The 86,259-nt window shown below is 67.8% G+C and carries 71 protein-coding genes, 1 tRNA gene and 11 pseudogenes (1 of these 83 cut by a window edge); 49 read left to right on the top strand and 34 right to left on the bottom strand.

The genetic code is table 11. The features are described from left to right. Both menD and BN4332_RS08970 read left to right on the top strand, forming a co-directional pair. Positions 1-1,064: the 3' portion of a 2-succinyl-5-enolpyruvyl-6-hydroxy-3-cyclohexene-1-carboxylic-acid synthase gene (gene menD / locus BN4332_RS08965; protein WP_066898120.1), read on the top strand. It extends 607 nt beyond the left edge of the window; the window shows 1,064 of its 1,671 coding nt (coding positions 608-1,671); the start codon falls outside the window, past its left edge; it ends in the stop codon at positions 1,062-1,064. 32 nt (positions 1,065-1,096) lie between these two features. Next, on the top strand, positions 1,097-1,576 hold the full coding sequence (locus tag BN4332_RS08970; RefSeq protein ID WP_066898189.1) for a DUF3592 domain-containing protein: 480 nt from the start codon (positions 1,097-1,099) through the stop codon (positions 1,574-1,576). Here BN4332_RS08970 and BN4332_RS08975 read toward each other — a convergent pair. Beyond that, on the bottom strand, positions 1,566-2,258 hold the full coding sequence (locus tag BN4332_RS08975; protein ID WP_235654054.1) for a DsbA family protein: 693 nt from the start codon (positions 2,256-2,258) through the stop codon (positions 1,566-1,568). The two genes, BN4332_RS08970 and BN4332_RS08975, sit on opposite strands and share 11 nt — an antisense overlap. 91 nt (positions 2,259-2,349) lie before the next feature. Between BN4332_RS08975 and BN4332_RS08980 the strand changes: the two genes are divergently transcribed. Continuing rightward, on the top strand, positions 2,350-3,477 hold the full coding sequence (locus BN4332_RS08980) for a glycosyltransferase family 4 protein (protein WP_066898122.1): 1,128 nt from the start codon (positions 2,350-2,352) through the stop codon (positions 3,475-3,477). A gap of 20 nt (positions 3,478-3,497) precedes the next feature. Here the strand turns inward: BN4332_RS08980 and BN4332_RS08985 are convergent, their stop codons facing one another. From BN4332_RS08985 to BN4332_RS08995, 3 genes are read right to left on the bottom strand one after another with little or no spacing between them, the layout of a single operon-like run. Further along, complete coding sequence (locus tag BN4332_RS08985) at positions 3,498-4,322, bottom strand: alpha/beta fold hydrolase (RefSeq protein WP_066898123.1); 825 nt, start codon at positions 4,320-4,322, stop codon at positions 3,498-3,500. 47 nt (positions 4,323-4,369) lie between these two features. Then, the gene (locus BN4332_RS08990; protein ID WP_066898190.1) at positions 4,370-6,328 is read right to left on the bottom strand and encodes an aconitate hydratase; all 1,959 of its coding nucleotides are present in this window, start codon (positions 6,326-6,328) and stop codon (positions 4,370-4,372) included. 56 nt (positions 6,329-6,384) lie between these two features. Next, on the bottom strand, positions 6,385-7,209 hold the full coding sequence (locus BN4332_RS08995; RefSeq protein WP_066898124.1) for an SDR family oxidoreductase: 825 nt from the start codon (positions 7,207-7,209) through the stop codon (positions 6,385-6,387). A gap of 83 nt (positions 7,210-7,292) precedes the next feature. On the opposite strand from BN4332_RS08995, the gene BN4332_RS09000 reads away from it, so the two are divergent. Next, positions 7,293-7,985 carry a demethylmenaquinone methyltransferase gene (locus BN4332_RS09000; protein WP_066898125.1) on the top strand — a complete coding sequence of 231 codons (693 nt, stop codon included), beginning with the start codon at positions 7,293-7,295 and terminating at the stop codon, positions 7,983-7,985. A gap of 126 nt (positions 7,986-8,111) precedes the next feature. On the opposite strand, the gene BN4332_RS09005 is transcribed toward BN4332_RS09000, so the two are convergent. Together BN4332_RS09005 and BN4332_RS09010 are read right to left on the bottom strand one after the other, a co-directional pair. Beyond that, positions 8,112-9,545, bottom strand: coding sequence for a hypothetical protein (locus tag BN4332_RS09005; RefSeq protein WP_160110826.1), 1,434 nt, complete (start codon positions 9,543-9,545; stop codon positions 8,112-8,114). A 199-nt stretch (positions 9,546-9,744) separates the two neighbouring features. After that, positions 9,745-10,602 (bottom strand): helix-turn-helix transcriptional regulator, encoded by an 858-nt coding sequence (locus tag BN4332_RS09010; protein WP_066898127.1) that lies wholly within the window; start codon positions 10,600-10,602, stop codon positions 9,745-9,747. Positions 10,603-10,760: 158 nt separating this feature from the next. On the opposite strand from BN4332_RS09010, the gene BN4332_RS09015 reads away from it, so the two are divergent. Then, positions 10,761-11,270: a hypothetical protein gene (locus tag BN4332_RS09015; protein WP_066898128.1), complete on the top strand. Its 510-nt coding sequence runs from the start codon at positions 10,761-10,763 to the stop codon at positions 11,268-11,270. 9 nt (positions 11,271-11,279) lie between these two features. Here BN4332_RS09015 and BN4332_RS09020 read toward each other — a convergent pair whose 3' ends face one another. Beyond that, complete coding sequence (locus tag BN4332_RS09020; RefSeq protein ID WP_066898129.1) at positions 11,280-12,005, bottom strand: sensor domain-containing protein; 726 nt, start codon at positions 12,003-12,005, stop codon at positions 11,280-11,282. 66 nt (positions 12,006-12,071) lie between these two features. Between BN4332_RS09020 and BN4332_RS09025 the strand changes: the two genes are divergently transcribed. Together BN4332_RS09025 and ppnP are read left to right on the top strand one after the other, a co-directional pair. Next, positions 12,072-13,004: a CobW family GTP-binding protein gene (locus tag BN4332_RS09025; RefSeq protein WP_066898130.1), complete on the top strand. Its 933-nt coding sequence runs from the start codon at positions 12,072-12,074 to the stop codon at positions 13,002-13,004. A gap of 61 nt (positions 13,005-13,065) precedes the next feature. Continuing rightward, a complete protein-coding gene (ppnP, locus tag BN4332_RS09030; RefSeq protein WP_066898131.1) occupies positions 13,066-13,347 on the top strand; it encodes a pyrimidine/purine nucleoside phosphorylase in 282 nt (93 codons plus the stop codon). Positions 13,348-13,507: 160 nt separating this feature from the next. Here ppnP and BN4332_RS09035 read toward each other — a convergent pair whose 3' ends face one another. Next, complete coding sequence (locus tag BN4332_RS09035; protein ID WP_066898132.1) at positions 13,508-14,161, bottom strand: GntR family transcriptional regulator; 654 nt, start codon at positions 14,159-14,161, stop codon at positions 13,508-13,510. Positions 14,162-14,267: 106 nt separating this feature from the next. On the opposite strand from BN4332_RS09035, the gene BN4332_RS09040 reads away from it, so the two are divergent. The 4 genes from BN4332_RS09040 to BN4332_RS09055 all read left to right on the top strand — a co-directional run bounded on the left by BN4332_RS09040 (position 14,268) and on the right by BN4332_RS09055 (position 18,929). Next, positions 14,268-15,434, top strand: coding sequence for a glycerate kinase (locus tag BN4332_RS09040; protein WP_066898133.1), 1,167 nt, complete (start codon positions 14,268-14,270; stop codon positions 15,432-15,434). After that, positions 15,435-16,853 carry a C69 family dipeptidase gene (locus BN4332_RS09045; protein ID WP_066898134.1) on the top strand — a complete coding sequence of 473 codons (1,419 nt, stop codon included), beginning with the start codon at positions 15,435-15,437 and terminating at the stop codon, positions 16,851-16,853. Positions 16,854-16,887: 34 nt separating this feature from the next. Then, positions 16,888-18,318: a purine-cytosine permease family protein gene (locus BN4332_RS09050; RefSeq protein ID WP_066898135.1), complete on the top strand. Its 1,431-nt coding sequence runs from the start codon at positions 16,888-16,890 to the stop codon at positions 18,316-18,318. Positions 18,319-18,443: 125 nt separating this feature from the next. Further along, a complete protein-coding gene (locus tag BN4332_RS09055; protein WP_066898136.1) occupies positions 18,444-18,929 on the top strand; it encodes a TspO/MBR family protein in 486 nt (161 codons plus the stop codon). On the opposite strand, the gene menJ is transcribed toward BN4332_RS09055, so the two are convergent. Then, positions 18,922-20,142 (bottom strand): menaquinone reductase MenJ, encoded by a 1,221-nt coding sequence (menJ, locus tag BN4332_RS09060; protein WP_066898137.1) that lies wholly within the window; start codon positions 20,140-20,142, stop codon positions 18,922-18,924. The two genes, BN4332_RS09055 and menJ, sit on opposite strands and share 8 nt — an antisense overlap. Before the next feature lie 21 nt (positions 20,143-20,163). Here menJ and grcC1 point away from each other — a divergent pair, with 21 nt between their 5' ends. Beyond that, complete coding sequence (grcC1, locus tag BN4332_RS09065) at positions 20,164-21,171, top strand: nonaprenyl/(2E,6E)-farnesyl/geranylgeranyl diphosphat synthase (RefSeq protein WP_200820284.1); 1,008 nt, start codon at positions 20,164-20,166, stop codon at positions 21,169-21,171. Positions 21,172-21,248: 77 nt separating this feature from the next. After that, positions 21,249-22,100 (top strand): annotated as a pseudogene (htpX, locus tag BN4332_RS09070) (zinc metalloprotease HtpX); the annotation flags it as partial. Between the two features lie 126 nt (positions 22,101-22,226). Here the strand turns inward: htpX and BN4332_RS09075 are convergent. Together BN4332_RS09075 and BN4332_RS09080 are read right to left on the bottom strand one after the other, a co-directional pair. Beyond that, a pseudogene (locus BN4332_RS09075) lies at positions 22,227-23,217 on the bottom strand (IS110 family RNA-guided transposase); the annotation flags it as partial. 706 nt (positions 23,218-23,923) lie between these two features. Further along, positions 23,924-25,522 (bottom strand): annotated as a pseudogene (locus BN4332_RS09080) (carbonic anhydrase); the annotation flags it as partial. Positions 25,523-25,614: 92 nt separating this feature from the next. On the opposite strand from BN4332_RS09080, the gene BN4332_RS09085 reads away from it, so the two are divergent. Further along, on the top strand, positions 25,615-26,385 hold the full coding sequence (locus tag BN4332_RS09085; protein ID WP_066898140.1) for a DUF899 domain-containing protein: 771 nt from the start codon (positions 25,615-25,617) through the stop codon (positions 26,383-26,385). Between the two features lie 61 nt (positions 26,386-26,446). Beyond that, a tRNA-Cys gene (locus BN4332_RS09090) sits at positions 26,447-26,517 on the top strand. Positions 26,518-26,571: 54 nt separating this feature from the next. On the opposite strand, the gene BN4332_RS09095 is transcribed toward BN4332_RS09090, so the two are convergent. The 4 genes from BN4332_RS09095 to hydA are packed head-to-tail and all read right to left on the bottom strand — an operon-like array spanning position 26,572 to position 31,560. Further along, the gene (locus BN4332_RS09095; protein WP_066898141.1) at positions 26,572-28,182 is read right to left on the bottom strand and encodes an NCS1 family nucleobase:cation symporter-1; all 1,611 of its coding nucleotides are present in this window, start codon (positions 28,180-28,182) and stop codon (positions 26,572-26,574) included. 26 nt (positions 28,183-28,208) lie between these two features. Continuing rightward, positions 28,209-29,057, bottom strand: a complete 849-nt coding sequence (locus BN4332_RS09100; RefSeq protein WP_066898142.1) for a nitrilase-related carbon-nitrogen hydrolase — start codon at positions 29,055-29,057, stop codon at positions 28,209-28,211. Between the two features lie 43 nt (positions 29,058-29,100). Further along, positions 29,101-30,120 (bottom strand): TIGR03842 family LLM class F420-dependent oxidoreductase, encoded by a 1,020-nt coding sequence (locus BN4332_RS09105; RefSeq protein WP_066898143.1) that lies wholly within the window; start codon positions 30,118-30,120, stop codon positions 29,101-29,103. A gap of 30 nt (positions 30,121-30,150) precedes the next feature. After that, on the bottom strand, positions 30,151-31,560 hold the full coding sequence (hydA, locus tag BN4332_RS09110) for a dihydropyrimidinase (RefSeq protein WP_066898144.1): 1,410 nt from the start codon (positions 31,558-31,560) through the stop codon (positions 30,151-30,153). Positions 31,561-31,832: 272 nt separating this feature from the next. Between hydA and BN4332_RS09115 the strand changes: the two genes are divergently transcribed. Continuing rightward, on the top strand, positions 31,833-33,053 hold the full coding sequence (locus tag BN4332_RS09115; RefSeq protein ID WP_235654056.1) for a PucR family transcriptional regulator: 1,221 nt from the start codon (positions 31,833-31,835) through the stop codon (positions 33,051-33,053). A gap of 13 nt (positions 33,054-33,066) precedes the next feature. Continuing rightward, complete coding sequence (locus BN4332_RS09120) at positions 33,067-33,915, top strand: acyl-CoA thioesterase (RefSeq protein ID WP_096866867.1); 849 nt, start codon at positions 33,067-33,069, stop codon at positions 33,913-33,915. Position 33,916: 1 nt separating this feature from the next. Here the strand turns inward: BN4332_RS09120 and BN4332_RS34210 are convergent, their stop codons facing one another. Further along, positions 33,917-34,909 carry a hypothetical protein gene (locus BN4332_RS34210; RefSeq protein ID WP_235654057.1) on the bottom strand — a complete coding sequence of 331 codons (993 nt, stop codon included), beginning with the start codon at positions 34,907-34,909 and terminating at the stop codon, positions 33,917-33,919. After that, a complete protein-coding gene (locus tag BN4332_RS34215) occupies positions 34,903-35,454 on the bottom strand; it encodes a glycosyltransferase family protein (protein WP_235654058.1) in 552 nt (183 codons plus the stop codon). Before BN4332_RS34215 ends, BN4332_RS34210 begins: the two co-directional genes overlap by 7 nt. Before the next feature lie 352 nt (positions 35,455-35,806). On the opposite strand from BN4332_RS34215, the gene BN4332_RS09130 reads away from it, so the two are divergent. Beyond that, positions 35,807-36,250: a universal stress protein gene (locus BN4332_RS09130; protein WP_066898146.1), complete on the top strand. Its 444-nt coding sequence runs from the start codon at positions 35,807-35,809 to the stop codon at positions 36,248-36,250. Between the two features lie 7 nt (positions 36,251-36,257). On the opposite strand, the gene BN4332_RS09135 is transcribed toward BN4332_RS09130, so the two are convergent. Further along, positions 36,258-36,944, bottom strand: coding sequence for an MBL fold metallo-hydrolase (locus BN4332_RS09135; protein WP_066898147.1), 687 nt, complete (start codon positions 36,942-36,944; stop codon positions 36,258-36,260). A gap of 73 nt (positions 36,945-37,017) precedes the next feature. On the opposite strand from BN4332_RS09135, the gene uvrA reads away from it, so the two are divergent. Then, positions 37,018-39,912 carry an excinuclease ABC subunit UvrA gene (gene uvrA, locus BN4332_RS09140; RefSeq protein WP_066898148.1) on the top strand — a complete coding sequence of 965 codons (2,895 nt, stop codon included), beginning with the start codon at positions 37,018-37,020 and terminating at the stop codon, positions 39,910-39,912. Positions 39,913-39,924: 12 nt separating this feature from the next. Here the strand turns inward: uvrA and BN4332_RS09145 are convergent. Both BN4332_RS09145 and BN4332_RS09150 read right to left on the bottom strand, forming a co-directional pair. Further along, positions 39,925-41,084: pseudogene (locus BN4332_RS09145) on the bottom strand (winged helix DNA-binding domain-containing protein). A 3-nt stretch (positions 41,085-41,087) separates the two neighbouring features. Then, positions 41,088-41,354 (bottom strand): hypothetical protein, encoded by a 267-nt coding sequence (locus tag BN4332_RS09150; protein ID WP_200820392.1) that lies wholly within the window; start codon positions 41,352-41,354, stop codon positions 41,088-41,090. 169 nt (positions 41,355-41,523) lie between these two features. Here BN4332_RS09150 and BN4332_RS09155 point away from each other — a divergent pair, with 169 nt between their 5' ends. The 4 genes and pseudogenes from BN4332_RS09155 to BN4332_RS34220 all read left to right on the top strand — a co-directional run. Then, positions 41,524-42,033, top strand: coding sequence for a lipoprotein LpqH (locus BN4332_RS09155; RefSeq protein WP_066898149.1), 510 nt, complete (start codon positions 41,524-41,526; stop codon positions 42,031-42,033). A 73-nt stretch (positions 42,034-42,106) separates the two neighbouring features. Beyond that, a pseudogene (locus tag BN4332_RS09160) lies at positions 42,107-43,721 on the top strand (hypothetical protein). Next, a pseudogene (locus BN4332_RS09165) lies at positions 43,718-44,488 on the top strand (CHAT domain-containing protein); the annotation flags it as partial. The pseudogenes BN4332_RS09160 and BN4332_RS09165, both read left to right, overlap by 4 nt. A 6-nt stretch (positions 44,489-44,494) precedes the next feature. Further along, positions 44,495-45,064, top strand: a pseudogene (locus tag BN4332_RS34220) (hypothetical protein); the annotation flags it as partial. On the opposite strand, the pseudogene BN4332_RS34225 reads toward BN4332_RS34220, so the two are convergent. Next, positions 45,059-45,451: pseudogene (locus BN4332_RS34225) on the bottom strand (hypothetical protein); the annotation flags it as partial. The pseudogenes BN4332_RS34220 and BN4332_RS34225 overlap by 6 nt on opposite strands. A 75-nt stretch (positions 45,452-45,526) precedes the next feature. Between BN4332_RS34225 and BN4332_RS09180 the strand changes: the two are divergent. After that, positions 45,527-46,864 carry a hypothetical protein gene (locus BN4332_RS09180; RefSeq protein WP_066898193.1) on the top strand — a complete coding sequence of 446 codons (1,338 nt, stop codon included), beginning with the start codon at positions 45,527-45,529 and terminating at the stop codon, positions 46,862-46,864. After that, positions 46,861-47,943, top strand: coding sequence for a hypothetical protein (locus tag BN4332_RS09185; RefSeq protein ID WP_066898150.1), 1,083 nt, complete (start codon positions 46,861-46,863; stop codon positions 47,941-47,943). The genes BN4332_RS09180 and BN4332_RS09185 overlap by 4 nt, the downstream gene beginning before the upstream one ends. A gap of 3 nt (positions 47,944-47,946) precedes the next feature. Here BN4332_RS09185 and BN4332_RS09190 read toward each other — a convergent pair whose 3' ends face one another. The 3 genes from BN4332_RS09190 to BN4332_RS09200 form a co-directional block, all read right to left on the bottom strand. Next, complete coding sequence (locus BN4332_RS09190) at positions 47,947-49,308, bottom strand: alpha/beta hydrolase (protein WP_084459221.1); 1,362 nt, start codon at positions 49,306-49,308, stop codon at positions 47,947-47,949. A 47-nt stretch (positions 49,309-49,355) separates the two neighbouring features. Then, the gene (gene lysX / locus BN4332_RS09195) at positions 49,356-52,685 is read right to left on the bottom strand and encodes a bifunctional lysylphosphatidylglycerol synthetase/lysine--tRNA ligase LysX (protein ID WP_066898151.1); all 3,330 of its coding nucleotides are present in this window, start codon (positions 52,683-52,685) and stop codon (positions 49,356-49,358) included. Positions 52,686-52,753: 68 nt separating this feature from the next. After that, entirely contained in the window at positions 52,754-53,140 is a 387-nt protein-coding gene (locus tag BN4332_RS09200) for a DUF1844 domain-containing protein (protein ID WP_066898152.1), read from the bottom strand. Positions 53,141-53,391: 251 nt separating this feature from the next. Between BN4332_RS09200 and infC the strand changes: the two genes are divergently transcribed. The 4 genes from infC to BN4332_RS09220 are packed head-to-tail and all read left to right on the top strand — an operon-like array spanning position 53,392 to position 55,432. Next, positions 53,392-54,000, top strand: a complete 609-nt coding sequence (gene infC, locus BN4332_RS09205; protein ID WP_074133019.1) for a translation initiation factor IF-3 — start codon at positions 53,392-53,394, stop codon at positions 53,998-54,000. A gap of 24 nt (positions 54,001-54,024) precedes the next feature. After that, entirely contained in the window at positions 54,025-54,219 is a 195-nt protein-coding gene (gene rpmI / locus BN4332_RS09210) for a 50S ribosomal protein L35 (RefSeq protein ID WP_066898154.1), read from the top strand. A gap of 41 nt (positions 54,220-54,260) precedes the next feature. Then, entirely contained in the window at positions 54,261-54,650 is a 390-nt protein-coding gene (rplT, locus tag BN4332_RS09215; RefSeq protein WP_003885175.1) for a 50S ribosomal protein L20, read from the top strand. 23 nt (positions 54,651-54,673) lie between these two features. Continuing rightward, entirely contained in the window at positions 54,674-55,432 is a 759-nt protein-coding gene (locus BN4332_RS09220) for a TrmH family RNA methyltransferase (protein WP_066898155.1), read from the top strand. Between the two features lie 85 nt (positions 55,433-55,517). Here the strand turns inward: BN4332_RS09220 and BN4332_RS09225 are convergent, their stop codons facing one another. Genes BN4332_RS09225 through BN4332_RS09240 form a run of 4 tightly spaced genes read right to left on the bottom strand, consistent with a single transcriptional unit; the run spans position 55,518 to position 60,258 of the window. After that, complete coding sequence (locus tag BN4332_RS09225; protein ID WP_066898156.1) at positions 55,518-56,909, bottom strand: GntP family permease; 1,392 nt, start codon at positions 56,907-56,909, stop codon at positions 55,518-55,520. A 47-nt stretch (positions 56,910-56,956) separates the two neighbouring features. Continuing rightward, positions 56,957-57,586, bottom strand: a complete 630-nt coding sequence (locus BN4332_RS09230; RefSeq protein ID WP_066898157.1) for a bifunctional 4-hydroxy-2-oxoglutarate aldolase/2-dehydro-3-deoxy-phosphogluconate aldolase — start codon at positions 57,584-57,586, stop codon at positions 56,957-56,959. After that, positions 57,583-59,190, bottom strand: coding sequence for an N-acyl-D-amino-acid deacylase family protein (locus tag BN4332_RS09235; RefSeq protein WP_066898158.1), 1,608 nt, complete (start codon positions 59,188-59,190; stop codon positions 57,583-57,585). The genes BN4332_RS09230 and BN4332_RS09235 overlap by 4 nt, the downstream gene beginning before the upstream one ends. Before the next feature lie 12 nt (positions 59,191-59,202). Continuing rightward, complete coding sequence (locus BN4332_RS09240) at positions 59,203-60,258, bottom strand: type III PLP-dependent enzyme domain-containing protein (RefSeq protein ID WP_066898159.1); 1,056 nt, start codon at positions 60,256-60,258, stop codon at positions 59,203-59,205. Between the two features lie 151 nt (positions 60,259-60,409). On the opposite strand from BN4332_RS09240, the gene BN4332_RS09245 reads away from it, so the two are divergent. From BN4332_RS09245 to BN4332_RS09255, 3 genes are read left to right on the top strand one after another with little or no spacing between them, the layout of a single operon-like run. Next, positions 60,410-61,471, top strand: coding sequence for a sugar kinase (locus BN4332_RS09245; RefSeq protein WP_235654059.1), 1,062 nt, complete (start codon positions 60,410-60,412; stop codon positions 61,469-61,471). Beyond that, positions 61,468-62,217 (top strand): IclR family transcriptional regulator, encoded by a 750-nt coding sequence (locus BN4332_RS09250; RefSeq protein ID WP_066898160.1) that lies wholly within the window; start codon positions 61,468-61,470, stop codon positions 62,215-62,217. Before BN4332_RS09245 ends, BN4332_RS09250 begins: the two co-directional genes overlap by 4 nt. 45 nt (positions 62,218-62,262) lie before the next feature. Next, entirely contained in the window at positions 62,263-62,667 is a 405-nt protein-coding gene (locus tag BN4332_RS09255; protein ID WP_066898161.1) for a RidA family protein, read from the top strand. Here the strand turns inward: BN4332_RS09255 and BN4332_RS09260 are convergent. Together BN4332_RS09260 and BN4332_RS09265 are read right to left on the bottom strand one after the other, a co-directional pair. Further along, complete coding sequence (locus BN4332_RS09260) at positions 62,664-63,908, bottom strand: acyl-CoA dehydrogenase family protein (protein WP_066898162.1); 1,245 nt, start codon at positions 63,906-63,908, stop codon at positions 62,664-62,666. The genes BN4332_RS09255 and BN4332_RS09260 overlap by 4 nt on opposite strands. Positions 63,909-63,934: 26 nt before the next feature. Further along, the gene (locus BN4332_RS09265; RefSeq protein WP_066898163.1) at positions 63,935-64,954 is read right to left on the bottom strand and encodes an oxygenase MpaB family protein; all 1,020 of its coding nucleotides are present in this window, start codon (positions 64,952-64,954) and stop codon (positions 63,935-63,937) included. Positions 64,955-65,182: 228 nt separating this feature from the next. Here BN4332_RS09265 and BN4332_RS09270 point away from each other — a divergent pair, with 228 nt between their 5' ends. The 14 genes and pseudogenes from BN4332_RS09270 (at position 65,183) to BN4332_RS09325 (ending at position 78,062) form a co-directional block, all read left to right on the top strand. Next, on the top strand, positions 65,183-66,067 hold the full coding sequence (locus BN4332_RS09270; protein ID WP_066898164.1) for an adenylate/guanylate cyclase domain-containing protein: 885 nt from the start codon (positions 65,183-65,185) through the stop codon (positions 66,065-66,067). 52 nt (positions 66,068-66,119) lie between these two features. Further along, complete coding sequence (gene pheS, locus BN4332_RS09275) at positions 66,120-67,190, top strand: phenylalanine--tRNA ligase subunit alpha (RefSeq protein WP_066898165.1); 1,071 nt, start codon at positions 66,120-66,122, stop codon at positions 67,188-67,190. Beyond that, a pseudogene (locus tag BN4332_RS35400) lies at positions 67,190-67,967 on the top strand (phenylalanine--tRNA ligase subunit beta); the annotation flags it as partial. The gene pheS and the pseudogene BN4332_RS35400, both read left to right, overlap by 1 nt. Before the next feature lie 134 nt (positions 67,968-68,101). Continuing rightward, positions 68,102-68,329 (top strand): annotated as a pseudogene (locus BN4332_RS35405) (phenylalanine--tRNA ligase subunit beta-related protein); the annotation flags it as partial. 33 nt (positions 68,330-68,362) lie between these two features. Continuing rightward, positions 68,363-68,680 (top strand): annotated as a pseudogene (locus BN4332_RS35410) (phenylalanine--tRNA ligase subunit beta); the annotation flags it as partial. Between the two features lie 25 nt (positions 68,681-68,705). Next, on the top strand, positions 68,706-69,740 hold the full coding sequence (gene argC, locus BN4332_RS09285) for an N-acetyl-gamma-glutamyl-phosphate reductase (protein WP_066898166.1): 1,035 nt from the start codon (positions 68,706-68,708) through the stop codon (positions 69,738-69,740). After that, positions 69,737-70,969 carry a bifunctional glutamate N-acetyltransferase/amino-acid acetyltransferase ArgJ gene (gene argJ / locus BN4332_RS09290; RefSeq protein WP_066898167.1) on the top strand — a complete coding sequence of 411 codons (1,233 nt, stop codon included), beginning with the start codon at positions 69,737-69,739 and terminating at the stop codon, positions 70,967-70,969. Before argC ends, argJ begins: the two co-directional genes overlap by 4 nt. Further along, positions 70,966-71,844: an acetylglutamate kinase gene (gene argB, locus BN4332_RS09295; protein WP_066898168.1), complete on the top strand. Its 879-nt coding sequence runs from the start codon at positions 70,966-70,968 to the stop codon at positions 71,842-71,844. Before argJ ends, argB begins: the two co-directional genes overlap by 4 nt. After that, positions 71,841-73,016: an acetylornithine transaminase gene (locus BN4332_RS09300; RefSeq protein ID WP_066898169.1), complete on the top strand. Its 1,176-nt coding sequence runs from the start codon at positions 71,841-71,843 to the stop codon at positions 73,014-73,016. Before argB ends, BN4332_RS09300 begins: the two co-directional genes overlap by 4 nt. Continuing rightward, the gene (gene argF, locus BN4332_RS09305; protein ID WP_066898170.1) at positions 73,013-73,936 is read left to right on the top strand and encodes an ornithine carbamoyltransferase; all 924 of its coding nucleotides are present in this window, start codon (positions 73,013-73,015) and stop codon (positions 73,934-73,936) included. The genes BN4332_RS09300 and argF overlap by 4 nt, the downstream gene beginning before the upstream one ends. Before the next feature lies 1 nt (position 73,937). Then, entirely contained in the window at positions 73,938-74,414 is a 477-nt protein-coding gene (locus BN4332_RS09310; protein WP_066898171.1) for an arginine repressor, read from the top strand. Positions 74,415-74,440: 26 nt separating this feature from the next. Continuing rightward, on the top strand, positions 74,441-75,640 hold the full coding sequence (locus BN4332_RS09315) for an argininosuccinate synthase (RefSeq protein ID WP_066898172.1): 1,200 nt from the start codon (positions 74,441-74,443) through the stop codon (positions 75,638-75,640). 89 nt (positions 75,641-75,729) lie between these two features. Further along, positions 75,730-77,157 (top strand): argininosuccinate lyase, encoded by a 1,428-nt coding sequence (gene argH, locus BN4332_RS09320; RefSeq protein WP_066898173.1) that lies wholly within the window; start codon positions 75,730-75,732, stop codon positions 77,155-77,157. A 32-nt stretch (positions 77,158-77,189) separates the two neighbouring features. Then, on the top strand, positions 77,190-78,062 hold the full coding sequence (locus BN4332_RS09325) for an alpha/beta hydrolase (RefSeq protein ID WP_066898174.1): 873 nt from the start codon (positions 77,190-77,192) through the stop codon (positions 78,060-78,062). Here BN4332_RS09325 and BN4332_RS09330 read toward each other — a convergent pair whose 3' ends face one another. Then, complete coding sequence (locus tag BN4332_RS09330; RefSeq protein WP_066898175.1) at positions 78,063-79,856, bottom strand: ABC-F family ATP-binding cassette domain-containing protein; 1,794 nt, start codon at positions 79,854-79,856, stop codon at positions 78,063-78,065. It lies immediately after the preceding gene. A gap of 151 nt (positions 79,857-80,007) precedes the next feature. On the opposite strand from BN4332_RS09330, the gene BN4332_RS09335 reads away from it, so the two are divergent. Continuing rightward, positions 80,008-83,004, top strand: a complete 2,997-nt coding sequence (locus tag BN4332_RS09335; protein ID WP_200820393.1) for an acyl-CoA synthetase — start codon at positions 80,008-80,010, stop codon at positions 83,002-83,004. Positions 83,005-83,461: 457 nt separating this feature from the next. Beyond that, complete coding sequence (locus BN4332_RS09345; RefSeq protein ID WP_066898196.1) at positions 83,462-83,680, top strand: Trm112 family protein; 219 nt, start codon at positions 83,462-83,464, stop codon at positions 83,678-83,680. Here BN4332_RS09345 and BN4332_RS09350 read toward each other — a convergent pair. Genes BN4332_RS09350 through BN4332_RS09360 form a run of 3 tightly spaced genes read right to left on the bottom strand, consistent with a single transcriptional unit; the run spans position 83,663 to position 85,838 of the window. Next, positions 83,663-84,292, bottom strand: a complete 630-nt coding sequence (locus tag BN4332_RS09350) for a TetR/AcrR family transcriptional regulator (protein ID WP_066898178.1) — start codon at positions 84,290-84,292, stop codon at positions 83,663-83,665. The two genes, BN4332_RS09345 and BN4332_RS09350, sit on opposite strands and share 18 nt — an antisense overlap. Before the next feature lie 8 nt (positions 84,293-84,300). Further along, positions 84,301-85,128, bottom strand: a complete 828-nt coding sequence (locus BN4332_RS09355; RefSeq protein ID WP_074133020.1) for an ABC transporter permease — start codon at positions 85,126-85,128, stop codon at positions 84,301-84,303. Then, positions 85,053-85,838: an ABC transporter ATP-binding protein gene (locus BN4332_RS09360; protein WP_066898180.1), complete on the bottom strand. Its 786-nt coding sequence runs from the start codon at positions 85,836-85,838 to the stop codon at positions 85,053-85,055. The genes BN4332_RS09355 and BN4332_RS09360 overlap by 76 nt, the downstream gene beginning before the upstream one ends. Before the next feature lie 80 nt (positions 85,839-85,918). On the opposite strand from BN4332_RS09360, the gene BN4332_RS34230 reads away from it, so the two are divergent. After that, a partial coding sequence (locus BN4332_RS34230) for a DNA-3-methyladenine glycosylase (RefSeq protein ID WP_235654254.1) occupies positions 85,919-86,259 on the top strand: 341 nt, incomplete at its 3' end.

Genomic DNA, 86,259 nt, shown 5'->3' on the forward strand with positions numbered 1-86,259 from the left:
TTGTCGGCTCCTCGCGCGAGCGCTCGTCGGAAGGCCGCCCGGACGGCAAGCCCTGGACCTACACGCCGCCGGTGAGCTTCGACCAGCCGCTGGAGATCGACCTCACCCCGGACACCGTGGTGATCGCCGGGCACGGCGCCGGTGTGCACCCCAACCTGGCCGGATTGCCGACAGTCGCCGAACCCACGGCGCCGCGGCCGGAGAACCCGCTGCATCCCCTGGCATTGCGCCTGGTGCACCCGAAGCAGGTCATCATGCTCGGCCGGCCCACGCTGCACCGGCCGGTGTCGGCGTTGCTGGCCGATCCGGCGGTGCCGGTGTACGCCCTGACCACGGGCCCGCGCTGGCCCGACGTCTCGGGCAACTCGATGGCCACCGGCACCCGGGCGGTGACCTCGGGAACTCCGGATCCGGCCTGGCTGACCAGGTGCAACGAGATCAACCGGCACGCCGTGGCGGCGGTGCGCCAGCAACTGGCCGCGCATCCCTTGACCACCGGTCTGCATGTGGCCGCCGCGGTGGCCGATGCGCTGCGGCCGGGGGACCAGCTGGTGCTCGGCGCCTCCAACCCGGTGCGCGACGCCGCCCTGGTCGGGCTGAGCACCGAGGGCATCAAGGTGCGGTCCAACCGCGGCGTCGCCGGCATCGACGGCACGGTGTCGACGGCGATCGGCGCCGCGCTGGCCCACGAAGGCCGGACCATCGCACTGATCGGGGACCTGACCTTCGTGCACGACAGCTCGGGTCTGTTGATCGGACCCACCGAGCCGAACCCGCGCAACCTGACCATCGTGGTGTCCAACGACAACGGCGGTGGCATCTTCGAGCTGCTGGAACAGGGCGATCCGCGGTTCTCCGATGTGTCGTCGCGGGTCTTCGGCACCCCGCACGACGTGGATGTCGCGGCGTTGTGCCGGGCCTATCACGTCGAATGCGATCAGGTGGAGGCCGCCTCGCTCGGCGCGGCCCTGGCCGAGCCCTACGAGGGCATGCGGGTGCTGGAGGTGAAGGCCGACCGGTCGTCGCTGCGTGCACTGCACGCGTCGATCAAGGCGGCCCTGTGAGACCGGCCGAGATCGCGGCGCGGTTTCGCGCGATGGTGCAGGCGCTCATCCCGCATCTGTACGGCGAACCGGGCGAGACCCGATCCCAGCGGATCATCCGGCGGGTGCGCATCGGGGTGGTGATCGCCGCCTGTCTGGTGACGTTGCAGTCGGTGCTGCTGGTGCTGGGGGCCTGGCGTAACGACCAGCAGATCGAGCGGAACATGGGGGTGGCGGCCGCCGAGGTGCTCAGCGCGGGGCCCCGCCGGTCGACGATCGAGTTCGTCACGCCGGACCGCGTCACCTACCGCCCCGAGTTGGGGGTGCTGTATCCGTCGGAGCTCGACACCGGCATGCGGATCTACGTCGAGTACGACAAGAACGATCCCGATCTGGTGCGGGTGCGTGACCGCAACGCGTCGCTGGCGATCATCCCGGCCGGGTCGATCGCCGTGGTCGGCTGGCTGGTCGCGGGAGCGGCGCTGGTGGTGCTGGCGTTCGTGCAGCGACGACAGAGCCGGGTCAGCTCGTAGGCGCGTTCAACAGATTGGCCAGCCACTCGGGATCGGAGATGTCTACGACCTCCTCGCCGACCAGGTCGTAGACGGTGGGGGTGGCCACCTCGTAGGTCGTCTCGCTGAGCAGGTCGGCGTTGGCCTCGTTGAGCTGCTCGGAGTCGATGACCGCTTCGCCTGCCGCGATCTTGTCGGACTGCTCGGTGCCGACCCCGTTGTCGGAGGCCATGGCGGCGATCTCATCGTCGGTCGGGCCCGGTGAGCCTTCGGGTTCCTGATGGCCCCACACGTCCTCGACGAACGCCTGGAACGCCATCCCGGTGGTACCCGGACCGGCGGCCAGGAACATGGCGTTGGCCACCCGGGCCGAGTATTCGGTGGTGCCCCGGTCCAGGAAGGTCAGCGGCCGGTAGATCACCGCCAGCCGGCCGGAGTCCACGGCGTAGGCGATCTCCGGGCCGAAGTCGTGTTGCACACGCGCGCACGCCGGGCACTGCGGTTCGGTGAAGAACTCGATCTGCGCGGCGGCATCCGGGTAGCCGATCCGGACGCCCCAGCCGTCCTCGGTGATCTCGCTGCCGGGCCGCTCCCCGCTGGCCTGCGCGCTGCCGTCGACCACCCGGGTACAACCGGTGGTGGTCCCCGCGACGGAGAGGGCCAGCACGGCCAGCATCGCTGCGGCAACGCGCGACATTCGCATGCCCGCAACCCTAGCGCCCGGGCATCAGGTTTTCGCGTGTCGTATCCCCGGTCGCTACCTTTGCGACAGCTGTCGCTGCGAACATTCGGATGTGCGCGTTGCAATCGTTGCAGAGTCATTCCTCCCGAATGTCAACGGCGTCACCAACTCGGTGCTTCGGGTGATCGAGCATCTCCGCCGCACCGGTCACGAGGTACTCGTCATCGCCCCGGACACCCCGCGTGGTGAGGCTCCGGCCGAGCGGGTGCACGACGGGGTGCGGGTGCACCGGGTGCCCTCACGGATGTTCCCCAAGGTCACCTCGCTGCCGCTGGGGGTGCCCCGGCCGCGAATGGTGAATGTGTTGCGGGGCTTCGACCCCGACGTCGTGCATCTGGCGTCGCCGGCGCTGCTGGGCTGGGGCGGCGTCCACGCCGCCCGGCATCTGGGGGTCCCGACGGTGGCGGTGTTCCAGACCGACGTCGCGGGATTCGCCGAAAGCTATGGGGTGGGCATGCTGTCGCGTGCGTCGTGGGCCTGGACCCGGCGTCTGCACAGCAAGGCCGACCGCACCCTGGCCCCATCCACCTCGGCGATGGAAAACCTTGAGGCCCATCGGATTCCCCGCGTGTTCAAATGGGCCCGCGGTGTCGACATCACCGGCTTCGCGCCGTCGGCCCGCGATGAGCAACTGCGGACGTCATGGTCGCCCGACGGCAAGCCGATCGTCGGGTTCGTCGGACGGTTGGCACCGGAGAAGCATGTGGAGCGGTTGGCCGTGCTGGCCGGGCGCGACGACCTGCAACTGGTGGTCGTTGGCGACGGAGTGGACCGCGCCAAGCTCGAAACCGTGCTTCCCTCCGCCATTTTCACCGGCGAGCTGCGTGGCGAGGCTCTGGCCGCGGCCTACGCCAGCATGGACGTCTTCGTCCACCCCGGCGAGCACGAGACGTTCTGCCAGGCCGTGCAGGAGGCGATGGCGTCGGGCCTGCCGGTGATCGCCCCCGATGCCGGTGGCCCGCGTGATCTGGTGGCGCCGTACCGCACCGGCCTGCTGCTCGCGGTCGATGAATTCGAAGCGGCGCTGCCCGCATCGGTCGAGCACCTGATCGCCGAGCGGTCGCGCTACGCGGTGGCCGCCCGCCGCAGTGTGTTGGGCCGCACCTGGCCGGCCATCTGCGATGAGCTGATCGGGCACTACGAGGCCGTGCAGGGCCTGCGTCAGCTGCGCGCCGCCTGACCGGCCGCAGGCGCTTGGTCTCAGGAGCGCAGGAATTCCAGCAGATCGGCCATGATGGTCTCGGCGTGCGTGGTCGGCATCCCATGCGGGAAGCCCGGGTAGGTCTTGAGCGACGCGTTCGGCAGGAGCTCTGCCGACAACGGTCCCGAGTTCGCGTACGGCACGATCTGATCGTCGTCGCCATGCATGACCAGCGACGGCAGGGTGATCTTCTTGAGGTCCTCGGTGAAGTCCGCCTGGGAGAACGCCACGATGCCGTCGTAATGCGCCTTGGCGTCGCCCATCATGCCCTGGCGCCACCAGTTGGCGATGATGGCTTCCGAGGGCTCCACCCCGTCTCGGTTGAATCCGTAGAACGGCCCTGACGGCAGGGCTCGATAAAACTCGGACCGATTGGCCGCCAGTTGGGCCTGTAGATCGTCGAAAACCGATTTGGGTAGGCCGCCCGGATTGGCTTCGGTCTGCACCATCAGCGGCGGCACCGAGCTGATCAGGACCGCGTGGGCGGCCCGGTCCAGCCCGTGGCGCGCCAGATAGTGCACCAACTCGCCGCCGCCGGTCGAGTGCCCGACATGGATGGCATCATGCAGGTCGAGGTGGCGGACCACGGCGGCGAGGTCGTCGGCGTAGTGGTCCATGTCGTGGCCGTCGGCCACATGTGAGGAGCGACCGTGGCCGCGCCGATCATGCGCGACGACACGGTAGCCGTGCTGCAGGAAGAACAACATGAAGGTGTCCCAGTCGTCGGCGGTCAGCGGCCAGCCGTGACTGAACACGATGGGTTGGCCCGAACCCCAGTCCCGATAGAAAATCTCGACGTTGTCGGAAGTCGTGATCTTAGGCATGCTCTCGACGCTACGCCCGTTTCAGCAGCTCGACGCTGGTTTTGCGGCTAGTTTTTCCGCTGCGTGGCCAGCCACGGGATCAATCCGCCGGCCAGGACGTGCTGGATCTGACGCGGTGAAAGCCGGTGGCGCACTGCGAAGTTCGTGTTTTGCGTGGTGTTGGTGACGGTGATGGGCGTGTTGTCGGCCAGCGCTGCGCGGAGACCCGTGAGCTTGAGCACGTCGTCCTGTGCCACACCGTCGTAGTCGGCGGGATCGGCGAATTCCAGGGCCAGCACACCGAAATTCGCCAGGTTCTGCCAATGGATTCGGGCGAAGGACTTGGCGATCACCGCTCGCAGGCCGAGGTAGCGGGGCGCTATCGCGGCGTGTTCGCGTGACGAGCCCTGGCCGTAGTTCTCGCCGCCGACGATGATGTGCCCGGTGTCGGGCGCGGATTGTGCCCGTTCCGGGTAGGTCTCGTCGATCTGCGTGAAGCTGAACATGGCCAGCTTCGGGATGTTCGAGCGGAACGGCAATGCGCGGGCACCGGCGGGGGAGATCTCGTCGGTCGAGATGTTGTCGCCGACTTTCAGCAGCACCGGCGCGGCGATGTCGTCGGGCAGCGGGGTCAGCTCGGGCAGGCTGGAGATGTTGGGTCCCTTGACCACATCGACCGTGCGGGCCCGCTCGGGCGCCGGCGGCTCGACCAGCATGGCGGTGTTGACGCTGTGATGTGCGGGCAGGTCCAGCTGCGGGTACTCGATACCGTTGTCGGCGGCCCATTGGCGGGGATCGGTGATGACACCGGTGATCGCCGATGCCGCAGCGGTTTCCGGCGAGCACAGCCACACCGAGTCCTCTTTCGTGCCCGACCGGCCGGGGAAGTTGCGCGGCATGGTCCGCAGCGAGTTGCGGCCGGTGGCCGGGGCCTGGCCCATGCCGATGCAACCCATGCAGCCGGCCTGGTGGATGCGCGCACCGTTGATCACCAGCTCGGTCGTCGCACCCATTTCGGTGAGGTCGGTGAGGATTTCGCGCGATGTCGGGTTCACATCGAAGCTGACCTCCGGCGCGGTCTGGCGGCCGTGCACCATGGCCGCCGCGATCGCGAAGTCCCGCAACCCCGGATTGGCGCTGGATCCGATCACCACCTGAGCGACGGGCTCACCGGCGACGTCGGCGACCGGTACCACGTTGCCGGGGGACGACGGCTTGGCGATCAGGGGTTCGAGCGCCGACAGGTCGATCTCCTCGTCGATGTCATACCGAGCACCGTCGTCGGCGAGTAGCTCCACCCAGTCGTTGCCGCGGTCCTCGGCGATCAGGAACTCACGCACCGCGTCGTCGCTCGGGAACACGGTGGTGGTGGCGCCGAGCTCGGCCCCCATATTGGCGATGACGTGGCGGTCCATGGCCGACAGGCCGGCCAGGCCGGGGCCGTAATACTCCATGATGCGGTTGACGCCGCCTTTGACATCGTGGCGGCGCAGCATCTCCAGGATCACATCCTTGGCCGAACACCATTGCGGCAGTTCGCCTTCCAGCCTGATACCCCACACTTCCGGTGCGCGCAGGTGCAGCGGTTCGCCGGCGATGGCGAGCGCCACCTCCAAGCCGCCGACGCCGATCGCGAGCATGCCCAGCGATCCGGCGGCCGGCGTGTGCGAGTCCGAACCGACCATCGTCTTGCCCGGTATCCCGAACCGCTGCATGTGCGTCGGGTGCGAAACCCCGTTGCCCGGCTTGGAGAACCACAGCCCGAAGCGCTCTGCCGCGGTGCGGAGGTATTCGTGGTCCTCGGCGTTCTTCTCGTCGGTTTGCAGCAGATTGTGGTCGACGTACTGGACACTCACCTCGGTGCGCGCCCGGTCGAGGCCCAGCGCCTCGAGTTCCTGCATCACCAGGGTGCCGGTGGCGTCCTGTGTCAGCGTCTGGTCGATCCGGATCGCGATCTCGTCCCCGGGGGTCATCGACCCGGAGACGAGATGCGAACCGATCAACTTCTGCGTGACGTTCTCCGGCATCTCCACAGCGTTCCCGCGCTGTTGTGGGCCGAAACGCGTCGCATGAAAGCTGAATGTCAGCCCTGCGCCTCGACCGAGACCGGCTGCCACTCCTCCCAGGTCTTGAGCCGGCTCTCGTAATCGGCCTTGGCCAGCTGCAGCGGCAGCTCGCCGAAGAACACCCGCAGCGGCGGATTCTCCGTATCGACGATCTTGAGCACCGCGGCGGCGGATGCCTTAGGGTCACCGGACTTGGTGGTGCGCCGGGCCCGTGCTTCCTGGGCGGCCTTGCGGGCCTCGTCGTAGGCCGGCAGCGGGGTGGCATGCCGGGCCGAGGATCCGGCCCAGTCGGTGGAGAACCCGCCCGGTTCGATCAGCGTCACGTGTACGCCGAACGGTGCCACCTCCTGCGCCAGCGATTGCGAGAAGCCTTCCAGCGCCCACTTCGACGCGTGGTACATGCCGACCAACGGGAAGGCAGTGATGCCGCCGATCGAGGACACCTGGATGATGTGCCCGCTGCCCTGTGCTCGCAGGTAGGGCAGCGCGGCCTGGGTGATCCACAGCGCGCCGAACACGTTCGTCTCGATCTGATCGCGCGCGTCGGCTTCCGACAACTCCTCGATGAACCCGAACTGGCCGTAGCCGGCGTTGTTGACGACGACGTCGAGCCGGCCGAACCGGTCGTGGGCCTGTCCGACGGCGGCGAAGTCTGCGTCGCGGTCGGTGACGTCCAGCCGGATCGGAAACAGTGCGTCGCCGTACTTGTCTGCCAGGTCGGTCAGTGTCGCGGTGTCGCGCGCCGTGGCGGCGACCTTGTCCCCGCGTTCCAGGGCGGCGATCGCCCATTCTCGGCCGAAGCCTCGCGATGCACCGGTGATGAACCACACTTTTCCACTCATAACCGGGTTCAAGCCGACCCGGTGGAGCGCCAATTCCCGGTCGCAGGAAGTTCCCAGGGATGACTACGGGTACCGTCGGCGGCGTGAGTCGAGCGAGCCTGGAGAAGGACCCCCATGAAGTGGCATCGATGTTCGATGCCGTGGCGCGCCGTTACGACCTGACCAACACGGTGCTCTCGCTCGGGCAGGACCGGTTCTGGCGCCGCCAGACGCGGGCGGCGCTGGGCATCGGACCCGGCGACAAGGTGCTCGACCTGGCCGCGGGGACCGCGGTGTCCACGGTCGAGCTGGCGAGTTCGGGCGCGTGGTGTGTGGCCGCGGATTTCTCCGTTGGCATGCTCGCGGCCGGTGCGTCCCGTCCGGTGCCCAAGGTGGGGGCCGACGCCACGCGCCTGCCGTTCGCCGACGGCGTGTTCGATGCGGTCACCATCAGCTTCGGATTGCGCAACGTGGTTGACCATGTGGCGGGCCTGCGCGAGATGGCGCGGGTGACGCGGCCCGGCGGCCGGCTGGTGGTGTGCGAGTTCTCCACGCCGACCAACCGGGCGTTCGCCACGCTCTACAAGGAGTATCTGATGCAGGCGCTGCCGCGGATGGCCACCGCGGTGTCGAGCAACCCGGACGCCTACGTGTACCTGGCCGAGTCGATCCGGGCTTGGCCCGATCAAGCCGAGTTGGCCCGCCGCATCGGCGAGGCCGGCTGGTCAGAGGTCAAGTGGCGCAACCTGACCGGCGGCATCGTGGCGCTGCACGCCGCCACCAAACCGTCCGTCTGAGCAGCGCGAGCGTGCGCGTCTGCCGCCCGCCACGCCGCAATTTGTCGGCATTTTGCGCACGCTCGCACAGGCAAGGAACGGCCCCTCTCGAATTACGAGAGGGGCCGATCGCCGTGCGATGCAGCGCTATTCCTTGCTGCCGGCGTCCTTATCGGCTGCTGCCGCCTTCTTGGCCGGCTTGTCGAACGCCTTTTTGACCTTCTGACCGATCTTGTCCAGGGTCGCTGACACCTTCTCGGCGGCTTCCTTTACAGGTTTCACCGTCTTTCCGCCGGCAGCGGTGTCAGCGGCGGTCTTGCCAGGGACCGCGACAATGCTGTGGCGCACCAGGGATTTGAACGGCTTGGCGTTCGGGGCTTCGGAGGTGACTGCCGGCGTCTCGGATTCGTCGGCGACCGGTGCCGCTTCAGTCTCCGAGGACACCGGGGTCGTGGTTTCCGACGGCGTCGCCTCCGGGTCGGTCACCGCCGCGCCGGTATCGGCGGGCGATACTTGCGACTCGGACTTCTCGGTCAGCGGGCTTGCCGAGTCACCGGTTGCCTCGTCGGCTTCCGTAATAGCCGGGAGTGCGTTGTCGGCGCCGGCCACCTCGGATCCTGTTGTTTCCGAGGTGGTTCCGGCCACCAGGCGTGCGGTGGACGGCGCGGCGGGCGGGGTGATCGCCGCGGCGATCGCCTTGGGGACGTCGATCAGGATCGCCCGCAGCGGAGCGTACATCCGGTCAGGGCTGAAGAGCCCGGCGGTCCAGCTGCCGGGCGCTCCGGGGCGCCGAGGAGGCACATAGGACCCGTTGAGGATCGAGCTGACGGTATCGGCCGGTGCGTTGATGATCGTGCTCGCGAACTTCACCATGTCGCCAGTCTTGACGGCGTCGTAAAGGTCCTGCCCGATGCGAGCGGCGCCCGCTGACACGTAGCCCTGGATGAGGCTGACGTAGCCCATGCCGACCTGGCCTACCAGCCCTACATCGATGAATGATTTGTAGGACAGAAGATTCAGCACGTTGGACAGATTGCCGACCATCTGTTTGGGGATGGAGAGGAGATTGAGCAGCGGGAACAGGGTCGACGCGATAGTGAGGGTGGCGCGCGACATGACGTTGCCGACGCCCATGATGTCACCGGCCTCGAACTTGAGGCGCGCCTCTTCCAGATATTCCGGAATGTAGATGGTCGCCGCGTTGATCAAGTTCTGGACCGTCGTCGACATTGACTCGCCGACAAGTTCGGCGTAGCCCGTCTGATTGGCGATGATCTGGCGCAGTACCGGTGCCGGTTCGGCCAGCGCGGCCTGGAAGAGCTTGGTCAGGTTGGTAGTTGACAGCTCGAACACCTCGCCCCATCGCGCGATGGGGTCGACGAATGACGACTCAGCCAGCGTCGACGCGAAGGGGCTGGCATCGGCCGGGCTCGGCAGATCCAGAGTTTGCACCGCGGCCGACAGCGTCACCGCGCGGTTCTGGATCTCGGGCGCCGCCGCGGTGATGGGGGTGGCCGCGATGATGCCGGCGCCGACAATCGCCACGCCGGCAGTCACATAACGCCGTAGTGCGAGTTGCAACTCGGACTCCTTCTGATCGAGAAAATGTGTCAGCGATCACTGACCGAGCGAAGGTAGCCGAGATCGATCGGAGAAACATTCGTATTCTGAAACACGTTTCAATTCTTGTAGATGCGAATGTTCGCATCGGTAAACATCTGCGCGACGCAAGCAGTTCAAGCGCGGCCAAAAAGGGCTTTTGCTATGTAGGGCAGGTGTTTTAGCCGCGCAACCGGAAACTGCGGGGCGAGACGCCGACTCGCCGCTTGAATGCGGCGGCAAAGTGAGTGGGGTTCGAGAATCCGACCATCGCGGCGATCTCGCCGATGGACAGCGACGTCGTCAGCAACAATGTCTGAGCCCTTGTGATCCGGCGGTCCAAGACGAACTGGTACGGGCTGATGTGAAAGGTATTGCGGAACGCTTGCGTGAAGGTGCCCACCGGCAGGCCGGCCAACTGGGCCAGTTTCTCCAGCGTGATGTCCTCGTCGAGACTGTCGCTCAGGTACGCCGCGATTGTCGATTTGGTTGCGGAGTTCAGCGTGGTCCGGCGTTGCTGCTGACGTGGGCGCGGCGCGGTGCAGGTGTCGAGGATCAACAGGCGCAGGGTTTCGGCGAGCGAGTCCGTCAGGAGTCGCGCGACGACGTCCCTTCGGCCGGCGACGCCGTTGATCTGCTCGACCAGGTGACGAACCAGCATGTCCTGGTACTTGACCCGCGGGATCAGGGCCGCATCGTCGATCGCCTGGCCGGGTATGGCGATCTCGCAGTAGGCGGCCACGTTGCCCTGAACCAGTGCCGCGCACGGAATCCCCGCCGGCTTCCACCAGATGTCGCCGGCGCTGGGTGGGGTCTGGCCCGAGGGTCCCCAATCGAGCAGCGTCTTCATCGATCGCATGGCTCCGTGGCGGTACACGTACATCAAGTGGTTGTGTCTGTCGAAGCTGCACCAATCCGTCGGTGCGGATATGTGCTCGGTCGCGAAGGTGAAGGACAGGCCGCGGGCGGATACGGCCGTGCGTTCGAGCACGATGCGCGGCGTTTGAGGTCGGTCGCCATCCCACGGCTTCGTCGGCATCTCGCCGAGTGTATCGGTCGGGAAATGTCACTCCGTACTTCAATGTCGAGGCGCCCCACGCGGTGCGAATGGGGTACCGGATTACCCCAGCGACTCCGCAGACCGCGCTTTAGCGTTCGAGCACGCAAAGCGCGTCTGACAAAGGGGAGGGAATCGAGATGGCTGGAATCATCACGCCGGCATCGCTGGAGACGGAAGAGTTGCTGAACATTCCGGTGCCGAGCGCCGGAACCCAATGCCGGGTCATCTCCGGCTACGCGAACTTCATGGACAAGGACATCAACAACGTCTACGGCGCGCCGATCGGGCTCGAACCCCTGCCGGGAAGTGATGTGCTGCAAGATCTCCCGCTCAGCGGCGACTTCTATCCGAACGACGACGACAAGACCTGGCGGGCGCATGAGGTGCACATGGAGGTCGGCCCTCCGTGGCGCAGCGTGCGGGATGTCTCGCCGATCGTCACCGTGGCCGGATTCTCGTTCCAGGACAACGATTCGGCCGATGCGTCGGGGACCGAGATCCGCAGCTGCACCTGGGATACGGTCGGGCTCACCGGCGACCAGAGCAACTTCGAACGGATCAGGCTCAAGGTCGACGTCCGGATGTGCGGCGGCAAGGACTACTCGATCATCAAGCTCGCCTATCACTTGGTGGCCGTGGGGCGGTAGCGCTCGGTTTCACCGGGCGTTGGCCGCGAGCTTGTCGACGATGGCGACTGCCTGGTCCTGCACCTGGTAGCCACACACCTTGGCCTCGACGGACATCTTGGCCACTACCGACAGGGCATGCTGGCAGGCCCATCCGTCGGTGCCGGCCCGGGTGGTGGTCTGTGTGACGAGGTCGCCGTCGACGGCGAGATCGCCTATGTCCCAGGTGCGGTCGCTGGTCTCGTCGCCCGACTTCTCACGGATCGGGATCGCGGATCCCGCGCATATACCCCACCATTTTTTGGCGCTGTTGAGCTTGGCTTGCGCTTCGGCCTCGGACGCGTAGAGCACTGCGGTCTGCTGGACCCAGTGGCGGTGGTCTGAGTCGGGATCCTGGGCCACCTGGTTGCGGACCGCCGTCCAGTAGGTGAACAGGTAGTCCGTGTCATCTGCGGGAAACAGCGCGGGCATGCACTTCGGATCGCGAACCCGCCAGAAGTTCTTGTCCATGTCCGCGGACTTGCTGGTGAACGATATGTTGTCGGCTCCGACGATCTGCCTGAGTTCCTCGATCGGCAGCATGATCTGGTCGAGCTTGATCTCCTCGGGCGACGGCGCCTTGGTCAGGGCGGTGCCGGACACGGTGGAGGTGCAGCCGGTGAGGCTGAGGATGGTGATCGCGATGACCATCGACCAGGTTGGAGTTCTGCGCACCGGGTCATTCTTGCGGCCCAGGCTGCCCCATGCGCTGGACATCGTCGACACCCGCTGGCCAACCTGACCCTCTTACTGAAAACAATTTCCAATAACTACGATGGCCCGGTGACATCGGTACCTGTGCTCGCGGTCGCCGGTCATCTCGGCGCCGGAAAAACCACGCTGCTCAACCATCTGCTGCGCAACAGTCGCGGCGTCCGCATCGGCGCGCTGGTCAACGACTTCGGCGCGGTGAACATCGACGCCATGTTGGTGGCCGGCCAGGTCGATGCCATGGCATCGCTGTCCAACGGGTGTATCTGCTGCGCGGTGGACGCCGAGGAGGCCGGCGAGATGCTCGGCAAGCTCGCCGCCGTCAAACCCCGGCTCGATCTGATCGTGGTGGAGGCCAGCGGCGTGGCCGAGCCGGCGGCACTGGCCCGCACCATCATCACCACCGATGATTCCCGCTACCACTACGCCGGGTTGGTCCTGGTCCTCGACGGCCTGCAGCCCGACCCGAGCCACGGGCTTCCCGTCGCCGATCTCGTCGTGCTCAACAAGGCGTCCTCGTGCCCCGATGTCGACGGCCTGCTCGCCCGGATTCGCGAGCTCAATCCACGGGTTCCGGTGCTGCCCACCGACTTTGCCCGGATCGACCCCGAACTGCTGATCGACCCGCCGGAGCGGGCGCCTCAGGCTCAGCTGTCCTTCGACGAGCTGCTGCACGACGAGCACGACCACCACCATCCCGAGTATCAGAGCGTCGAGTTCCGCACCGAGGCCGTGGTGAACCCGCGCCGATTCATGGAGTTTCTGCAGAACCGCCCCGAAGGCCTCTACCGGGCAAAAGGATTCGTCGACTTCGGCGCGCAACGCTTCCTGCTGCAGCTTGTCGGCAGCTCGCTGCGCTTCGAGAAGCGGCGTGCCGGCGGTACCGAGCTGGTGATGATCGGCACCGGCATGGACCCGGAGGCCGTGCTGGCTGAGCTGGATCGGTGCACCGCCGAGCCCGCTGACGAGAACGCGATGCTCGGCGTACTCAAGTACGTGGTGTAGCCGACTGCGTGGGCCTCCCGCCCGCGTATCCTGACCGCTCACCCGAATTCGAGGAGCCGCAGTGTTCAAGGTCAACGAGTACTTCGACGGCGACGTCGCATCGATCGCGTTCGCGACGCCGGAGGGGCCCGCGACCGTCGGCGTCATGGCGGTCGGTGAGTACGAGTTCGGCACCTCGCAGCTCGAGATCATGCGCGTGGTGTCCGGTGCGCTGACCGTCAAGCTGCCCGGCCAAGAGCAGTGGGAGACCTTTGCCGCCGGTGAGCATTTCACCGTGCCCGCCGACAGCAAGTTCCAGGTGCGCGTCGAGACCGAGACGGCCTACCTGTGCGAGTACCGCTGACGTAGGCGCGTCGGCGCTTCACCCGCGCCGATTCCTCGCCGCACGCCTCGGCGCCGGTTTTCACCTCAGGGCTGCTGGTCGCGTGCGGCGACGATCTCGATGTGGAAATCGGTGAGTGGGCCCGCGGCGCTGACGGCGGCCGGCGTTCCCGAACCAGCCGCTAGCGGTTCCTCAGGTAATCGAGCAATCTCTGCTCGGCATGCTGGAGATGCTCGTCTCCCAGTCGTGCCGCGCGTTCGTGGTCTCCCTCGGTGATCGCCGTCAAGATCCCGCTGTGCTCCTCATGGATCACCGCCGGGTCGAGAAGGTGATGGCTCTGCACCTGGGCGAGGCACAGACGCATCTCGTTCACTACCAGGCGATGGGCCCGGTCCAGGTGCGGGCTGCCGAGGCTGTGCACCAACTCGGTGTGCAGGCAGATGTCGGCCTCGACCACGTTGACGAGGTCATTTCCCGCGATGGCGGAACGAAATGCCTCGTGGGCCTTGCGGGCCGCATCCGAATACTTTCGTTCGCGGGCGAGCAGACCGTAAGCCTGGCTCTCGATGAATCGGCGGGCGAAGTACAGATCCTGCACCTGTGCGATATCGAGAACTGGCACTCGAGCACTGCGGTGGGCAGAGCGTTTGAGTAGCCCTTCGGCCACGAGGTGCTCGATCGCCGCTTTCGCCGTCTGGCGGGCGACGCCGTAGTCACTCGCCACCGACGCCTCCGTCACCGGACGTCCGGCCGGGATGTCCTCGGTGAGGATGCGCTCACGAAGCGAAACCACGAGTGCCTCCCCCACGGACCGCGTATCGAGCTCGAACGTCATTCCGACAGTCCTTCCCCCCCAGCGTGAGGGCATCAGTGTATCCGGGGTCGTCTGATCGACCGACAACCAATCTGCCCGTTGTGCTAACTTGACGAACAATATCCAAGTGACGGAGGACACGTTGAACCCGGAATGCACGCGGATCGTGCTCGCGCCCGACAAATTCAAGGGCAGCCTGACCGCCGCCGAAGTGGTCGAGTCGATGGCACTCGGGTGCGCTGATCTCGGAATGCGGGAACGGTGTGTACCGCTCGCGATCGCGGATGGCGGTGACGGCAGCGTCGAAGCAGCGCTGCGGTCGGGATGGAGCCCGCGCCGGTTGCCGGTGGTCGATGCGTGGCGACAGGCGGGCAGCACGACGGTCGCCGTCAAGGGAAAGCGTGCCGTCATCGAAGTCGCCTCGATCTGCGGCATGGCCGGGCTGCGGCTGAGCCCGCACCGCGCGCTGACGGCGTCCAGCTTTGGTGTCGGTTTGGTCATCGCCGCATTGCTCGACGACGGATTCGACGACATCACAGTCGGTCTCGGCGGCTCGGCAACCACGGACGGTGGCGCCGGGATGCTCGCGGCGCTCGGCATGAGACTTGTCGACGCCGGTGGCGACGCGATCGAACCGGCGGGCATCCGGCTGCTGTCACTGGCTGCCGTGGACACCGCCGGCCTGCACCCGCGGCTGGCCTCGGCACGCCTGACGATGGCCTGCGATGTGGACAACCCGATGGTCGGCATCGACGGCTCGGCCGAGGTCTTCGCCCGGCAGAAGGGTGCCGACGACGACGCCATCCGGATGCTGTCGGCTGCGCTCGCCCACCTGGCGGCGATGGTCGAACCGGCCGTCGATCGCGTCGGTCTGCACTGTTCACCCGGTTCCGGCGCGGCCGGTGGCCTCGCCTGGGCGGGTATGGTCCTCGGCGCCGAATTACGTTCCGGCGCCGACCTGTTCCTGGAAATGCTCGGCGCCCGCGACCTGATTGCCGGGTCCAGGCTCCTGCTCACCGGGGAAGGGTGCCTCGATGAGCAGAGTCTGCGGGGCAAGGGGCCGGTCGCGGTGGCCGCCCTGGCCGCGGAGTTGGGCGTGCGAAGTGTGGCGGTGGTCGGGACGAATCACCTGACGGCCGGTGCCGGCTCGTCGTTCACGGAGGTGCGCGCACTGGATCGGATCGATCCCCGCTGCGCCGATGACCCCGAGCTCACCCGAGCCCTGCTGCGCCGAGCGGCGGCGGACCTGGTGGCTCGACATGCCCTGTCACCCGAGTTCGAAGGAGCGCGCTAGATGATCCAGCGACCGTGGAGCTGCGACACGTTCGTCGCATTGCCGGATGCCACGCGCGGCGGCGCGACCATCTTCGGCAAGAACAGCGACCGGCCCGCCGGCGAAGCGCAACCGTTGCGGCACAACCCGGCTCGAACCGCGGGCGCGCCACTGAGGCTCGCGTACCTCACCATCGACGATGCCGACGCCTATGCCCACATCGGGTCGGCACCGTTCTGGTGCTGGGGCTACGAGATCGGCGTCAACGAACATCGCGTCGCGATCGGCAACGAGGCCGTGTTCACCCGCACCTGGGCCTCTGCCGTAGCCGACGAGAGCGCCGGCCACGGACCGAAACCCGGCCTGCTGGGCATGGAACTCGTGCGCCTGGGCCTCGAACGCGGCGCGACCGCGCACCAGGCGCTGACCGTGATGACCCGGCTGCTCGAAGAGCACGGGCAGTGGGGCTCGGCGATCGTCGGAAAAGACCATGCCGCAGGCGCTTACGACAACGCATATCTGATCGCCGATCCGGCCGAGGCCTGGATTCTGGAGACGGCCGGGCGGGACTGGGCGGCCAGGCGCGTTCGCAGCGGCTCATATGCGATCAGCAACGAGCTCTCGATCCGCACCGACCCCGATCTGATGAGCGACGGGCTCCCTCGCCGTGCCGTCGACGCCGGTTGGTACCCCGCCGACCGGACCTTCGACATGGCCGACGCGTATACCGATCCCGGTACGCCGCTGCAGGTTTCACACATCCGCCGGCGACGGGCCGAAGAGCTGCTCGCGGCCGCCCGTGCCGGTGGCGGTCTCGATGTACCTGCGGCATTCGGGGTGCTGCGGGATCACCTCGAGGGCACGTTCCTGGGCGGGCCGACATTCGATGCGTCACGCCCTGATTTCCTCACCCTGTGCATGCATGAACACCCCTCCGGATTCACCTGGGGCAATACCGCGGCCTCACTGGTCGTCAAGCTACATGCCGATCCGGATCGTCCGGTGGCGCTGTGGTGGTGCCCGGTCACACCGTGCACAGGCGTGTACGTTCCGTACTTCGTCGAATCCGGGCGGCTGCCCGACAACGTGCAGCGGCCGCTGCCCGCCGGGACATCGTGGGATCCCCGCGATCACAGCACCGCGGGCCACGATCCGGTGTCCACATGGTGGCGCTGGCAGCAGCTCCTCGATGCCGCCAAGGATCCGGCGGCGCGCGACTTCGCCGGCCGTGCCGCCGCCATCCGGCGAGAATTCGATGCTCTCGAACGGGAATGGCTCGTAGCGAGTGCAGACGTGAAACCGGATCCGACCGAACTCGCCGCCTTCACGGACTACTGTCTCGGCGCGGCCACGCGTACCGCGACCGAGTTCATCGAGCGATTCGGCGCCGATCCCCAACGTCCTGTCGACCCACGCTGGTCAACCGCCGTCACGGTCTGAACCGTCCGGAAAACCCCTTCAACAACGGAGTGTGATGTCTCTACGCAGCCTGTTCCGCGGTCCGGAGGCCTCGATCGATGACCAGATCGAGAGCTACGCCATCGACCGGGTGCCGGACAACAAACGGTGGCCGATCCCCGCGATCAGCCTTGTCCTTCTCGGCAACGCCACGGCAATGTTCTTCTTCTCGTTCGGCGCCCAACAGACCTTCCTCGTCGGTTGGCCGATGATGCTCATCCCGATCGGGTACTTCTTCTTCGGTGCGATCCTCATCGGCGCGCTGACGATGCGCATGGCCAGCCGGGAAGGCCTGTCGCAGAGCCTGATATCCCGTGGGCTCGGATTCGGCAGCCGCGGGGCCGCGGTGACCTCGTTCATCTACGCCATCAACTTCGTGTACTACTTCCTGTTCGAGGGCACCATCGTGTCCCACGCGCTGGCGTTCTACTTCGACATTCCGATCGGCTCGCTGGCCGGAGTCGCGATCTTCGCGTTGATCGGTTTGGTCACAATCGGTTTCGTCTGGCGGGGGATGTATGCGATGTCGGCCCTGCAGACCTGGGGCTTTCCGATCTTCGTAGGTCTGATGGTGTGGGCGCTGATCTCGCTGGGATCCAAGCACACCGTGGTCGGCCCCAGCGGGTGGGAGGCAACCGGCGTATCGGGTGGTGCCGCATTGTGGACCGCGATGAGCTTCGCCAACGGTCAGATGATCTTCCAGGGTTTGATGGCAACCGATTACGGCCGGTTCGCCAAGCGCGCCATCCGCTACCGCGGTACCGCGTCGATCATGCTGCTCGAGCTGGTCCCGATGTTCGCGGTGATCTTCCTCGGCGCGATGCTCGGCGCCTCGCTGGTGGGCGAATTCGGCACGGAGAAGGCGCAGGATCCCGGTTTCGTCTTCGTCCACCTGATGGGGTTGGCCGGTGTCGTGTTCGTGTTGGTCACCCAGATCCGCATCAACGTGATGAACCTCTACGGCGGATCGATCACCCTGTCGAGTGGTTTCGACGTCATCGCACACTTCCGGCCGGGCCGGCCGTGGTGGATGTTCGCGGTGTGGTTGTTCGGCGTGATCTTCTACGCCACCAACGTGATCAACCACCTCGGCACATTCCTCGCGATCACGGGCGTCCTGACCAATACGTGGGTGCTGATCATCCTCGCCGACTACTTCATCTGCCGGCGCTGGCTGAAACTCGGCCGCGCGGAGAACATCGAGTATCGCGAAGGCGAAGTCCGTGAATGGAATCCGTGCGGCCTGACGTCGTTGGCCATCGCGGTGTTCGTCGGTGCCCTCGGCATTCTCGAGGTCTATCCCGTGGCGTATGCGTCGTTCCTCGCGATGTTCGTCGGGCCCGTCATCCACATCGCGATGACGGTGGCGACCAAGGGCCGGTACTACACCCCCGCGGCTCAGGTGGCCGCACCGGTGCCCGGTGAGCCGGCTTCCCGAGACCGCTGACACGAGCTCAGGTACGCCGGTTTCTACCCCAGGGCTGCTGGTCGCGTGCAGCGACGACCCCTAGGTAGAAATCGGCGAGCGCGTTCCAACGTGTGCGGCCAGGGGGATTGGGGTATGTAACCGGCATGCGACCGATCACCCTGGCCAAGACGGCCACCGCGGCATTGACCACTGCGCTCGTCGGCGGGCTGGCCAGCCGTCCCGCCCAGTCTACGTGGTACGAGCAGCTGCGTAAGCCGTCCTTTCAGCCTCCGCGACAAGCGTTTCCGATCGTCTGGCCGATCCTCTACGCCGGTATCGCGGTGGTGTCGGCCCGCACGATCGACCGGCTGCGCGCCGACGGCCAGGCCGATCAGGCCCGCGGATACACCGTGGCGCTGGCCGGCAACCTCGCCGTCAACGCCGCGTGGTCGTGGGTGTTCTTCTCGCAGCGTCAGCTCGGTGCCGCGGCCGTCACCGCCGCCGCGCTGACCGCCAGCAGCGCCGACCTCACCCGTCGCGCGGTGCAGGCCCAGGGTGCCCCCGGCGCGATCCTCACGCCCTATCCGCTGTGGTGTGCCTTCGCGACGGCACTGTCCACGCGGATCTGGTTGCTCAACCGGGTCAGCTGAACGGCTTGCGCTGATCCAGGCGACGTGACGCCAGCCCGGCTCCGCGCCACACCCGGGCGATCCAGTCGTCGTCCTCTTCGGTGACCAGGTTGCCCATCACGCGCACCGCGATGCGCATCAGCGCGGTGGACCGCAGCGCCACCGGCCCGGTCATCGGCAGGAACCGGGGCAGGGTCAGCAGCAGCGCCAACCGCCGGGCCACCGAGAAGCCGTGCGCGTAATGCTCCTGTAGAACCGCCGGCCAGGCGTGGGCGTAGTCGCCGGTGCCGAGCAGCTCGGCGGCCAGCCGTCCGGTCTCCAGCCCGTAGTCGATGCCCTCTCCGTTGAGCGGATTGACACATGCTGCCGCGTCGCCGACCAGCATCCAGTTGGGTCCGGCCACCCCGGACACCGCGCCGCCCATCGGCAGCAGCGCCGACAACGCGGCGCGCGGTTCACCGGACAACCCCCACTCCTCGCGGCGCAGCTGGGTGTAATACGTCAGCAGCGGTCGCAGCGCGGCGTGCGCGGGCCGTTTGTCCGTCGCCAGCGCGCCCACCCCGATGTTCACCTCGCCGTTGCCCAGCGGGAAGATCCATCCGTAGCCGGGCAGAACCTGCCCTTCGGGGGAGCGCAGCTCGAGATGTGAGGTGATCCACGGCTCGTCGGCGCGCGGCGTGGCGATGTAGGCGCGGATCGCGGTGCCGTAGACGGTTTCCTTGTGCCAGGTACGACCCAGCACGCGACCCAGGGTCGAGCGGGCCCCGTCGGCGACGATCAGGTCGGTGCAGCCGACGGTGGCGCCGTCGTCGAGCTGTACCGATTCGACGCGTCCACGTGAGTCATGCGCCACCCCAACGGCTTTGGCGCCCAGCCGCATCTTGGCGCCGTCGTCGGCGGCGACCGAGCGGATCCGGTCGTCGAGTTCGGTGCGCGGGGCGGCACTGCCGGTGGACGGGAACGAGGGGCCCGGCCAGGGCACCTCGACGTCGGCGCCGAATCCCGACATCCGCAAACCGTGGTGCCGGATCCGGGTGTCCAGCCACGGCCCCATGCCGAGCCGCTCCAGCTCGGCGACCGCTCGCGGCGTCAGCCCGTCGCCGCAGGCCTTGTCGCGCGGGAACTGCGCCGAGTCGATCACCAACACGTCGCGACCGGCTCGAGCCGCCCACGCGGCAGCCGCCGACCCGGCCGGCCCGGCGCCCACGACGACCACGTCTGCCTTGATATCCATTGCTCCCAGTATGTTGGACGAATGAGGACACCAGCGACTGTGGTGGCGGGAGTTGATTTCGGGGATGCGGCCTTCGCCGCCGACGTCCGGGACAACGTCGCCAGGATCGAACAACTGATGTCTGACGAGCTGGGCAAAGCCGACGAGCTCATGGCCGAGGCCGTCCAGCATCTGTTCCAGGCGGGCGGCAAACGGTTCCGCCCACTGTTCACCGTGCTCTCGGCGTCGCTGGGACCCCGGCCCGACGATCCCGAGGTGCACATCGCCGGTGCGGTCATCGAGCTGGTACACCTGGCCACGCTGTATCACGACGACGTGATGGACGAGGCCCAGATGCGGCGTGGGGCGCCGAGCGCCAACGCCCGTTGGGGCAACAACATCGCGATCCTGGCCGGCGACTACCTGTTCGCTACCGCCTCGCGGCTGGTTTCGCGGCTCGGGCCCGACGCGGTGCGTGTGATTGCTGACACATTCGCCCAACTCGTGACCGGCCAGATGCGCGAGACCCGCGGTGCTGCCGAGCATGTCGACTCCGTCGACCACTACCTCAAGGTGGTCTACGAGAAGACGGCCTGCCTGATCGCGGCCTCGGGCCGGTTCGGCGCCACGTTCTCGGGCGCCAACGACGAGCAGGTCGAGCGGCTGTCCCGGCTGGGCGGCATCGTCGGCACCGCCTTCCAGATCTCCGACGACATCATCGACATCGACAGCGATCCCGATGAATCCGGCAAGGTGCCGGGCACTGACCTGCGGGAGGGCGTACACACGTTGCCGGTGCTGTACGCGCTGCGCGAGACCGGGCCGGACGCCGACCGGCTGCGTGAGCTGCTGGCCAACCCGGTCGAGCGGGACGAGGACGTGGCCGAGGCGCTGGCGCTGCTGCGGGTGTCGGCCGGAATGGCCCGCGCCAAGGAGACGGTGGCCGAGTATGCGGCGCAGGCACGGGCCGAGCTGGCCGGGCTGCCTGCCGGGCCGGGCCGCGACGCGCTGGCCACGCTGGTCGACTACACGGTGAACCGTCACGGCTGATTCCGGAACCGCGGGCGGTAACTGAGCGTTAGATCAGCGATGGTTGTCGAGTAGTTGCCTAGTAGGAGGAAACTGCGATGACGTGGAATCCGCACGCGAACCGGATCAAGACATTCCTGTTGCTGGTGGGGATGTCGGCGTTGATCGTGTTCGTCGGTTCGTTGTTCGGCCGCAACGTGATGTACCTGGCGGTGCTGTTCGCCGTCGGCATGAACGCCTACGTGTACTTCAACAGCGACAAGATGGCGCTGCGCGCGATGCACGCCCAGCCGATCACCGAGGTGCAGGCGCCCGAGATCTACCGCATCGTGCGGGAGCTGGCCACCACGGCGCATCAGCCGATGCCGCGCCTGTACATCTCCGACACCGCCAACCCGAATGCGTTCGCCACCGGTCGCAACCCACGCAATGCCGCGGTGTGCTGTACCACCGGCATCCTGCAGATCCTCAATGAGCGTGAGCTGCGTGCGGTTCTCGGGCACGAACTCTCTCACGTCTACAACCGCGACATCCTGATCTCCTGTGTGGCGGGCGCGATGGCGTCGGTGATCACCGCCCTGGCCAACATGGCCATGTTCGCGGGAATGTTCGGTGGCAACCGTGAAGGTGGCAATCCGCTTGCCATGCTCCTGGTTTCGCTGCTGGGGCCCATCGCGGCCACCGTGGTGCGCATGGCCGTGTCGCGTTCCCGTGAGTACCAGGCCGACCAGTCCGGTGCCGAATTGACCGGCGACCCACTGGCATTGGCCTCGGCTCTGCGCAAGATCTCCGGTGGCGTCGAGGCGGCCCCGCTGCCGCCGCAGCCCCAGCTGGCCGATCAGGCACACCTGATGATCGCCAGCCCGTTCCGGGCCGGCGAGCGCATCGGCAAGCTGTTCTCGACCCACCCGCCGATCGACGACCGGATCCGTCGCCTCGAGGACATGGCCGGTTACGGCGGGGGGGATGCCGGCCGCCGCTTGATCCCCCTCCCCCCCCAGCCTTTGTCCCTTCTTTACAGGCGGGGGGGGGGGGGGGGGTGGGGGGGGGGGGGGTGTGGGGGGGGGGGGNCGGGCTTGTTCGTCGGTGTGGAGTCGGTGGTAGACGGTGCGCGCGAGGCGGCGTTTGAGGCAGCGTAGGGCTTCGGTGGATGAGTCGCCGTGGGCGAGGCGTTTGCGGTAGTAAAGCTGTCCGGGGCTGTCGGCGATGCGGATCTGGGTGATGGCGATGCGGTAGAGGGCGGCGTTGAGTTGGCGGTTGCCTGAGCGGGTGAGGCGGACGCGTCCGGCGGTGTTGCCCGACCACACGGGGATGGGGGCGGTGCCGCTGTGGCGGGCGAACGCCGCCTCGTTTTTGAACCGCTTTACTCCGGCGGTTTCGCCGACGAGTTTGGCTGCGGTCAATTCACCGCAGCCTTGAAGGGCCAGCAGCTGGGGGGCGACGTCGTGGACGTGCTGGCCGATTCGAGCGGCCAGGGCGTTGATGGTGTCGGTCAGTCGGGTGATGTCGTCGAGTTCGTCGCGGGCCAGCTCGGCGAGCAGTCCGTGCAGAGTGTCGAGCCAGTTGCCCAGCTCGGCACGGGTCTTGGCCCGGTCCAGAGCACCGCGTTTGGGGGTGCGGGCCGGGTCGAGTTCATGGATTCGTCCCAGCAGTCGGTTGATTGTTGAGGTCCGTTGAGCCACAAGGTCTTCACGGCGATCCACTAACAACTTCAACTCCCGTGACACCTCGTCGTGGGCAGCGACGGGCAGATCGGGATACCGCAGCACCGCATGCGCGACGGCCAGTGCGTCGATCGGATCGGACTTGCCGCGGGTGCGGGCGCAGGCTCGGGTCTGGGCCATGGCCCGCCGAGAGTAAGTCCCGCTCAAGGCGGGCCGAGAGATTGCGGCAATCTTCGACGCCCCAGAGCAGGTCTGCGCCGAACTGACTGCGTGCCCACTGCAACGCCGTGTGATGTCCGGCGGTGGTCGCGGGGACGACTTTTTCACCCAGCTTGGCGCCGGCCTCGTTGACCGCGACGAAGGTGTGGGTGCGCTTGTGTACATCGGTGCCAACAATCACCATGGACAGTGCCTTCTTTCATCAAGAGGTGGATGAGTGAAGGTTGGGCCGGCCGGCGGACACATCTCAGTGGGGGCGGTGCCACGCTCCTATCAAGTCACGCCGGTCGGTCCTTCCCACCTGATGTCGGCAGAATGCTCGAACGCCAACCCAGACGGGTGGCAGTGCGTGTCTGAGCCAGACACCAGGTGGAAAGAACCCAACCACCGCAACAGCGGCAATCACCACATTGACACTGAGTGCGTGTCTGCTGCCGGACATGCCGCTCGCGGTCCGCATTCTGCGCACCCTCGCGCGGCGGTGCCGCCTGAGTAGATACCCCGGCAGGGTACTTGCGTGCGCTGAACCGCCGCTGTAACGTCACCCCGTCACATACCCCTTAGGGGTATTTCTGGGGAAGGTGAACGATGGCGACCAGGGATTGGCATCGGGGCCATTGGTTCGATGTGTGCGGCTGCGAGCCGCCCCGCCCGTGCGGCCTCGCGCGGAAGCCGGCCCCTCGCGACTGCCTGTCCAGCGTGGCCTGGAAGATCGGTGAAGGGCATTACCGCGAAACGGATTTCGGCTTCACCCACGAGTACAAGGGATCAGCCGAGCAAGCCCTTCCCGTTCGACTGGCGGCCGTAGGGCTGACCACATGAACGAGCGACCGTGCTCGTACGCATTTCCGGCGCACGAGCACGGTCGCTCGCGGGGGTGGAGAGGGCCGTCAGGCGGCGTCGGCCAGGGTCTCCACGTGAGTGGGCGTCACCCGCAACACCCCGGCGCTGGCGATGTCGTAGAACAGCCCGATCACGTTGACCCGGCGCGCCAGCGGGTGCGCCTGCAGGGTCTGCACCTGGACCGCGATGTTGACCATGGACAGCTGATCGACGGTGCCGAAGCCCGCCTCGGCAGCCGACCGCGCCACCGGGTGGTTGCCGTTGTCGAATGCCTTCAGAGAGGGATTGCCATGGGCCAGCCACGATTCCAGGTGCCGGTCACCCGGGTCGGTCTTACCCAGCAGCGCGGTCATCGCCCCGCAGCTGGAGTGGCCGCACACCACGATGGAGCTGACGTTGAGCTTGTCCACCGCGAACGCGATGGCCGCTTCGATCGAGGCGTCCTTCTGGCCGGCCGGGATCATGTTGCCGACGTTGCGGACGGTGAACAGATCGCCGGGGCCGCTGCTGGTGATGACGTTGGGCACCACCCGCGAATCGGCGCAGGTGAGGAACAGCGTCTCGGGCCGCTGGGCGTGCACGAGATCCTGCAGGTGCGGACGCAGCACGGGGGCGGTACGACGGTGGTAGGCGGCCAGGCCGTGCAGCACGGACGCCGACTCCTCCCGCTGCCACGAGCTCCACGGCACCACGCCGGAGCGCTTGTCGAACGGCGTGAAGCCGCGGATCGGCGGTCCGGCCACCGCACTGGCCATTTCGACCGCGCCCACGTCGTGGATGTCGACGGTGCCACCACTTGCCTCGTGCTGGCGCTGCCACTCCTCGATCGTCTCGTGGGCGGCGTGGTCGAGGAAGTCGACGGACAGTTCGATGGTGACGTCGGTGCCGGCCGGGACGCTGGCCAGGGCGCGGCTGAGGACCGGCAGCGACAGGAAGGTGCAGGAGCCCTCGATGACGACGCGCCAGGTGTTCTCGCCCGTCGGCTCGGCGGCGATGTTCGCCCGCACCACCCGCCACACGGTCAGCGCGACCGCCAGGGCCAGGCCGATCAGCACGCCTTCGAGCAGGTTGAGGAACACCACGCCGGCCACGGTCACCGCATAGACCGCGAGATCGCCTGTGCGCTTGGCGGTTTCGATGTGGGCCCGCTTGACCAGCTGGCAGCCGATGACGATCAGCAGACCGGCCAGGGCCGCGGTCGGGATCAGCTGGGCCAGCCCGGCGAACGGCACGGCGAACACCAGGATCCACACGCCGTGCAGGATCGCCGAGGCCCGGGTGCGGGCGCCGGCCGCCACGTTGGTGGAGCTGCGAACGATGACACCGGTCACCGGAAGGCCGCCGATCGCGCCGGAGACCATGTTGGCCGTGCCCTGACCGATCATCTCGCGGTCGAAGTTGGTGCGCGGGCCGGTGTGCATGCGGTCGACCGAGACCGCCGACAGCAAGCTCTCGACGCTGGCGATCAGCGCCACGGTCAGCACGCCCGTCGCAAACGCGCCCCAGTTGCCGTCGGGCAGGCTGGGCAGGGCCAGCGCGTCGAGCAGCGATCCGTCGAGCTTGATACGGGTGACGTCGCCGAACGGCGCCAGCATCGACAGCGCGGTGACGCCGACGATGGCCACCAGCGGGNCGCCCAACACGCCGCGCAACGTCGACACTTTGCGCACGGTCGTGTGCGATGAGTTTCCGCCACGGCGCGAGTCTCTCCTCTAGGACCAACACGAGGAGTGATTCGATGCCGCTGACACTCAACGCCTACCCAGACGTCGTCACCCGAGACGAGTGGCTCGAGGTGCGCAAGAAACTACTGGCCGCCGAGCGTGAGGTCACGCACCTGCGCGACGCGGTAAACGCCCAACGGCGCCGGCTGCCGATGGTCAAGGTGGAGAAGGACTATGTATTCGAGGGCCCCGACGGTGAAGTACGGCTGCTCGACATGTTCGAGGGCCGCAGCCAGCTCTACATCCACCACTTCATGTGGATCGACTCGATCGATCAGGGTTGCCCGAGTTGCACTGCCGCCGCAGACCTGACCTTCACCGAAGGCGACCGAGAGTTGTTGCACTGCAAGGACGTCACGTTCGCCTGCGTGTCCCGGGCGCCGTACGCCAGCATCGCGGCCTACCGGGACCAGCACGGCTGGACGTTCCCGTGGTATTCGTCGCGTGACGGCGATTTCACCTACGACTACCACGTGACGCTCGACCCGGCCCGGGCGCCGATCGAGTACAACTACAAGTCCGCCGACGAGCTGCGGGCCGACGGGTTCACCGACGAGGACCTCCGCGGCGACTGGCCCGGCGCCAGCGTGTTCCTGCGCCGTGGAAACGAGGTGTTCCACACCTACTCGGCCTTCGCCCGCGGCCTTGACCACAGCGCGGTGGGCTACCCCTTCCTCGACCTCACGCCCTACGGGCGGCAGGAACCGTGGGAGGACTCGCCGGCCGGATGGCCCCAGGGCGGGGCGGTGGTCGGCCGACCGGTGGGGGACGACGCCGACGAGTAACGATCATTGCGATCGAAACCATCGGCCCGCGCCCGTGCGGCTGGCACAGTAGCCAATCGATGCGGGTGTGGCTGAGTGGCTAGGCACCGGCCTGCAAAGCCGTTTACACGGGTTCGAATCCCGTCACTCGCTCGATGTGGTCTGTTCGGGCCGGGAAGCGCTGCGGCGCTCCCCGGCCCGGACGGTCTATGCGCTCGGCGTCAGCGAAGGTGCAGGCGTGCTGTCGAACGGCACCGTGTGGTGGCTGTTCCGGCGATGCGCCGCCAACACCCAGTAGACCGCCATGGCGACCAGGAAGGCCACGACCCAGTTGTAGTCGTACAGCGGCTTGAGCAGCGGGACCACCCCGTCGACGGGGAACGGGCCGGATTTCTCTCCGTTGGGTTCGAGTGTCGAGTAGGCCCCACCCACCGCGACGAAAGCTCCCACGGCCGTGGCGACCACCGCACGAACATTCCATCCGCTGGTGAAGTGGTAGTGGCCATCAAGGATGTACAGCTCGGGTACCCGCAGTTCGGTCTTACGTGCGAGCCAATAGTCCGACGCCAGGACGCCGCCCACAGCACCCATGACTCCGCCATAGAACCCCAGCCAGACGAACACATAGGTCTCGGGGCTGGCCAGCAGCTTCCAGGGCAGGATCAGGGTGCCGAGGGCGACCGAGACCAGCACGCCCCGCCGGAACGTGATGAGCTTGGGCAGTGCATTGGCGAAGTCCAGCGCCGGGCTGACGAGGTTGGCCGCCATGTTGGTCTGCACACTCGAGACGACGATGGCCAACGCGCCCACGAAAATCGCTATGCGACTGCCGAAATGAGATACCAACTCGTCGGGGTTCCATAGCTCGGCAGCCGTCACCCCGTAGTGCTGTGAGGCAAGGGAGGTGGCGAGGATCGCCATCAGTGAGACGACCAGCATGGTCGCCGGCAGGCCCCAGGCTTGACCTCGACGCTGTGCCTGCTGGTTTTCGGCGAACCTGGTGAAATCCGGCATGTTGAGCGACAACGTCGACCAGAACGCGATATTGGCCATCAGGCTGATCGGGAAGACCGCGAGCCAAAAGTGCGATCCCCAGCCCAATTCCGACGGCTGCGACACCACCGGTCCGAGATCGCCGCCGGTCTTGAACAGCAGTACGACGATCAGGAGCAGAACCGCGCCCACGACGACTGGCGCGGCGATCTGCTGAAAGCGGCGCAGGGATTCAAACCCCTTGTAAATCACCGCCACCTGAAGGGCGAGAACTATCAGGTAGCACGCCAGGGTGGTGACCGGCAGCGTTCCGATGAAGCCGAGATCGACGGGCTGAGCCTGCGACCAGGACGGTCCGATCGCGGCGCCCAGCGCAAGGTTGAGGCCCAGACCGCCGAACCAGGTTTGAATGCCGAACCATCCACATGCCACCAGTCCGCGCATGACCGCGGGCAGGTTCGCCCCGCGCACACCGTAGGCGGCTCGGGCGAACACCGGGAAACTTATCCCGTGCTTGGCGCCTGCGTGGCTGTTGAGCAGCATGGGGATCAACACGATCAGGTTGGCCAGCACGATGGTGAAGAGGGCTTGAACCCAGTTCATCCCCAACGCGATGAGCGACGCTGCCAGCGTCCAGGTGGCCGGGTTCATGCACATCGCCACCCACAACGTCAGGTATACACGGCTCGTCCAGGTGCGCATGGCCGGATGGATCGGTCGCAGGTCCGCGTTGTAAAGCGAGGCCTCCACGGCATGCCCGTGCTCATCCAACGGGATGGGTGCGGGGTCGCCGGGCGGCGCGGTCTTGGGTGCCTTGGCGCGCATTGGGGACTCCATCTGTGAGCGGGAATCTAGTGGGCGGGAATGGCTTCGTAGGATTCGGGGCGACGGTCGCGGTAGAACTGCCAGTCGTTGCGTACGGTGCGCACGAGGGACAGGTCGAGGTCGCGTATCACGATCTCCTCGGCGTCCGGCGAGGCCACGTCGCCCACGTAGTTACCACGGGGATCCACGAAATACGAGCTTCCGTAGAAGGTCACGGCGTCATCGCCGAATTCGCCGGCCTCGGTGCCGATCCGATTATTGGCCCCTACGAAATACTGGTTGTTGGCGGCGGCTGCAGGCTGCTCCAGTTCCCAGAGCCGATTGGACAGGCCGGGTTTGGTGGCCGAAGGGTTGAAGACCACCTCGGCACCGGCGAGTCCGAACTCGCGCCAGCCTTCCGGGAAGTGGCGGTCGTAACAGATGTACACGCCGACCCTGCCCACAGCGGTGTCGAACACCGGGTATCCGAGATTGCCGGGTTTGAAGTAGAACTTCTCCCAGAATCGGTCGACGTGGGGGATGTGGTTCTTCCGGTACTTGCCGAGATAGCTTCCGTCAGCGTCGATCACCGCTGCCGTGTTGTAGTAGACGCCCGGCATCTCCTCCTCGTACAGCGGGAGCACCAGCACGACCCCGAGTTCTTTGGCCAGCGCCGAGAAGCGCTCGGTGAGCGGTCCCGGGACCGCCTGGGCGTACTCGTAGTACTTCGGATCCTGCACGATGCCGAAGTAGGGGCCGTGGAAGAGTTCCTGGAAGCAGATGATCTGCGCGCCGGCCGCGGCGGCCTGCCGGGTCAGATCCTCGTGTTTGGCCACCATCGACTCTTCGTCTCCGGTCCAGGCCACCTGGGTGAGGGCTGCCTTGATCGTGGTCATGGGATCGTTTCCTCTCTCGCTCAATGGTTTTGGGTGGCGTCGCTCAGCTGAGGATGACGTCGCCCGGGCGGTTGATCGCTGGGATGACCGATTTGCCGTACTCGGCCAGGGTGTGGTCCTGGCCGTCGTGTTGCAGGTAGACCGCGAACTGGTCGACGCCGAGCTTCTGCAATTCCTGCAGTTTGGCGATGTGCGCATCGGCGGATCCCAGGATGCAGAAGCGGTCGATGACGTCGTCGGGCACGAAGTCCGAGTGTGAGCTGCCTGCGCGTCCGTGTGCGTTGTAGTCGTAACCGTGGCGACCCTTGATGTAGTCGGTGAGTGCCTGGGGCACTGCGCCACTGGTGCCGTATTTGGTGACGATGTCGGCGACGTGGTTGCCGACCATTCCGCCGAACCAACGGCATTGGTCGCGTTGGTGGTCCAGGTCGTCGCCGATGTAGGCCGGTGCGCCGACGCAGACCTTGACGTCGTCGGGGTTGCGTCCGGCGTCGGCCGCGGCATTCTTGACTCGTTCGATCATCCACTTGGTGATGTCGGGATCGGCCAGCTGCAACAGGAATCCGTCGGCGACCTGTCCGCACAGCTCGAGTGCCTTCGGTCCATAGGCGCCGACGTACACATCCAGGGTGGACTTGCCGGCCCACGGCAGGCACACCGTGGAGCCGTTGATCTCGGTGGGGCGCCCGTTGGCCAGGTCGGAGATCACCGTGACCGCCGACCTCAGGGCGGCCAGTGTGGAGGGCTTCCCGGACAACGTCCGCACGGCGCTGTCGCCGCGGCCGATCGAGCACACGGTGCGATTGCCGAACATCGAGTTCAGCGTCGCGTAGGTGGAGGCGGTGACCGTGACATCGCGGCTGATCGGGTTGGTGACCATGGGGCCGACGATCACCTTGCGGGTGGCCGCCAGGATCTGACCGTGGATGACATAGGGCTCCTGCCACAGCAGGTGTGAGTCGAACGTCCAGACGTAGTCGAATCCCCGGTTCTCCGCGGCGACCGCCAACTCCACCACACGCGAGGCAGGTGGGTCGGGTTGCAGCACGATGCCGAAATCCATTGGTAGACCTTTCTTTGCTCGACGGCGGGGCTAGATGAGGTATTGGCTGAGGTCGCGCTTGATGTACTGGCCGTGGCCGGTCCGCCCATGGAAGGTGTTCCGGTCCACGACCACCTGGCCTCGGGACAGCACGGTGTCGACATGGCCGTCGACCTCGAAGCCCTCCCATGCGGAGTGATCGATGTTCATGTGATGGGTCTCGGCGCTGATGTGTGTTCTGCCGTTGGGGTCGTAGATCACGATGTCGGCGTCGGCCCCGGGCTGGATCACACCTTTCTTCCCGTACATCCCGAACATGCGTGCCGGTGTCGTCGAGCAGATCTCGACCCACCGGGGCAGGGAGATCTCACCGAGCACGACGCCTTGGTACAGCAGGTCCATCCGATGTTCGACCGAGCCGATGCCATTGGGGATCTTGGAGAAGTCGTTGCGGCCCAGGTCTTTTTGACCGTTCATGCAGAACGGGCAATGGTCGGTGGAGACGACCTGCAGGTCATTGGTCCGCAGCCCTTGCCACATGTGGTGCTGGTGGCCCTCGGCGCGCGAGCGTAGTGGCGTCGAACAGACCCATTTCGCGCCTTCGAAGCCGGGGGCGCCAAGATGCTCCTCGAGGGACAGGTAGAGGTACTGCGGACAGGTTTCGGCAAAGACATTGCGTCCGTTGTCGCGTGCGGCGGCAATCTGTTCGACGGCCTGCTTCGCGCTGACATGGACGATGTAGAGCGGGGCGCCGGTGATGTCGGCGAGCATGATTGCGCGGTGGGTCGCCTCAGCTTCGGCCTGCCAGGGCCGGGTCAGCCCGTGGTGGTAGGGCGAGGTATCGCCCCGGGCGATGGATTGCTGGACGAGAACATCGATGACACTGCCGTTTTCGGCGTGCATCATGATCAATGCACCGTTGTCGCTCGCCCGTTGCATTCCCCGCAGGATCTGGCCGTCGTCGGACAGGAAAACGCCCTTGTAGGCCATGAAGAACTTGAAGCTCGTGACGCCCTCGTGAACCAGTTCGTCCATGGCGGCCAGTGAGGCGTCATCGACGTCGCTCAGGATCTGGTGGAAGCCGTAGTCGATGGCACAGTTGCCGCCCGCTTTCTCGTGCCACAGTTCGTACTGGCGCAGCGGATTCTCCCCGGCCTTCTGGACGACGAAGTCGACGATCGTCGTGGTGCCGCCCCACGCCGCGGCCCGCGTTCCGGTTTCGAACGTGTCGGAGGCGTTGGTACCGCCGAAAGGCATCTCCATATGGGTGTGGGCATCCACGCCGCCGGGGATCACGTACTTGCCGGTGGCATCGATGATGCGGTCGGCGGCCGGGGATTCACCCAACACGGTCTGGGCGTCGAGGACGGCGACGATCCGCTCGCCGTCGACCAAGACGTCTGCGGTACACGTGCCTGTCGCGTTGACGATCGTGCCGCCGGTGATCAGGGTTCTGCTCATTGCCAATTCATTCGCTCTCGTCGTGCTACCGAAATGCGGTCGACCCGACTGCGCGGGCGAGCCTGGCGGCAGTCGGGATCTGATCGCGGCGCAGGAGCACAACACCGTTGCGGTGCTCCCGAACGCTCTCGACTGTGGCCGCGGTCACAATGAACCTAAGTGACGAACCGGCATCGAACCAGCACGCGGTGCACCGAAAATTCGCCGTTTCGGTGTGCATGTGCACACCGGTGCCGTGGACGCCCGGTGCCGCCGTGGCTACGGTGACGGTCGTGCGCAAAGCTCCCGAAACCGATCAACCGTCGGACACGCGTTGGATGGAGCTGGTCGACCAGGTGACTGCACATCGCGAGCGCCTCGTTGACGCATACATGGCGCAGATCGACGAGGGGCGGCGGTTCTACGAATCGCGGGTGGATACCGCCGACCTCCGGGAGAGTGCGCGGATGGCGTTCACGATGTTGCTCAGGCAACTCGCCGGCGCACCGATCAGCGAGGAGGACCGCCGCGTCACCCGCGAACTCGGGGTCCGGCGGGCCCGACAGGGCGTGCAGTCGAGGAAGCTCACCGCCGCCATCCACCGGGACTTCTCGGTGCTGTGGTCGGCCTTTCTGGAGCTCTCCGAGGATGACGACGCCACCGTGTTGACCCACCACACCGAAGACATGTGGCGGGTGGTCGACGGTTTTGCCGGAAGCATCCACGCGGCGTACTTCGACGAAGTGATCGCGATTGCCCAGGAACGGTCGTTCAGCGTGCAATCACTGCTGGCACAGTTGATGACCGATGAGTATCCGTCGTTGACGTTCATCGCCCGGGCCGGGCAGGCGCTGTCGATCCGCGAGACCGACGGAGTGTGGGTCGCCGCGGCCCTGGTCACCGAGGGGGCGCCGCTGCAGCAGTTCGCCGAGCGTCTGCGTCGCCGCGGCCGGTTGGCCTACACCTATGTGATGGGGGAGTGCATCTTGGCGGTGTGGGTGGCCGGTGCGGCCACCTCGGGGCTGGTGGGGGTGCTCGACGGATTCACCTCGAGCCCCGACCGTACCGACCTGCAATCGGTCCGGTGCGGCGTTTCGCCGTTGTATCGGGGGATCGCCCAGCTGCGCTCGGCCGCCGAGGTCGCGTGCGAGATCGCCCTGTCCATGCATCCTGACCATGCCGGGCCCACGACCATCGCGGACGTCTGGCCGCTGATCGCCGGGGCTGCCCTGCACACCCGGTTGCCGGCGCTGGACGAGTCGATACGGGGCCCGTTGCGAGCGTGCCGGCCCGCCGAGTTGACGGCGTTGCTGGAGACGATCAAGGTTTTCTCGCAGAACGGTGATGCAAGCGCCACCGCGGCCCAACTGTTCTGCCACCGAAACACGGTGATGAAGCGGCTGCGCCGGTTCAAGGAACTCACCGGTCTGGACATGACCGTCCCCGCGGACTCGGCGCGTGTCCTGGTGGTTCTGGCATCGGAGTTGGCGGCAGTCGGAGCCCATCCCGAATAATGCTGCGGTGCCCATGCTGCAGTTAGCCGAGATACTGTCCACACTCGACCTGCTCGAGTCCGGGGACGGCTTCTTCGTCGCCGAACAGAAGGACAATGCCACCCATCACATCGTGGGCGGGCATATCGCGGCCCAGGCACTGATGGCGGCCAGCCGGACGGTCGGCGGAAGGTTGCCGCACAGCCTGCACGTCTACCTGCTGCGGGCCGGTGATGCCCGGTACCCGGTGCAGATGGAGGTGGCCAACCTGCGCGATGGTGGCTCGCTGTCCAGCCGTCGGGTGATCGGCCGCCAGGGTGATGACGTCTTGCTGGAAGCGCTCGTCTCGTTCAGCGTCCCCATGGAGGCCGCGGATTACCAGCAGCCGTTGCCCGCGGTGCCGGATCCCGAAAGCCTGCCGCCGGTCGAGGAGCAATTGCAGGCGTTCGCCGATGAGGCAAACGGGTTCTGGGTCCGGCCGCAGTGGATCCAGCGGCGCTACATCGACCCGCCGCCACGGATTGCGATCGACCTGCCGGAGCCGCCGGCGCACACCCGGATGTGGTGGCGCCCTGCCGAACCGGTGGCCGATGATCCGATCGTCAACAGCTGCCTGCTGACCTACTTCACCGGCACTGCGTTACTGGACTCCACGCTGTCGATGCGGCGCGGCACGCACGTGACCACCTTCTCGGCGCTCATCGATCACGCCATCTGGTTTCACCGCCCGGCCGATCTGTCGGATTGGCTGCTGTCCGACCAGGTTTCGCCCAGCGGCGTCAACGGGCGCGGCCTGGCGAGCGCAACGGTGTACAACCGGGCCGGGCAGCTCGTGTGCAGCGCCACCCAGGAGATGTACTTCGGCCGCGACCGTCGCGACTGACTCACCGCGTGGACTTGACCACCTGGGCGAAGTTGAACTGCCAGCGTTCACTGATGTGAAAACCCATGCTCTCGGGGACCCGGTAGGCCGGCGCCCGACCCAGCCTGGGGCCAGGATCGAGCGATGCCCCGCTCTGCCGGTCCGGCACGGACGGGTCGCGTTCGGACACCGTCCACAGCACCGTGCACCGGCGGACCTCGTCGGCGACGCCCCAAATGCCGAGGTGTGCGTCCCACAACCGGTTTCGCTGTGGTGCCCGGGTGCCCCGGCCGGGATCGACAAGGTGGGCATAGGCGGCCGGGCGGGCCGCGGTGATCGGGCGGATCGGGCCCGGCTTCCACGACGTGGTGTTGTCAAAGATCAGGCAGTCGCCGGGGGACGAGTGCGACGAGATGACGTCGGCGACCTGGCTGAAATCCATGCCCTCCTTGGCGTACGGGCCGCGTTGGACCGTGACGTAATTGGGTGTCGCGGCGACCGCGAAGGCCGCCAGCGCGGCGGTGATCCATTCTCTGCTGCGGGCCAGTGCCACCACACCGACCGCGAGCAGCAACGCCATGGCCGGGGTGGTGAAGCAGAGGTAGCGAGGGTAATAAAGCGGCTGCGCGACAGCCGAATACACCAACAGGACCGCGGTCGGGGCCACCACCCACACCGCGGCGATCACCATGAGCCGGCGGGTATCGGCATCGGTGGGCCGGAGCCGCCGAACCAGCAGGGGAGCACTCAGCGCCACGGCCGCCAACACCGCGAACGCCACGCTGTGGTCGAAATACTGCTCCACAGCCACCTCGGCGAACGTGTGCCAGCCCAGCGGCGAGATCCACCCGACCTGAAAACTCTGCGAGCGGCACCACCACACGAACGGCACCACGCACGCCACCGCGGCTGCTGTGGTCCAGGCCCACCTGGCGCGGGTGCTGCGACGGGTGCCGAGCAGCGCGACGGCCACCGCGTGCGGGAGCACCATCAGCACGACATAGATGTTCAGCACGGTCGAAAGACCAGCAGCGCACCGTAGGACAGCCACAGCGCGGTGCGGTCGCGCCGGATGGCCACGATCAGCAGAACGGTCAACCACACCGCGGCCAGCGTCGACCACGAATACGAGCGGGCCTCGATGCCTGCCCAGGTGATCCTGGGCAGCATCGCGAAAAGAATTCCGGCACAGACCGATACCGTGCGGCCGCCGAACTGCCTGCCGAGCACCACCACCCCGCCGGCCGCGCCACCGACGGCCAGACAGCTGGAGAACCTGGACCAGAATTCGGTCGCCGGGAAAACGGTGAACCAGCCGTGCATGCCGAGGTAGTACAGCCCGTGCACGGCGTCGATGTGACCGATCAGATCCCACAATTGCGGGACCGTCCGGGTCGACGCGGAGATGGTGGCGGCCTCGTCGAACCACAGCGACGGGCGGGCTGCGCCCGCGGCGGCGAGCACGACGGCGAACGCCGCCACCGCCAGCGCATCGATGCGCGCACCGCGATCGATGCGCTGGCGCGCGCCCCCGGCGCGCTCATTCAGCGATACATCCACGTCAGCGACCGTTTCTTCCCCTCAACCGATGGCAAACAGTAACCCGAGTCACTCCGATTCGCTTTCTCCGGCAGCACTATTGCCGTCGGTTCGGGCGGGTCTGGATGAGCTGGATCACGCCCGGCGGTGAATCGTCCTGCCCGCAACCCGGATTCGGAGGGCGTCGACTACGTCACGGTCGGCACCGCATTTGCACCTCCGAGAGTTAACATCAGTGCCAATTCGCCGTCCGGGAGGCGAAACCGGAGCCAGTTGTCGGCTGGCCGTGCGGGTGTCGTGATTCGCGCCCCTGGTCAGCGGGCGACGGGTTACTGTCTCGGGTGGCGTTGCAACTGACAGTGGGAGGGTATTGATGAGCGCGTATCGAACCGTGGTGGTCGGCACGGACGGATCTGATTCGTCGTTGCGTGCAGTCGACCGCGCCGGTCAGATTGCCGCCAGCTCGAATGCCAAGCTGATCGTGGCAACCGCGTACTTCCCCCAGAGCGAAGACCAGCGTGCCGCTGATGTGCTCAAGGAGGAGGGCTACAAGATGGCGGGCAACGCGCCGATCTACGCCATCCTGCGCGAGGCCACCGACCGGGCGAAGGCCGCCGGCGCCACTGACATCGAAGAGCGCCCGATCGTCGGCGCCCCGGTTGACGCCCTCGTCGAGCTGGCCGAGGACGTCAAGGCAGATCTGCTGGTCGTCGGCAACGTCGGTCTGAGCACGATCGCCGGCCGCCTGCTGGGCTCGGTGCCCGCGAACGTGGCACGCCGGTCGAAGACCGACGTGCTCATCGTCCACACCAGCTGACCGGCAGCTACCAGCCGCGCTCGCGCCACTCCCCGAGATGGGGACGTTCGGCGCCGAGCGTGGTGTCGTCGCCGTGACCGGGGTACACCACGGTGCGGTCGTCATAGACGTCGAACACCTTGGCGCTCACATCGCCCAGTAGCCGCTCGAAGTCACCCGGCTGCCAGGTCTTGCCGACGCCGCCGGGGAACAGGCAGTCGCCGGTGAACAGGTGGGTGACGTCCCCGTCGGCCCCCTTGAGCGCCAGGGCGACCGAACCTTCGGTGTGCCCCTGCAGATGGATCACGTCGAATGTGAGCTCGCCGATGCGCACCGTGTCCCCGTCGACCAGGATCCGGTCCGGGTTGACCGGCAATGGCTCGGCATCGAGTTCGTGTGCCGCGGTCGGTGCCCCGGTGACCTCGGCCACAGCGGCCAGTGCCTGCCAGTGGTCGAAGTGCTGGTGACTGGTGACGATCAGGGCGAGCTCGGGGGCGTGCTGTTTGATCACGTCCAGTAGCACCTCGGCGTCGTTGGCGGCGTCGATCAGCAGGGTTTGCCCGGTGGAATTGCAGGTCACCAGGTAGGCGTTGTTGTCCATCGGGCCCACCGACACCTTGATGATCGAGGCGCCGGGCAGCGTGCGCCGGGCCGCGGTTCCCGGCTCGACGTGACCGGTGTAGTTGTCGTCAACGGTGATGTGAGGGCTGGTCATAGCGCCACCGTAACCGGCTTGTCGGTGGGCGCACATAGCATGGGCGTGAAGTCTGTCGTGGGAAAGGAAACGCGTGGCTGACCGCCTGATCGTGAAGGGTGCGCGCGAGCACAATCTGCGGGGAGTTGACCTCGATCTGCCGCGGGATGCGCTGATCGTGTTCACCGGCCTGTCGGGGTCCGGCAAATCCTCGCTGGCCTTCGACACCATCTTCGCCGAGGGCCAGCGCCGCTATGTCGAGTCGCTGTCGGCGTACGCCCGGCAGTTCCTGGGGCAGATGGACAAACCCGACGTCGACTTCATCGAGGGTCTGTCACCGGCGGTGTCCATCGACCAGAAGTCGACCAACCGCAACCCTCGTTCGACGGTCGGCACCATCACCGAGGTGTACGACTACCTGCGCCTGCTCTACGCCCGTGCGGGCACCCCGCACTGCCCGGTCTGTGGTGAGCGCATCGCCCGGCAGACCCCGCAGCAGATCGTCGACCAGGTGCTGGCGATGGACGAGGGCCTGCGGTTCCAGGTGCTGGCCCCGGTGGTCCGCACCCGCAAGGGCGAGTTCGTCGACCTGTTCGAGAAGCTCAACACCCAGGGCTACAGCCGGGTCCGGGTGGACGGCGTCGTGCATCCGCTGACCGATCCGCCCAAGCTCAAGAAGCAGGAAAAGCACGACATCGAGGTGGTCGTCGACCGGTTGACGGTCAAGGCCAGCGCCAAGCAGCGCCTCACCGACTCGATCGAGACCGCGCTGAACCTGGCCGACGGCATCGTGGTGCTCGAGTTCGTCGACCGCGAGGACGACCATCCGCACCGCGAACAGCGCTTCTCCGAGAAGCTGGCCTGCCCCAATGGGCACCCGCTGGCCGTGGATGATCTTGAACCCCGGTCGTTCTCGTTCAACTCGCCCTATGGCGCCTGCCCGGAGTGCACGGGTCTGGGCATCCGCAAAGAGGTCGATCCCGAACTGGTCGTGCCCGACCCAGAGCTGACCCTCGCCGGGGGCGCCATCGCCCCATGGGCCGTGGGCCAGAGTGCCGAGTACTTCACCCGGATGCTGTCCGGGCTGGGTGACCAGCTCGGTTTCGACATCGATACCCCGTGGAAGAAGCTGCCCGCCAAGGCACGTAAGGCGATCCTGGAAGGCTCGGATCACCAGGTCCACGTCCGCTACAAGAACCGCTACGGCCGCACCCGGTCCTACTACGCGGACTTCGAGGGCGTGATGGCGTTCCTACAGCGCCGCATGGAGCAGACCGATTCGGAGCAGATGAAGGAACGCTACGAGGGCTTCATGCGCGACATTCCGTGCCCGGAATGCAACGGCACCCGGCTCAAGCCCGAGATTCTCGCCGTGACGATGGCCGCGGGGGAGTTCGGCGCGAAGTCCATCGCAGAGGTGGCCGAGCTGTCCATCGCGGACTGCGCGAAGTTCCTCAACGCGCTGACGCTGGGCCACCGCGAGCAGGCCATCGCCGGGCAGGTGCTCAAGGAAATCCAGTCCAGGCTGGGCTTCCTGCTCGACGTCGGCCTGGACTACCTGTCGCTGTCGCGGGCGGCCGCGACGCTGTCGGGTGGGGAGGCGCAGCGCATCCGGCTCGCCACGCAGATCGGTTCCGGCCTGGTCGGCGTGCTCTACGTGCTCGACGAGCCGTCCATCGGGCTGCACCAGCGCGACAACCGCAGACTGATCGACACGCTCGTGCGGCTGCGCGACCTGGGCAACACACTGATCGTCGTCGAACACGATCTGGACACCATCGCCCACGCCGACTGGGTGGTCGACATCGGCCCGGCCGCCGGTGAGCACGGTGGCCAGATCGTGCACAGCGGCACCTACCAGGATCTGCTCCGCAATCCCGATTCCATCACCGGCGCTTACCTTTCCGGCAAGGAGAGCATCGAGGTCCCGGCGATCCGGCGGCCCACCGACAAGCGCCGTCAGGTCACCGTGGTCGGGGCACGGGAGAACAACCTCAAGGAGATCGACGTCGCCTTCCCGCTCGGGGTGCTGACCTCGGTCACCGGGGTCTCCGGTTCGGGCAAGTCGACCCTGGTCAACGACATCCTGGCCGCGGTGATGGCCAACAAGCTCAATGGTGCGCGCCAGGTGCCCGGCCGGCACACCCGGGTCAACGGCCTGGACCAGCTGGACAAGCTGGTCCGGGTGGACCAGTCGCCCATCGGCCGGACGCCGCGGTCCAACCCGGCCACCTACACCGGGGTGTTCGACAAGATCCGGTCGCTGTTCGCGGCGACCACCGAGGCCAAGGTGCGCGGCTACCAGCCCGGGCGGTTCTCGTTCAACGTCAAGGGCGGTCGGTGCGAGGCCTGCTCGGGCGACGGCACCATCAAGATCGAGATGAACTTCCTGCCCGACGTGTATGTGCCGTGCGAGGTGTGCCAGGGCGCCCGGTACAACCGGGAAACCCTTGAGGTGCACTACAAGGGCAAGACCATCGCCGAGGTGCTGGACATGTCGATCGAGGAGGCCACCGAGTTCTTCGAGCCCATCAGCTCGATCCACCGCTACCTCAAGACCCTCGTCGACGTCGGATTGGGCTACGTGCGGTTGGGGCAGCCCGCCCCGACGCTGTCGGGCGGTGAGGCGCAGCGCGTCAAGCTGGCCGCCGAGTTGCAGAAACGGTCCACCGGGCGCACCGTCTACATCCTCGACGAGCCCACCACGGGCCTGCACTTCGAAGACATCCGCAAGCTGCTCAAGGTGATCAACGGCCTTGTCGACAAGGGCAATACGGTGATCGTGATCGAGCACAACCTCGACGTGATCAAGACCTCGGACTGGATCGTGGACATGGGCCCGGAGGGCGGTGCCGGCGGTGGCACGGTCGTCGCACAGGGCACGCCCGAGGATGTGGCGGCCGACCCGATCAGCTACACCGGCAAGTTCCTCGCCGAGCTGGTCGACGTGCCCGCGCCGAAACCCAAGCGGCGCAAGGTCAGCGCCTAGGGTCAGGCGGCGCTACCGCTTCGACAGTGGCGACGGGAACCGGGGATTGGCCCGGCTGCCGGCCAGCCATTCCGTCAGCGCATCGGCGCGCTGCTGCAACGCGCGGGTGCCGTCGCGGCCGATCTCTTCCAGCAGGTGCAGCTGAACGCGGCCGTCGGCGTCCTGGCCCCAGCCACCCACAATGCGGCCGTTCCACCATGCCGTGGGCCCGCCGTTGCCGTTGGTGTCGAACACCTGGGCGCGATGGTCTCCGAGGTACCAGGCCCGGTCGAACCAGCCCATCGTGGTGACGTCCAGACCCGGGAGCAGGGCCGCCCAGGGCTCGGCGTCCGGCTCGACGTCGAGATCGTCGGGCAGCACGTAACCAGGGCTGCCTTCCAGGTCCACCTCGATGGCTCCGATATCGCGCAGCGCGTGCCGCGCCCAGGTCAAGGTGTTGCCGAACCACCATTTGATGTCGGTGACCGTGGCGGGACCGAACGTCCGCAACCAGGTGCGCACCAGCTCGGCACGGGCATGCTCCGGCTGCGCCGTCGGCACCGGGGACCCGAGCCAGTCGGAGGTGAGCGCCCACCGCGGCCGGGAGTTGGTCCAGCCACTGTCGTTCGGGCCGCGGACGATTTCGCCGCGCACCCCAGCACGGTCAAAACCCTTGGGGAGAGCGGAGTCTCACCGCCCCAACGCTTTCCGGGTGCCGGGTCGAACATGCCCGCGAGTTCGGGCAAGGCGGCGCGCAGCTGCGCCGCGGGGGTGGGTCCGTGCTCGCGCAGATGGGCCAGTACGGCCTGGCACGCCGTGTCCAGCCATTGGGCGCCGTCGGCCGCCACGCCGGCCTTCTGCACATCGCCGACGAGCTTGCGCTGCTCGTTGCCGGCCACCCGGTCACTGGCCGCGGCCTGCACCAGCGGTAGGTCCTCGGTACGCACGATCCACAGCGTGCGGCGCATCGCGAGGTGTTTGAGCAGCCCGCGGTGTCGATACAGCTCGCTGTCCAGGTCGTCGACGGTGAAACCGGGCAGCCGGGCCCACAGGGACAGGTACGGCGTGGACGGATCAGTCGCGTGCAGGCCGACGAACGAGGCCGTCGCCCCGGTGACCGAATCGGCCGGAGAGGTCAGGAAATGCCGCCGGGCCAGCCGCGCCCGCCGCTCGGCCAAAGTGAATGACCGCATGGATCAGGCGTCGTCGTCCCGGTCGCGCATCGACTCCCGGATCTGTTGCAGCCGTTCGGCCGCGGCCTGCTGCCGCTGCTCGTACTGCTCCTCGACCGAACGGCCCTCCGGCGTCTCGGCGGCGAGCTCGGAGGCTCCGAGTGCGGTGCCGTACCGAGTCTCGATCTTCTCGCGCACCGCGTCGAACGTCGGCACGCCCGCCGCGGTGTACCCGGTGTCGGCCGGCTCGGGGACCGGGCCGGGGGCGGCGGGCAGCACCTCACCTTCGATGACGGTCTCGGTGTCTTCCGATTCGCCCGGCTGTGCGGCGTCCTTGGTCACGACACCCACGTTACCTGCGACAACCGACATTTCTTGGGATCGGTAGCGCCTCGGCCCGCCAAGACTTCATGGCACGACGGAGCCATCGGGGCGACGCGAAAACGAAGGGGAAGACGCAATGGCCGTACAGACCGGGAATCGGGTTATCGCAGGAGCCATCGGACTGCTCGCCACCGGCGCGGTGCTGGTCGGCTGCTCGAACGACAAGCCGGCCGACAAGCCCGCGGAGAAGCCCGCCGCAGCGGCCGAGGCATCGGAGGTCAGCAGCGGCGGCAAGACCGAGGTCAAGGTCGGCGGCTCCGACCTGGCCGGTCTCGATCTCAACTCGGTGACCTGTGTGAAGCAGGCCGGCAAGATCAACGTCGCCAGCGCCGCGATCGGCGGCCAGCAGGGCCTCGGTGTGGTGATGACCGACGAGGCCACGCCCAAGGTCGAATCGCTGGGCCTGGTCTACGACGGCAGCGCCCTGGCGGTCAGCGAGAACATGGGCGTCAAGGTCGGCTCGGCCGAGGTCAAGGTGGACGGTGACACCTACACCATCACCGGCGAGGCGGCCGGTGCCGACATGAAGAACCCGATGGCCGGGATGATCACCAAGCCGTTCACCATCACGGTGACGTGCAGCTGAGAAGTCCCGACACGGCGGGCATGCCCGGCAGAGCGTTTGCCGGGCGCGCCCGCCACTTTTGTATGGTGCAACGGTGACCATCGTCGGGGAGCTGGACCGCGCCCGACACCTGACGTTGGCCGCCGACGAGGACGCCGCTCGCGAACTGCTGGTCTCGTTGCTGCCCCAGATCGAACAGGCCGACCGCGACGACTACGCGCTCGAGGTGTTCGCCCAACTCGGTGAGATCTATCTGGTCCGCACCGCCTATGACGGTGTGGTGGAGAGCATTTCCCGGATCCGGGATTGTCTGGCGATCTACACCGCGATCCGCGCGGGCCGGCGGCCTGACCTGGCCGCACAGGTCACCATGTCCGAGGCGCAGGTCGTGCACATGCTCTGCCGGTACGCCAGGCGGGTCGAGTTCCTCGAAGCCGGGCTGGCCGCCGCGCACGGCGACCATGACCGTGCCGCGGCGCACCTGGCGACGTTGATCGAAATGGGCGGGGAGTTCGATGATCTGGCCGCCGAACATCGCAACCTGATCTGCCGTACCAGGATCCTGATCGCCAGTGGCCTGTGCGACGACGACCTCTACGCGGCGGCGGCGCCGGTATGGGCCGAGGTACGGGACTTTTTGCAGAATGCCGGCTCCGGTGGTGACGATGCTGAAACCGATTATCTGTTCGTGACGGGCGCGCTGGGTTACGCGCGGTTCTGCATCGAGTCGGGACGTCTCGACGAGGCCGAGCCGTGGTTGCGCCGGGCCGGTGCCCGCGCGCAGGCCCGAGGNTCGAAGCTGGCTGTACTTCGGGCTGATCCGGCTGGGGATCGGCCGGTTACGTGAGGCCGATCAATGCTGGGAGCACGCCGAGCGGCATTGGCGGGAGATCGAGCGGCCGCTCTACATCCATCGGATCCTGTTGCAACGCAGTTGGATCGCCCTCTTCCGTGGCCTGTTCGACGACGCGATCGCGATGGTGGAAGAGGCCAGGGGACTGCTGGATTCCTCTCCTCGGCACAGCTGGCTGCAATACGCGCGGCTGGACGCCCATCTGGGGAACATCTGGCGGGCCGCGGCGCTCGCCGAGATGGGCTTCGACGGCTTGGGTAAACCGGGGCAGAGCTGGGAACAGGTCGAGGCCCGTCATGCCGCGGGAACCGGTTGGTACAACTGCCGTCCGGGGAGCCGAAAGTACCGCCGTGGGATGGAGAAACTCGCGAAGGCGGTCGACCTCAAAGTGCCTGCGGCGCTGGCGGTGGATTCGGTCCGCTACACGATCGTCGACGCCGGCGCTCGCGCCCGATGGGCCAACGGTGTCTCGGCGCCGCTGCTGGCCGGGGCGTTCGCCGTGGCCTGGGAATCGGACGACACCGAGTTGATTTGTGAACTGATCGAATACCACAGTGCGCGGGGAACTTTCAGTGCTGACGGCTCCCTCGATGCAGGCTGCGCCCAGGTTGCCGACTGGGCTGAGACGGCCACCGGAGTCGTGCCGGTGGAGGCCGAGCTCGCCCCAGATCTCGCGGTAGCGGCCGCGGCCGAACCCGTCGGCGGCGAAGGTGCACTGACCAGACTCGGCCCGTTGCCACCGCTGCGGATGGACCCGAGCTCAGGGCCCATCCTCCGTCGGTACCGGGAGTTGGCGGGGCAACGCTATGGCCGCGACGTCACCGCGCCCGGTGCGGAATGGGCGACGTGGCCATGACCGTGACGTTGGTGTTGCGGTTGGCTGATGTCGGCATTGCGACGTACGCGAGCCTGCGCGTCGTCGGCGAGCCCCAGCGCTCGGTCACCTGGGTGATCGAGCAACCCAACCTGGAGGCGGTGGAGGCCGCGCTCAACCCGGCGCTGCCCGATCCGATCGGAAGCGAAACGGCTGCCGACGCAATCCAACGGGCCGTGACCACAGGCGCATTCGCCGACGGCGCGGCCGAGTTCGAGCTCGCCCGGTTGCTCGGAACTCAGCTGATCGGCGCCGAGGCTTGGAAACTGCTGGCAGACTGCGTGGACGCACCCAGGCCGGTGCTGTTCGTCACGCCGAGCCCGAGGCTGGGCCGCGTTCCGTGGGGACAGCTGGCGATGCCGGGACCGCACGGCTTCCGGTTGATGGAGATGGCCGATGTGCTGATGGCGGTGCCGCCCAACATCGTTCACGCACCACGTCGCCCCGGCAGCTGGCAGGACCGGCGCGACCGTCCACCGGTGCTGCTGCTCGACCCGCGCATCCCCGGGCAACGGCCGGACTCGGCGCTGGGATCGGTGCTGGGCCGGCCGTCGACGCAGACACCGTTGACCCGTCATTTCGGGGAACTGATGGCCGAGCAGCCCGTGCTGCCCAAGGCCGCCGAGGCCGTCGAACTGTTCCGGCGCACCGATACCGACCGGCACTGGCTGGCCGATGTGTGCGCGCAGGACCCGGCCCGGCTGCTGTATGTCGGGCACGCCAGTGCCGCCGACGGCGACGCCGGGCACGCNGGCGACGGCGGACCGCTGCGGCGCACGGTCAAACGGATCATCGACCCCCTGGTGCTGCGGTTGCGCAGCAACCCCCAGTTCTCGGCGGCCGTACTGGATGCCGACGTGGCTGCTGCCGCGCACGACACCATCGTCGGACATGCGGCCCAACTGCGCGCCGCGGCCGCCTGGTTCATCGCACTCAAACAGGAACGCCGCGCCCGGCGCATCACCACCGGCAATGCCCAGGAACTGTATTTCCCGGTGTGTTTCGAACTCGCGGTCACCCGCGGACTGCCCGGTGGCCGGTCAGCGGCCGCGGCGGTCCTGGCCGAGATCCATCACAGCCATGACCGCACCGCGATCGAAGTGCTCAACGAACACGTGCGGGATCCGCAGGTGACCGGCCGGCTGCAGCGCCAGTTGGACCACAGCTGGCGCGACGTGCGTCCCCCGGTCGGCCGCGGCGACACGATCACCGAACCGTTCTTCGCCGGGCTCGACACCGTCCTCGGCCCGGCCGACAGCCACCGAGCCGAGACCGCACGGCAGCGGGTCTGGTCGGCGCTGATCGCCGACGCCACGCCGTACAACCTNGCCCGGGGCGACCTTCTTCAGTGCCGATGCCGGGATCAACGCGGTCTCGCGGACCGGGAACTGTCCACCGCCGGGCCGGGTGACCATGAGATCGAGCACGACCTCCCGGAAGTCCTCGCGTGACGTTCCCGTGGCACGCATGCCGGTGACCACGCCACGGCAACGGGTCCCGGTGCGAATCAAGGCCAGTTGCGCGGCGGTCATCAAACCCTTGCGCACCAGCATGTGATCGAACTCGGCCACCAGTTCCTCGATGGTCGCCAGGCGTTCACCGGCCTCGTCGCCGGGATCCGCGGTGCGCCGCCGACGGAGGGCGGTCAGGACAGCGCCGGCAGCGCCGCCGCACAGGAAGCAGACAACGGTGAGCATCAGCGCGTCGGTCATGTCTCAAGGGTCCGGCTGCTTCCTCGCTACCGAACCCAACTTTGCGAGCCCGCCCCTTATCCTGGGGCGGTGGGTATCGGGTTCCAGGCAGCCGAGGGTGCCCGGCCACGTTCAGAAGCCCAGACGGCCCAACCCCGTCGAGCCGTGATCGATCGCGCCTGGCGCGCCGTCGGCCCCGGGGTCGAGGTGCTCAGTGCCGGCGACGGCGGACCGCTGCGGCGCACGGTCAAACGGATCATCGACCCCCTGGTGCTGCGGTTGCGCAGCAACCCCCAGTTCTCGGCGGCCGTACTGGATGCCGACGTGGCTGCTGCCGCGCACGACACCATCGTCGGACATGCGGCCCAACTGCGCGCCGCGGCCGCCTGGTTCATCGCACTCAAACAGGAACGCCGCGCCCGGCGCATCACCACCGGCAATGCCCAGGAACTGTATTTCCCGGTGTGTTTCGAACTCGCGGTCACCCGCGGACTGCCCGGTGGCCGGTCAGCGGCCGCGGCGGTCCTGGCCGAGATCCATCACAGCCATGACCGCACCGCGATCGAAGTGCTCAACGAACACGTGCGGGATCCGCAGGTGACCGGCCGGCTGCAGCGCCAGTTGGACCACAGCTGGCGCGACGTGCGTCCCCCGGTCGGCCGCGGCGACACGATCACCGAACCGTTCTTCGCCGGGCTCGACACCGTCCTCGGCCCGGCCGACAGCCACCGAGCCGAGACCGCACGGCAGCGGGTCTGGTCGGCGCTGATCGCCGACGCCACGCCGTACAACCTCGGCGCCAAGGCACGGCTCGCCGATGCGGCGCTGCCCTGGTCGATCGTCACACTGGGGCTGAGTTCTGTTGCACCCCAGCAGATCCCTGTCATCGACGGAGTCAGCTCAGGGGATCGGCCGCTGGACCGCAGTGTGGTCGACCGGGTGCGCGCGACGTTGCGCCGCGCCCTGGACCGCGATGAGCTTCCCGACGTGCCGCTGTTGTGTGCCGAGGAGGTGGACCGGGCCTGTGCCCCCTGGGGGCTGCTCGCCGAGGACAAGCAGGCCGGGCTGGTCACCGGCATCGAGGTGGCCAACGAGCTACGGCCACTGGAGGTCTCGGCGCAACCCCGCTACGAACTGTCGGCCCGGATCCAGGCCCGGCTGGCCAAGGAGGCCTACGTTCTGCACGCGCGGCGCTATTTGTCCGACGGCGGGCCCATCCACCCGCGCCAACGCCAGGTGGTCGAGGATCTCGCCGCCTTCACCCGCCCGTACCTCAGCCGGTTGTGGGCCCGCTTGCACGGCCGCGATGTCTGGCAGGAGTCCTGCGCGGACGTCGACGATGTGCGTTCGATGCTGGAAGGTGTGGCGCGATCGGTGAGCCTCGACCACCGCCAGCGCATCAAGGCCATGCTCGAATTGCAGGTGGCCGGATGAGACTGACAGGCGATACGGGATTGTGGGCCACCGGTGTGGCACCGGCCGCCGGGCCGCTGGCACTCGTGCTCGAGGTCAGCGGCGCCGTGTTGAGTTGGGCCCTCGAGGGCGATGCGGCCGACCCGCCCGCGATCACCTTCACCGACCACCACCGGGCCGATTGGCTGTGGCGGATGGTCGGGGAGTCCGGTCACGTCGCACTCGTCGAGGCGCTGCGGCACCGCGAGCTGGACCTCCCGGCCGAGGTGCCCGCCGCAGTGGTACGGCCGGAGGTGACGGAGATGTTGCGGCGGTTGGCATTCGGGCACTGGTTGCGACGCTGGTGGCCGGCCAGCGCCCGTGACGGCATCGTCGCCCTCGACCCCGCGGTGCTCGACGCCGAGATCGCCCTGCTGACCGTGGCGGCCGAAGACTACTTCACCGACGACACCCTGGACTCTGATGTCCCCGGGCTGCTGGCACCCCACCCGGCCGCGTTGAAGTCTCTTGCCGCAGAAGGTGATCCGCGGGTCCGGTCCCTGGTCGAGGAGTGCCGCGAGTTGGCTGCCGAGATCGGTTTGGACTGGCCCGCCGCCGCGGTGCCACGACGTCAGGACTACGCCCTGGCTGCCGGCGCCGGCGCCGGATCGGCTGCGGGGCTGATCGCCGGCGGGACGGCGAGCGTGGCCTGGTCGGCCGTGCCGCCCGGGGTTTTCGACGCGGCCGAGGACACCGTCGACTGGTCAGTGGGCGCCGCTGGTGACGGGGTCACGGCAGCGGTTCAGGTGGCGCTGTCGGGTCCGCAGAGCCCGGCCGGTATCGAGGTGGCGTTGCGTGCCGGCGATGCGGCGGGCTCCGGCGAGCTCGACATCGGTGGCCGTGCCGTCCTCGCGCTGCGGAGCCACGACGGGCAACCACTCACCGAAACCCAGGCGTGGAACCAGGATTGGTCACACACCGCGGTGCGGGTCGGCGCCGGGAGCGGCGCCGAGGACGCGGCGACCCGTGACCGGGTGCGGGCGATGGCGAGACAACGGCTCACCGTGCCCGGCGCCGGGGCCTTCCTCGCCGAAGTGCTGGCCGCCGAATCCGATTACTGAGTTCTATTTGGCGGCGGTCTGGATATAGGCGGCCGAGGTGGGGGACTGCGGCAGCCCGATCGCGGGCACCTGGGGGGTGCCGAGGACGCCGGCCAGCCAGGGCAGGGCCGTCGAGAACGCGCGACTGGCGAAGGGCCAGTCGTGGGTGCCTTGCTGGGTCACCACCGTGCAGTCGATGCCGTGGGCCGCGCCGAGCGCACACAATGTGTCGGCCGCCTTGGCCTGATCGTTGCCGCGGCCCGCGGGCTTGGCGGCCGAGGAGGCGTCGTTGACGCCGAACCAGCCGGCGGTCCGCTCGTAGGGTCCGTGCCGGTTGATCACCGTGGTCGGGTCGAATGCCTCCCACGCCGCGGTGTTCCCGCCGAACAGGCGCTCGATGGTCTGCGCCTTGGTGCCGCTGTTCGGGCCGATATCACCCGCGATGTCGACGAACGCGCTGAACAGTTCGGGGTGCATGACCGCCAGGTCCACCGCGCAGGTACCGCCCATGGACCAGCCGACGATGCCCCAGCCGGCCGCGACGGGTTTGACCCCGTAGTGATTGTTCATATATGGCACAACGTCTTTGGTGAGATGGTCGGCGGAGTTGCCGCGTACGCCGTTGACGCATTCGGTGTCGTTGTTGAAGGTGCCGCCCGGGTCGACGAACACGAGCACCGGCGAATAACCGTGGTGAGCCGCGGCGAAGTCGTCCATCGTCTTGATCACGTTGCCCGCACGCATCCAGTCGGCGGGCGTGTTGAACTCGCCGCCGATCATCATCACGGTCGGCAACTGCGGTGGGGGGTTGGTCGCGAACCAGGCCGGTGGCAGATACACGTACTCACCGCGATGTCGGAAACCCGAAGCGGTGTTGGGGATCTCGATCGGGACCACCGATCCTCTGGCCGGCATGGTGCCCTGGCGTTGCAGCGCGGCCACCGTGACCTGATCGGTCTGGTCGGGCAGCGGGCCGGCCGTGAGCTGGTTCCACGCGGTCTGCACCCAGGGGAAATACCCGACCCACAGGTTCACCGCCAGCGCGGTGCACAGCAATGTCAGTGGAACTGCAAGGGCGGCGGTGCCGCGCCGCCACCAACGGCTGCCGCGCCAGCCCGCGAGCAGGACCACCACCGCCACCCCCGTCATCGCGATCCAGACCCACAGGGACCGGGGCGCGGGGTTACCGGCCAGCCCCTCGGACTCGATGTACCAGTTGGTGCCTGCCACCAGAACGGCGCCGACGACCGCGGCGAACGGCAGCCAGATCAGGGCCCAGCGCCGCGGCCGCAGGGCGATCGCGGCGATCAGCACCACGGCGGTGATGACTTGGACACTGGTCGGGACCCAGCCGTGCATCAACGACAGGTGGTGGGTGAAGGTCACCGCTGTATCGTCGCCGCCGGAACTTGTGATCGGCTGTGAGGCAGCTGCTAACGAGGTTTGGCCAACGGGAACGGAAGTGTCTCTCGGATGCTGCGTCCGGTGATCAGCATGACCACCCGGTCCACGCCCATGCCAAGGCCCCCGGTGGGCGGCATCGCGTATTCCATGGCCTGCAGGAAGTCCTCGTCGAGTTCCATGGCCTCGGGATCGCCGCCCGCGGCCAGCAACGATTGTTCTTGCAGCCGCCTTCGCTGCTCGACCGGGTCGGTGAGCTCGCTGTACGCGGTGCCGAGTTCGACGCCCCAGGCCACCAGGTCCCATCGTTCGGCGACGCCGGGGACGCTGCGATGCGGCCGGGTCAGTGGCGACACCGAGGTCGGGAAGTCCTTGTAGAACGTGGGCTCTTCGGTGCGGTCCTCGACGAGGTGCTCGTACATCTCCAGCACCACGGCCCCGGCGTCCCAGTGCGTCAGGTAGGGGATGGCAGCCGAATCGCACAGCCGCCGCAGGGTGTTGAGGTCGGTTTCGGCCGTGACATGTTCGCCGAGGGCTTCCGACACCGCGTCGTGCACGGTCTTCACGGCCCATTCCCCGGAGATGTCAACGGGTTCCAGTACGCCGTCGGGGCGGGGCCGCAGAAACACGTGTGCCCCGTTGGCCGCTTGCGCGGCATTCTGGATGAGCTCGCGGCAGCCGTCGATCCACACGTTGTAGTCCGCGTGCGCCTGATAGGCCTCCAGCAGGGTGAATTCCGGGTTGTGGCTGAAATCCACCCCCTCGTTGCGGAACGCGCGGCCCAGCTCGAACACCCGCTCGACGCCGCCGACGCACAGCCGCTTGAGGTAGAGCTCCGGTGCGATCCGCAGATACAGGTCCAGGTCGTAGGCGTTGATGTGGGTGAGGAACGGCCGGGCGTTCGCGCCACCGTGGATCTGTTGCAGTATCGGGGTTTCCACCTCGAGGAAGCCTTTGGCGTACAAGGTTTCCCGGATGGCGTGCAGGGCGCCGCTGCGCGCCCGGATCAGGTCTCGGGCCTCGGTGTTGACCGCCAGGTCCACGTAGCGGGCGCGGACGCGCGCCTCCTGGTCGGTCAGGCCCTTCCACTTGTCCGGCAGGGGGCGCAGGCATTTTCCGGTCAGGCGCCAGGTGTCCACCAGCAGTGACGGGGTGCCGTTCCGGCTCTGCCCCATGGTGCCGCTGACCTCGATGAGATCGCCGAGGTCGATGGTCGCGGTGAAATCGGCGGTGCCGGACTGGCTCAGCCGCGCGTTGTCGAGGAGCAGCTGGACTTCACCCGACCAGTCCCGAAGTTGCGCGAAGAGCACGCCGCCGTAATCCCGGATGCGCAGGATCCGCCCGGCGACGCTCACACCGTCACCCTCACCGGTCTCCAGCGCCGCCGCGATGGTGTGGCTCGGAGCCTGTCCCACCGGATAGGCGTCGACGCCGGCGGCCTGGAGCTGCCGCAGTTTGGCCATCCGGACCCGGACCTGCTCGGGAAGCCGTGGCGGCTCGTCGCCGTCGGTGCGGTCGTCGCGCAGCCCGTTCAGGTCGGCGACACTGCCGTCGTGGTGCAACCGGCCGGATTGCAGGAGATCTGCCGGTGCGGCGACGCGGTCGCCGGTGTGCTGGCGGTTGCGCCGGGAGAACGGCAACACCAGGAAGCCCTCGGCGATCACCGAGGCCACCCCGACCCGCGGGATCAGCCGGGCGTCCTCGTAGCAGGCGTACCGCGGAACCCATTCGGGTTGGTACTTCATGTTCGAGCGGTACAGCGTCTCCAGCTGCCACCAGCGCGAGAAGAACACCAGCAGGGCCCGCCAGAGCCGCGCCACCGGACCCGCGCCCAGCTGCGCGCCTTGCTCGAATGCCGACCGGAACATCGCGAAGTTCAGTGAAACCCGGCTGATCCCAATGCCTTCGGCCTGCATGCAGAGTTCGCTGACCATCAATTCGATGGTGCCGTTGGGGGATTGCGGTGACCGGCGCATGACGTCGAGCGATACGCCGTTGGTGCCCCACGGCACCAGCGACAGCAGGGCGACCACCTCCGGTTCCTGGCGGTCGCCGTGTTGCTGCACCGCCTCGACCAGTAGGCAGTCGCCGTCGGCCGGGTCGCCGAGCCGGCCCAGCGCCATCGAGAAGCCCCGTTCGGTCTCGGTGTCGCGCCAGGCGTCGGCGCGCCGGATCACTTCGGCCATCTCGGCCTGATCGAGCTCCCGGTGGCGCCGGATGCGTACCGAGGTACCCGCTCGGCGGGCACGGGTGACGGCTTGGCGTACCCCGCGCATGTCCGGTCCCGACAGCCGGAAGACGTCCGGATGCAGGATGGCCTCGTCGCCGAGTTGCAGCGCGTTGAGCCCGGCCGCCCGGAACGCCTCGGCCGCCGCGGAACTGGCTCCCATCACACCCGGGGCCCACCCGTAGGTCTGACACAGCTGCAGCCAGGCCGCGATCGCCTGCGGCCACGACTTGGGGTCACCCACCGGATCGCCACCGGCCAGGCACACGCCCACCTCGACGCGGTAGGCGATCGCGGCCCGCCCGTCGGGGGCGAACACCACGGACTTGTCGCGGCGGGTGGCGAAGTATCCGAGCGAGTCGTTCTTGCCGTAGAGCTCCAACAGGCCGCGGATCGCCGATTCGTCTTCGCCCGTGAGCGCATTGGCGGCGCGCTGCGATTGGAACAGCACGATCGCGGCGGCCATCAGCGCCAGGGCGCCGAACAGGCCGAAGATCGCGTTGAGGAAGGGGTGTGAGTAGCCCTCGAACACCTCGGTGGGAACCGTGGCGAAACCGCTGACCCGGTTGACCGCATACAGCAGACGCCACTCCGGGGCGATCGTGCCGGGGAACAATTCGAGTAGTGCCCAGGCGGCCAGGATGCCGATCGCCATGCCCGCGACGAGCACGACGGCGGATTTGAGCAGTGCGCCGCGCCGCACCTTGGCCCAGAACTGGTTGCGGGCCAGCACCAGGGCGGCGATCGCGGTGACGTGGAACACCAGGCCGATGATCTCGCCGACATCCTCGGTGAGATCGTCACCGGGAGTGACGAGATCGCCGACGTTCCAGCCGATGGCGCCCACCATGTAGAGCACCAGAACCCACCACGCGATCCGCTTGCGGGCGGCCAGCGCGGCGGCCAGCAGCGCCAGCACGAACGCCCACGCGAAGCTGGTGTCGGGGAAGTTGAAGACGTAGTCGTTGACGAACTCGCGCGGCACGTGGATCAACCAGCGCACCGTGGGGGACACGCTGGCGATCAGCGACAGGGTGGCGATGACACCGACGGTCCAGCCGGCCGCCGCGGGAACCCAGGAGAACCTCGACGCGGGCTGCACCCGGGTGCGGTAGCCGCGGCTGGTAACGGTCATACGCCCGGAGAATAGGCGCTCAACCCGTCAATTGGGTTCAGCGCGCGCACAGAGTCCGGGTGATCCGGTCACCAGACCGGACCGGTGTACTTCTCGCCCGGCCCCTTACCCGGTTCCTCGGGGGCCGCGCTGGCTTCACGGAACGCCAACTGCAAGCTCTTGAGCCCGTCGCGGACCGGGCCTGCGTGCGGGCCGAGGTATTCGGCCGACGCGGTCACCAGGCCGGCCAGTGCGGTGATCAGCCGGCGGGCTTCGTCGAGATCGCGATGCGGGCTGTCCTCGGGGTCCTCGGCGGACAGGCCGATCTTCTCGGCCGCGGCGCTCATCAACATGACCGCCGCCCGGGTGATCACTTCCACCGCGGGGATCTCTGCGAGGTCGCGCACGGTGGAGCCGGCGGGATCGGTCGCGACCTGCGGCGTCGCCTCGTCGGGCGTTTCTGTCGGATCGGTCATAGCTGCTAGACTCTAGTGCGCGACCGTCCCGGCATATGTCAGGGACAGTAAGTGGAGTCCCACTCCCACCGCTGGCCACAAGGTACAGCGGTCCGGTCGCCGGTGTCCTCGGACGCCGGTTCTGCGCTCCAGAACTGGACGCGCAGGCGGCGCAAGCCGTGATCGGTCGGCATTGGGCCCTGCTTTGAGCAGGGCTTTTCTGTTCTTCGGGGCAGCAGTGCGGTAGGGCGGGTCTCCTCGGCAGACCCAACATAGGAGGCCCCATCAGCACTGAGACCCGCGTCAACGAGCGCATTCGTGTACCAGAAGTCCGCCTGATCGGACCAGGTGGCGAGCAGGTAGGCATTGTGCGCATCGAAGACGCTCTCCGCGTCGCCGCGGATGCCGATCTCGATCTTGTCGAAGTAGCTCCCAACGCCAGACCGCCGGTCTGCAAGATCATGGACTACGGCAAGTTCAAGTACGAGACGGCTCTCAAGGAGCGCGAGTCTCGCAAGAACCAGCAGCAGACCGTCGTCAAGGAACAGAAGCTGCGTCCCAAGATCGACGATCACGACTACGAGACGAAGAAGGGCCATGTGGTCCGCTTCCTCGAAGCCGGGTCCAAGGTCAAGGTGACCATCATGTTCCGCGGACGTGAGCAGTCCCGGCCCGAACTCGGGTACCGGTTGTTGCAGCGGTTGGGCGCCGATGTGGCCGAGTACGGCTTCATCGAGACGTCAGCCAAGCAGGACGGCCGCAACATGACGATGGTGCTGGCCCCGCACCGCGGCGCGAAGACTCGCGCCAAGGCGGCGGAGCAGGCCGAGCGCCCCGGCGGGCAGCAGGCCACCGAAGAACCAGACGTTACGCAGAACTAGTTTCAAAGACAGAACTGAGGATTCATGCCCAAGGCGAAGACCCACAGCGGAGCATCGAAGCGCTTCCGCAAGACCGGGACCGGCAAGATCGTGCGCCAGAAGGCGAACCGTCGCCACTTGCTGGAGCACAAGCCCACCAAGCGCACCCGCCGGCTTGACGGCCGCACCGTGGTGGCAGCCAACGACACCAAGCGTGTCAACAAGTTGCTCAACGGCTAAGACCTGCCGCTCCCCGTACCGAACGAGAATAGGAACATCCCATGGCACGCGTGAAGCGCGCACTCAACGCCCAGAAGAAGCGGCGCACAGTCCTCAAGGCCTCGAAGGGCTACCGCGGTCAGCGGTCTCGCCTGTACCGCAAGGCCAAGGAACAGCAGCTGCATTCGCTGACCTACGCCTACCGCGACCGTCGCGCCCGCAAGGGTGAGTTCCGCAAGCTGTGGATCTCGCGTATCAACGCCGCGGCCCGCGCCAACGACATCACCTACAACCGCCTGATCCAGGGCCTGAAGGCCGCCGGCGTCGAGGTGGACCGCAAGAACCTGGCCGAGATCGCCGTGAGCGATGCCGCCGCGTTCACCGCGCTGGTCGAGGTCGCCAAGGCCGCGCTTCCCGAGGACGTCAATGCGCCCTCCGGAGAGGCCGCCTGACGCTCACCGAGCGTTCTGCCCGGGTGGCTGCTGCGGTCAAACTGCAGCGCCACATCGGGCGCCGCCGCGCCGCACGCTTCCTTGCCGAGGGGCCCAACCTCGTCGAGGCCGCGTTGCGGCGCGGACTCGTTTCCGAGGTGTTCGCGACCGAGGCCGCGCTGGACCGGTTCGGCGCGCTGCTGGCCGACACGACGGTGCAGCTGGTCACCGAACGTGCGGCAAAAGCGTTGTCGGACACCGTGACCCCGGTTGGTCTGGTGGCCGTCTGCCGGCTGCCGGAGGTCTCCCTCGACGACGTGCTGGCCTCCGCGCCCCGGCTGATCGCCGTGCCCGTGCAGATCTCCGAGCCGGGCAACGCCGGAACGTTGATCCGGGCCGCCGATGCGATGGGCGCCGATGCGGTGGTGCTGGCCGGGCACAGCGTCGACCCCTACAACAGCAAGTGCCTGCGGGCCTCGGCCGGCAGCATCTTCTCGCTTCCGGTGATCAGTGAGCCCGACGAGCCCGCCGTCGTCGCGCGGTTGCAGGCGGCCGGGTTACAGGTGCTGGCGACCACGATCGACGGCGAGGTCAGCCTCGACGATCCCGATCTCGAGCGCGACCTGGCGTTACCCACCGCCTGGCTGTTCGGGCCCGAAGCGCACGGTCTGCCAACCGAATTGGCCGCGGCAGCCGATCACCGGGTGCACATCCCGATGCCCGGGCACTCCGAGAGTCTCAACATCGCGTCGGCGGCATCGATCTGCCTGTATCAGAGCGCCCGCGCCCACCGGGCAGGGTAACCGGTCGCGTGTGTAGCGCTGCGGCGATTTTCAGGCCGGTTTTCCGCCACAGCGCGGCATACGTGAAAGCGCGGTGAGGCCGGGGTCAGACCACCAGCCAGAGCAGGCCCGCCATCGCGAACCCGACCACCGACAGGATGGTCTCCAGCACGGTCCAGGTCTTGAGGGTGTCCTTCACGGACATGTTGAAATACCGTGACACGATCCAGAATCCGCCATCGTTGACGTGGCTGGCGATGATGGAGCCGGCCGACACCGCGACCACGATGAGGGCGATCTGTGCCGGGCTGTAGTTGCCCGCGGCGATCGACCCTTCGATGATGCCGGCCGTCGTCACGATCGCCACCGTCGCCGACCCCTGCGCGATCCGCAGCGCGCAGCTGATCAGGTAGGCCGAGAGAATGACCGGCAGACCGATCGCCGTCATCGAATCGGCGAGCGCCGTCCCGATCCCGGTGGCGCGCAACACCGCGCCGAAGAATGCGCCGGCGCCCACCACCAGCAGGATCATGCCGACCGGGCGCAGCGACGCCGCGCTGATCTTGCCCAGTTCCGCCGCGGAGATGCCGCGGCGGATGCCCAGCAGGTACAGCGCGAGCATCACCGCGATGGTCAACGCCACCGCCGGGTTGCCGATCAGGGTCAGGAAAGACAGCAGCCGCCCGCCGTCGAGCATCACGTCGGCGACGGTGGCGGCGAGGATCAGTGCCATCGGGGCCAGGATGATGAAGGCGATCAGCCCGATCGACGGGGGATTGGCGGTATCGGCCTCGTCCTCCTCGGGGATGAACTCGTCCGGCACCTCGACCTGGACGCGCTTGCCGATCCATGCTCCCCACGCCACACCGCTGGCGAACCAGGCCGGGATACCGCAGGCCAGACCCATGATGATGATCCAGCCCAGGCTCACGTGCAGCAGTCCGGCCGCAGCGACCGGGCCAGGGTGCGGCGGCAGGAATGCGTGTGTCATCGACAGGCCGGCGAGCATCGGCATCGCGTACAGGACCAGCGATTTGCCACCGCGCTTGGCCGCGACATACACCAGCGGAGCCAGGATGAAGATGCCGATGTCGAAGAAGATCGGGATGCCGAGCACCAGGCCGGTCAGGCCCATCGCCAGCGGAGCGCCCTTGGGGCCGAACAGGTTCAGCAACCGGGTGGTGAGCGCGTCGGCGCCGCCGGATCTTTCCAGCATCGCCCCGAGCACCGTGCCGAGTCCGATGATCACCGTGATGTGGCCGAGGATGCTGCCGAACCCCTTCTCCAACAGGGAGTCCGACGCCTTGGCCGGTGTGCCGACCAGGTCGACGACGGGGATACCGGCGATCAGCGCGACGGCGATGCTGACCACGATCAGTGCGATGAACGGTTCGAGTTTGAGCTTGATGATCAACAGCAGCAGCACCGCAATGGACACCGCGGCCAGCGTCAACAGCCCGGCTGTGTCGTGCTGCAGCCAGTGCACGAACGAGGTCATGAATCCTCCAGGACGTGGTTGAGGACCAGCGGGTACGGGGGAGTGCTTCAGCTGGACAGGGCGGTGACGAAACTGCGTGCGCGACTGGTGATTTCATCCCAGTTTCCGGCCGCGACCTGGGCCGGCGGAACCACACCGGTGCCCGCGCACACCGCGAGGGCGCCCGCGTCGAGGTAGGACCGGGCATTGCCGTCATTGATCCCGCCCGAGGGCAGCAACTCGACATCCGGATACGGCCCGTGCAGGTCTGACAGGTACTTGGGGCCCATGCTGCCGGCCGGGAAGATCTTCACCGCAGTGGATCCGAGGTCGACCGCCTGCGCCACCTCGGTCGGGGTGAGGGCGCCGAGGAACACCGGAACCGACCTGGATGTCGCGACGTCGGCGACGGCGGGTCGCAGGCCGGGTGTGACCAGGAATCGTGCACCGGCGTCGATGGCCTCGCGGGCCTGATCGGCGGTCATCACGGTGCCGACACCGAGGACGATTCCGGCCCGGGACACCGCATCCGCACAGGACCGGAGGTGATCGAGGACCCCAGGGGTGGTGAAGGTCAGCTCGACCGTGCGGATGCCGCCGGCCGCGAGCGCGTGGCACAGGTCGCCTGCGTCGGGAATGGTGTCGGCTCGGACCACGCTGAGTACGCGATCCGACCGCAACACGTCGAGCTCGGTCATTGCACACCTCCATCCGCGGCGCGTCGCAGCGACCGCCCGGCCGTCACACCCGTGAGCCGGCCGTCATCGAGCGCCAGCTGTCCGCGCACCAGAACATGGGTGAACCCTGTTGCAGCCGTGCGTGGTTGGTCATAGGTCGCCGCATCGGCGACCGTGTCGGGGTCGAACAGCACCAGATCTGCGGCGAAACCGGGCCGGATGAATCCGCGGTCGACCAGTCGGAGGCGGGTGGCCGCCCGTCCGCTCAGGTGCCCGACGCACTCCTCGAGGGAGAACAGTCCGAGGTCTCGGCAATAGTGGCCGAGGTACCGGGCGAACGTCCCCCAGCCGCGGGGGTGTGGTTTCGAGCCGACCAACAGTCCGTCGCTGCCGCCGGTGTGGCGGGGGTGCTGCATGATGGCCCGAACGTTCTCCTCGTGCCCGACGTGCTGCAGGATCCCGCTGCCCAGTTCGTCGCGTAGCAGCAGGTCGATGCACACGTCGAAGGCGTCGCGCTGCTCTGCCGCGGCGATCTGTGCGATGGTGTGGCCCACGTAGCGGTCCAGCTCAGGGTGTGTGACGCCACTGATCTCGATGGTGTCCCACTCGGCGATCACGCCGTGGCAGCCGTCGGAGCCACTGATCTCAAGGTGCTCCCGAATCCGTTCCAGTGCACCGGGATCGGTCAACCGGGCCAGGGTCTCCTCGGTGCTTCCGGCCGACGCCCAACTCGGCAGGATGGCCGAGAGCGTGGTGGCCCCCGGCAGATAGGGATAGGTGTCGAGGCTGATGTCGGCGCCCGCGGCGGTCGCGGCGTCGAGCATGGCCAGAAGTTCGCGCGCCCGTCCCTTGTTCGGGCCGAAGTTGAGGGTCGCGTGGGCCAGGTGCAGTGCGCAGCCCGACCTGATGGCCAGGTCGATCATCTCGGCGTAGGCCTCCAGTGCGCCCGCACCGTAGGACCGGTGATGCGGCGAGAAGTAGCCGCCGTAGGACGCCACCGTCCGGCACAGTGCGAGCAGTTCGTCGTTGTCGGCGTACATCCCGGGGGTGTACGTCAATCCGGCGGACAGGCCGACCGCACCCTCGGTCATGCACTGCGCCACCAGTGATTGCATCTCGGTGATCTGCTCAGGGGTGGCGGGCGTGTCGTCCCACCCGACGACCAGCGCGCGGATCACACCGTGCGGAACGAGATAGGCCACGTTGGTGGCGATCCCGCGGTCGAGCCGGTCGAGGTATTCGGCCACCGAGCGCCAGTCGAACTCGAAATCGCTCGGGTCGGTGTTCCAGCCCGCGATCTTGCGACGGACGACGGCGAGCACCTCGGAAGTCACCGGCGCGTACGACAGTCCGTCCTGCCCGAGTACCTCGGTGGTGACGCCCTGCGTGATGCGCGACGGATGCACCGGGTTGAGCAGGATCTGCAGATCCGAATGGGCGTGCATGTCGATGAATCCGGGGGCGAGCACCAGCCCGTCGGCGTCGATCACCCGGTCGGCGGCCGGGGCGTCCCCGGGTTCGGTGGCGATGGCGGCGATACGGTCGTCATCGACCAGGACGTCGGCCAGGTACCGGGGCGTCTCGGTGCCGTCGATGACGGTCGCGGAGCGGATCAGGGTGCGCATGAGAATTCCGGATCAGAAGAAGGTGCGGATCAGGTCGATGACGACGGGGTCGGCTGCGTCGGGCGCGACGACCGGGATCCACCTCCACTTGTCGAAGGCCGTGCAGGGATGGGAAAGGCCCAGCCTCACAACATCACCCACCCGGATATCGGAATCGGGCGGGATGGTGAGAAACGCATGCTGGTCGTTGACCGCCACGATCTCGGCATCGGTGATGGGTCGTGCGGGCGCGCCGAGCTGCGAGGCAACCAGCTGAGGTGTCGGCAGTCCCTCGTCGAACGGGACGTCCCGCTTGCCGGCGTCCAGCAGTGCCAGGCCGGGCTCCGGACGTGACACCACCCGCGCCCAGGTGTGCATCGCCGAGCGCAACCGGAACGGCTCGTCGCTTCGACCGAACGGCGTGATGCCGGTGTAGAAGCCGTCGTCGTGGATGATGTAGGCCCCGGCCCGAACCACGACGTGCGTGTGACCGCCGGCCAGCGGGGCCAGCACATCGGCGACCACATCGAAATACGCGCTGCCACCGGCGGGTAAGGACACAACCCCGTCGGGGGGGGGGAGAACCACACCCCCGCTGCGGGGGGGGGGGCCGGGCNCCGAATCCGCCCAGGTGAGCACCTCGAGGTCTGCGCGGGCGTGCATCTCGCCGGCCAACCAGCGCAGGGCGACCGGGTCGACCAGTGCGTTGGCGAGTTGAATCCGCGTGACTCCGAAATTCACCGCGACGCGTACCTGGCTGGGCGTGGCGAGCGTGATTCCCCATGCGCCGCTGCGCAACTGTCGCTCCCACAGGACCGGTGACATGGTGGTCTTGCCGTGCGGCGCCAATTCGACACCGTGCGCGGCGCACCATCCCGCCATCGCGGTGACGTTGTCCTCGAGGGCGGATTGGTCGAGTGTCATCACCGGGGTGGTGAACGCCGAGAGCCGAGGACGGGTGGCCAGGAATTCCGCGGCGGTGAGGCCGGCCGCTGCCGTGGGCAACGCCTTATCCAGTTCGGACAGTCGCTCCGCCCGCAGGGTGTCCCACGCCTGGCTGACCAGTGCGGGTTCGCCTCGCGTCGTCATGCCGATCGGTCCTCCGTTGGTGATCCTGGGTGTTTGAGAGGGGTTTGAACTGCTATGTTGCGCATAGTGCAATTACAGTTGCATTTTCGTGTGTGACATGTCTAACATGACACGCGACACCGCGTCAATCGTTTCGACCCGAAGGACGGCAGTGCCCGAATTGCCCACATCCACCGGCGGCGGCGTCGCCTGCCTTGGTGAAGCGCTGGTCTTGGTCGGTGCTCAGGCCGAACTGCACCTGGCCGGTGCTCAGGCTGAATTGCACCTGGCCGGTGCTCAGGCCCAATTGCACCTGGCCGGTGCGGAAGCCAACGTCGCGGCCGGACTCACCGCCTGGCACACCCTCGCCTCGTTCGTCGGCCGGCTCGGTCACGACGAGTACGGCGCACTGATCAGATCGGAACTGGCCGCCCGCGGCGTCGACATCTCCGCCGTCGAAATCGACCCGGACCGGCCCACCGGGCACTACTCGAAGGTGACCGCGCCCGACGAAGCGGGGGAGCTACGCAGCAGCAGCCGGTACAGCCGAGCGGGTTCGGCGGCGTCGGCGATGACCCCCGAATTCCTGGACACGGCCGCGGTGGCGGACGCGTTCAGGCGGGCGTCGGTGGTCCATTGCAGCGGGATCACCCCGGCGCTGTCTCCGACGTGCCGGGCCATGATGCGTCGGCTGCTCGCCGATCGGCCCGGCATCACCGGATTGGTGAGCTTCGATGTGAACTGGCGCGAACAACTGTGGCCCGACAGCGATCCCACCGAGGTGGTGGCCCTCGCCGATTTGGCCGACCTGGTGTTGGTCGGCGCCGACGAGGCGGTCCGCGTCATGGGAACCGACGACCCGGCGGCCCTACGTCGCATCCTGCCGAACCCGGTGACGTTGGTGATCAAGGATGGTGCCGACCAGGCGCTGGCCGTCGACCGAGACGGTGCGGTGGTCGCGGTCCCGGCGCTGAGCGTGGAGGTGGTGGAACCGGTGGGTGCCGGCGACGCCTTCGCCGCCGGCTACCTCAGCGGGGTTGTCCGCCAAGAGAATCCGGCCTCATGTCTGCGCCGCGGCCACATCGGGGCGGCCGTCACGCTGACCGTCGCGGCCGATTCCGCGCCGCCACCGCCCGAGGCGCTGATCGACCACCTGCTCGGCTGCGCGGATGGCGAGTGGGCGGCCACCACCGTCAGCCCGGCCGGATTCGACACCTCGGGGAGCCGGCGATGAGCCAAAGCGTGGCGCGTGCATTGCAGCTGCTGATCCAGCTCGGTGGCGGCCCGGCCAGTTTGGACGAACTCGCGGCCGCCACGGGCGTACACAAGACCACCGTGATGAGGTTGCTGCGCACCCTGTCCGACGAGCGGTTCACCTTCCGCGACAACAACAACCGTTATCACCTCGGGTCGCGGATCTTCGAGCTCGCCGCGCACGGCACCGATCAGCGGGAGATCCGGCAGATCGCGTCACCGCATCTCGTCGAGTTCAACCGTGAGTACGGTCGCACCACGCACCTGGCCGCGATGGAGGGCGCCGACATCGTCTACATCGACAAGCTCGAATCCCACGACCAGATCCGGATGTACTCCCGCATCGGGCTGACCGCCAACCTGAATTCCACCGCCGTCGCCAAGGTGATCCTCGCCGACCTGCCCGATGACGAGTTGCGGCCGATCGTCGCCGCGATGGATTTCACCCGGCGCACGCCGAACACCATCACCACGCCCGAGGCGTACCTGCGGGAGATCGAGACCGTCCGGGCCCAGGGCTGGGCCCAGGACCGTGAAGAGAACGAGCCGTCGATCAACTGCATGGGCGCCCCGATCCGCGGCGCGAACGGCCGTGTGGTCGCAGCGGTTTCGGTGTCGGTGCCCGATGTGGTGCTGCCCTTCGAGCAGGTGCTCGAACTGCTGCCTGCGCTACAGGCGGTGTGCCGCCGCATCTCGGCCGAATGCGGTTACCGCCCACCGGCCTGACCACCCGACAACACCGAAAAACAAGAAACCAGAGGAGATTCCATCGTGTCCGATTCGCAGGTCATCCGTACCGACGACGCGCCGGCCCCCGCACACACCTTCAGCCAGGGCATCCGCAAGGGCGGCATGCTTCAGGTGTCCGGCCAGGGGCCGATGGACCCCGCCACCAACACCTACATCGGCGAGGACGATGTCCGGGCGCAGACCCGCCGCACGCTGGAGAACGTCAAGGCGATCCTCGCCGCCGGCGGCGCCGGTGTCGACGATGTCCTGATGTTCCGGGTCTACCTCACCAAGCGTGACGATTTCTCAGCGATGAACGAGGTGTACGGCGAGTTCATCGCCGAGAACGTCAAATCGGATCAGCTTCCGTGCCGGACAACGGTGTTCGTCGACCTCCCGCACGAGGTGATGCTGGTGGAGATCGACGCCCTGGCCGTCGTTGGCTAACTCAGCAGTCCCCGCGCCACGTGGGTGATCTGCACCTCGTTGCTGCCGGCGTAGATCATCAGCGACTTGGCGTCGCGAGCCAGCTGTTCGACCCGGTACTCGGTCATGTAGCCGTTGCCGCCGAACAGCTGGACCGCCTCCATCGCGACGTCGGTGGCCGCCTGCGAGCAGTACCACTTGATCGCCGAGGCTTCGGCCAGTGAGATCGGCACGCCCTTCTCGGCGGACTCGATGACGCGGAAGAGCATGTTGCGCACGTTCATCCGGGCGACTTCCATGTTGGCCAGCTTGAGCTGGATCAGCTGGAACTGGCTGATCTCCTGGCCCCACAGCTTGCGGGTCTTGGCGTAGTCGACGCTCAACCGCAGGCATTCCTCGATCACGCCCAGCGCCATCGCGGCCACCCCGATGCGTTCGGCCGAGAAGTTCGACCGGGCGCTGGCCCGGCCCTCGTCGACCCCGTCCGCGGTATCGGAACCTTCGGACTCGCCGAGCAGCCGGTCGCGGCCGAGCCGGACGTTGTTGAAGAACAGCTCACCGGTGCGCGACGAGTGGATACCCATCTTGCGGAACGGCTTCGACTGGACGAAGCCCTCCATGCCGCGGTCGAGCACGAAGGTCAGGACCTTGCGGTTGCGCTTGTCCGCGCCGTCCCCTTCGTCGAGCTTGGCGTAGACCACCACGACGTCGGCATCGGGCCCGTTGGTGATGAAGGTCTTCTGGCCGTTGAGGATGTAGTCGTCCCCGTCACGAGTGACGTAGGACTTCATCCCGCCGAAGGCATCCGAGCCCGAATCCGGTTCGGTGATCGCCCAGGCGCCGATCTTCTCGTAGGTCACCAGACCGGGCAGCCAGCGCTCCTGCTGGGCCAGGGTGCCGCGGCTCTGGATGGTCGACACGGTCAGGCCCAGGCTGACACCGAGGCCGGTGACCAGGCCCATCGACACCCGGCACAGCTCGCTGATCAGGACGAACCCCATACCCGGGGATCCACTGCCGCCGAACATCCCACCGCGGGCACCCGAGGGTAAGCTGTCGCCGCTGCGCAGCTTCTCCAGCCGCTTGTCCAGCGATTCCTTGGCCATCGTGTCGATCCCGAACGTGGCGAACAGCTTTCGCACGATGGGATACGGCTCCATGTCGCCGCTTTCCAGCTCGTCGAGATGGGGGCGAATCTCTTTGTCTACGAACTCGCGAACCGCGTCTCGTACGGCGATGTCGACATCAGACCAATCAAGCATTCCGACAGCTTAGACAGGTGTCAAAATCAGGCGGCCGGGCGGCGGGCCGGTCGCAGCGCAGGCAACGAGAACGTGGTGTGCATCAGCGCGCCCGCGCGGTCGAGCAAGGTCTTGCGGCGCGGCAGATAGTGCATCGGCAGCCCTCGGCGATCACGGGGCGGCGCCATGAAGCCAGGAGCCTCGACCAGCGGGCCGTCGGCCGGCAGCTTCCCGGACGCACGTCGGTAGGCCGACAGCGCTCGCGGATGGAGCCGGATCTCGTCGGGGACCGCGACGAACGCCAGCTCGACCATCTTCCCGAAGATCCGCAGCAGCACTTCGTCGCCCGGGGTCCAGCGCATCCCGGCCTTCTCGCGCACGGCGGGGTCGAACAACCCGGCGGCGATCCAGCGTTGTGCACCCACCATCGGCCTGAACAGCTGGTCCCACAAGGGTGTGGGCATCAGCACGAACCACGGCTTGGGAATCCGGATGGTGAAGATGTCGAGGGTGGCCCGGTTGATCTCGAGTTCGTCGCGACACTTGGCGTCCCAGTACTCCTGGAACTCCTCCCAGGTCTTGGGGACCGGACGCATGCTCATGCCGTACATGCGGTACCACTGCACGTGCTCGTCGAAGAGTTGCCGCTTCTCGGCCTCGGTGAGCCCGCCGCAGAAGTACTCGGCGGTCTTGATGATCAGCATGAAGAATGTCGCGTGCGCCCAGTAGAAGGTCTCCGGGTTGAGGGCGTGATACCGCCTGCCCTCGGCGTCGACTCCCTTGATGGTGTGGTGGAACCCCTTGATCTGGGCGCCGGTCTCGGCGGCCCGATCGCCGTCGTACACCACGCCCATGATCGGGTAGACGGACCGGGCCACCCGCTGCAGCGGCTCGCGCAGCAGGATCGAATGTTCTTCGACGCCCGCACCCAGTTCGGGGTACATGTTCTGGATCGCCCCGATCCACACGCCCAGCATTCCGGTGCGCAGGTCGCCGAAGTACTTCCAGGTCAGCGAATCCGGGCCCAGTGGGTCGTGCTCGGTTCCGGTGGCGGCTCGTGTGGTCATCGCGTCCTCGTTGACTCGTCATGACTTGGGTCACAGCTGAGCCCAACGATAGTGGTGACAACGCACGTTGTCTATAACGACGCGGCGCGGTGTCGCGCACTGTTATGAGCCGGCTATCGAGGCGCCACAGCGCTGTGACCAGCCCGGTTTGCCAGTGGCCGAAGAGTGCGGGCAAACCCGCCCGCGGCGTGATTGCCCGGCGGTCGAAACGGCACATACTCTTGCGCTGTGGATGGCGAGCCGTTCGATGACCCGTCCGGCCGAGTCGGGGATGTCGAGCAGGCGCCGCAGCAGCGACCTGTCCGGACACCCGGGTTGCCGGGGCCGCTGGGGTGGTTCCAGCGCACGAACCGCAGCCCCGCCGTCATCGAGATGGTCCGCCGGGTTCGACGCTCCCTTCCGGGAGATCCCGACTTCGGTGACCGGCTCTCGGTTTCCGGCGACGGCGGGCCCCGGGCGGCGGCACGAGTGGCCGACCGGCTGCTCGACCGTGACGCCGCGTCGCGAGAAGTCAGTCTCGGCGCGTTGCAGGTCTGGCAGGCGCTCACCGAGCGGGTCTCGGGCACCCCGGCCAACCGCGAGGTAACACTCGTCTTCACCGACCTGGTCGGCTTCTCCTCGTGGTCACTGCGGTCCGGCGACGATGCGACGTTGCGGTTGCTTCGACGGGTGGCACAGGTGATCGAGCCGCCGGTGCTGGAGGTCGGCGGCCACATCGTCAAACGCATGGGCGACGGCGTCATGGCGGTGTTCTCCGACCCGGTCACCGCGCTGGGGGCGATGCTCATCGCGCTCGACGGCGTGAAGAACATCGACCAGGACGGATACGCCCCACGCATGCGGGTCGGCATCCACACCGGACGCCCCCAGCGCATCGGGTCCGACTGGCTCGGCGTCGACGTGAACATCGCGGCCCGGGTGATGGCGCGGGCCGGCACCGGCGGGATCATGGTGTCGCACACCACACTGGCGGGCATCTCCGAGGAGCACTTGGCCGAGCTCGGGGCCACCGTCAAACGTCAACGGCGCCAGATGTTCTCGAACAAGGCCGACGGCGTGCCCGACGACCTGGTGATGTACCGGGTCCGAACAGCGCGGCAGTCGCCAAACTGACCACTGGGAAACGCATTCGGGGAGCGAGCGGCCGATCGCCTATGATCGCCGGGTGTCCAGCACGCGAGGAGGAGCAACAGAGAGTGAGCAGCCAAGTGATCTCTCTGAAGAAGCCCTGACCAAAGCCGTCAGCGCGGCCCGGCATGCCTTTGATCTGGCCGGTGACCTCGACGCGCTCGCGCGCGCCAAGACCGAGCACCTCGGCGACCGTGCCCCGATCGCGCTGGCCCGTCAGGCGCTGGCGACGCTGCCGAAGGCCGACCGGGCCGACGCCGGCAAACGCGTCAACGTCGCGCGCGGTGAGGCTCAGCGCGCCTACGACGAACGGCTGGCCGAACTGCGCGCCGAGCGCGACGCCGCGGTGCTGGTCGCCGAACGCATCGACGTGACGCTGCCCTCGACCCGCCAGCCGGTGGGTGCCCGGCACCCGATCACGATCCTGGCCGAGAACGTCGCCGACACCTTCCTCGCGATGGGCTGGGAACTGGCCGAAGGCCCCGAGGTCGAGACCGAGCAGTTCAACTTCGACGCGCTCAACTTCCCGCCGGACCACCCGGCCCGCAGCGAGCAGGACACCTTCCAGATCGCCCCAGACGGTTCGCGTCAGGTGCTGCGCACGCACACCTCGCCGGTGCAGATCCGGGCGCTGCTGGAGCGCGACCTTCCGGTCTACATCGTCTCGATCGGACGGACCTTCCGCACCGACGAGCTCGACTCCACCCACACTCCGGTGTTCCACCAGGTGGAGGGGCTGGCGGTGGACAAAGGCCTGACCATGGCGCATCTGCGTGGCACCCTCGACGCGTTCGCGCGGGCCCAGTTCGGCCCGGAGGGGCGCACCCGCTTCCGTCCGCACTTCTTCCCGTTCACCGAGCCGTCGGCCGAGGTGGACATCTGGTTCCCCGGCAAGAAGGGTGGGCCGGGCTGGGTCGAATGGGGCGGCTGCGGCATGGTCAACCCGAATGTGTTGCGGGCCTGCGGTATCGACCCCGATGTCTACTCCGGATTTGCCTTCGGCATGGGATTGGAGCGAACCCTGCAGTTCCGCAATGGAATTCCCGACATGCGTGACATGGTCGAGGGTGACGTCCGGTTCTCGCTGCCGTTCGGGGTGGGTGCCTGATGCGGATTCCTTACAGCTGGCTGCGGGAAGCCGTCCGCGCCGGAGCGCCCGATTGGGATGCCTCCGTCGAGGAACTCGAGCAGACCTTCATCCGGATCGGTCACGAGGTCGAGGAGATCATCCCGGTCGGGCCGGTGACCGGTCCGCTGACCATCGGCCGGGTTGCCGAGATCGAGGAACTCACCGAGTTCAAGAAGCCGATCCGCGCCTGCAAGGTCGATGTCGGCGAACCTGAACTGCGCGACATCGTCTGCGGAGCAACGAATTTCGCCGTCGGCGACCTGGTGGTGGTGGCGCTGCCCGGGACCGTGCTGCCCGGCGACTTCACCATCGCCACCCGCAAGACCTACGGACGCGTCTCCGACGGCATGATCTGCTCGGCATCCGAGATGAACCTCGGCGTGGATCAGGCGGGCATCCTGGTGCTGCCGGCCGGGACCGCCGAACCGGGCACCCCGGCCGCCGAACTGCTGGGCCTCGACGACGTGGTGTTCCACCTGGCCATCACCCCCGACCGCGGCTACTGCCTGTCGGTGCGCGGCCTGGCCCGCGAGATCGCCTGCGCCGACGATCTGGACTTCGTCGACCTTGCCGACGTGGCACCGCTGCCGGCCGAGGGGAAGGCCTGGCCGCTGACGGTCGAGCCCGGAACCGGGGTGCAGCGCTTCGGGTTGCGCCCGGTCACCGGCATCGATCCGGCCGCCGTGTCGCCGTGGTGGCTGCAGCGCCGGCTGATCCTCAGCGGCATCCGCGCCATCTCGCCTGCCGTCNTCGTCGGCCATGCCGGCCAATTGCATCCGGCGGTCATCGAGCGGACCGGGCTGCCCAAGGGCTCGTGCGCCGTCGAGCTCGATCTCGATGCGGTGCCGATCGTCGAGGTGTTGCCCGCGCCCTCGGTGTCGCCATTCCCGGCCGTCTTTCAGGACATCAGCGTGGTCGTCGGCGACGAGGTGGCCGCTGCCGCTGTCGTGGATGCGGTCCGCGACGGGGCCGGTGAACTGCTCGAGGACGTTCGGCTGTTCGACGTCTACACCGGTCCGCAGATCGGGGAGGGGCGCAAGTCACTGACCCTGGCGCTGCGGTTCCGGGCCACCGACCGCACCTTGACCGAGGACGAGGCCAGTGCCGCCCGCGACGCGGCGGTGGCGGTGGCCGGCGAGCGNGACGACGGGCAGGACTGGTCGCAGCCGGCCATCGAGATTCCCGCCGACCTGCCCGACCGCACCGCAGGCCTCGAGTACCCGGCAGGCACCACGGCACGTCGGCTGACTCAGATCGGCGCCGAAGTGAGTGGGTCCGACCCGCTGACCGTCACGCCGCCCAGCTGGCGGCCCGACCTGCGTCAGCGGGCCGACCTGGTGGAAGAGGTGCTGCGGCTGGAGGGCCTGGAGTCCATCCCGTCGGTGCTGCCGACGGCGCCGGCCGGTCGTGGTCTGACGGCCGTGCAGAAGCGGCGCCGCGCGATCGGCAAGTCGCTGGCGCTGGCCGGANTGCATAAGAATGCAGAATTGCCGCATGACTTCGATAGCGGTGGCCGGCGCCAGCGGCTACGCCGGCGGAGAGATCCTGCGATTGCTGCTCGGGCACCCGGCCTACGCCGACGGCCGGCTGACCATCGGGGCACTGACCGCGGCCTCCAGCGCCGGGACCAGCATGGCCGAGCATCACCCGCACCTGTTGCCGTTGGCCTCGCGCGTGCTGGAACCCACCGAGATCGAGGTGCTGGCCGGTCATGACGTGGTGTTCCTCGGGTTGCCGCACGGTCATTCCGCGGCGCTGGCCGAACAGCTGGGTCCGGACACGCTGATCATCGACTGCGGTGCCGACTTCCGGCTGACCGACGCCGCCGACTGGGAGAAGTTCTACGGTTCGGTACATGCGGGCAGCTGGCCCTACGGGCTGCCCGAGCTCCCCGGCGGGCGGGAGCGGCTGAAGGGCGCCAAGCGCATCGCGGTGCCGGGCTGCTATCCGACCGCCGCGCTGTTGGCGCTGCTGCCCGCGGCCGCCGCCGACCTCGTCGAGCCCGCCGTCACCGTGGTGGCGGTCAGCGGTACCTCGGGCGCGGGCAAGTCCGCCAAGGTCGACCTGCTGGGCTCCGAGGTGATCGGCTCCGCCCGTGCCTACAACATCGCAGGCAAGCACCGGCACACCCCGGAGATCGCCCAGGGTCTGCGGTCGGTGACCGACAAGGACGTCAGCGTCTCGTTCACCCCCGTCCTCATCCCGACCGCGCGCGGCATCCTGGCCACCTGCACCGCCCGCACCGGGGCATCGGAGGCCGAGGTCCGGGCCGCCTACGAAAAGGCATATGACGCCGAGCCTTTCATCCATCTGCTGCCCGAGGGGCAGCTGCCCAAGACCGGATCGGTGATCGGCAGCAATGCCGCGCAGCTCGCGGTCGCCGTCGACGAACAAGCCAAAACATTGGTGGCCGTCGCGGCCATCGACAACCTGACCAAGGGCACCGGCGGTGCCGCGGTGCAGTCGATGAACCTGGCCCTGGGGTGGCCCGAAACCGAAGGACTTTCGATCGTGGGAGTGGCACCGTGACCGAGGCGGGTACGCAACAGTCGGCCAAGCTGCTCCGGACCCAGGGCGTCACCGCGCCGGCGGGCTTCCGGGCGGCCGGCATCGCGGCGGGTATCAAGGCGTCCGGTGCGCATGACCTCGCCCTGGTGTTCAACGAGGGGCCGGACTACGCCGCCGCGGGCGTCTTCACCCGCAACAAGATCAAGGCCGCCCCGGTGCAGTGGTCGCAGCAGGTGCTGACCACCGGTCGGCTGCGCGCCGTGGTGCTGAACTCCGGCGGCGCCAACGCCTGCACCGGCCCGCTGGGTTTCCAGGACACCCACGCCACCGCCGAGGCCGTCGCCGCCGCACTGAGCGACTGGGGCACCGAGACCGGGGCCATCGAGGTCGCCGTGTGCTCGACGGGCCTGATCGGCGACCGCTTGCCGATGGACAAGGTGCTGGCCGGCGTCACCGAGATCGTGCACGAGATCGCCGGCGGCCTCACCGGAGGCGATGACGCGGCGCGGGCCATCATGACCACCGACACGGTGCCGAAACAGGTTGCGCTGCACCATTCGGTGGAGTCGGGGGAGAACTGGACCGTCGGCGGGATGGCCAAGGGCGCCGGGATGCTGGCGCCGTCGCTGGCCACCATGCTGGTGGTGCTGACCACCGACGCGGTCGCCGATGCGGCGGCACTGGACACCGCGCTGAAACGGGCCGCGGCACTGACGTTCGACCGGCTCGACGTCGACGGCAGCTGCTCGACCAACGACACCGTGCTGCTGCTGGCCTCGGGCGCCAGCGAGATCGCGCCCAGCCAGGAGGATCTGGACGCCGCCGTCCTGCAGGTCTGCGATGACCTGTGCGCGCAGCTGCAGGCCGACGCCGAGGGCGTCACCAAGCGCATCCTGATCACCGTCGCCGGCGCCGACAGCGAGGACGACGCGCTCGTCGCGGCCCGCGTCATCGCCCGCGACAGCCTGGTCAAGACCGCGCTGTTCGGCTCCGACCCGAACTGGGGCCGGGTGCTGGCCGCCGTGGGTATCGCCCCGGTGAAGCTGGACCCCGAGCGGATCAGCGTGTCCTTCAACGGTTCTCCGGTGTGCATCGACGGTGCGGGGGCACCGGGTGCCCGCGAGGTCGACCTGTCGGGTGAGGACATCGTGGTCGTCGTCGACCTCGGCGTCGGCTCACATCAGGCGTCCATCCGCACCACCGATCTGTCGCACGCGTACGTCGAAGAGAACTCGGCGTACAGCTCATGAGCCAAGCCATCGAGCGGGGCGTGAAGGCCCAGGTGCTCGCCTCGGCGCTGCCGTGGCTCAAACAACTGCACGGCCAGATCGTCGTGGTCAAGTACGGCGGCAATGCCATGACCGACGACACCCTCAAGGCGGCCTTCGCCGCCGACATGGTGTTCCTGCGCAACTGCGGGATCAAGCCCGTCGTGGTGCACGGCGGTGGGCCGCAGATCAGTGCCATGCTCAAACGGCTCGGCATCGCAGGCGATTTCAAGGGCGGCTTCCGGGTGACCACTCCCGAGGTGCTCGACGTGGCACGCATGGTGCTGTTCGGGCAGGTGGGCCGCGAACTGGTCAACCTGATCAACGCCCACGGGCCGTATGCGGTGGGCCTGACCGGTGAGGACGCGCATCTGTTCACCGCGGTGCGGCGCAGCGTCACCGTGGACGGGGTGGCCACCGACATCGGCCTGGTGGGCGACGTCGAATACGTCAACGCCGAGTCGCTGCTGGATCTCATTGCCGCCGGGCGGATTCCGGTGGTCTCGACCATCGGTCCCGATGTCGATGGCGTGGTGCACAACATCAACGCCGACACCGCCGCAGCGGCGCTGGCCGAAGCGCTGGGCGCCGAGAAGCTGATCATGCTCACCGACGTGGAGGGCCTCTACACCGACTGGCCGGACCGTTCGTCACTGGTCAGCGAGATCGACACCGCGGCCCTCACCCAACTGCTGCCCAAGCTCGAATCGGGCATGGTGCCCAAGATCGAGGCCTGCCTGCGGGCGGTCGCCGGTGGGGTGCCGAGCGCGCACGTCATCGACGGTCGCGTCGAACACTGTGTGCTGGTCGAGCTTTTCACCGATGAAGGAACCGGAACCAAGGTGGTAAAACCGTGAGCCTCCAAGACCGCTGGGAAGCGGTGATGATGAACAACTACGGCACCCCGCCGCTGGCGCTGGCCAGTGGTGACGGCGCCGTGGTCACCGACACCGACGGCAAGTCCTATCTGGACCTGCTGGGCGGGATCGCGGTCAACCTGCTCGGCCATCGCCACCCCGCGGTCATCGAGGCCGTCACGAGCCAGCTCAACACCCTGGGCCACACGTCCAACCTGTATGCCACCGAGCCCGGTATCGCGCTGGCCGAAGCGCTGGTCGGCCATCTGGGTACCCAGGCCCGGGTGTTCTTCTGCAACTCGGGCACCGAGGCCAACGAGGTGGCTTTCAAGATCACCCGGCTCACCGGCAAGACGAATATCGTTGCCGCCCAAGGCGCTTTCCACGGCCGCACCATGGGGTCGCTGGCGCTGACCGGCCAGCCCGCCAAGCAGGCGCCGTTCGAGCCGCTGCCGGGCAACGTCACCCACGTGCCCTACGGCGACATCGAAGCGCTTGCCGCCGCGGTCGATTCGGATACCGCCGCGGTGTTCCTGGAACCGATCATGGGGGAAGGCGGCGTCGTCGTCCCGCCTGCCGGCTACCTGGCCAGGGCCCGCGAGATCACGGCGAAGAACGGCGCGCTGCTCGTCCTCGATGAGGTGCAGACCGGCGTCGGGCGCACCGGTGCGTTCTATGCCCATCAGCACGACGGCATCACGCCCGACATCGTGACGCTGGCCAAGGGGCTAGGTGGCGGCCTGCCGATCGGCGCCTGCCTGGCGATCGGTGCGGCGGGCGATCTGCTCACGCCGGGCCTGCACGGCAGCACCTTCGGTGGCAACCCGGTGTGCACGGCGGCCGCGGTGGCCGTGCTCAAGGCGCTGACCGACGAGGATCTGATCGCGCGGGCCGGGGTGCTCGGCAAGACGCTCAGTCACGGCATCGAGGAACTGGGCCACCCGCTGGTCGGCCATGTTCGGGGCAAGGGCCTGCTGCAGGGTGTGGTGCTGACCGCGCCGAGCGCCAAGGTGGTCGAGGCCGCGGCCCGCGATGCCGGCTTCCTGGTGAACGCCGCCGCCGCCGACGTGATCCGGCTGGCGCCCCCGCTGATCATCACCGAACCGCAGATCGAGACGTTCCTGTCCGCTCTGCCCGCCGTTCTCGACACCGCTGTGGAGGCTGATTCATGACCCGGCATTTCCTGCGCGACGACGACCTGTCGCCCGACGAGCAGGCCGAGGTGCTCGCCTTGGCCGCCGAACTGAAAAAGGCGCCGTTCTCGCGGCGGCCGCTGGAGGGGCCGCGCGGCGTCGCGGTCATCTTCGAGAAGAACTCGACCCGTACCCGGTTCTCGTTCGAGATGGGCATCGCCCAGCTCGGCGGGCATGCCGTCGTCGTCGACGGCCGCAGCACCCAACTGGGCCGCGAGGAGACCTTGGAGGACACCGGGGCGGTGCTGTCGCGGTACGTCGACGCCATCGTGTGGCGCACCTTCGCCCAGGAGCGGCTCACGGCGATGGCATCCGGCTCGAGCGTGCCCATCGTCAACGCACTGTCCGACGAATTCCACCCCTGCCAGGTGCTGGCCGATCTGCAGACGCTGGCGGAACGTCGGGGCAACCTCACGGGACTGCGAATGACGTACCTGGGCGACGGCGCCAACAACATGGCGCACTCGCTGATGCTGGGCGGCGTGACCGCCGGCATTCACGTCACCATCGCCGCGCCGGCCGGCTTCGAACCCGACCCGCACTTCGTCGACGCCGCCAAGCGGCGGGCCGCCGAGACGGGGGCAACAGTAACGCTGACCGATGATCCGCAGGCCGGTGCCGACGGCGTCGACGTGCTGGTGACCGACACCTGGACCTCGATGGGTCAGGAGAACGACGGACTCGACCGGGTGCGGCCGTTCCGGCCGTTCCAGGTCAATGCCGACCTGCTCAAGCGCGCCGACCCGGAAGCCATTGTGCTGCACTGCCTTCCGGCCCATCGTGGCCATGAGATCACCGATGACGTGATCGACGGACCGCAGAGCGCGGTGTTCGACGAGGCCGAGAACCGGTTGCACGCCCAGAAGGCGCTGTTGGTCTGGTTGCTGGAGCGAGCCTGACGTGAGCGCACCGACCCGCGCCGGGCGTCAGGCCCGCATCGTCGCCCTGCTGTCCTCGAGGCAGGTGAGCAGCCAGACCGAACTGGCCGCCCTGCTGGGGCAGGAGGGGATCGAGGTCACCCAGGCCACGTTGTCGCGTGACCTGGAGGAACTCGGCGCGGTCAAACTGCGTGGCGCCGACGGCGGCGTCGGCGTCTACGTGGTGCCCGAGGACGGCAGCCCGGTCCGCGGAGTTTCCGGCGGCACCGAGCGGCTGACCCGGTTGTTGGGGGAGTTGCTGGTATCGACCGACGCCAGCGCTAACCTTGCCGTGCTGCGCACCCCGCCCGGGGCCGCGCACTACCTGGCCAGCGCGATCGATCGCGCTGCCTTGCCGTACGTGGTCGGCACCATCGCCGGAGACGACACCATCGCGGTGGTGGCGCGGGAGCCGATGACCGGTGCCGAGCTCGCCAGCACCCTCGAGAACCTCAAATAGAGCTGAAGTAAAAGGAGACTGCTCACATGTCCGATCGCGTGATCCTCGCGTATTCCGGGGGTCTGGACACCTCGGTGGCCATCAGCTGGATTGGCAAGGAGACCGGCCGTGAGGTCGTCGCCGTCGCCATCGACCTCGGCCAGGGCGGCGAGGATATGGAGGTCGTGCGGCAGCGTGCGCTGGATTGCGGCGCGGTCGAGGCGGTCGTGGTCGATGCCCGCGACGAGTTCGCCAATGAGTACTGCCTGCCCACCATCAAGTCCAACGCGCTTTACATGGACCGCTACCCGCTGGTCTCGGCCATCAGCCGCCCGCTGATCGTCAAGCACCTGGTGGCCGCGGCGCGGGAGCACGGCGGCGGCACCGTCGCCCACGGCTGCACCGGCAAGGGCAACGACCAGGTGCGGTTCGAGGTCGGATTCGCCTCGCTGGCCCCCGATCTGCAGGTGCTGGCCCCGGTCCGCGACTATGCCTGGACCCGCGAGAAGGCGATCGCGTTCGCCGAGGAGAACGCCATCCCCATCAACGTCACCAAGCGCTCGCCGTTCTCGATCGACCAGAACGTGTGGGGCCGCGCGGTGGAGACCGGGTTCCTGGAGCATCTGTGGAACGCGCCCACCAAGGACGTCTACGACTACACCGAGGACCCCACGGTCAACTGGAACACCCCCGATGAGGTGATCGTCGGCTTCGAGAAGGGTGTGCCGGTCTCGATCGACGGGCGCCCGGTCACGGTGTTGCAGGCCATCGAGGAGCTCAACCGCCGCGCCGGTGCCCAGGGCGTGGGCCGGCTCGACGTGGTCGAGGACCGCCTGGTCGGCATCAAGAGCCGCGAGATCTACGAGGCACCCGGCGCCATGGTGCTGATCACCGCCCACACCGAACTCGAGCACGTCACGCTGGAGCGCGAGCTGGGCCGGTTCAAGCGCACCACCGACCAGAAGTGGGGCGAGCTGGTCTATGACGGCCTGTGGTACTCGCCGCTTAAGGCGTCGCTGGAGGCGTTCGTCGAGCACACCCAGCAGCACGTTACCGGCGAGATCCGGCTGGTGCTGCACGGCGGTCACATCGCCGTCAACGGCCGCCGGAGCGCAGAGTCGCTGTACGACTTCAACCTGGCCACCTACGACGAGGGCGACAGCTTCGACCAGTCCTCGGCGAAGGGCTTCGTGCACGTGCACGGGTTGAGCTCCAAGATCTCCGCCAAGCGCGATCTGGGCCTGTAAGCACTAAGCACCGCGAGCGTGCGTGTCTGCTGCCCGACACGCCATGAAATCGGCGCAAACGCGCACGCTCGCACAGCAGTGAGGGTGACATGAGTACCAACGACGGAACCACCAACGAGGGCTCGCTGTGGGGCGGCCGGTTCGCCGACGGTCCTTCGGCCGCCCTTGCCGCGCTGAGTAAGTCGACCCACTTCGACTGGGTGCTGGCGCCGTACGACATCACCGCATCCAAGGCCCACGCCCGGGTGCTGCACCGGGCCGGGCTGCTCACCGATGAGCAGCGCGACGGTTTGATCGCGGGCCTCGACAGCCTCGGTTCCGACGTCGCCGACGGCAGCTTCGAGCCGCTGGTCACCGACGAGGACGTGCACGGCGCGCTGGAGCGCGGCCTGATCGACCGTGTCGGGCCGGACCTGGGCGGCCGGCTGCGGGCCGGACGTTCCCGCAACGACCAGGTGGCCACGCTGTTCCGGATGTGGCTGCGCGACGCGGTCCGCCGCGTCGCCGACGGTGTGCTCGAGGTGGTCAACGCGCTGGCGGTCCAGGCCGCGGCCCACCCGACGGCGATCATGCCCGGCAAGACCCACCTGCAGGCCGCTCAGCCGATCCTGCTCGCGCACCATCTGCTCGCGCATGCGCATCCGCTGCTGCGCAACGTCGACCGGCTCGCCGATTTCGACGACCGCACCGCGGTGTCGCCCTACGGTTCCGGGGCGCTGGCCGGGTCCTCGCTCGGCCTGGATCCCGACGCCATCGCCGCAGACCTCGGATTCGCCTCAGCCGCAGACAATTCCGTCGACGCCACGGCCGCACGCGATTTCGCCGCCGAGGCCGCCTTCGTGTTCGCCCAGATCGGCGTGGACCTGTCGCGGCTCGCCGAGGACATCATCCTGTGGAGCACCACCGAATTCGGCTACGTCACGCTGCACGACTCGTGGTCGACCGGCAGCTCGATCATGCCGCAGAAGAAGAACCCGGACATCGCCGAGCTGGCCCGCGGAAAATCCGGCCGGTTGATCGGCAACCTCACCGGCCTGCTCGCCACGCTCAAGGCGCAGCCGCTGGCCTACAACCGGGACCTGCAAGAGGACAAGGAACCCGTCTTCGACTCGGTGGCGCAGCTCGAGCTGTTGTTGCCGGCGATGGCCGGGCTGGTCGGCACGCTGACCTTCGACGAAGCCAGGATGGCCTCGCTGGCGCCCGCGGGCTACACGCTGGCCACCGACATCGCCGAATGGCTGGTGCGTCAGGGTGTTCCGTTCCGCGTCGCCCATGAGGCCGCCGGTGCGGCGGTGCAGGCCGCCGAGGGCCGCGGTGTCGGGCTCGACGAGCTCACCGACGACGAGTTCGCCGCGATCGACCCGGCCCTCACCCCGCAGGTGCGCGAGGTGCTGACCGTCGAGGGTTCGGTTAACGCCCGCAATGCCCGCGGCGGCACCGCGCCGATCCAGGTCGCCAAGCAGCTCGGCATCGTGCGGAACACCATGGAGGAGTTGCGGATCCGCCTGAGCCGCTAGTCGCCGGGGCCGGCTCGCGTACCGTCGTAGCCGTGGCGCACCAAGTCAGCTTCGATGTCGACGGCGACCGCTGCCTCGGGTACCTACGGGCGTCCGACCATCAACCCGCACCCTGCGTGGTGCTGTGTCCGGGGTTCGGCGGTACCCAGGACACCCCGGCATTGCGGGCCACGGCGGAGGACTTCGCCGCCGCCGGCTTCCACGCCCTGACCTTCGATTACCGCAGTCTCGGCGAAAGTGGTGGGCGTCCCCGCCAAGTGGTGAACATCCAGGGCCAACTCGCCGACATCGCCGCAGCGGTGGCATGCGCCCGCGGCCTCGACGGGGTGGACCCGTCCCGCGTCGCGCTGTGGGGCACCTCGCTCGGCGGTGGCCACGTGATCGCCGCGGCCGCCCGCGACCACGAGATCGCTGCCGTGATCGCCCAGATCCCGTTCAACGGATTTCCCCGGCGCGTCGAAGGACGCTCGACCCTTTCCACCCTGCGCCTGCTCGCGGCCATGGCCGAGGACTGGGGGCGCGGCCGGCTGCGCCTCGCGCCGCGGTATGTGGCCGCGGTGGGCGCCCCTGGAGAATTGGCGGTGATGACCGGCGCCGGTGCGCAACGAGCGATCGCCGGGATGACCAGTCCGACCTGGCGCAACCAGGTCGCGCCGCGCGCCCTCATCGAGATGATGCGCTACCGCCCAATCGATTTCGCCGGGCAGGTGACGTGTCCGGTGCTGGTGTGCATGGGCACCGAGGACGCCGAGACCACGCCGGACAAAGTGAGCGCGCTGGCCGAGGCGGCGCCGCGGGGTGAGCTGCTCGAGTACCCGGTCAACCACTTCGATTTCTATGTCGACGACATCCGTCGCCGGGTCGTCGCCGATCAGATCGCTTTCCTGACCCGGGTGCTCGGATAGCTATTCCAGCTTCTCGGACAGCTCCATCCAGCGGGCTTCGAACTCGGCCACCTGCGTTTCCAGGTCGCGCAGTTCGCCGGTGAGCCGGCCCAGCCCGACGTGGTCGGCCTGGTCGTGGGCGGCGAGTTCGTCGTGCTTGGCGGAGATCCGGTCGGCAAGCTTGGCCAGCGACCGGTCGATCGAGGCGATCTCTTTTTCGACGTTGCGGAGCTCGGCGCCGGACAGCCCTGGGGCCGGGGCTGTTTCGGTGCGCGGCGCAGGCGCGGTCGGGGGAGAGGCCGCGGAGCGTTGCGCCGACAGTCGCAGGTACTCGTCGACCCCGCCCGGCAGGTGCCGGAGGCGGCCGTCGAGGATCGCGTACTGCTGATCGGTGACCCGCTCCAGCAGGTACCGGTCGTGCGACACCACGATCAGCGTTCCCGGCCAGGAATCCAGCAGATCCTCGGTGGCGGCCAGCATGTCGGTGTCCACGTCGTTGGTGGGCTCGTCGAGCACCAGCACGTTGGGCTCCGACAACACCACCAGCATCAGCTGCAGCCGGCGGCGTTGCCCACCGGACAGTTCACCGACGCGCGTGGAGAGTTGATCGCGGGCGAAACCCAACCGCTCCAGCAGCTGCGCCGGCGTGACGTCCTTGCCGTCGATCTGATAGCTGGTCTGCAGCCTTCCGACCACCTCGCGGACCATGTCGCCGGCCACCGCGTCGAGCTCGCTGGACTGCTGGTCCAGGATCGAAAGCCGTACGGTCTTACCGCGTTTGACCCGGCCGCTGGTCGGCGTCACCGTCCCGGCGATCAAGCCCAGCAACGTCGATTTGCCCGCTCCGTTGGCCCCGACGATTCCGGTGCGCTCACCGGGGCCGATGCGCCACTCGATGTCGCGCAACACTTCTCGGTTCGATCCCGGGTAGGTCACCGACACGTCGAGCAGGTCGATGACGTCCTTGCCGAGTCGGGCCGTGGCCAGCCGCGACAGCTCCACGGTGTTGCGCAGCGGCGGAACATCCGAGATCAGCGCGTTGGCCGCGTCGATGCGGAACTTGGGTTTGGAGGTGCGGGCCGGTGCCCCGCGCCGCAGCCAGGCCAACTCCTTGCGCATCAGGTTCTGCCGTTTGGCCTCGATCGAGGCGGCCTGGCGATCCCGCTCCACCCGCTGCAGCACGTAGGCCGCATAGCCGCCCTCGAACGGCTCCACGATCCGGTCGTGCACCTCCCACGTGGTGGTCGCGACCTCGTCGAGGAACCAGCGGTCGTGGGTGATCAATAACAGCCCACCGGCACCGCGGGCCCAGCGCTGTTTGATGTGTCCGGCCAGCCAGGTGATGCCCTGGATGTCGAGATGGTTGGTCGGCTCGTCGAGCGCGATGACGTCCCAGTCGTCGATCAGCAGCGCGGCCAGCTGCACGCGCCGGCGCTGGCCACCCGAAAGGGTCGACACGGGCGCGTCGAACGGGAGGTCGGCGACCAAACCCCCGATGACATCCCGGATCCGGGCGTCGCCGGCCCACTCGTGCTCGGGACGGTCACCGACCAGAGCCCAACCGACGGTGTGGTCGGGGTCGAGGGTGTCGGTCTGGTCCAGTGACCCCACCCGCAGTCCGCTGCGCCGGGTCACCCGGCCCGCGTGCGGAGTGATCCGGCCCGTGAGCATGCCCAACAGCGTTGACTTTCCGTCGCCGTTGCGGCCGACGATGCCGATCCGGTCGCCTTCGCTGACGCCGACGGTGACCGAATCGAACACCACCCCGGTGGGGTATTCCAGATGCAGGGTTTCGCCCCCGAGCAGGTGAGCCATCGCCGCCGACCCTATCGTTCGGCGGCCGCGACACCCGCATCGCCCGGGGCCGCTGCCTGCGTCGGGGTGATCAGGTCGGGAGCCGGTTGCTGTTGTGCCATGATGACCACGTCAATCGGGGGTCGGGGCGAGTCGCGATGTGGGGAGCAGGCTGGTGGATTTCTCGGCAGTGACCAAACCGGTCGAGCGGTTGCTGGCAACCGCGCAGAACGGCCTGGAGGTGCTGCGCTACGGCGGCCTGGAGACCGGTGCGGTCCCCTCGCCCTTCCAGATCATCCAGAGCGTGCCGATGTACCGCCTGCGGCGGTATTTCCCGCCGGACGTCCGCCCGGGTGCGCAGACTCAGCGTCCGCCGGTGCTGATGGTGCACCCGATGATGATGTCGGCCGACATGTGGGACGTCACCCGCGACGACGGCGCGGTCGGCATCCTGCACGCGGCAGGCATCGATCCCTGGGTGATCGACTTCGGTTCCCCGGACAAGGTCGAGGGCGGCATGCAACGCAACCTTGCCGACCACGTGGTGGCGCTGTCGGAGGCCATCGACGTCGTCAAAGAGGTCACCGGTTGCGACGTGCACCTGGCCGGCTATTCGCAGGGCGGCATGTTCGCCTACCAGGCCGCCGCGTACCGACGGTCCAAGGACCTGGCCAGCATCATCGCCTTCGGCTCCCCGGTGGACACCCTGGCAGCGCTGCCGATGAACCTGCCCGCCGGAGTCGCCGCGGGTGCCGCGGATTTCATGGCCGACCACGTGTTCAGTCGTATCGACATCCCAGGATGGTTGGCCCGCACCGGTTTTCAGATGCTCGACCCGATCAAGACGGCCCAGTCGCGTCTTGAGTTCCTGCGTCAGCTGCACGATCGCGAGGCCCTGCTCCCGCGCGAACAGCAGCGCCGGTTCCTGTCGTCGGAGGGCTGGATCGCGTGGTCGGGTCCGGCGATCTCGGAACTGCTCAAGCAGTTCATCGCGCACAACCGGATGATCACCGGTGGCTTCTCCGTTCACGGCGATCTGGTCACACTGTCCGACATCGACTGCCCGATCCTCGCGGTGGTCGGCGAGGTCGACGACATCGGCCAGCCGGCTGCCGTGCGCGGGATCAAGCGGGCTGCCCCCGATGCCGACGTCTACGAATACCTGATCAGGGCAGGACATTTCGGCTTGGTCGTGGGTTCGAAGGCCTCATCCCAGACCTGGCCGACGGTCGCGCAATGGGTGAAATGGCTTGGCGGAGACCAGATGCCGGAGGGCGTCGTCCCGATGGAGGCGCAACCGGCCGATCATCCAGAGGGCGGGGTGTCGTTCACCACCCGCGTCACCCATGGCGCCACCGCGGCCACCGAGATGGCGTTCGGGGTGGCCCGTTCGGCGGCCGACGCGTTGGTGACGGCCAACAAGAACGCCAGGACGCTGGTCATCGAGACCGCCCGCACGCTGCCCAGGCTGGCCCGGTTGGGCCAGGTCAACGACCACACGCGGATTTCGCTCGGCCGGATCATGAGCGAGCAGGCGCGCAGTGCCCCCAACGGCGAGGCGCTGCTGTTCGACGGTCGCGTGCACACCTATGAAGCGGTGGATCGCCGGATCAACAACGTGGTGCGCGGCCTGATCGACGTCGGGGTGCGCCAGGGCGCGCGGGTCGGTGTCCTGATGGACACCCGACCCAGTGCGCTGGTGGCCATCGCCGCGCTGTCCCGGCTGGGTGCGGTGGCAGTGCTGTTGCCCGAGGCGGAGCTGGCCGAGGCGGCGCGGCTCGGCGGGGTGGCCGAGATCATCGCCGACCCGAGCCACCTCGCGGTGGCCCGGGAGCTGGACACCCGGGTGCTGGTCCTCGGCGGCGGCGAGAGCCGTGATCTGCATCTGGAACAGTACGACGACGTCGATTTGATCGTCGACATGGAGCAGATCGACCCGGACGTCGTCGAGCTGCCCGGCTGGTACCGGCCCAACCCCGGCCTGGCCCGCGACCTCGCGTTCGTCGCCTTCAGTGAGGTCGGTGGCGAACTCGTGGCCCGGCAGATCACCAACTTCCGGTGGGCACTCTCCGCGTTCGGCACCGCGTCGGCGGCCAATCTGGGGCGCGGCGACACGGTCTATTGCCTGACCCCGCTGCACCACCAATCGGGTCTGCTGGTCAGTCTCGGCGGCGCCGTGGTCGGTGGATCGCGCATCGCGCTGTCCCGCGGGCTGCAACCCGACCGGTTCCTCCAGGAGATCCGCCAGTACGGCGTCACGGTGGTGTCCTACACCTGGGCGATGTTGCGTGAGGTCATCGACGATCCGTCCTTCTCGCTGACCGGCAGCCACCCGGTCCGGTTGTTCATCGGGTCAGGCATGCCCGCCGGGTTGTGGAAGCGCGTGGTCGACGTGTTCGAGCCGGCCCAGGTCGTGGAGTTCTTCGCGACCACCGACGGTCAGGCGGTCCTGGCCAACGTCTCCGGTGCCAAGATCGGCAGCAAGGGACGTCCGCTGCCGGGTAGCGGCACCGTCGAACTGGCCGCCTACGACGCCGACGACGACCTGATCCTCGAAGACGAGCAGGGTTTCGTCCGCAAGGCCGAGGCCAACGAGGTCGGTGTGCTGCTGGCCCACCCACGCGGCCCGGTCGATCCGACGGCCGTGGTCAAACGCGGAGTGTTCGCCCCGGCCGACACCTGGGTGTCCACCGAGTTCCTGTTCCGGCGCGACGAGGACGGCGATTACTGGCTGGTCGACAACCGAGGGGCGGTGATCCGCAGCGAGCGCGGGCCCGTGTTCGCGACCAGTGTCAACGACGCCGTCGGCCGCCTGGACGCGGTCGACATGTCGGTCACCTACGGCGTTGAGGAGGCGGGCCGGCAGTTGGCGGTGACGGCTCTGGCGTTGCGCCCCGGCGGCAGCGTCCCGACGGCCGATCTGTCGCACGCCCTGGAGGACCTTGCCGCAGGCAATCCACCCGATGTGGTGCACGTGGTGGCCGACATGGAGCTCGGTGCGTCGTACCGGCCGCTCGTCGCGCCGCTGCGCGCGGCAGGCATCCCGAAGCCGGGCCGGCGTAACTGTTGGTACTTCGACGCCGATAGCGGTACGTACAAGAAACTGACGGCGGCCAGCCGGGCCGAACTCGTCGCAGGTGCGTCCGACGACGAACCCGCGACGCCGTAGCCGACGAGGTGCCGGGCCGACAATGCGCTGTTACGCTCCGGCGGATGGCAGAACGACTGGAGGATCGATGACATCGGGTTCGGGTGTGAACAGCTGGCGTCGGCTCGTCACCGGTTCGGTGACCGGCGGGGCGCTGGCTTTCGGGCTGCTGGCGGGCGCGGGNCACGACATCCTGAAGCTGCGTCAGCAGGGCTATAAGCCGTCCAACGCCAATCGCGAAGCCATCACCGAGGCGCTCGACAAGCGTCCCAACCAGGTGCCGCTGATCAAAGCGCTCAAGAGCACGCTGGCGTATCAGCGCAAGTTGCAGGCGCAGGCCAGCGCGCAGATTCAGCAGCCGGGGATGATCAACCCCGGGGTCGGCCAATTCCCGGCCGGCATCGCGCCGATTCCCGGCGGGGGCGCGCAGCCTGGCCCTAGTGGCGGCATCCAGATCCCACTGGGCTAGCTTCACGTGGTGGTCGACGACAAGCTTCTGAGCATCCTGGTCTGTCCGCAGGACCGCGGGCCGCTGCTGCTCGCCGGGACGGACTGGCTCTACAACCCCCGGTTGCGGCGGGCCTACCGGATCGAGGACGGGATCCCGGTGCTGTTGATCGACGAGGCCGTGGCCATCGACGACGACGCCGAGCACGACCGGTTGATGCGGTTGGCCGGGTCAGGCGAGTCCGGGTAGGTCACCCGTGAGATATCGCTGCAAGGTGGGCCCGACGGTCTCGACGATCTGTTCCACCGGCAGCGACGCGAACGGCTCCAGTTCCAGGATGTAGCGCGCCATCGCGACCCCGACCAGTTGCGAGGCGACGAACTGGATGCGGATCCTGGAACTGCCGGGCGGGCTGTCCACCCGTGGTCCGATCTCGCCCACGATGATCTCCTGGAGAAACGACCGCACCAGCGAGACGTCGTTGCCGGCCAAAATGGACCGCAGAGTCGCCACGAAGCCCTTGCCGATCTCGGAATCCCACAGCGGCAACAGGATTGACGGCAAGGTGTGGCCGATCTGCTCGACCGGCACGTTCTTGAGCTGTCCGATCACGGTCATCGGATCGATGGGGATGTGGATGGCGGCGGCGAACAACTGCGTCTTGGTGCCGAAGTAGTGGTGTACCAGGGCCGCGTCCACTCCGGCGTCGGCCGCGATGGCACGGATCGACGTCTTGTCGATGCCGTTGCGGGCGAACAACTCTCGCGCGCTGGTCAGGATGCGCTCGCGTTTGTCCGACGGCCCGGCGGGTCGGCCGGGCCGCTTACGTGCCTGGTGGGAATCGGTGCTGGTGGTCGTCACGGCGGCCCTTACGGAGTTCGACGGCGGAGGGTGGCTGCGGCCAGACCCAGTGCCAGTATCGCGAATCCGATCACGACGGCGATGTCGCGTACCGCGACGGCGGTCAGCTCTGGGTAGGCGCCGACCTGCTGAAGGGCTTCGAGCGCATAGCTGGCCGGCAGCACGTTGCTGATCCACTGCAGCCAGTCGGGCAGGGCGGCACGCGGCACGATGATGCCGCACAACAGCAGCTGGGGCACGATCACCACCGGCATGAACTGGACCGCCTGGAACTCGGTGCGGGCGAAGGCGCTGCACAACAGGCCGAGCCCCACACCGAGGACGGCGTTGATGATCGCGATCAGGAACACCAGCACGGGGCTGCCCGCGGTGTCGAAGCCCAGGAACCAGAACGCGACGACGCAGGCCAGGGTCGCCTGCGCCGCGGCCGCGATAGAGAACGCGGTGCCGTAGGCGGCCAGCAGGTCGAAGCGGCGCAGCGGGGTGGTGAGAATGCGCTCGAGCGTTCCCGACACCCGTTCGCGTTGCATGGTGATCGAGGTGATCAGGAACATCACCACGAGCGGGAACACGCCGAGCATGATCAGGCAGGCGGTGTTGAACGGTGTCGGCCGGCCCGGCGCGTGCGGCGCGTTCTGGAACATGAAGTACATCAGCGTGATGATCAGGCTGGGCACCACCAGGATCATCGCGACGCTGCGATGGTCGGCGACCAGCTGGCGCAGGATGCGGCCGGTGGTGGCCAGGTAGGCCGCCGGGCTCAGTCGGCTCGGTTGGTCTCGGCCGCGGCGCTGCGCCGGATGACGGTGAGAAACGCTTCCTCCAGGGACGTGCATGCCGTGTCCTTCCGTAGCCGGTCCGGGGTGGTGTGGGCGAGCAGTCGCCCTTCGCGCATGAGCAGCAGGTCGCCGCAGTGGTCGGCCTCGTCCATGACGTGGCTGGAGACCAGCAGGGTGGTGCCGCGCCGCGCCAGCTCGTTGAATTGCTCCCACAGGTCGACCCGCAGCACCGGGTCCAGGCCGACCGTGGGTTCGTCGAGCACCAGGAGTTCGGGTTCGGCGACCAGGGCGCAGGCCAGCGACGCCCGGGTTCGCTGACCGCCGGAGAGGTTGCCGCAATACGCGGTGCGGTGATCGTCGAGCCCGACGGACCGGATGGCCTCGTCGGCCGAGCTCGCCGATGTGCCGTACAGCGCGGCGAAGTACCGGACGTTGTCGATGATCCGCAGGTCGTCGTAGATCGTCGGTTCCTGGGTGACATACCCGACCCGATGCCGCAGCGGTGCCGAGCCGGCCGGGTGTCCGAGCACCGTGACGGTGCCTGCCGCGATGATCTGCGTGCCGACGATGCTGCGCATCAGGGTGGACTTGCCGCAGCCCGACGGACCGAGCAGGCCGGTGATGGTGCCGCCGGCGATCCGCACGTTTAGGTCGCGGATCGCGGGCCGGCCACCTCGGGTGACCTGCAGGCCGGTGATGTCGACCGCCGGGGGAGCGGCACCGGTCGGGGAGCCCGACGGGAATTCATCAGGCGATGAAGTCATCATGTGATGAATATTGCGCGCGAGCATGGCCGGTGTCAATGGCGGTTCTTGCCAAGTGCAGAATCGCTCGGATGGGCTTGCACATGGGCGCCGAGCTGTTGACTGGTGATCCCTTGCTCGCGGCCCGCCGACTGTTGGGGGCCGAGCTGACCGGCCGCGGTGTCAGCGCGGTCATCGTCGAGGTGGAGGCGTACGGCGGCCCGCCCGACGGACCGTGGCCCGACGCCGCCTCGCATTCGTATCGAGGTGCGGGCGGCCGCAACACGGTGATGTTCGGCCCACCCGGGCACCTGTACACCTACCGCAGCCACGGCATCCACGTCTGTGCCAACGTCGTCTGCGGATACGACGGCGTCGCCGGGGCGGTGCTGCTGCGAGCGGCGGTGGTGAGTGCCGGCGCGGGGCTGGCCGGGCAGCGGCGCGG

This window comes from Mycolicibacterium houstonense, assembly GCF_900078665.2.
In the GTDB taxonomy this organism is placed as follows: domain Bacteria; phylum Actinomycetota; class Actinomycetes; order Mycobacteriales; family Mycobacteriaceae; genus Mycobacterium; species Mycobacterium houstonense.

Excerpts from the sequence above, each read along its gene's own strand:
- BN4332_RS09235 (WP_066898158.1), bottom strand. The coding sequence starts at position 59,190 with ATGCGCACCCTGATCCGCTCCGCGACCGTCATCGACGGCACCGAGACG.
- argC (WP_066898166.1), top strand. The coding sequence starts at position 68,706 with ATGACTTCGATAGCGGTGGCCGGCGCCAGCGGCTACGCCGGCGGAGAG.
- BN4332_RS09355 (WP_074133020.1), bottom strand. The coding sequence starts at position 85,128 with ATGCACGTCCCTGGAGGAAGCGTTTCTCACCGTCATCCGGCGCAGCGC.
- BN4332_RS09230 (WP_066898157.1), bottom strand. The coding sequence starts at position 57,586 with ATGACCGAGCTCGACGTGTTGCGGTCGGATCGCGTACTCAGCGTGGTC.
- BN4332_RS09055 (WP_066898136.1), top strand. The coding sequence starts at position 18,444 with ATGCGACCGATCACCCTGGCCAAGACGGCCACCGCGGCATTGACCACT.
- BN4332_RS09315 (WP_066898172.1), top strand. The coding sequence starts at position 74,441 with ATGTCCGATCGCGTGATCCTCGCGTATTCCGGGGGTCTGGACACCTCG.
- rpmI (WP_066898154.1), top strand. The coding sequence starts at position 54,025 with ATGCCCAAGGCGAAGACCCACAGCGGAGCATCGAAGCGCTTCCGCAAG.
- BN4332_RS09010 (WP_066898127.1), bottom strand. The coding sequence starts at position 10,602 with ATGCCGACGAAGCCGTGGGATGGCGACCGACCTCAAACGCCGCGCATC.
- BN4332_RS09330 (WP_066898175.1), bottom strand. The coding sequence starts at position 79,856 with ATGGCTCACCTGCTCGGGGGCGAAACCCTGCATCTGGAATACCCCACC.
- BN4332_RS09085 (WP_066898140.1), top strand. The coding sequence starts at position 25,615 with ATGCCGCTGACACTCAACGCCTACCCAGACGTCGTCACCCGAGACGAG.
- BN4332_RS09225 (WP_066898156.1), bottom strand. The coding sequence starts at position 56,909 with ATGACCTCGTTCGTGCACTGGCTGCAGCACGACACAGCCGGGCTGTTG.
- grcC1 (WP_200820284.1), top strand. The coding sequence starts at position 20,164 with ATGAGGACACCAGCGACTGTGGTGGCGGGAGTTGATTTCGGGGATGCG.
- BN4332_RS09050 (WP_066898135.1), top strand. The coding sequence starts at position 16,888 with ATGTCTCTACGCAGCCTGTTCCGCGGTCCGGAGGCCTCGATCGATGAC.
- BN4332_RS09135 (WP_066898147.1), bottom strand. The coding sequence starts at position 36,944 with ATGACCAGCCCTCACATCACCGTTGACGACAACTACACCGGTCACGTC.
- BN4332_RS09035 (WP_066898132.1), bottom strand. The coding sequence starts at position 14,161 with ATGACGTTCGAGCTCGATACGCGGTCCGTGGGGGAGGCACTCGTGGTT.
- BN4332_RS09015 (WP_066898128.1), top strand. The coding sequence starts at position 10,761 with ATGGCTGGAATCATCACGCCGGCATCGCTGGAGACGGAAGAGTTGCTG.
- BN4332_RS08975 (WP_235654054.1), bottom strand. The coding sequence starts at position 2,258 with ATGCGAATGTCGCGCGTTGCCGCAGCGATGCTGGCCGTGCTGGCCCTC.
- BN4332_RS09250 (WP_066898160.1), top strand. The coding sequence starts at position 61,468 with ATGAGCCAAAGCGTGGCGCGTGCATTGCAGCTGCTGATCCAGCTCGGT.
- argF (WP_066898170.1), top strand. The coding sequence starts at position 73,013 with ATGACCCGGCATTTCCTGCGCGACGACGACCTGTCGCCCGACGAGCAG.
- menJ (WP_066898137.1), bottom strand. The coding sequence starts at position 20,142 with ATGGATATCAAGGCAGACGTGGTCGTCGTGGGCGCCGGGCCGGCCGGG.
- BN4332_RS08990 (WP_066898190.1), bottom strand. The coding sequence starts at position 6,328 with ATGCCGGAGAACGTCACGCAGAAGTTGATCGGTTCGCATCTCGTCTCC.
- BN4332_RS09130 (WP_066898146.1), top strand. The coding sequence starts at position 35,807 with ATGAGCGCGTATCGAACCGTGGTGGTCGGCACGGACGGATCTGATTCG.
- BN4332_RS09100 (WP_066898142.1), bottom strand. The coding sequence starts at position 29,057 with ATGACCACGATCAAGGCAGCCCTCACCCAGGTGGCCTGGACCGGAGAC.
- BN4332_RS09260 (WP_066898162.1), bottom strand. The coding sequence starts at position 63,908 with ATGCTTGATTGGTCTGATGTCGACATCGCCGTACGAGACGCGGTTCGC.
- BN4332_RS09360 (WP_066898180.1), bottom strand. The coding sequence starts at position 85,838 with ATGATGACTTCATCGCCTGATGAATTCCCGTCGGGCTCCCCGACCGGT.
- hydA (WP_066898144.1), bottom strand. The coding sequence starts at position 31,560 with ATGAGCAGAACCCTGATCACCGGCGGCACGATCGTCAACGCGACAGGC.
- BN4332_RS09200 (WP_066898152.1), bottom strand. The coding sequence starts at position 53,140 with ATGACCGATCCGACAGAAACGCCCGACGAGGCGACGCCGCAGGTCGCG.
- BN4332_RS09020 (WP_066898129.1), bottom strand. The coding sequence starts at position 12,005 with ATGTCCAGCGCATGGGGCAGCCTGGGCCGCAAGAATGACCCGGTGCGC.
- BN4332_RS09185 (WP_066898150.1), top strand. The coding sequence starts at position 46,861 with ATGAGACTGACAGGCGATACGGGATTGTGGGCCACCGGTGTGGCACCG.
- BN4332_RS09120 (WP_096866867.1), top strand. The coding sequence starts at position 33,067 with ATGCTGCAGTTAGCCGAGATACTGTCCACACTCGACCTGCTCGAGTCC.
- BN4332_RS09105 (WP_066898143.1), bottom strand. The coding sequence starts at position 30,120 with ATGGATTTCGGCATCGTGCTGCAACCCGACCCACCTGCCTCGCGTGTG.
- BN4332_RS09265 (WP_066898163.1), bottom strand. The coding sequence starts at position 64,954 with ATGACCACACGAGCCGCCACCGGAACCGAGCACGACCCACTGGGCCCG.
- rplT (WP_003885175.1), top strand. The coding sequence starts at position 54,261 with ATGGCACGCGTGAAGCGCGCACTCAACGCCCAGAAGAAGCGGCGCACA.
- BN4332_RS08995 (WP_066898124.1), bottom strand. The coding sequence starts at position 7,209 with ATGAGTGGAAAAGTGTGGTTCATCACCGGTGCATCGCGAGGCTTCGGC.
- argH (WP_066898173.1), top strand. The coding sequence starts at position 75,730 with ATGAGTACCAACGACGGAACCACCAACGAGGGCTCGCTGTGGGGCGGC.
- BN4332_RS09045 (WP_066898134.1), top strand. The coding sequence starts at position 15,435 with ATGATCCAGCGACCGTGGAGCTGCGACACGTTCGTCGCATTGCCGGAT.
- BN4332_RS08970 (WP_066898189.1), top strand. The coding sequence starts at position 1,097 with ATGGTGCAGGCGCTCATCCCGCATCTGTACGGCGAACCGGGCGAGACC.
- BN4332_RS08985 (WP_066898123.1), bottom strand. The coding sequence starts at position 4,322 with ATGCCTAAGATCACGACTTCCGACAACGTCGAGATTTTCTATCGGGAC.
- lysX (WP_066898151.1), bottom strand. The coding sequence starts at position 52,685 with ATGACCGTTACCAGCCGCGGCTACCGCACCCGGGTGCAGCCCGCGTCG.
- argB (WP_066898168.1), top strand. The coding sequence starts at position 70,966 with ATGAGCCAAGCCATCGAGCGGGGCGTGAAGGCCCAGGTGCTCGCCTCG.
- BN4332_RS09155 (WP_066898149.1), top strand. The coding sequence starts at position 41,524 with ATGGCCGTACAGACCGGGAATCGGGTTATCGCAGGAGCCATCGGACTG.
- BN4332_RS09095 (WP_066898141.1), bottom strand. The coding sequence starts at position 28,182 with ATGCGCGCCAAGGCACCCAAGACCGCGCCGCCCGGCGACCCCGCACCC.